Source organism: Dactylosporangium sp. NPDC048998 (assembly GCF_043197855.1).
Lineage (GTDB): Bacteria > Actinomycetota > Actinomycetes > Mycobacteriales > Micromonosporaceae > Dactylosporangium.
Genome location: NZ_JBICTV010000008.1, coordinates 59,738 through 173,948, shown reverse-complemented (window position 1 = coordinate 173,948; position 114,211 = coordinate 59,738). Strand labels below are relative to the sequence as shown.

General features: G+C 72.2%; 100 protein-coding genes and 1 pseudogene (1 of these 101 only partly in view). 52 read left to right on the top strand and 49 right to left on the bottom strand.

Annotated elements, in window-relative coordinates:
* On the top strand, nucleotides 1–3,326 hold the 3' portion of the coding sequence (locus ACGFI8_RS21045; protein WP_392807121.1) for an RHS repeat-associated core domain-containing protein. Its footprint begins 3,169 nt before the window's first position; 3,326 of the gene's 6,495 nt are visible here — the last part of the coding sequence; its start codon lies beyond the left edge, outside the window; it ends in the stop codon at nucleotides 3,324–3,326.
* 891 nt (nucleotides 3,327–4,217) lie between these two features.
* On the opposite strand, the gene ACGFI8_RS21040 is transcribed toward ACGFI8_RS21045, so the two are convergent.
* The 4 genes from ACGFI8_RS21040 to ACGFI8_RS21025 are packed head-to-tail and all read right to left on the bottom strand — an operon-like array spanning nucleotide 4,218 to nucleotide 8,293.
* Nucleotides 4,218–5,033, bottom strand: a complete 816-nt coding sequence (locus ACGFI8_RS21040) for a carbohydrate ABC transporter permease (protein ID WP_392807119.1) — start codon at nucleotides 5,031–5,033, stop codon at nucleotides 4,218–4,220.
* Complete coding sequence (locus tag ACGFI8_RS21035) at nucleotides 5,033–6,040, bottom strand: carbohydrate ABC transporter permease (protein WP_392807118.1); 1,008 nt, start codon at nucleotides 6,038–6,040, stop codon at nucleotides 5,033–5,035. Before ACGFI8_RS21035 ends, ACGFI8_RS21040 begins: the two co-directional genes overlap by 1 nt.
* Nucleotides 6,040–7,272 (bottom strand): ABC transporter substrate-binding protein, encoded by a 1,233-nt coding sequence (locus tag ACGFI8_RS21030; RefSeq protein ID WP_392807116.1) that lies wholly within the window; start codon nucleotides 7,270–7,272, stop codon nucleotides 6,040–6,042. Before ACGFI8_RS21030 ends, ACGFI8_RS21035 begins: the two co-directional genes overlap by 1 nt.
* Nucleotides 7,273–7,291: 19 nt before the next feature.
* Complete coding sequence (locus tag ACGFI8_RS21025; protein ID WP_392807115.1) at nucleotides 7,292–8,293, bottom strand: LacI family DNA-binding transcriptional regulator; 1,002 nt, start codon at nucleotides 8,291–8,293, stop codon at nucleotides 7,292–7,294.
* 130 nt (nucleotides 8,294–8,423) lie between these two features.
* Here ACGFI8_RS21025 and ACGFI8_RS21020 point away from each other — a divergent pair, with 130 nt between their 5' ends.
* Together ACGFI8_RS21020 and ACGFI8_RS21015 are read left to right on the top strand one after the other, a co-directional pair.
* Nucleotides 8,424–10,376 (top strand): glycogen debranching N-terminal domain-containing protein, encoded by a 1,953-nt coding sequence (locus ACGFI8_RS21020; RefSeq protein WP_392807113.1) that lies wholly within the window; start codon nucleotides 8,424–8,426, stop codon nucleotides 10,374–10,376.
* A gap of 102 nt (nucleotides 10,377–10,478) precedes the next feature.
* Nucleotides 10,479–11,951, top strand: coding sequence for an alpha/beta hydrolase (locus tag ACGFI8_RS21015; RefSeq protein WP_392807112.1), 1,473 nt, complete (start codon nucleotides 10,479–10,481; stop codon nucleotides 11,949–11,951).
* Nucleotides 11,952–12,033: 82 nt separating this feature from the next.
* Here the strand turns inward: ACGFI8_RS21015 and ACGFI8_RS21010 are convergent, their stop codons facing one another.
* Genes ACGFI8_RS21010 through ACGFI8_RS20995 form a run of 4 tightly spaced genes read right to left on the bottom strand, consistent with a single transcriptional unit; the run spans nucleotide 12,034 to nucleotide 16,334 of the window.
* Nucleotides 12,034–13,518 (bottom strand): aldehyde dehydrogenase (NADP(+)), encoded by a 1,485-nt coding sequence (locus ACGFI8_RS21010; protein ID WP_392807110.1) that lies wholly within the window; start codon nucleotides 13,516–13,518, stop codon nucleotides 12,034–12,036.
* On the bottom strand, nucleotides 13,515–14,906 hold the full coding sequence (locus ACGFI8_RS21005) for an NAD(P)/FAD-dependent oxidoreductase (RefSeq protein WP_392807109.1): 1,392 nt from the start codon (nucleotides 14,904–14,906) through the stop codon (nucleotides 13,515–13,517). The genes ACGFI8_RS21010 and ACGFI8_RS21005 overlap by 4 nt, the downstream gene beginning before the upstream one ends.
* Entirely contained in the window at nucleotides 14,890–15,162 is a 273-nt protein-coding gene (locus tag ACGFI8_RS21000; RefSeq protein WP_392807107.1) for a (2Fe-2S)-binding protein, read from the bottom strand. Before ACGFI8_RS21000 ends, ACGFI8_RS21005 begins: the two co-directional genes overlap by 17 nt.
* Nucleotides 15,159–16,334, bottom strand: a complete 1,176-nt coding sequence (locus ACGFI8_RS20995; RefSeq protein WP_392807105.1) for an NAD(P)/FAD-dependent oxidoreductase — start codon at nucleotides 16,332–16,334, stop codon at nucleotides 15,159–15,161. Before ACGFI8_RS20995 ends, ACGFI8_RS21000 begins: the two co-directional genes overlap by 4 nt.
* Nucleotides 16,335–16,427: 93 nt before the next feature.
* Here ACGFI8_RS20995 and ACGFI8_RS20990 point away from each other — a divergent pair, with 93 nt between their 5' ends.
* The 4 genes from ACGFI8_RS20990 (at nucleotide 16,428) to ACGFI8_RS20975 (ending at nucleotide 19,987) form a co-directional block, all read left to right on the top strand.
* Nucleotides 16,428–17,324: a dihydrodipicolinate synthase family protein gene (locus tag ACGFI8_RS20990; protein WP_392807103.1), complete on the top strand. Its 897-nt coding sequence runs from the start codon at nucleotides 16,428–16,430 to the stop codon at nucleotides 17,322–17,324.
* Between the two features lie 3 nt (nucleotides 17,325–17,327).
* Entirely contained in the window at nucleotides 17,328–18,338 is a 1,011-nt protein-coding gene (locus tag ACGFI8_RS20985; protein WP_392807101.1) for a proline racemase family protein, read from the top strand.
* Nucleotides 18,339–18,419: 81 nt separating this feature from the next.
* The gene (locus tag ACGFI8_RS20980; protein WP_392807099.1) at nucleotides 18,420–19,100 is read left to right on the top strand and encodes a GntR family transcriptional regulator; all 681 of its coding nucleotides are present in this window, start codon (nucleotides 18,420–18,422) and stop codon (nucleotides 19,098–19,100) included.
* On the top strand, nucleotides 19,097–19,987 hold the full coding sequence (locus ACGFI8_RS20975) for an LLM class flavin-dependent oxidoreductase (RefSeq protein ID WP_392807098.1): 891 nt from the start codon (nucleotides 19,097–19,099) through the stop codon (nucleotides 19,985–19,987). The genes ACGFI8_RS20980 and ACGFI8_RS20975 overlap by 4 nt, the downstream gene beginning before the upstream one ends.
* Before the next feature lie 24 nt (nucleotides 19,988–20,011).
* On the opposite strand, the gene ACGFI8_RS20970 is transcribed toward ACGFI8_RS20975, so the two are convergent.
* The 4 genes from ACGFI8_RS20970 to ACGFI8_RS20955 are packed head-to-tail and all read right to left on the bottom strand — an operon-like array spanning nucleotide 20,012 to nucleotide 25,900.
* Nucleotides 20,012–20,938, bottom strand: coding sequence for a proline dehydrogenase family protein (locus tag ACGFI8_RS20970; RefSeq protein ID WP_392807361.1), 927 nt, complete (start codon nucleotides 20,936–20,938; stop codon nucleotides 20,012–20,014).
* 2 nt (nucleotides 20,939–20,940) lie between these two features.
* A complete protein-coding gene (locus tag ACGFI8_RS20965; RefSeq protein ID WP_392807096.1) occupies nucleotides 20,941–22,134 on the bottom strand; it encodes an amidohydrolase family protein in 1,194 nt (397 codons plus the stop codon).
* Nucleotides 22,131–23,846, bottom strand: a complete 1,716-nt coding sequence (locus tag ACGFI8_RS20960; RefSeq protein ID WP_392807094.1) for a hydantoinase B/oxoprolinase family protein — start codon at nucleotides 23,844–23,846, stop codon at nucleotides 22,131–22,133. Before ACGFI8_RS20960 ends, ACGFI8_RS20965 begins: the two co-directional genes overlap by 4 nt.
* Nucleotides 23,843–25,900, bottom strand: a complete 2,058-nt coding sequence (locus tag ACGFI8_RS20955) for a hydantoinase/oxoprolinase family protein (protein ID WP_392807093.1) — start codon at nucleotides 25,898–25,900, stop codon at nucleotides 23,843–23,845. Before ACGFI8_RS20955 ends, ACGFI8_RS20960 begins: the two co-directional genes overlap by 4 nt.
* A 436-nt stretch (nucleotides 25,901–26,336) precedes the next feature.
* On the opposite strand from ACGFI8_RS20955, the gene ACGFI8_RS20950 reads away from it, so the two are divergent.
* The 7 genes from ACGFI8_RS20950 (at nucleotide 26,337) to ACGFI8_RS20920 (ending at nucleotide 34,422) form a co-directional block, all read left to right on the top strand.
* Nucleotides 26,337–26,651, top strand: a complete 315-nt coding sequence (locus tag ACGFI8_RS20950; protein ID WP_392807091.1) for an antibiotic biosynthesis monooxygenase family protein — start codon at nucleotides 26,337–26,339, stop codon at nucleotides 26,649–26,651.
* A 53-nt stretch (nucleotides 26,652–26,704) separates the two neighbouring features.
* Entirely contained in the window at nucleotides 26,705–27,727 is a 1,023-nt protein-coding gene (locus ACGFI8_RS20945; RefSeq protein WP_392807089.1) for a sugar ABC transporter substrate-binding protein, read from the top strand.
* A gap of 42 nt (nucleotides 27,728–27,769) precedes the next feature.
* A complete protein-coding gene (locus ACGFI8_RS20940) occupies nucleotides 27,770–29,284 on the top strand; it encodes a sugar ABC transporter ATP-binding protein (RefSeq protein ID WP_392807088.1) in 1,515 nt (504 codons plus the stop codon).
* A complete protein-coding gene (locus ACGFI8_RS20935) occupies nucleotides 29,281–30,282 on the top strand; it encodes an ABC transporter permease (RefSeq protein ID WP_392807087.1) in 1,002 nt (333 codons plus the stop codon). Before ACGFI8_RS20940 ends, ACGFI8_RS20935 begins: the two co-directional genes overlap by 4 nt.
* 18 nt (nucleotides 30,283–30,300) lie before the next feature.
* Nucleotides 30,301–31,623 (top strand): hydantoinase/oxoprolinase N-terminal domain-containing protein, encoded by a 1,323-nt coding sequence (locus tag ACGFI8_RS20930; RefSeq protein ID WP_392807086.1) that lies wholly within the window; start codon nucleotides 30,301–30,303, stop codon nucleotides 31,621–31,623.
* Between the two features lie 136 nt (nucleotides 31,624–31,759).
* Nucleotides 31,760–32,896: a DUF917 domain-containing protein gene (locus tag ACGFI8_RS20925; protein ID WP_392807085.1), complete on the top strand. Its 1,137-nt coding sequence runs from the start codon at nucleotides 31,760–31,762 to the stop codon at nucleotides 32,894–32,896.
* A complete protein-coding gene (locus tag ACGFI8_RS20920) occupies nucleotides 32,893–34,422 on the top strand; it encodes a PucR family transcriptional regulator (protein WP_392807084.1) in 1,530 nt (509 codons plus the stop codon). Before ACGFI8_RS20925 ends, ACGFI8_RS20920 begins: the two co-directional genes overlap by 4 nt.
* A gap of 43 nt (nucleotides 34,423–34,465) precedes the next feature.
* On the opposite strand, the gene ACGFI8_RS20915 is transcribed toward ACGFI8_RS20920, so the two are convergent.
* Both ACGFI8_RS20915 and ACGFI8_RS20910 read right to left on the bottom strand, forming a co-directional pair.
* The gene (locus ACGFI8_RS20915) at nucleotides 34,466–36,151 is read right to left on the bottom strand and encodes a hydantoinase B/oxoprolinase family protein (RefSeq protein WP_392807083.1); all 1,686 of its coding nucleotides are present in this window, start codon (nucleotides 36,149–36,151) and stop codon (nucleotides 34,466–34,468) included.
* Nucleotides 36,148–38,193: a hydantoinase/oxoprolinase family protein gene (locus ACGFI8_RS20910; RefSeq protein ID WP_392807082.1), complete on the bottom strand. Its 2,046-nt coding sequence runs from the start codon at nucleotides 38,191–38,193 to the stop codon at nucleotides 36,148–36,150. Before ACGFI8_RS20910 ends, ACGFI8_RS20915 begins: the two co-directional genes overlap by 4 nt.
* Before the next feature lie 142 nt (nucleotides 38,194–38,335).
* Between ACGFI8_RS20910 and ACGFI8_RS20905 the strand changes: the two genes are divergently transcribed.
* A complete protein-coding gene (locus ACGFI8_RS20905) occupies nucleotides 38,336–39,790 on the top strand; it encodes a M17 family metallopeptidase (RefSeq protein ID WP_392807081.1) in 1,455 nt (484 codons plus the stop codon).
* A 47-nt stretch (nucleotides 39,791–39,837) separates the two neighbouring features.
* On the opposite strand, the gene ACGFI8_RS20900 is transcribed toward ACGFI8_RS20905, so the two are convergent.
* Nucleotides 39,838–41,712, bottom strand: coding sequence for a DUF4118 domain-containing protein (locus ACGFI8_RS20900; protein ID WP_392807079.1), 1,875 nt, complete (start codon nucleotides 41,710–41,712; stop codon nucleotides 39,838–39,840).
* 239 nt (nucleotides 41,713–41,951) lie between these two features.
* Here ACGFI8_RS20900 and ACGFI8_RS20895 point away from each other — a divergent pair, with 239 nt between their 5' ends.
* The 3 genes from ACGFI8_RS20895 (at nucleotide 41,952) to ACGFI8_RS20885 (ending at nucleotide 42,890) form a co-directional block, all read left to right on the top strand.
* Nucleotides 41,952–42,206 carry a hypothetical protein gene (locus ACGFI8_RS20895; protein WP_392807077.1) on the top strand — a complete coding sequence of 85 codons (255 nt, stop codon included), beginning with the start codon at nucleotides 41,952–41,954 and terminating at the stop codon, nucleotides 42,204–42,206.
* A 100-nt stretch (nucleotides 42,207–42,306) separates the two neighbouring features.
* The gene (locus ACGFI8_RS20890) at nucleotides 42,307–42,549 is read left to right on the top strand and encodes a hypothetical protein (RefSeq protein WP_392807076.1); all 243 of its coding nucleotides are present in this window, start codon (nucleotides 42,307–42,309) and stop codon (nucleotides 42,547–42,549) included.
* A gap of 5 nt (nucleotides 42,550–42,554) precedes the next feature.
* Nucleotides 42,555–42,890 (top strand): VOC family protein, encoded by a 336-nt coding sequence (locus tag ACGFI8_RS20885; RefSeq protein WP_392807075.1) that lies wholly within the window; start codon nucleotides 42,555–42,557, stop codon nucleotides 42,888–42,890.
* 24 nt (nucleotides 42,891–42,914) lie between these two features.
* Here ACGFI8_RS20885 and rpmG read toward each other — a convergent pair whose 3' ends face one another.
* Complete coding sequence (gene rpmG, locus ACGFI8_RS20880; protein WP_392807073.1) at nucleotides 42,915–43,085, bottom strand: 50S ribosomal protein L33; 171 nt, start codon at nucleotides 43,083–43,085, stop codon at nucleotides 42,915–42,917.
* Nucleotides 43,085–43,321, bottom strand: coding sequence for a 50S ribosomal protein L28 (rpmB, locus tag ACGFI8_RS20875; protein ID WP_392807071.1), 237 nt, complete (start codon nucleotides 43,319–43,321; stop codon nucleotides 43,085–43,087). Before rpmB ends, rpmG begins: the two co-directional genes overlap by 1 nt.
* A gap of 43 nt (nucleotides 43,322–43,364) precedes the next feature.
* Between rpmB and ACGFI8_RS20870 the strand changes: the two genes are divergently transcribed.
* Entirely contained in the window at nucleotides 43,365–44,612 is a 1,248-nt protein-coding gene (locus tag ACGFI8_RS20870; RefSeq protein ID WP_392807069.1) for a CobW family GTP-binding protein, read from the top strand.
* A 264-nt stretch (nucleotides 44,613–44,876) separates the two neighbouring features.
* The gene (locus tag ACGFI8_RS20865) at nucleotides 44,877–45,680 is read left to right on the top strand and encodes a hypothetical protein (RefSeq protein ID WP_392807068.1); all 804 of its coding nucleotides are present in this window, start codon (nucleotides 44,877–44,879) and stop codon (nucleotides 45,678–45,680) included.
* A gap of 81 nt (nucleotides 45,681–45,761) precedes the next feature.
* Here the strand turns inward: ACGFI8_RS20865 and ACGFI8_RS20860 are convergent, their stop codons facing one another.
* From ACGFI8_RS20860 to ACGFI8_RS20850, 3 genes are read right to left on the bottom strand one after another with little or no spacing between them, the layout of a single operon-like run.
* Nucleotides 45,762–46,250 (bottom strand): CoA-binding protein, encoded by a 489-nt coding sequence (locus ACGFI8_RS20860; RefSeq protein WP_392807066.1) that lies wholly within the window; start codon nucleotides 46,248–46,250, stop codon nucleotides 45,762–45,764.
* Between the two features lie 8 nt (nucleotides 46,251–46,258).
* Nucleotides 46,259–47,584: an O-acetylhomoserine aminocarboxypropyltransferase/cysteine synthase family protein gene (locus ACGFI8_RS20855; protein ID WP_392807064.1), complete on the bottom strand. Its 1,326-nt coding sequence runs from the start codon at nucleotides 47,582–47,584 to the stop codon at nucleotides 46,259–46,261.
* Between the two features lie 20 nt (nucleotides 47,585–47,604).
* Nucleotides 47,605–48,813: a homoserine O-acetyltransferase gene (locus ACGFI8_RS20850; protein ID WP_392807063.1), complete on the bottom strand. Its 1,209-nt coding sequence runs from the start codon at nucleotides 48,811–48,813 to the stop codon at nucleotides 47,605–47,607.
* 94 nt (nucleotides 48,814–48,907) lie between these two features.
* Here ACGFI8_RS20850 and ACGFI8_RS20845 point away from each other — a divergent pair, with 94 nt between their 5' ends.
* The 3 genes from ACGFI8_RS20845 to ACGFI8_RS20835 all read left to right on the top strand — a co-directional run bounded on the left by ACGFI8_RS20845 (nucleotide 48,908) and on the right by ACGFI8_RS20835 (nucleotide 51,847).
* Nucleotides 48,908–49,456: an OsmC family protein gene (locus tag ACGFI8_RS20845; RefSeq protein WP_392807062.1), complete on the top strand. Its 549-nt coding sequence runs from the start codon at nucleotides 48,908–48,910 to the stop codon at nucleotides 49,454–49,456.
* A 12-nt stretch (nucleotides 49,457–49,468) separates the two neighbouring features.
* On the top strand, nucleotides 49,469–50,734 hold the full coding sequence (locus ACGFI8_RS20840) for an NAD(P)-binding domain-containing protein (protein WP_392807359.1): 1,266 nt from the start codon (nucleotides 49,469–49,471) through the stop codon (nucleotides 50,732–50,734).
* Nucleotides 50,735–50,887: 153 nt separating this feature from the next.
* Nucleotides 50,888–51,847 carry an acyl-CoA desaturase gene (locus tag ACGFI8_RS20835; protein ID WP_392807060.1) on the top strand — a complete coding sequence of 320 codons (960 nt, stop codon included), beginning with the start codon at nucleotides 50,888–50,890 and terminating at the stop codon, nucleotides 51,845–51,847.
* Here the strand turns inward: ACGFI8_RS20835 and ACGFI8_RS20830 are convergent.
* Nucleotides 51,837–53,684, bottom strand: a complete 1,848-nt coding sequence (locus ACGFI8_RS20830) for a sigma-54-dependent Fis family transcriptional regulator (protein WP_392807058.1) — start codon at nucleotides 53,682–53,684, stop codon at nucleotides 51,837–51,839. The two genes, ACGFI8_RS20835 and ACGFI8_RS20830, sit on opposite strands and share 11 nt — an antisense overlap.
* Before the next feature lie 234 nt (nucleotides 53,685–53,918).
* Here ACGFI8_RS20830 and ACGFI8_RS20825 point away from each other — a divergent pair, with 234 nt between their 5' ends.
* The 10 genes from ACGFI8_RS20825 (at nucleotide 53,919) to ACGFI8_RS20780 (ending at nucleotide 65,941) form a co-directional block, all read left to right on the top strand.
* On the top strand, nucleotides 53,919–55,832 hold the full coding sequence (locus tag ACGFI8_RS20825) for a hydantoinase/oxoprolinase family protein (RefSeq protein WP_392807057.1): 1,914 nt from the start codon (nucleotides 53,919–53,921) through the stop codon (nucleotides 55,830–55,832).
* Nucleotides 55,833–55,864: 32 nt separating this feature from the next.
* On the top strand, nucleotides 55,865–56,293 hold the full coding sequence (locus tag ACGFI8_RS20820) for an acetone carboxylase subunit gamma (RefSeq protein WP_392807055.1): 429 nt from the start codon (nucleotides 55,865–55,867) through the stop codon (nucleotides 56,291–56,293).
* A 23-nt stretch (nucleotides 56,294–56,316) separates the two neighbouring features.
* On the top strand, nucleotides 56,317–58,443 hold the full coding sequence (locus ACGFI8_RS20815; RefSeq protein ID WP_392807054.1) for a hydantoinase/oxoprolinase family protein: 2,127 nt from the start codon (nucleotides 56,317–56,319) through the stop codon (nucleotides 58,441–58,443).
* Nucleotides 58,444–58,465: 22 nt separating this feature from the next.
* On the top strand, nucleotides 58,466–60,763 hold the full coding sequence (locus tag ACGFI8_RS20810) for a hydantoinase B/oxoprolinase family protein (protein ID WP_392807053.1): 2,298 nt from the start codon (nucleotides 58,466–58,468) through the stop codon (nucleotides 60,761–60,763).
* Between the two features lie 17 nt (nucleotides 60,764–60,780).
* Complete coding sequence (locus ACGFI8_RS20805; RefSeq protein WP_392807051.1) at nucleotides 60,781–61,593, top strand: hypothetical protein; 813 nt, start codon at nucleotides 60,781–60,783, stop codon at nucleotides 61,591–61,593.
* A 1-nt stretch (nucleotide 61,594) separates the two neighbouring features.
* Complete coding sequence (locus ACGFI8_RS20800) at nucleotides 61,595–62,386, top strand: CoA transferase subunit A (RefSeq protein WP_392807049.1); 792 nt, start codon at nucleotides 61,595–61,597, stop codon at nucleotides 62,384–62,386.
* 1 nt (nucleotide 62,387) lies between these two features.
* Nucleotides 62,388–63,095: a CoA transferase subunit B gene (locus ACGFI8_RS20795; protein ID WP_392807047.1), complete on the top strand. Its 708-nt coding sequence runs from the start codon at nucleotides 62,388–62,390 to the stop codon at nucleotides 63,093–63,095.
* A gap of 185 nt (nucleotides 63,096–63,280) precedes the next feature.
* A complete protein-coding gene (locus ACGFI8_RS20790; protein WP_392807046.1) occupies nucleotides 63,281–63,952 on the top strand; it encodes a zinc-binding dehydrogenase in 672 nt (223 codons plus the stop codon).
* A 200-nt stretch (nucleotides 63,953–64,152) separates the two neighbouring features.
* The gene (locus tag ACGFI8_RS20785) at nucleotides 64,153–64,917 is read left to right on the top strand and encodes a tryptophan 2,3-dioxygenase family protein (protein WP_392807044.1); all 765 of its coding nucleotides are present in this window, start codon (nucleotides 64,153–64,155) and stop codon (nucleotides 64,915–64,917) included.
* Nucleotides 64,910–65,941 (top strand): methyltransferase, encoded by a 1,032-nt coding sequence (locus tag ACGFI8_RS20780; protein WP_392807042.1) that lies wholly within the window; start codon nucleotides 64,910–64,912, stop codon nucleotides 65,939–65,941. The genes ACGFI8_RS20785 and ACGFI8_RS20780 overlap by 8 nt, the downstream gene beginning before the upstream one ends.
* Before the next feature lie 4 nt (nucleotides 65,942–65,945).
* On the opposite strand, the gene ACGFI8_RS20775 is transcribed toward ACGFI8_RS20780, so the two are convergent.
* Together ACGFI8_RS20775 and ACGFI8_RS20770 are read right to left on the bottom strand one after the other, a co-directional pair.
* Nucleotides 65,946–67,259: a pyridoxal phosphate-dependent aminotransferase gene (locus ACGFI8_RS20775; RefSeq protein WP_392807041.1), complete on the bottom strand. Its 1,314-nt coding sequence runs from the start codon at nucleotides 67,257–67,259 to the stop codon at nucleotides 65,946–65,948.
* 44 nt (nucleotides 67,260–67,303) lie between these two features.
* Nucleotides 67,304–69,187 carry a DUF4118 domain-containing protein gene (locus ACGFI8_RS20770; RefSeq protein WP_392807040.1) on the bottom strand — a complete coding sequence of 628 codons (1,884 nt, stop codon included), beginning with the start codon at nucleotides 69,185–69,187 and terminating at the stop codon, nucleotides 67,304–67,306.
* 87 nt (nucleotides 69,188–69,274) lie between these two features.
* Between ACGFI8_RS20770 and ACGFI8_RS20765 the strand changes: the two genes are divergently transcribed.
* The 3 genes from ACGFI8_RS20765 (at nucleotide 69,275) to ACGFI8_RS20755 (ending at nucleotide 73,916) form a co-directional block, all read left to right on the top strand.
* Nucleotides 69,275–70,465: a sugar efflux transporter gene (locus tag ACGFI8_RS20765; protein WP_392807039.1), complete on the top strand. Its 1,191-nt coding sequence runs from the start codon at nucleotides 69,275–69,277 to the stop codon at nucleotides 70,463–70,465.
* A 57-nt stretch (nucleotides 70,466–70,522) separates the two neighbouring features.
* Nucleotides 70,523–73,375 (top strand): FAD-binding and (Fe-S)-binding domain-containing protein, encoded by a 2,853-nt coding sequence (locus ACGFI8_RS20760; RefSeq protein ID WP_392807038.1) that lies wholly within the window; start codon nucleotides 70,523–70,525, stop codon nucleotides 73,373–73,375.
* A 121-nt stretch (nucleotides 73,376–73,496) separates the two neighbouring features.
* Nucleotides 73,497–73,916, top strand: a complete 420-nt coding sequence (locus ACGFI8_RS20755; protein ID WP_392807037.1) for a PPOX class F420-dependent oxidoreductase — start codon at nucleotides 73,497–73,499, stop codon at nucleotides 73,914–73,916.
* Nucleotides 73,917–73,921: 5 nt separating this feature from the next.
* Here ACGFI8_RS20755 and ACGFI8_RS20750 read toward each other — a convergent pair whose 3' ends face one another.
* The 3 genes from ACGFI8_RS20750 to ACGFI8_RS20740 are packed head-to-tail and all read right to left on the bottom strand — an operon-like array spanning nucleotide 73,922 to nucleotide 75,620.
* Nucleotides 73,922–74,722: a GNAT family N-acetyltransferase gene (locus ACGFI8_RS20750; protein ID WP_392807035.1), complete on the bottom strand. Its 801-nt coding sequence runs from the start codon at nucleotides 74,720–74,722 to the stop codon at nucleotides 73,922–73,924.
* A 26-nt stretch (nucleotides 74,723–74,748) separates the two neighbouring features.
* Entirely contained in the window at nucleotides 74,749–75,108 is a 360-nt protein-coding gene (gene crcB / locus ACGFI8_RS20745) for a fluoride efflux transporter CrcB (RefSeq protein WP_392807034.1), read from the bottom strand.
* On the bottom strand, nucleotides 75,105–75,620 hold the full coding sequence (locus ACGFI8_RS20740; protein ID WP_392807033.1) for a fluoride efflux transporter FluC: 516 nt from the start codon (nucleotides 75,618–75,620) through the stop codon (nucleotides 75,105–75,107). The genes crcB and ACGFI8_RS20740 overlap by 4 nt, the downstream gene beginning before the upstream one ends.
* A gap of 232 nt (nucleotides 75,621–75,852) precedes the next feature.
* Between ACGFI8_RS20740 and ACGFI8_RS20735 the strand changes: the two genes are divergently transcribed.
* Nucleotides 75,853–76,359 carry a hypothetical protein gene (locus tag ACGFI8_RS20735; RefSeq protein WP_392807032.1) on the top strand — a complete coding sequence of 169 codons (507 nt, stop codon included), beginning with the start codon at nucleotides 75,853–75,855 and terminating at the stop codon, nucleotides 76,357–76,359.
* Between the two features lie 67 nt (nucleotides 76,360–76,426).
* Here the strand turns inward: ACGFI8_RS20735 and ACGFI8_RS20730 are convergent, their stop codons facing one another.
* A complete protein-coding gene (locus ACGFI8_RS20730) occupies nucleotides 76,427–77,830 on the bottom strand; it encodes a cellulase family glycosylhydrolase (RefSeq protein ID WP_392807030.1) in 1,404 nt (467 codons plus the stop codon).
* A 255-nt stretch (nucleotides 77,831–78,085) separates the two neighbouring features.
* Between ACGFI8_RS20730 and ACGFI8_RS20725 the strand changes: the two genes are divergently transcribed.
* The 4 genes from ACGFI8_RS20725 (at nucleotide 78,086) to ACGFI8_RS20710 (ending at nucleotide 81,708) form a co-directional block, all read left to right on the top strand.
* A complete protein-coding gene (locus tag ACGFI8_RS20725; RefSeq protein WP_392807029.1) occupies nucleotides 78,086–78,850 on the top strand; it encodes an ATP-binding protein in 765 nt (254 codons plus the stop codon).
* Nucleotides 78,851–78,942: 92 nt separating this feature from the next.
* Nucleotides 78,943–79,479: a helix-turn-helix transcriptional regulator gene (locus ACGFI8_RS20720; protein ID WP_392807027.1), complete on the top strand. Its 537-nt coding sequence runs from the start codon at nucleotides 78,943–78,945 to the stop codon at nucleotides 79,477–79,479.
* Nucleotides 79,476–80,180 carry an ABC transporter ATP-binding protein gene (locus ACGFI8_RS20715; protein WP_392807025.1) on the top strand — a complete coding sequence of 235 codons (705 nt, stop codon included), beginning with the start codon at nucleotides 79,476–79,478 and terminating at the stop codon, nucleotides 80,178–80,180. Before ACGFI8_RS20720 ends, ACGFI8_RS20715 begins: the two co-directional genes overlap by 4 nt.
* A 7-nt stretch (nucleotides 80,181–80,187) precedes the next feature.
* Entirely contained in the window at nucleotides 80,188–81,708 is a 1,521-nt protein-coding gene (locus ACGFI8_RS20710) for an FtsX-like permease family protein (RefSeq protein ID WP_392807023.1), read from the top strand.
* A gap of 35 nt (nucleotides 81,709–81,743) precedes the next feature.
* On the opposite strand, the gene ACGFI8_RS20705 is transcribed toward ACGFI8_RS20710, so the two are convergent.
* From ACGFI8_RS20705 to ACGFI8_RS20660, 10 genes are all read right to left on the bottom strand, one after another.
* Nucleotides 81,744–82,619, bottom strand: coding sequence for a glutathione S-transferase C-terminal domain-containing protein (locus tag ACGFI8_RS20705; RefSeq protein ID WP_392807022.1), 876 nt, complete (start codon nucleotides 82,617–82,619; stop codon nucleotides 81,744–81,746).
* Between the two features lie 73 nt (nucleotides 82,620–82,692).
* On the bottom strand, nucleotides 82,693–83,151 hold the full coding sequence (locus ACGFI8_RS20700) for a hypothetical protein (protein WP_392807020.1): 459 nt from the start codon (nucleotides 83,149–83,151) through the stop codon (nucleotides 82,693–82,695).
* A gap of 91 nt (nucleotides 83,152–83,242) precedes the next feature.
* A complete protein-coding gene (locus ACGFI8_RS20695) occupies nucleotides 83,243–84,517 on the bottom strand; it encodes a glycosyltransferase (RefSeq protein ID WP_392807019.1) in 1,275 nt (424 codons plus the stop codon).
* On the bottom strand, nucleotides 84,514–86,730 hold the full coding sequence (locus tag ACGFI8_RS20690) for a glycoside hydrolase domain-containing protein (protein WP_392807357.1): 2,217 nt from the start codon (nucleotides 86,728–86,730) through the stop codon (nucleotides 84,514–84,516). The genes ACGFI8_RS20695 and ACGFI8_RS20690 overlap by 4 nt, the downstream gene beginning before the upstream one ends.
* Nucleotides 86,731–86,861: 131 nt before the next feature.
* The gene (locus ACGFI8_RS20685) at nucleotides 86,862–87,230 is read right to left on the bottom strand and encodes a hypothetical protein (RefSeq protein ID WP_392807017.1); all 369 of its coding nucleotides are present in this window, start codon (nucleotides 87,228–87,230) and stop codon (nucleotides 86,862–86,864) included.
* 25 nt (nucleotides 87,231–87,255) lie between these two features.
* Nucleotides 87,256–88,836: a hypothetical protein gene (locus ACGFI8_RS20680; RefSeq protein ID WP_392807016.1), complete on the bottom strand. Its 1,581-nt coding sequence runs from the start codon at nucleotides 88,834–88,836 to the stop codon at nucleotides 87,256–87,258.
* A gap of 152 nt (nucleotides 88,837–88,988) precedes the next feature.
* Nucleotides 88,989–89,450, bottom strand: a complete 462-nt coding sequence (locus tag ACGFI8_RS20675) for a hypothetical protein (protein ID WP_392807014.1) — start codon at nucleotides 89,448–89,450, stop codon at nucleotides 88,989–88,991.
* A 5-nt stretch (nucleotides 89,451–89,455) separates the two neighbouring features.
* Complete coding sequence (locus tag ACGFI8_RS20670) at nucleotides 89,456–90,148, bottom strand: VWA domain-containing protein (protein WP_392807013.1); 693 nt, start codon at nucleotides 90,146–90,148, stop codon at nucleotides 89,456–89,458.
* 34 nt (nucleotides 90,149–90,182) lie between these two features.
* A complete protein-coding gene (locus ACGFI8_RS20665) occupies nucleotides 90,183–91,280 on the bottom strand; it encodes a hypothetical protein (protein ID WP_392807011.1) in 1,098 nt (365 codons plus the stop codon).
* Between the two features lie 3 nt (nucleotides 91,281–91,283).
* The gene (locus ACGFI8_RS20660) at nucleotides 91,284–92,501 is read right to left on the bottom strand and encodes a protein phosphatase 2C domain-containing protein (RefSeq protein ID WP_392807010.1); all 1,218 of its coding nucleotides are present in this window, start codon (nucleotides 92,499–92,501) and stop codon (nucleotides 91,284–91,286) included.
* Nucleotides 92,502–92,776: 275 nt separating this feature from the next.
* Here ACGFI8_RS20660 and ACGFI8_RS20655 point away from each other — a divergent pair, with 275 nt between their 5' ends.
* On the top strand, nucleotides 92,777–93,484 hold the full coding sequence (locus tag ACGFI8_RS20655; RefSeq protein WP_392807008.1) for a hypothetical protein: 708 nt from the start codon (nucleotides 92,777–92,779) through the stop codon (nucleotides 93,482–93,484).
* Nucleotides 93,485–93,657: 173 nt separating this feature from the next.
* Here ACGFI8_RS20655 and ACGFI8_RS20650 read toward each other — a convergent pair whose 3' ends face one another.
* From ACGFI8_RS20650 to ACGFI8_RS20640, 3 genes are all read right to left on the bottom strand, one after another.
* Entirely contained in the window at nucleotides 93,658–94,374 is a 717-nt protein-coding gene (locus ACGFI8_RS20650) for a VOC family protein (RefSeq protein WP_392807006.1), read from the bottom strand.
* 84 nt (nucleotides 94,375–94,458) lie between these two features.
* Entirely contained in the window at nucleotides 94,459–95,208 is a 750-nt protein-coding gene (gene lepB / locus ACGFI8_RS20645) for a signal peptidase I (RefSeq protein ID WP_392807005.1), read from the bottom strand.
* A complete protein-coding gene (locus tag ACGFI8_RS20640; RefSeq protein ID WP_392807004.1) occupies nucleotides 95,205–95,780 on the bottom strand; it encodes a SigE family RNA polymerase sigma factor in 576 nt (191 codons plus the stop codon). The genes lepB and ACGFI8_RS20640 overlap by 4 nt, the downstream gene beginning before the upstream one ends.
* A gap of 35 nt (nucleotides 95,781–95,815) precedes the next feature.
* Between ACGFI8_RS20640 and ACGFI8_RS20635 the strand changes: the two genes are divergently transcribed.
* Entirely contained in the window at nucleotides 95,816–97,084 is a 1,269-nt protein-coding gene (locus ACGFI8_RS20635) for an MFS transporter (RefSeq protein ID WP_392807003.1), read from the top strand.
* A 16-nt stretch (nucleotides 97,085–97,100) separates the two neighbouring features.
* Here ACGFI8_RS20635 and ACGFI8_RS20630 read toward each other — a convergent pair whose 3' ends face one another.
* Together ACGFI8_RS20630 and ACGFI8_RS20625 are read right to left on the bottom strand one after the other, a co-directional pair.
* The gene (locus ACGFI8_RS20630; RefSeq protein WP_392807001.1) at nucleotides 97,101–97,982 is read right to left on the bottom strand and encodes a UbiA prenyltransferase family protein; all 882 of its coding nucleotides are present in this window, start codon (nucleotides 97,980–97,982) and stop codon (nucleotides 97,101–97,103) included.
* 189 nt (nucleotides 97,983–98,171) lie between these two features.
* Nucleotides 98,172–101,054 carry an MXAN_6230/SCO0854 family RING domain-containing protein gene (locus ACGFI8_RS20625; RefSeq protein WP_392807000.1) on the bottom strand — a complete coding sequence of 961 codons (2,883 nt, stop codon included), beginning with the start codon at nucleotides 101,052–101,054 and terminating at the stop codon, nucleotides 98,172–98,174.
* A 182-nt stretch (nucleotides 101,055–101,236) separates the two neighbouring features.
* Here ACGFI8_RS20625 and ACGFI8_RS20620 point away from each other — a divergent pair, with 182 nt between their 5' ends.
* Nucleotides 101,237–101,644, top strand: a complete 408-nt coding sequence (locus tag ACGFI8_RS20620; RefSeq protein WP_392806998.1) for a DUF3224 domain-containing protein — start codon at nucleotides 101,237–101,239, stop codon at nucleotides 101,642–101,644.
* 38 nt (nucleotides 101,645–101,682) lie between these two features.
* Here the strand turns inward: ACGFI8_RS20620 and ACGFI8_RS20615 are convergent, their stop codons facing one another.
* Nucleotides 101,683–102,315, bottom strand: a complete 633-nt coding sequence (locus ACGFI8_RS20615; RefSeq protein WP_392806997.1) for a GGDEF domain-containing protein — start codon at nucleotides 102,313–102,315, stop codon at nucleotides 101,683–101,685.
* 352 nt (nucleotides 102,316–102,667) lie between these two features.
* Between ACGFI8_RS20615 and ACGFI8_RS20610 the strand changes: the two genes are divergently transcribed.
* Nucleotides 102,668–102,874: a DUF397 domain-containing protein gene (locus ACGFI8_RS20610; protein ID WP_392806995.1), complete on the top strand. Its 207-nt coding sequence runs from the start codon at nucleotides 102,668–102,670 to the stop codon at nucleotides 102,872–102,874.
* 52 nt (nucleotides 102,875–102,926) lie between these two features.
* Here the strand turns inward: ACGFI8_RS20610 and ACGFI8_RS20605 are convergent, their stop codons facing one another.
* Entirely contained in the window at nucleotides 102,927–103,733 is an 807-nt protein-coding gene (locus tag ACGFI8_RS20605; protein ID WP_392806994.1) for an SAM-dependent methyltransferase, read from the bottom strand.
* Nucleotides 103,734–103,761: 28 nt separating this feature from the next.
* A complete protein-coding gene (locus tag ACGFI8_RS20600) occupies nucleotides 103,762–104,583 on the bottom strand; it encodes a helix-turn-helix domain-containing protein (protein ID WP_392806992.1) in 822 nt (273 codons plus the stop codon).
* Nucleotides 104,584–104,917: 334 nt separating this feature from the next.
* On the opposite strand from ACGFI8_RS20600, the gene ACGFI8_RS20595 reads away from it, so the two are divergent.
* The 6 genes from ACGFI8_RS20595 to ACGFI8_RS20570 all read left to right on the top strand — a co-directional run bounded on the left by ACGFI8_RS20595 (nucleotide 104,918) and on the right by ACGFI8_RS20570 (nucleotide 110,907).
* Nucleotides 104,918–105,937: a hypothetical protein gene (locus ACGFI8_RS20595; protein ID WP_392806991.1), complete on the top strand. Its 1,020-nt coding sequence runs from the start codon at nucleotides 104,918–104,920 to the stop codon at nucleotides 105,935–105,937.
* Between the two features lie 90 nt (nucleotides 105,938–106,027).
* A complete protein-coding gene (locus ACGFI8_RS20590; RefSeq protein WP_392806990.1) occupies nucleotides 106,028–107,023 on the top strand; it encodes an aldo/keto reductase family protein in 996 nt (331 codons plus the stop codon).
* Nucleotides 107,024–107,075: 52 nt separating this feature from the next.
* Entirely contained in the window at nucleotides 107,076–108,530 is a 1,455-nt protein-coding gene (gltX, locus tag ACGFI8_RS20585) for a glutamate--tRNA ligase (RefSeq protein WP_392806989.1), read from the top strand.
* Between the two features lie 66 nt (nucleotides 108,531–108,596).
* On the top strand, nucleotides 108,597–109,832 hold the full coding sequence (locus ACGFI8_RS20580; protein WP_392806988.1) for an SLC13 family permease: 1,236 nt from the start codon (nucleotides 108,597–108,599) through the stop codon (nucleotides 109,830–109,832).
* Nucleotides 109,829–110,347, top strand: coding sequence for a universal stress protein (locus ACGFI8_RS20575; RefSeq protein ID WP_392806987.1), 519 nt, complete (start codon nucleotides 109,829–109,831; stop codon nucleotides 110,345–110,347). Before ACGFI8_RS20580 ends, ACGFI8_RS20575 begins: the two co-directional genes overlap by 4 nt.
* Before the next feature lie 5 nt (nucleotides 110,348–110,352).
* Nucleotides 110,353–110,907 (top strand): GNAT family N-acetyltransferase, encoded by a 555-nt coding sequence (locus tag ACGFI8_RS20570; protein ID WP_392806985.1) that lies wholly within the window; start codon nucleotides 110,353–110,355, stop codon nucleotides 110,905–110,907.
* Between the two features lie 50 nt (nucleotides 110,908–110,957).
* On the opposite strand, the gene ACGFI8_RS20565 is transcribed toward ACGFI8_RS20570, so the two are convergent.
* Together ACGFI8_RS20565 and ACGFI8_RS20560 are read right to left on the bottom strand one after the other, a co-directional pair.
* Nucleotides 110,958–111,260, bottom strand: a complete 303-nt coding sequence (locus ACGFI8_RS20565) for a hypothetical protein (protein WP_392806984.1) — start codon at nucleotides 111,258–111,260, stop codon at nucleotides 110,958–110,960.
* Between the two features lie 11 nt (nucleotides 111,261–111,271).
* Entirely contained in the window at nucleotides 111,272–111,928 is a 657-nt protein-coding gene (locus ACGFI8_RS20560; RefSeq protein ID WP_392806983.1) for a DJ-1/PfpI family protein, read from the bottom strand.
* A gap of 93 nt (nucleotides 111,929–112,021) precedes the next feature.
* Here ACGFI8_RS20560 and ACGFI8_RS20555 point away from each other — a divergent pair, with 93 nt between their 5' ends.
* Entirely contained in the window at nucleotides 112,022–112,972 is a 951-nt protein-coding gene (locus ACGFI8_RS20555; RefSeq protein WP_392806981.1) for a GlxA family transcriptional regulator, read from the top strand.
* A gap of 63 nt (nucleotides 112,973–113,035) precedes the next feature.
* Here the strand turns inward: ACGFI8_RS20555 and ACGFI8_RS20550 are convergent, their stop codons facing one another.
* The gene (locus ACGFI8_RS20550) at nucleotides 113,036–114,040 is read right to left on the bottom strand and encodes a polysaccharide deacetylase family protein (protein ID WP_392806979.1); all 1,005 of its coding nucleotides are present in this window, start codon (nucleotides 114,038–114,040) and stop codon (nucleotides 113,036–113,038) included.
* Between the two features lie 65 nt (nucleotides 114,041–114,105).
* Nucleotides 114,106–114,211: pseudogene (locus ACGFI8_RS20545) on the bottom strand (1,4-beta-xylanase); the annotation flags it as partial.

Below are 114,211 nucleotides of genomic sequence, written 5' to 3'. Positions count from 1 at the left end.
CCACGATCGGGTGGGAGAAGGTCACCGTCTCCGGCACGGACCGGGTGCGGCCGACGCGGATGCTCGCGCCGGTGCCGGACGGCGTCAACTGCACCACGATGACCCGCGGCTGCCGGGCGTTGACCTTCACCTACGCCACGGCGACCACGGCTACCGGGACCGGTGAGGGTCAGTGGGGTGACTATCTGGGCCGGGTCACGCAGATTTCGTTCACCGCGTGGGACCCTGACGCCACCCCGGCGGGGATGCGCACCGTCGCGCTGGCCCGCTACGCCTACGACAACTCCGGCCGGCTCTGCGCCACGTGGGATCCACGCCTGGACTGGAGCGACGCGGGCGGCGTGCACCACCTCTGGAACCGCTACGCCTACGACGGCGACGGGATCATCACGACGGTGACCCCCTCGGCGCAGGAGCCGTGGCAGTTGTCCTACACCACGGTGCCCGCCGACTCGGGTAAGGGCCGGCTCAAGGCGGCCTCTCGTTCGGCACTGGCCGCTGGCACGGACACCACCACCGTCGTCTACCGGGTGCCGATCTCGGGCACCGGCGCCCCGTACAACATGTCCGGTGCGCAGACCACCCGCTGGTACCAGAATGAGCCACCCACCGACGCCGCCGCGGTGTTCCCCGCCACGCAGGTCCCGAACGGTGACCAGGCTGCCGGCACACTGCCGTCGTCGTGGGAGCGGGCCGCCGTCGCCTATCTGGACGCCAACGGCCGGCAGGTGAACACCGCCCAGCCGGGCGGGCACATCTCCACCATCTGGTACGACCAGTGGGGCAACGTCACCCGCACGCTGACCGCCGGCAACCGGCGGCTCGCGCTGGACATGTCACCGACGGACACCCCCAGCCAGGAGGCCGACCTGGCCCGGGATCGGTCCACCATGAACATCTACTCCTCCGACGGGCAGCGGCTGACCGAGACCTGGGGCCCGGGTCACGACGTCGTACTCGACAACGGCAGCGTGGTGCGAGCCCGGGCCCACACGAAATACACCTATGACGAGGGCGCGCCTGGCGGTGGTCCGTACAACCTGGTCACCACCAAGGATCAGCACGCCTACGTGTTCAATAACGGAACCGGACAGTGGGTCGCGTACAACTCGCGGGTTACCAAGACCGAGTACGACTGGACACTGCGCCAGCCCACCGCGACGATCGTCGACCCGGCCGGCCTGGCGTTGAAGACCCGCACCGCCTACGACCCGGTCACCGGCCTGGTTACCTCGACCACGACGCCGCCCGGTGGGGCCAGCGACACCACCCCGGCCACCCGCAAGAACGTCTACTACCGGGCCACCTCCGGCTCCGGCTACGCCGAATGTGACCTGAAGCCGGAATGGGCGAACCTGCCCTGCCGCATCCAGCCCGGCGGTCAGGCCGCCACCGGGCCGGAACTTCCGGTCACCGTCACCACCTACGACATGTTCAACCAGCCCCGGGTGGCCACCGAGAAGACCAGCGCCGGCACGCTGCGCACCACAACCACCACGTATGACAGCGCCGGCCGCGCCTACGAAACGAGCATCACCGCGGCCGGCGGGCTTGGCACCGCGGTACCGAAACAGCGCCACGTCTACGACCAGGCAACTGGAGAAATCACCCGAACCCAGTCAATCGACGGTGGCGGGCAGGTCACCGCAGAAATCGTCCGCGGCTACGACACCCTCGGCAGGCAGACCTCGTACACCGACGCGGACGCCAACACCTCCACCACCAGCTACGACCTGCTGTCTCGGCCCAACGTGGTCAACGACGGCAAAGCCGCCCGCACCTACACCTATGACGGCGGCAGCGAACGCCGGGGCTTGGCAACGTCCGTCAACGACGCCCAGGCCGGGGCGTTCACCGGCACCTACGACGCCGACGGGAACCTGACCTCACAGTCCTGGCCCAACGGTATCGTCGCGACCACCGAATACGACGAAACCGGCACCCCGGTCGGGCGCACGTACACCAAACCCGGCTGCGGGCAAACCGACTGCACGCTGTACTCAGAAAGCGTCACCGAGTCCATCCACGGCCAGCGGCGCAACCACATCTCCAGCCTGTCCAGCCAGGAATACACCTATGACCAGGCCGGCCGGCTGATCACCGTCAAGGACTCCGTCGGCGGGCAATGCACGACCCGCGCGTACCGGTTCGCCGACCCGAAGTCCCACAACCGCACCTCCCTGACCGAATACAGCCCCGACCCGACCGGCGGCGGCTGCCAAACCAGCACACCCGACTCGACCCGTAGCTGGACCTACGACACCGCCGACCGGATCACCACCCCCGGCACCGTCTACGACGCGCTCGGCCGCACCACGACCGTGCCCGCCGCGGACACCGCCAACCCCGCCGGCGGCAACGTGACCATCGGCTACCACCACACCGACCTGGTCAAATCCATCAGCCAGGGCGGGCGCACCACCGACTACACCCTCGACGTGGGCGGCGAACGCGTCCGCTCCTGGACCGACAACGCCACCGGCACCCTGGTCCAGGCCACCCACCACTACGACGGCGACGGCGACAACCCTGTCTGGACCCAGGAGACCGCCACCCGATACACCCGCGTCCTCGTAGGCGTGACGGGTATGGCCGGCATCTGGAACAGCGATACCGCCACCGTCAACTGGCAACTCGCCAACATCCGCGGCGACGTCATCGCCACGATCAACGCCGGTGACACCGGTCTGAGCACCACCTCGGAGGCCACCGAGTACGGCACACCCCGCAACCCGGCCCAGATCGGCAACCAGCGCTACGGCTGGCTCGGCGCCAAACAACGCGCCGCCGACACCCCCACAGGCATCGTCTTGATGGGCGTGCGCCTCTACAACACCCTGACCGGCCGCTTCATGCAGATCGACCCCATCGCGAACGGGAGCGCAAATGGGTACGATTACTGCAATGCCGATGGCGTCAACTGTGTCGATCTTTCAGGAATGGCTCCGGGGCGCGGCTTTCCGTGCAAGTGCACGAAAAGCAATAGCCAATGGAGCGTGGTGCGCGTTTACAATTATTATGGCCCCTGGCGCGACACCAAATTGGGGTGGACTGATTGGTGGGTCTACAAGCACATCAACTGGCCAGTGACGGTGAACTGGGCAAAGAAGCGTACTGTTACGCAGCGCTACATTCAACGCCGCTGCCACAATGGTCGCTGGGAAAGAATGGTATCCACTTACGAGTGGACTGACCTTATGGTGAGTTGGCACGTAGGCATCGGCTGGTTTGCTTACGACACAACCACCTACTATGATGGCCAAGGTGACACTGAGAAGTTCCTGGGAAACAGCACTCCCACTCTAGCAGGACCGCGCGGCTACTAGTTTTCGCCAGGAGGAGTGGGGTGGCGCAAATGCGAATGGCCATCGTGAGTCTGTTGGATCTTGTTGTCGCGTTCGCCGTGTTTTTTGATGCTAAGCATCTCGGTATTCGATATGGAGGGCGAAGCGGGAACGAGCCTCGGCTCGGCGCTGTTGGCTGGGCTCTCGGATGTCTTATCATGCCGTTCTTCTACCTGCCGGCCTACCTCGTTCGTCGCTTCAGATATAAAAGAGAGTAAGGATATGTCCGGCGATTCGGGCTGCGGGTTGAGCCGCGCTCCGGGGCGGGCAGCCCGGTCATCCCGGCCGTGGTCTGATGCGGGATCCGGATCTGGATCTGGGTGAGCGGGTCAGCCTGGATCCGCCGGCGGCCTGCCAGGGCTGTGGTGGTGACCTGGCCGCAGGTGTGGGAAGCGCGGATCGTGCGGCGGCGGGTGGAATACCTGCCGCCGCGCCGGCGCTGCGGGTGCCGGGCGGTCGTCAACGGGGTGAGTTTCGGGCCGGTACTCAACACCGCCGGACCATATCCGAGCAGGCGCCCGCGATCGAGGGACGTGCGGCCGCCATCGTGACCATCCGCTTTGGCTGGTGGCGCCGGCCGTCAGCAAGTCTCCGTGATCATGCGTTCGGCGGCCGCGGTGCGCGGGGATTCCATCATCACGGAGTGAACGTGCTGCTCCTTGTACGCGTCCACTCCGTGATCATGGCGAACCGCGCACGCCGGTCGGCGCGGATCGCACGGCCGGCCAGCGCTGGCTCGGGCTTTGGCTCCTCGAGATGCCAATGGCCCAATTGGCGGTCGCTCCAGGCCGGCGCAAGGCTCGCCCGCAAGCTCCACCGCGGGCCGTGTCCGGTGCCCCGGACGCCGTCCCGCGGGTCCACAGATACCGGCGGTCAGCCTTTCACGCCCGAGGTGGCGATGCCGCGGACGAAGAAGCGCTGGAAGACGATGAACACGATGGCCACCGGGATGATGGTCAGGATCGATCCGGCCATCATCACCGGGTAGTCGTAGCTCTGGCCGCCCGCGCCGCCGCGGCCCAGGGTGGACAGGCCGAGCGGCAGGGTCCACAGCGACGGGTTGCCCCGCACGACGATGAGCGGCATCAGGAACTCGTTCCACACGCCCTGGAACGACAGGATCGTCAGGGTGAGCAGCGCCGGGCGGGCCAGCGGGAGCACGATGTGCCAGTACGTGCCGAAGATCGAGGCGCCGTCGAGGCGTGCCGCCTCCTCCAGTTCGCGCGGCAGCTCGACGAAGAACTGGCGCATCAGGAAGATGCCCATCGCGTCCACGGCCAGGGGCAGGATCAGGCCGCTGTACGAGTTGAGCAGCGACAGCTCCTTGAGGACGAGGAAGCGCGGCACGGTGAGCACGATCGGCGGCACCGCCAGGACCGAGACGATCCCGGCGAAGACCAGCCCGCGGCCGCGCCACTGCAGGCGGGCCAGCGAGTAGCCGGCCAGCGAGTCGAGGAAGACCCGGCCCAGGGTGGCCAGGACCGTGACGAGGATCGAGTTGAACGTCCACAGTGGAAAGTCGCTGTGTACGAGCACGTCGGTCCACGCCCGAAGGTCGGGGTGGCTCGGCCACGGTACGACCGGGTGCGTGGCGACCTCGGGACGGGACTTGAACGACGTCGCGAGCGACAGGACGAACGGGTAGATGAAGATGACGGCGAAGACCGTCAGCAGCAGCCGGCGCAGCATCACCGCTCCTTCCGCAGCACCAGCCGCTGCAGGCCGGTGAAGATGAGGATGATGACGAACACGATGAAGGCGATCGCTGCGGCTCGGCCCATCGCGGAGTTCTGGAAGCCCTCGCGGTACACCAGATAGGCAGGGGTCAGGGTGGTCTTCTGCGGGCCGCCGGACGTCATCGCGTAGACCTGGTCGAAGACCTGCCAGGTGCCGATCAGCCCGAGCGTCACGACGAGGAACAGCGTCGGCTTGAGCATGGGCAACCGTATCCGCCAGAACAGCTGCCGGCGGGAGGCGCCGTCGACGGCGGCGGCCTCCTCGATCTCCTCCGGGATGTTCTGCAGGCCGGCCAGGAACATCAGCATGAACGTGCCGGTGGTGGTCCAGGTCGCGAGCATCATCACCGAGGTGAGCGCCACGCTCGGCCCGGACAGCCAGTCCCACCAGGACAGGTCCAGAAACTCGTGGCGCAGAGCCGCGGGCGGGCTGTCGACGCCGACCGTCTTCAGCAGCAGGTGGATCAGGCCGTCGGAGTCGTCGAGCCAGACCAGGCTGATCTTCCCGGGCACCAGCGCGGACAGCACGGTGTTCACCACGCCGGCCGGGCTGAACAGGAACACGAAGATGAACGCGACGGCGATGGAGCTGGTCACCGAGGGGAAGTAGAACGCCGTGCGGAAGAACGTGCGGCCCCGCAGGAGCTTGGCGTTGACCGCGATCGCGAGCAGCAGGGCGAGGAACGTCTGCGCGGGAACGACGCCGAGCACGTAGTACAGGTTGTTGCGCAGGCTCTTGGCGAAGTCGCCGCGCACCACCCCGGTGTGGGTCAGCAGGTCCTGGTAGTTGGCCGCGCCGGCCGGCGCGGAATCGGCCAGCGGGGTGAGCCCGCTCCAGTCGCGGAAGCTCACCCACAGCGCCAGCGCGATCGGGGCGACCATGAACACGCCCAGGCCGATGAGGGCGGGCGACAGGAACAGCCAACCGGCTAGTCCCTGCCGCCCGCGAACCGAGCTCATCAGCCGAGCACCGACGCGCCGGCCTTCTGCGTGCCGGTCACCACCTCGTCGACCTGCTTGTTGCCCTTCGCCAGACCCTGGATGCCGTCGTTGAAGGTGTCGATGACCGTGCTGAAGCCGGGCACGAACACGGACTTCTTGGCGTAGTCGGCGCCGGAGACGAACGCCTTGAGCTCCGGCTTGTCGGCCACCCACTTGTCGGCCAGCGACTTGCGCGACGGCATGACCGGGAACTCCTTCGTCACCGCGTACTGCTCGTCGGGCGAGGTGAGGAACTTGACGAAGTCCAGCGCGGCGGTCTTGTTCTTCGAGGCCTTCGCCACGCCGTAGCAGGCCGAGAACGACATGGTGCCCTTGCCGGACGGGCCCGCGGGCAGCTCGGCGACGGCGTACTTCACGCTCGGGAAGTCGTTCTTCATGGCCCCGACGATCCAGTTGCCCTCGACCGTCATCGACGTGGTGCCCTTGCCGAACGCCTCGCCGCCCCAGCCCGCGCCGACCGACGCCGGCGTGCCGAACCAGCCGGCCTTGTGGTTGTCGGCGAGGTACTGCAGCGCGGTGCGCATCTGTGCGGTGTCCGCCGTCATCTTCGTGACCGCGTCGTCGGTCGGCCACGCGCCGGCCTCAGCCATGAACGCGCCCCAGCGGTAGAACTCCGGCGCCAGCACCAGCCCGGGGTGGCCGGGCTTGGTGAGGGCCTTGGCCGCCGCGGTGAGCTCGTCCCATGTGGTCGGGGGCTTGAGCCCGGCCGCGTCGAAATCGGCGGTGTTGTACACCAGCTGCAGCGTGGAGAAGTCCTTCGGGGCGCAGTAGTACGTCCCCTTGTACGTGAACGACTGCTTGAGCGTGTCGTAGAAGTCGCCCGGGTTGTCGACCTTGTCGCCGATCGGCTCGAGGACACCGTTCTTGCCGAGGTCGGGCAGCTTGTTGTCGTTGACGTAGAACACGTCCGGCGGCTCGCCGCCGGCCAGGGCGGTGGTGAGGGCGGTGTCGTACTCGGGCAGCACCTTCAGCTCGACGGTGTTGCGGTTCTGCTTGTTGTAGTCCTCGACGGCCTTGCGCAGCACGGTGTCCTCGGCGGGGGATGAGGACCACGCGTACATCGTCAGCTTGGCGCCGGACGCGTCGCCCTGGGTGCCGCTGCCGTTGTCGCCGCAGGCAGCGGTGGCGGCAAGGGTGCCGGCGAGCACCAGGGTGGTGAGGAGGGTGGGTACGGGGCGGATTCGCAACATGGGTCGCTCCCAGGGGGTGTCAGGGCGTGGTGCTGGATCCCCGAACGATCAGCTCGGGGTGCAACAGCCGGGCGGCCGGCAGGTCGTCCGGTTTCGGGCCGTTGCTCAACGGCCCGTTGAGCAGGGCACGGATCATGGCATGTCCGACGGCCTCGATGGGCTGGCGGACGCTGGACAGGTCGAGGGCGGCGGCGGTCGGCGTGTCGTCGAAGCCCACGACCGCCAGCCGCGCGCCGCGGTCGCGGGCCGCCCGTAGCAGCCCCGCGGCGAGCGTGTCGGTGGCGGCGACGACGGCGGTGGGCGGGTCGTCGTCGTCGAGCAGCCGTGCGCCGAGGTGGGCCCCGGTGGCGAGAGAGTCTTCGCCGCGCAGGTCCGGCCCGGGCGGCAGGCCGAGGGCGTCGAGTGCGGAGCGCCACCCCTCGGCCCGGCGCTCGCCGACGTCGGTGCCGCGCGGGTAGCCGACGAAGGCGACCCGCCGGTGGCCGGCCTCGGCGAGGTGCCGGGTGGCGGCGGCGGTCCCGGCGGCGTTGTCGACGTCGACCCACGGGTGGGCGTCGTCGTGGCCGGTGCGGCCGAACGCGGCGAACGGGATCCGCTGCTCCAGCAGCGCGGGCGGCCGGGGGTCGCCGGCGTGCAGGCCGTAGAGCACGATGCCGTCGATCGCGCCGGCGCGGTGCAGCGCGAGCGCGTTGGCAACCTCGTCGGACAGGTCGTCGGCGGTGTAGAGCAGCAGGTGGTGGTCCTCGGCCCGGCCGGCGTCGGCGAGGGCGTGCAGGAAACGGTCGTGGATGCTGCCGACCGCGTGCGGGTGCACCGGTTCGATCCGGTAGCCGATCATGCGTGAGCTCGACGCTCGCAGCGACTGCGCGACCCGGTTGGGCCGGTAGCCGAGCTTGGCGATGGCCGCCTCGACCCGTTCGCGCGTCTCCGGGCGGACGCGCTCGGGCGCGTTGAGGACGTTGGAGACGGTCTGCCGGGAGACCCCGGCCTCCCGCGCCACGTCCTCGACGGTGGGCTGCACATTCGCTCCCGGATGTCGTAGGGTGCATCGAGTTGAACGTTCAAATCCGTAACCGGAGCCCATTTGAACGTTCAACTCCGGATGTCGGGACAGTCTCACCCCCCTCTGCGAGTTGTCAAGAGGTACGCACATGGCCCAGCCCTACCTGCACGAGCACGTCACGTGCGTCGCTGCCCCCGCGACCTGGCTCTCCGGCCCGTCCGGGGATCTCACCGACGGCGCCGACGGGCTCTACGTCGAGGACCGCCGGGCCGTCGCGCGGCTCGTCGTGACCGTCGACGGCCACGCTCCCGTCCCGCTCGGCGTACGCCGCACCGGCGCGGCGTCGGCCGAGTTCACCGCGGTCCTGCCACGCCTCGGCGACGACGGGCCCGACCCGACCGTCACGCTGACCCGCCACCGGGTCGCCGAACCGCTCGGCGGCACCGAGACGATCACCCTCGCCAACGCCTCCCACACCACGCTGCGCGTCGCCGTGGAGGTGAGCGCCGCGACCGACTTCGCCGGCATGGGCGCGGTCAAGCAGGGCCGCACCGGCGGTCCCGCCGCGGACCTCGCGCCGAAGGGCGCCTCGTCCGCCGACGGCATGGCGGTGCGCGTCGAGGCCGACCCCGCCCCCGCCGGGCCGGCGCTGCGGTGGGAGGTGACGCTCGAGCCGCGGGAGACCTGGAGCGCCCGGCTGACCTTCACCCGCACCGACGTGCCGGAGGCGCCGCGCGTCGCCGGGCGCAGTGGCCTGCGGGTCGCCGCCGACGACCGGCGCCTGGACGCCCTCGTCCGGGTCGGCGTGGAGGACCTCGACGCGCTGCGCCGCGCCGACGGGCCCGACGTCTACTACACCGCGGGCAGCCCCTGGTACCTCACCCTCTTCGGCCGCGACTCGCTCTGGGCCGCCCGCCTCGGCCTGCCGCTCGGCACCGACGTCGCGGCCGGCACCCTGCGGACCCTCGCCCGCCGCCAGGGCCGCCGCCACGACCGCGGCACCGACGAGGAGCCCGGCAAGATCCTGCACGAGGTACGCCCGGCCGACGCCTCGCACGACCTGCCGCCGGTCTACTACGGCACCGTCGACGCGACGGCCCTGTGGGTGAACACGCTCGCCGACGCCTACCGCTGGGGCATGCCCGCCGGCGAGGTGGAGGCCCTGCTGCCCAACGTCGAGCGCGCCCTGGAGTGGCTCGCCGGGCACGACGGGTTCATCGCGTACAGCGCCAGCGACAAGGGCCTCACCAACCACGGCTGGAAGGACTCCGGCGACGGGGTCCAGCACGCCGACGGACGCATCGCCACTGGGCCCCTGGCGCTCAGCGAGGTGCAGGCGTACGCGTACCAGGCCGCGATCGACGGCGCCTACCTGCTCGACGCGTTCGGCCGCGACGGGGCGCCGCGATGGCGGGCGTGGGCGGCCGGGCTGGCCGAGCGCTTCCGCACGGCGTTCTGGTGCCCCGGCGGCTACCCGGCGATCGCGCTGGACGGCGCGGGCGAGCGAGTGGACAGCGTGGCGTCGAACATGGGGCACCTGCTCGGCACCGGTCTGCTCGACGCCGGGGAGAGCCGGGCCGTCGCCGGGCACCTCGCGGCGCTGCGCTCACCGTTCGGCATCCGCACGGTCGCCCCGTCCTCGGCCGGGTACAACGTCCTGTCGTACCACCTCGGCTCGGTCTGGCCGCACGACACGGCGATCGCGCTGCTCGGCCTGGTCCGCGACGGGCACCGGCAGGAGGCCGTCGCGGTGGTGCGGGCACTGCTCGACGCGGGCGAGCGGTTCGGGTTCCGGCTCCCCGAGCTCTTCGGCGGCGACGACGCGGCCACCCCCTACCCGGCCGCGTGCCGGCCCCAGGCGTGGGCGGCGGCGGCCGGCCCGGCGCTGCTCACCGCGCTGCTCGGGCTCGACGTCGACGTGCCGGCGGGCCGCGTGACCTTCGCCCCGCTGACGCCGTCGCCCGTCGGGGCGTACCGGGTGAGCGGCCTGAGCATCGGCGAGGGCACGCTCGACGTCGAGGTCTCCGCCGACGGCGCGGTGACCGTCCACGACGCCCCCGCCGGGCTGGACCTCCTCCTGGCCGACGGCAGCCGCCTCTAAACGCCACCGTCCGATTACGGTCCGCTGTTGCCGAGGACGCTGGCGGGTGGATACCTTTCCGCTCAGCTGCCATGGTGGAGTCTCGGCGGGGGGCTAGGGATCATGGGGATCGACCACGCGGAAGAGACCACGCGCCAGCTTCCCGCCGCACCCGAGCGCACGCGGCACAGACGGCCCCGCGGCCGGCGGGCCGTCGCGGTGGCCGCGGGGGCGCTCGGGGCGGCCGGCCTGACCTGGGCGACCTGGGCGACCTGGGCCGGGGCGTTCGACCACGTGCCGCTGCTCAACCGCGCCGTGGCCGGGGGCCTCGAGGCGGCCGGCTGCGCGCTGCTGCTCGCCGGGTGGTGGGGCCGGGAACGCCGGTGGGTCACCCGCACGCTGCCCCTCCTGCTGCTGTCGGTCGCTGTGCTCGTCGGCCTGATCGCGCTCGGCCTGTGGACGAGCGGCACGGTGACCGACGCCTACCCGCCGACGTTCGCGATCTGGGTCGGCGCCGGGTTCGCCGCGCTCGCGGGATGCCCGCTGGTCCTGCGCCGGCGCCTCACCGGGCTTGCCGTCTCCTGGCGCAAGGCGGCGGCCGTGGCCGCGGTGCCGGCGACGGTCGCGGGCGCGTTCATGCTCATCGACCAGCAGTACGGCATCTGGCCGCAGATCGGCGACGTGCTCGGCCACTCCGGGGCCATCGACGGCCGGCAGGCGCACGACCTGATCGGCGGCGCCGCCGGGCCCGGCACCGCCCCGCCCGCGCACGGGGTGATCCTCGACCTGGACGCCCCGGCCACCCGGTCGCACTTCCGGCACCGCCCCGGCGTGGTGTTCCTGCCGCCGGCGTACTTCGGCCCCGGCCGCGCGACGCTGCCGGTGCTCGTCATGCTCGTCGGCTCGCCCGGCACCCCGATCAACTGGCTCAAGTCCGGGCACGCCCAGGCCACCGACGACGCGTACGCCGCGGAGCACCAAGGGCGGGCGCCGGTGCTCGTGGTGGTCGACCAGAACGGCTCCGCCACCGGCGACACCGAGTGCGTCGACAGCTCCCAGGGCAATGCCGAGACCTACCTGACCGTCGACGTGCCCGCGTTCATCACCGGCACCCTGCAGATCCAGCACGCCGCGTCGAGCTGGGGCATCGTCGGGTTTTCCGAGGGCGGCACCTGCGCCCTGGACCTTGTCCTCGGCCACCCGGACATCTACCGGCACGTCGTCGACTTCGGCGGCGACGCACGGCCGAACCTCGGCAACCCCGCGCACACCCTCAGCGCGCTGTTCGGCGGCAACGTCGCCGCCCAGCAGGCGCACGACCCCGCGCGACTGCTGAGCACCCGGCGGTACCCCGGCGTGACGCTGTGGTTCGGCGCCGGCGCCGACGACGCCCGCGGCATCGCCGTCGGCCAGCAGCTGGCCGACGACGCCATCCGGGACGGGATCGTCACCCACCGCTTCGTCGACACGGGCGGGCACAACTGGCAGTTCGCCAGCGCCGGCTTCGCGCGGGTCCTGCCGCAGCTGTGCGACGAGATGGTCACCAGCGGCCTGGCGCCCGCCACGGGTCATTCCGGTCGGGGCGCCACCGGGTGACCTTGGCGGTGACCGGCGCGGGTGTGCGCGCACCGTCGCCCGCCAGAGGTGGTCGTGCCGTTGTCGTCCCAGGCCCGGACGGTCAGGAGGCCTGCTGGCGGCCGTCGACCATGCGGGGGATCCGCAGCGGGTTACCTTCCCGGAGCTCCGGTGGCAGCTGACTGTCCGGTGTGGACTGGAACGCGAGCGGGCGGAGGAAGCGGCGGATGGAGGTTGTCCCCACCGAGGTGTGGATCGAGGTGGAGGCGGGGTACGGGCCGCCGTGGTGCATGGCGGCGGCGACCGCGACGCCGGTCGGGAATCCGTTCCACACGACGCGCCCGGTCCGGTCGCGGAGGGCCTCCAGGAGCAGCGCCGGCAGGTCGGTCTCGTCGGTCCCGGTGTGGATGGTGGCGGTCAGCGATGCGGGCAGGCGGCCCAGCGCCTCGAGCAGCTCGGTGGTGTCCGCGTAGCTGACCAGGACGGTGGCCGGGCCGAACGCCTCGTCGGTCACGTCGCTGTCCATTGTGGATGCCGATACGGCGAAGAGGGCCGGCGTACCGAGGAAACCGGCGCCCTCGGCGGGCCGGCCGTGCGCCAGCAGCGTGGTGTGCCGGCCGAGTTCGCCGACCCGCGTGGAGAAGCCGGCCTGCACCCGGCCGTCGAGGAGCCACCCCGACGGAGTCTGCCGAACCAGCGCGGCGATGTCCTCGTGCAGCCTCGCGCCGGCGGGCAGGAAGACCAGGCCGGGTTTGGTGCAGAATTGGCCGTTGCCCAGGGTGAACGAGGCCACGAGGCCGGCCGCGATGTCGTCGCCGCGTTCGGTCGCGGCGGCCGGCGTGACGACCACGGGATTGATGCTGCCGAGCTCGCCGTAGAAGGGGATCGGGTCGGGCCGCGCGGCGGCGAGGTCGTGCAGGGCACGGCCGCCGCGGAGCGAGCCGGTGAAGCCGACGGCGCGGATCGCCGGGTGCTGGACGAGGTCGGCGCCGGCCTGCTGCCCGTAGACGAGGCCGAGGACACCGGCGGGCAGGCCCGCGCCGTTGGCGATCTCGACCACGAGCCGGCTCGTCGCCGGGTGGGACGGGTGTGCCTTGACCACGACCGGGCAGCCGGCGGCCAGTGCCGCGGCGGTGTCGCCGCCCAGCGCGCCGAAGGCGAGCGGAAAGTTGCTGGCGCCGAAGACCGCGACCGGGCCGATCGGGACGAGCATGCGGCGCAGGTCCGGCCGCAGGCCCATCGGGGTGTCGGCCGGGTGGTCGATGATCGCTTCGAGATAGCCGCCGTCCGTGACCGCCGCGGCGAACAGCCGGATCTGGTACGTGGTCCGGGTCAGCTCGCCGGCCAGCCGGGTGCGCCCGAGCGCCGTCTCCCGGTCCGCGGTGTCGACGATCTCCTCGCGCCGGCCGTCCAGCGCGTCCGCGACGGCGTGCAGGAGGCGGGCGCGTTCCGCCCGGTCGGCGCCGAACGCTCTCCCCGCTCGCGCGGCGGCGCGGCAGAGGGCGTCGACGCCGCCGGTGCCGGTTTCGGATCCGACGACCTCGACCGTGCCACCGGTACGGGGATCGACGCTGACGATGTCGTTCACTGCGGCTCCTCGTGAGCTAACTGGCCGAGGGTGGAGGGTATGGCCAGGGGCCGCTCGGCGAAGGCCCGCAGGTCCGTTTCGGACGTCTGGCGTCCGCACGCGTGTGCCGTGGCCGCCGCCACGCCGAATCCGCATACTCTGCCCTGGCACCAGCCCATGCCGGTGCGGGTCAGCATCTTCACGGTGCGCGCGTCGGTGGCGCCGAGCTCGTGGACGGCCTCGCGCACCGCCCGCACCGGCACCTCTTCGCACCGGCAGGCCAGCACCGCGTCGGGGAGGTCGTCGAGCAGGTATCGCGGTATCGGGTGGACGGCATGCAGGGCGTCGGCGAAGCGCCGTAGCGACGCGCGGCGGGCGATGAGGGCCCGCGGCACCGGCGCCCCGGCCGCCGAGTGTCCCGCGATCCGGCCCTCGACCACGGCGAGGTCGGCGCCGCCGATGCCGGTCGACTCCCCGGCGGCCCAGACCCCGGCCACGCTCGTGGCCTGGGTCGCGTCCGCCGCGACCACCAGGCTCCCGTCCGCTCCGGTCGCCGTCGCGCAGCCCAGTTGCAAGAACAGTTCGAGCTGCGGCGTGAACCCCCACCCGACGGCGAGCAGGTCGCAGGCGACGGTCCGCGTGGTGCCGGGCCGGACGCGTCCCTGCCGATCGAGGCGGGCCACGGCGACCGCCTCGAGACGGTCGGTGCCGAGCGCGCCCACGACGGCGTGTCGGCGGCGATACGGGGTGCGGTGCCGGGCCAGCCGAACCGCGTAGCCGAGCCCTTCGCGCAGCTTCGCGCCGGACGATGCCACGGCGCGTGGATACCGCGCCAGGGCGGCCGGCGAGTTGGCCTCGGCGATGAGCGGCACCCGTGCCCCGCCGGCGAGCAGTCCGGCGGCGACGGGCAGCAGAAACGGCCCGGTGCCGGCGACCACGACGCGCCGCCCGGCCAGCACGCCGTGCGACTTGAGCAGCGCCTGGACCCCGCCACCGGCCATGACGCCGGGCAGGTCCCATCCCGGAAAAGGCAGCTGCCGGTCGTACGCGCCGGTGGCGAGCACGAGCCGCCGCGCCCGTACGACGGCGGTGACCGGCGAGGTGGACGGGTCGTCGCCCACGGCACAGGTCAGCGACCAGCCCTCGCCCTCGGCTACCGCCGTTCGCACGTGGTGCCGGGCCAGCAGGACTGGCTCGATCCGCCGCCGCAGCCGTTCGAAGACGGGCCAGCCGTGGTACAGCCGCGGGTCGGGCGCCTCGGCGCCGTGGCGCCAGTACTGCCCGCCGGCACGGGCGCCGCCGTCGACGAGCACCACCGACGCCCCGGCGTCGGCGGCCGCGGCGGCCGCGGCGAGACCGGCCGGGCCGGCCCCGACGACGGCGACGTCGGCCTCAGCAGGCGAGGTCATCGTGGCCGGTTCCTTTCTGGGTGCGCACCACGTCGCCGGGCCGGGCGACGGCCAGGCAGGCGCGTACCGACGGGCGCCCGTTGACGGTGACCAGGCAGTCGAAGCAGATCCCGATGCCGCAGAACAGCCCGCGTGGTCGCCCCTCGCGCCGGGTCGTGCGCCACGAGCGCATCCCGGCGGCGGTGAGTGCCGCGCCGATGGTCCAGCCCTCCCGGCACGGCACGTCGCGGCCATCGAAGCTGATCGTGAAGGTCACGTCGTCACCTCGTCGAAGCGTTCGGGTCGGAACGGGTGCAGCGGCAGGTCGGGAGCCTCGCCGCGCAGGCCCTGGGCGATGAGGTGTCCGGTCGCCGCGGACAGCCCGATGCCGGCGCCCTCGTGACCGCAGGCGTGCCACAGCCCGGGCGCTCGCCGGTCGGGGCCGATGATCGGCAGATGGTCGGGGCAGTACGGCCGGAAGCCGCGGTACGCGCGCAGTGCCACCACGTCAGCCAGGAAGGGGAACAGCCGTACCGCGCCGGCGGCCAGCGTCCTAATCGCGTCCGGCGACCAGGTGCGGTCGAACCCGACGCGTTCGCGGGTCGCGCCGATCAGCACGGTCCCGGACGGCGTCCCCTCCACGACGGGGGAGGCCTGCAGCGCAGCGGAGTCGCTGGCCACGTCGGAGACGTAGTCGGCGAAGTACACCTTGTGCCGTACCACCCGCGGCAACGGTTCGGTGACCAGAACGAACCCGCGGCGGGGCGCGACGGGCACGTGCACCCCGGCCAGCGCCGCCACCTCACCGGCCCACGTCCCGGCACAGTTGACGACCGCCCCCGCCGCCAGCGCGCGTCGCGAGGTGCGCACGCCCGTGACCCGATCCCCGTCGCGGGCGAAGCCGGTGACCGCCTCGCCGAACAGCAGCACGGCGCCGGCGTCGCGGGCGAGCCGCAGCAGCAGCGCGGTCGCCAGCATCGGCTGCACCTGCATGTCCTGCGGGTAGCGGAAGCCGCCGGCGAGGTCGCCGGCGAGGTTCGGCTCGTGGTCGTGCAGCCCGTCCGCCGCGACCGGCTCCGCCTCGACGCCCGCGGCCGCCTGCCGCCGGGCCAGCTCGGCCAGGCTCGACAGGGTCGCGGCCGACGAGGCCACGACGAGCCCGCCCTTCGGGTCGAGTTCGGCACCCGCGCCGAACGTGGTGCCGCGAACCGGAACGCCGGCCGTCGCGCGCCACACCGTGTTCGACAGCAGCGCGAGGTCGAGCTCCGGGCCGGGCTCCTTGTCGGAGACCAGCAGGTTGCCCTCGCCCGCGCTGGTGGTGCCGGCGGCCGGGGATCCGCGGTCGACGACGCAGACGCTCAGCCCGGCGCGCGTGGCGTGGTAGGCGCACGCGGCGCCCACGATGCCGGCGCCGACGATGACGACGTCGAAGCTGGGGTCATGAGTCACAGGACGTCCATTGCGAGGAGGGGTACCATGTGACATTGTACTGAGCCGAAGCCGCGCCGACGCAAGAGCGCGGACGTACGAAACGGAGATCGCATGACTGCCGAGCGCATCCCGTGGCACGGCGTCCTCGTGGCGACGGCGCTGCCGCTGAACGATGACCTCACGCCCGACCTCGACCGCTACGCCGAACACGTGGCCTGGCTCGCCGCCGAGGGCTGCGACGGCGTGACGCCGAACGGGTCGCTGGGGGAGTACCAGACCCTCACCCCGCAGGAGCGTTCGCGGGTGGTCCGTGCGGCCGTCGCCGCCGCGCCGGAGGGCTTCACGGTCATGCCGGGCGTCGCCGCGTACGGCTCGGCCGAGGCGCGCCAATGGGCCGAGGACGCCGCCGAGGCCGGCTGCGGCGCCGTGATGCTGCTGCCGCCCAACGCCTACCGCGCCGACGAGCGCGCCGTCGTCGAACACTACCGCGCGGTCGCCGCGGTCGGGCTGCCCGTCGTGGCGTACAACAACCCGATCGACACCAAGGTCGACCTCACCCCCGAGCTGCTGGCCCGGCTGCACGGCGAGGGCCTCATCGTCGGGGTCAAGGAGTTCTCCGGCGACGTGCGCCGCAGCTACCGCATCGCCGAGCTGGCGCCCGGGCTTGACGTGCTCGCCGGCGCCGACGACGTCACCCTCGAGCTGGTCCTGGCGGGCGCGCCCGGCTGGGTGTCGGGATACCCGAACGCGTTCCCGCGCAGCTGCGTCGAGCTGTTCCGTGCGGCGCGGGCCGGTGACCTCGCCACCGCGCTGCCGCTGTACCGCACCCTCCACCCGCTGCTGCGCTGGGACTCGCAGACCGAGTTCGTCCAGGCGATCAAGCTGTCGATGGACCTCGTCGGCCGCTACGGCGGGCCGTGCCGGCCGCCGCGGCTGCCGCTGCTGCCCGAGCACGCACGCGCCGTGCGGGAGGCCACCGAGAAGCTGGCCGCGGCCGGGCACCGGTAAGCGATGCGCGCCAGCAGGGTATTCGCGGCCGTCGACTCGCATACCGAGGGCATGCCCACCCGTGTGATCACCGGCGGGGTGGGCGTCATCCCGGGCGCCACGATGGCCGAACGGCGCCGCTACTTCCTCGACAACCTTGACCACCTGCGCACGCTGCTGATGTACGAGCCGCGCGGCCACGGCGCGATGAGCGGCGCGATCCTGCAACCGCCCACCCGGCCCGACGCCGATTGGGGGGTGTTGTACATCGAGGTCAGCGGTTGCCTGCCGATGTGCGGCCACGGCACGATCGGCGTGGCCACGGTGCTCGTCGAGACCGGCATGGTCACCGTCACCGAACCGGTCACCGAGATCCGGCTGGACACCCCGGCCGGCCTGGTGGTGGCCGAGGTGCGGGTCAGCGACGGGCACGCCGACGCGGTGACGCTGCGCAACGTGCCGTCGTTCGCACACCAGCTCGACGCCCTGGTCGAGACCTCGACCTTCGGTCCGGTGCGGCTCGACGTCGCCTTCGGCGGCAACTTCTACGCCATCGTCGATCTGGACGCGCTCGGCATCCCGTTCGCGCCGGCCGAGGCGCCGGTGCGGCAGCGGATGCTCGACGCGGGCCTGGAGCTCATGGACGCGGTCACGGAGCAGCTTGCGCCGACGCATCCGGAGCAGCCCGAGATCGCCGGGTGCCATCACGTGTACCTCGCGGCGCCCGGATCGAACGCGGTGACGTCACGACACGCCATGGCGATCCATCCCGGGTGGTTCGACCGTTCCCCGTGCGGCACCGGCACGTCCGCCCGCATGGCCCAGCTGCACGCCCGTGGCGAGCTCGCGGTCGGGGCCGACTTCGTCAACGAGTCGATCATCGGCAGCCGGTTCGTCGGGCGGCTGGTCGGCACGGCCACCGTGGGCGGCCGGCCCGCCGTCCTGCCCACCGTGACCGGACGGGCCTGGATCACCGGCATGGGGCAGTACCTGCTCGACCCCACCGATCCCTTCCCGGCCGGGTTCCTGCTGTGATGGTGTTCGACCCGGGCAGGTGGAGCACGTGGTTACACTGGCCGATCTGGTGCAGTGTCGACGTCGTGGAGCGGGGCCCCGGTGAACGGATCGTTTGAACCGACCGTGCTCGACGAGCGTCGCAGTGTGCGCGGCCAGGTCATCCACGCGCTGCGGGCCGCGCTGATCGCCGGGCAGATGCGGCCCGGCGAGGTGTACAGCGCGCCGGTGCTCGCCGCACGGTTCGGCGTGTCGGCCACGCCGGTGCGCGAGGCGATGCTGGCGCTGGTCAAGGAAGGGCTCGTGCTCACCGTTCCGAACAAGGGCTTCCGGGTGCGCGAGCTGTCCGACCGCGAGCTGGACGAGATCACCGAGATCCGGATGCTGCTGGAGGTGCCGACCACGGTCCGCGGGGCGGCCGAGGCCACCGCCGCCGACCTGGCGAGGCTGCGCCCGATGGCCGACATGGTGGTCGAGGCGGCCGAGCAGAAGGACCTCATCGCCTACGTCGAGCACGACCGCCGCTTCCACCTCGACATGCTCTCCCTGGCCGGCAACGAGCAGTTGGTGACGCTGGTCGGCGAGCTGCGCTCCCGCTCGCGACTGTTCGGCCTGCAGCGGCTCGCCGACACCGGTGAGCTGACCGCGTCGGCGCTGGAGCACGTGCGGATGCTGGAGCTGATCGAGGCCGGCGACACGAAGGGGCTGGAGTGGCTGATGCGCCGGCACATCGGTCACGTGCGCGGCAGCTGGGCCGGCCGGGTCGAGGGGGCACCGTCGTGACCGCGTCCGTGTCTGTGGCCCTGTCGGCCATCGTGCTGCCCGACCGGCACCCGCCCGCGGCGTTCCTGGCCGACGTCGCGGAGGCCGAACAGGCCGGCGTGCGTACCGTCTGGACCTACGACCACCTCATGTGGCCGCAGCTGCGGGAGGGGCCCTGGTACGGCTGCGTCCCGCTGCTCGCCGCCGCCGCGGTCTCCACCCGGCGCGTGCGGCTGGGCAGCCAGGTCGCCACGCCCAACTACCGCCACCCGGTGCCGTTCGCCAAGGAGCTGATGACGCTCGACCAGCTCAGCGGCGGGCGGCTGGAGGTCGGGCTCGGTGCCGGCGTCGAGGGGCCGGACGCCGCCGTGCTCGGCGACCCGCCCCGCAGCCGGCGCGAGCGCACGGATCGCTTCGCCGAGTGGCTCGGGCTGCTCGACCAGTTGTTGCGCCAGCCGATCACGACCGTGCGCGGCGAGCGGTTCAGCGCCGTCGAGGCGCATCAGCTGCCGGGCTGCGTGCAGGCTCCCCGGGTGCCGTTCACGGTCGCCGGGACCGGGCCCCGCGCGCTCGCCCTCGCCGCCAGGTACGGCCAGGCGTGGGTCACCTACGGGCCGTACGGACCGCAGGTCGACCCCGACGAGTGGTTCGCCGCGCTGACCGAGCAGTCCCGGCGGCTGGACGACGCACTCGCCGAGCGGGGGCGGGCGCCCGGCACGATGCGCCGCATCGCGCAGTTCGCCCTGGACGTGCGGTGGCCGTTCGCCAGCGCCGAGCGCTACACCGACACCCTCGGCCGGCTGGCCGGGCTCGGCTTCAGCGAGGTGACCGTGCACTGGCGCCGGCCGGACGGGCGGGGCCTGCCGGCCGCCGCCCTCCCGATCGTCGCCGCCGCACACAACCTGTGACGGCGTTCGGCCACCTTGTGCACGTCAGCCGCGAGTGGTCAGGGCGCGGGCGAAGAACAGCAGGTTGGCGGGGCGCTCGGCGAGGCGCCGCATGAAGTACCCGTACCAGTCGGTGCCGTAGGGGACATAGGTGCGCACCTGGTACCCCTGCGCGACCAGCCGCTCCTGCTCGGCCGTGCGCATCCCGTACAGCATCTGGAACTCGTAGGAGTCGGCCGGGCGTGCCGCCGCGGTCGCGGCCCGCTGCGCCGACGCGATCATCCGGGGATCGTGGCTGCCCACCATCGGGTATCCGCTGCCGGCCATCAGGATCCGCAGGCACTCCTCGTAGGCGCGATCGACGTCCCGCTTGTCCTGCAGGGCGACCGACGCCGGTTCCCGGTAGGCCCCCTTCACCAGCCGCACCCGCGAGCCCGGGCCGCACAGCGCGCGGGCGTCGTCGGGGGTGCGGTGCAGGTAACTCTGCAGGACCGCGCCGGTGCCGGGGAAGCGAGCCCGCAGCGACGCCAGCACGGCCAGCGTCGAGTCCACCGTGGACGAGTCCTCCATGTCCATGGTGACGGTGGTACCGGCGTCGGTCGCGGCCGCGGCGACCGCTTCGACGTTGGCCAGGGCCAGGTCATGACCGCCCGGCAGGGACTGGCCGAAGGCCGACAGCTTCACCGACACCTCGACCGCGGCGCCGAGCCCGGCCGTCCCGACCGTGTCGAGCGCGCGCAGGTACGCGTCGCGGGACGCGGTGGCCTGGGCCGGGCTGGTGACGTCCTCGCCGAGGTGGTCGAGGCTGATGGTCAGCCCGGCCCCGGCCAGCCGGCGGACCGCGGTCATCGCGTCGCCCAGCCGTTCCCCGGCGACGAAGCGATCGACGACCCGGCGCGTGCTCGGGGTCGACACGACGAGGCGGCGCAGGCGGGGGCTGCGGGACGCGGACAGCAGGGCGCCGCCGAGCAGCGTCATCGGACGACCCCACCCTGCACCACGGTGCGCCGATCCGGCCCGGCCCACAGCACCGAGGGGTCGCGCAACGGGTCGCCGTCGACGATGAGCAGGTCGCCGGCGCAGCCTTCCCGCACCCGGCCCAGGTCGGGCCGGCCGAGCAGGTCGGCGTTGACCGACGTCGCCGAGCGCAGCGCGGTCACCGGGCCGTCCACCTCGACCTGCAGCCGCAGACCGGTGAGCTGCTCGTCCTCCAGCACACCCATCAGGTCGGTGCCGAACCCGACCCGCACGCCGGCGGCGCGGGCCAGCTCGACCGCCCTGCGGCCGGCGTCGAGCACCTCGCGGTTCTTCTGCTGCGACACGGGCGCCATGCCGAGCTCGGCGCCACGGCGGTCCATGGCGTCGTAGGCGGCCAGGGTGGGTACGAGGAACGCCCCGGCGGCCGCCATCGCGGCGGCCGTGCCGGCGTCGAGCAGGTTGCCGTGCTCGATGCTGCGGACCCCGTTGCCGATCGCGTGCCGGATCGCCTCGGGGGAGTAGGCGTGCGCCGCGACGTAGCTGCCGCGGCGGTTCGCCTCGTCGGTGACCGCCCGGACCTCCTCCGCGGAGTACTGCGGAATGCGGATCGGGTCGGTCAGCGACACGACGCCGCCGGACGCCATGATCTTGATGGCGTGTGCGCCGCGGCGGAACCGGTCACGCACGGCCCGCCGCAGCGGGTCGACGCCGTCGACCACCTCGACCGAGTGCGACGAGCAGCCGCAGACCTCGCTGTCGGCGGCGCGGACGTCGCCGTGCCCACCGGTCTGGCTCAGCGCCGGTCCGGTCCACAGGTACCGCGGGGACGGCAGGAGACCCTCGGCGATCGCCCGGGCCAGCCCCGCGTCGCCGCCGGAGGGGTCGCGCACCGTGGTGAAACCGCGGGCCAGCGCCGCGGCCAGCCGGCGGGCGGCGGCCAGCGCCACGTAGCTCAGCGGGCGAGACTCCAGCGCCAGCAGGTCCAGGTCGATGCCGTACGCGTGGCAGTGCGCGTCGATGAGGCCGGGCAGCACGGTGCGGCCGCGCGCGTCGAGCACCCGGTCGGCCGGCTGCGGCGCGCCGCCCACGGCCGTGATGCGCCCGTCGGCGATGTGCACCGGCCCCTCGACGAGCTCGTCCGAGACACCGTCGAAGACCGCCGCGTTGACGATCGACAAGGTGTCGCTCATGCCGCCGCCCCGCGCAACCGGGCCGTCGCGGCCTCGTCGACGGCGAACGTCACCGGGTCGACGGCCACGCCGTACTCGCGTTCGGCCGCGCCGGCCGAGACGAAACCGTTGCGCACGTCGGCGGCCACCCGGGCGGGCTCGCGCTCGAACGGGTCGCCGTAGCCGCCGCCCCCGCCGGTGTTGTTCACCAGCACGTCGCCGGCCTGGAGCCGGTTGTAGCTGCCGCCCTGCACCACTTCGCGCTCGGTGCCGGGGTTGAGGACGATGTGGTTGTTGTCGCCCTCGCGCCCGCCGGCGATCGCCCACGGCTTCGTCCTGGTCTTGTAGACGAGGCAGATGCCGGTGGACGCGGCGGTGAACCGGTAGGCGCGGCCCACGCCGACGCCGCCGCGGTGACGGCCCGCCCCGCCGCTGTCCGGGCGGTAGCCGTACGACTCGATGAACATCGGCGACTTGGTCTCGAGCACCTCGACCGGGTTGTTGCGGCAGCCGGGCTCGGACAGGTGCATGATGCCGTCCGCACCGTCGCCGCCCGCGTGCGCGCCGAAGCCGACCGCCTCGTTGGTGGCCTCCAGCCAGGCCTCGCCGTTGCGCGGGTTGACGCCCAGCCCCATCATCGAGGAGACGTCGCCACCCGAGCAGGCCGGCACCAGGTCGGGCATGCCCTGGGCCAGTGCCTTGAGCACCACCTCGCCGCCGAGCAGCCCGGTCCAGAGGGTGAATGTCGGCATGGGCGGCACGGCATGCATGACCGACCCGGGCTCGGTGACGACCCGCAGCGGGCGGAAGTTGCCCGCCACGACCGGCGTGTCCGGGGTGGTGAGGGCCTTGAACACCAGGCTGCAGAAGGCCTCGGTCTGGCCAACCGGCAGGTTGATCGGGCCGCGCACGTCGCGGTCGCTGCCGGTCCAGTCGATGACCATCTCGTCGTCGGTGACGGTGACGGTGGCGTTCAGCTTGATCATGCGGTCGAGGTCCACACCGTCGGAGTCGACGAAGTCGTACGCCGTCCATGTGCCCTTCGGCAGCTTCGCCAGTGCGAGCCGGGCCAGCCGTTCGCCGTGGTCGTTGATCGCCCGCATGGCGCCGTTCAGGGTCTGCACGCCGTACTTGGCCGCGATCTCCTGCGTGCGCCGCACCCCGGTGAAGCACGCCGAGACCTGCGCCTGCAGGTCGCCGATCGTGCGCTCGGGCATGCGGCTGTTGAAGCGGATGACGTTGAAGACGTCCTCGTTGGCCTCGCCCTCGCGGTACAGCTTGGACGCCGGGAAGAACAGGCCCTCCTGGTACATGTCGGTGGAGTCCAGGACGTACCCGGGGTCCTTCTGCTTGAGGTCGAGCACGTGGATCCGGCACGAGGCGAAGCCGACCAGCTCGCCGCCGGCGTGGATCGGGGCGAAGACCAGCGGGTCGAGCGTGTGCGCGGAGGACCAGTACGGGTAGTTGAGCAGGAAGACGTCGCCGGGCAGCATCTTCGCGGTGCCCAGGAACTGGATCGCCTCCTTGATGCCGTGGTCGTTGCCGCGGGTGAACACCGCGATGCCCGGAGCGTCGGCCACCACGTCGCCGCTGGCGTCGTGGATGCCGATGCCGTAGTCGTGGATCTCGTAGACGACGGTGTTGTACGCGGTACGGCAGAGATTGCGGGCCATTTCCTCGGCGGCGGCCAGCAGGCCGTGCCGGATGACCTCGGTGGTGATCGAGTCGCTCATCGGTCGGCGGCCCTTCCCTCGGTGGCTACAGCTATGACCATCTCGCCGTGGTCGCCGACCCGCAGCAGGTCGCCGGAGTGGATCACGGTGGTGGCGGTGTGTTCGGCGATCACGGCCGGCCCGGCGAGCTCGTCGCCGGCGAGCAGCGCCTCGCGCGTGTACAGCGCGTACGGCACCTGCGGCCGCTCCTCGGAGACGTAGACGGTGCGGGTGCCGTCCGGTGACGGTGTTGCGGAGGTGCGGCGCGGCAGCCGGGGCAGCGACGGCTTCGCCACGACCCCGGTCGCGCGCAGCCGCAGCGTGGTGACCTCGATCGGATCCGTCATGGTGTGGCCGTACTGCCGCTCGTGCAGCTCGGTGAACGCGCGCTCGATGGCCCCGACCACGTCGTCGACGTCGTCGGGGGCCGGCACGGTCACGGTGTGCTCCTGCCCGGCGTAGCGGACGTCGACGCTGCGCGTCAGCACCTGCGCGTCGGGTGCGAACCCGTCGCCGGTCAGCGCCCGGTGGGCCTCCTCGACCATCGCGTCGTACCCCGCGGCCAGGCGAGCCGCGTCGAACTCGCTCAGGGGCGTCACGGAGGTTCGCGCGAAGTCATGCTGGACGTCGGCGAGCAGCATGCCGAAGGCCGAGAAGGCGCCCTGTCCCGGCGGCACGATCACCGTGGGGATCGACAGCTCGCGGGCCACGTCGACGGCGACCAGGCCGCCGCCACCGCCGAACGACAGCAGCGCGAAGTCCTTCGGATCGCGGCCCACCTCGACGGTGATGGCCCGGACGGCCCCCATGATCTTGGCCGTCGAGATGCGGACGATGCCGCGAGCCAGCGCCAGCGGGGTGATCCCCAGCCGGGCCGCCAGCGGCTTGAGCGCCGCTGCGGCGAGCGCGTCGTCCAGGGTGAGCCGGCCGCCGAGCGGCGTGGCCGAGCCGAGATAGCCGACGGCCAGCGCCGCGTCGGTGAAGGTCGGGACGGTGCCGCCGCGGCCGTAGGAGGCCGGGCCCGGGTCTGCGCCGGCGCTCTGCGGCCCCACCTGCAGCGCGCCCGCATCGTCGAGCCACGCGATCGAACCACCGCCGGCGCCGATGGTGTGGATGTACAGCGAGGGCGTGTTGATCGGCAGCTGTTCGAATTCCGCCCCCTGGTGCAGCACCGGTTCGCCGTCGATGACCAGGGACGCGTCCAGGCTGGTGCCGCCCATGTCGATCGTGATCAGGTTCGGCTCGCCGATGAGCGCGCTGAACGCGGTCGCCCCGATGACCCCGCCGGCCGGACCGGACAGGATCAGGCTCACCGGCTGCTCCCGGGCCGCGCTCGCGGTCATCGCGCCGCCGCCGGAGCGGGTCATCAGGAACCGGCCCGCGAAGCCGCCGTCCCGCAACTCGCTCTCCAGCCGCTCGAGATAGCGGCGCACGATCGGCTTGACGTAGGCGTCGAGCACCGCCGTGCTGGTCCGCTCGTACTCGCGGTACTCGCGCGACAGCTCGTGCGACAGCGTCACCGCGACGCCGGGTGCCACCTCGGCGAGGATCTCGCGCATCCGCAGCTCGTGCGCCGGGTTGGCGTACGAGTGCAGGAAGGCCACCGCCACCGAGTCATAGCCGCGCTCGGCGATCGTGGCGGCGACCGCGCGGGCCGCGTCCGTGTCGAGCGGGCGGTGCACCGACCCGTCGAACAGACTGCGCTCGGGTACCTCGAAAGTGTCGTAGCGTTCGACCAGGGCCGGCGGCGGGCGGTAGGTGATGTCGTAGTTGGTCCGCCGGTCGGTGCGCCCGAGCAGGTAGACGTCGCGGAAGCCGGCCGTGCCGATCACCGCGGTCCGCGCCCCGGTGCGGGTCAGCAGCGCGTTGAGCCCGAGCGTGGTGCCGTGCGTGAACATCGTGACGTCCGACAGCGGGGCCTGGGTGACGCCGAAGGCGTTCAGCACGCCCTCGGTGGGCTGTGCCGGTGTGGTGGGCACCTTGTCGAAGCGGATCTCACCCGTGGCCGGCAGCAATTCGACGACGTCGGTGAACGTGCCGCCGACGTCGATGGCGACCCGGCTGGTGCTGGTCATGTCTCTGGCCTTTCGCCTCATCCGCGCGGCGCGCGCGGCACCGGACCGATCGCCCGGACGGCGGCCGATCCGGCGGCGCACTTCGGAAAATCGCACAGCGTGCCGGCGGGCACGGGGCTGGAGCGCGCCGTGTCCGGGCGTGCGGTGCGGCGGCCGACCCAAGGTCCCGTTGTCCCAGGGCGCTTCGGTGAGCGCCCGTCCGGGCGGCGGTCAGCCAGATGATCTTCGCCGGTTGGCGCGGCGGAGGACCCGAACGCTGGCACAGCCGATTTCGGGTGTCAACCGGCCCGGCGGGTCCGTGCGGGGGACGAATCCGGCGCCGGGGCTCGGGTGCACAGCGGCGGTGTCGAACGGTGTGCTCGGCGCACATCCCCGGACCGGGGGCCACAGTCAGCATTTGCCCACTCGCAACCCCCAGGTTCGCCGGGAGCAGCCGATGATCCGTAGTGTGCTGACCCTTCGCGCCGCCGCCGGACAGGCCGGTGCGCTCGAAGCGTTCTACGCAGAACACGGGATCCTGGAGCGCGCCCGGCGATTCCAGGGATGTCGAGACGCACTGCTGCTGCGATCCGTCGACGGCGGCCCGGCCACGTACCTCGTCATCGCAGACTGGGACACGGCCGCGGACTACCGGCGCTGGATCGAGGACCCGTGGCGCGTTGCCATGTCCCGGCAACTCGCCGCCGTGCTGGACACCAATGCGGACGAGCCGGTCGTTGGCGCACTCTTCGAGCTCGTCGCCACTGCATGAGACCCCGTATTTCCTCTCGAAGCCTTTCGGCCCTGTACGCCAGAGGAGCTCCTGTGACCCGAGCTGTCCGACTCGCGGCGGTCGGCGTGACCGCCGCGCTCGCCCTGAGCATCACGGCATGTAGCAAGCCCTCCAACAACGATGCGGGCGGCGGGGCGCCGTCCGCGGCCTCCGCCGACAAGCACCTGAACATCGGCTTCTTCGGCTTCGCGAAGGCGAACTCGTTCGCGCAGGCGGCCTGGGCCGGCGTCGAGTCCTACGCGAACACGCACAACGCCTCGGCCACCTTCCTCGACTCCAACTTCGACGGCCCGACGCAGGTGAACCAGCTGCAGGACGCCGTCACGTCCAAGCGGTTCGACGTCGTGATCATCCAGGCGAACGACGGCACCGCGATGGTCAACCCGATCAAGCAGGCCGTCGCGGCCGGCATCGTCGTCGTGGTCGAGTTCACCCCGGTCGGCGGCAAGTACGACACGGCCGAGCCGCAGGTCCCCGGCACCATCAACATCATCGACCCGCCGACGGTCAACGGCGTCGGCCTAGCCAAGCTCGGCCTGGATGCCTGCAAGACCGTCACCAGCGCCGGCTGCACGGTCGCCTATCTGCAGGGCTTCGCCAACTACCCGCTCGACACCGCGCGCACCAACGCGGCTGTCGACGCACTCAAGGCCGGCGGCGCCACGGTCATCTCGAACTTCGTCGGCGGCTACACGCCGGACGCCGGGCGGACCGCGATGCAGAACCTGCTGCAGTCGCACCCGGAGGTCAACGTGGTGATCGGCTCCTCCCAGGCCTTGGAGGGCGCCACGCCGCTGGCCAAGGACAAGAAGATCGCCTTCGTCGGCAACGGCGGCTCCACCCAGGCCTTCGGCTTCGTCAACGACGGCACCTGGTACGGCGTCTACGATGTGCCGGAGAAGTCCGATGGCGCCAAGGCCGCCGAGCTCGGCCTGGCCAAGGCCCGCGGTCAGAGCGTGCCCGAGTCGACCGTGACCTGCGAGGCGCTGACCACCTTCAACTGCCTCGGCACGAAGCAGACCCTGCAGGGCCTGACCGCCGACTACTCCGACTGATCCGGCTCCGGGCCTTCACACCGACCGACAGGAGGCAGCGCGATGACCACAACCGCAACGCGGGCGCCGACCATCGCGGTGCGCGGCGTCGGCAAGAGCTACAGCGGCGTGACCGTCCTGCACGACATCGATCTGGACATCGCGCCGGGCGAGGTGCACGGGCTGGTGGGGGAGAACGGGGCCGGCAAGAGCACCCTGCTCAAGATCCTCGGCGGGGCGATCCGGGCCGACCACGGCACGCTGAGCTTCGACGGCGAGCAGGTCAGCATCGGCCGGCCCCGGGACGCGATCGCCCACGGCGTCAGCCTGATCTCGCAGGAGGGCGCGCTGGTACCGGCGCTGAGCGTGCTTGAGAACGTGTTCCTCGGCCGGTGGTCGCAGACCGCCGGCCTGCGCCGGGCCCGCGCCGACCGGCGCCGCTTCGACGAGCTGATCGACCTGACCGGCTTCCGCGTCGACCCGCGCGAGCGGGTCGACCGGCTGCCGACCGGCGTGCAGCAGCAGGTCGAGATCCTGCGCTCGCTGGGCCGCGGCACTCGCGTCCTGGCGATGGACGAGCCCACCGCCGTGCTCACCGAGCACGAGAAGGACAACCTGATCGGCCTGATCCGCCGCCTCGCCGACGGCGGCACCACGATCATCCTGGTGTCGCATTTCCTCGACGAGGTGCTGTCGGTCGCCGACCGGGTCACCGTCCTGCGCGACGGCGCCCTCGTCACGACCAGCGCCGCCGCCGAGCACACGCCCCGCAGCCTCGTACGGCACATGGTGGGCCGCGAGATCGACGTGCTGTACCCCGAGCCGGCGCCGGTGCCGGACGGCGCCCCGATCGTGCTCTCGGCCCGCGGTCTGCGGCGCGGGCCGGTGCAGGGCGTCGACCTCGACGTGCGGGCCGGCGAGGTCCTCGGCATCGCCGGCCTGGTCGGCAGCGGCCGCTCCGAGACGCTGCGGCTGCTGTTCGGCGCCGACCACGCCACCGAAGGCGTGGTCGAGGTCGACGGCGTCGCGCTGGGCCGGCTCTCGCCCCGGCGCGCGATGGCCGCGGGCATCGCGTTCGTGCCGGAGTCACGCAAGGAACAGGGCCTGGTGATGGCGCGATCGGTCCGCGAGAACGTCGCGCTGCCGTCGCTGCCGGACCGGCGCATGGGCCCGTTCGTCCGGCGCTCCACCGAACGAACGGCGGTCGAGACGGCGTCGACCCTGGTCGACATCCGCGCCGCCGCCAAGGACGCCGCCGTCGAGACCCTTTCCGGCGGCAATCAGCAGAAGGCGCTGTTTGCCAAGTGGCTGCTGCGCTCGCCGCGGATCCTGCTCATCGACGAACCCACCCGCGGCGTGGACATCGCCGCGAAGAGCCAGATCCACCGCCTCATCACCGAGCTCGCCCGGGACGGGATGGCCGTCGTGTGCGTCTCGTCGGAGATCGAGGAGCTACTTGCCCTCTCGCACCGGGTGCTGGTCCTACGGCATGGACGTCCGGTCGGCGAGTTCCCGCGCGGGACGGCCAGGGAGGTCGTCATCGCCGCGGCGTTCGGAGACGAAGGAGAGCCCACTTGAGCGTCGACGCAGCCACGCAGACCAAACCGCCCGCGCAGCAGGCCGCGGGCACCCTGTCGCGGCGGGCCTCCCGGTTTCGCGACTACGGCATCCTGGTTGCCCTCGTCGCGATCGTGATCGCCCTGTCGCTGAGCACCGACACGTTCCTGACCAGGTCAAACATGATCAACCTGCTCGACCAGTGCACGGTGGTCGGGCTCCTCGCGGCCGGCGCCACGGTGTGCATCATCAGCGGCGTGTTCGACCTCACCGCCAGCGCATCCCTCGCGGTGTCGGCGATCGTCGGGGTCGAGATCGTGCGGTTGACCAATGTGGCCGTCGGCTTCACGGCGGCCGTGGCGGCCGGCGCCCTGCTCGGCTTCATCACCGGCATGGTGGTCGTGCGCAGCGGCGTCAACTCGTTCATCGCGACGCTCGCGACGAGCATCATCTACCGGGGCCTGGCGGTGGTGGTGACGGCCGGCTCGATCGTGTACCCGCTCGCCAGCCAGTCCGAGAACTTCGGCGCGCTGACCTGGCCGTCGCTGTTCGGCCTCACCTCGGCCACGGTCGTCTTCGTCGTCGTCGTGGTGGCGATCGGCCTCCTGGTCTCGGCCACGACGTTCGGGCGTCGCGTGTACGCCGTGGGCGGTAGCATCGAGGCGGCCCGCCTCTCCGGCATCCGGGTCGGGTCGGTGCATGTTTCGGCCTACGTCATCAGCGGCGTGTGCTCGGCGCTGGCCGGACTCATCCTCGCCTCGCGAGCGGGCTCGGCCCAGTCGACCATGGCCACCGGCGCGGAGCTGACCGCGATCGCGGCGGCGGTCATCGGCGGCACCAGCATCCTCGGCGGCGAGGGAGCGATCTGGCGCGGCGTCGTCGGCGCCTTCCTGCTGACCCTGATCGGCAACGGCTTCAACCTGCTCGGATGGGACACCATCTACCAGCAGGTGCTGCAGGGCTGCCTGATCCTCTTCGCCGTGACCACCGACCGCTGGCTGCGCAAACGCACGCGATAGCGGCGGTACGCTGGGCCGATGCATTCTCGCCCCGGCGAGCTCGCGCACGTCGGGGTGAGCGTGCATCCGAGCCGCTCCTATGCAGTGGTGGTACACGGGTCCACCGTCGTGCCGGTCGAGCCGGCCGCGCCGGCCCGCACCGATCTCGACGGCACGATCGCGTCCGCCGTCAACGTGGCGTTCGGCATGGCCGCGGGCGGTCCGGACGCGGTCACCGTGGACATTTCGCCCACGCTCCTTGACGCGGTCATGCGCCAGGAGAGCGAGCTGCCGCAGGTGGCGGTGGTACGGATCGTCCCGCGGGCGGCCACGGACCCGGCGCTGGCGCGCTCGCCGGCCGCGGTGGTCGAGCGGCGGGTCGCCGCCCGCTTCACCGTGGCCGGCGGCCATGACCTGCTCGGCAACGAGCTCTGCCCGCTCGACCGCGGCCAGCTCGCGGCGGTGTGCGCCGAGCTGGCCGCCGGCACCATCCGGCACGTGGCGATCGTGGCGGCGGGCTCGCAGGCGCGTCCGGCGCACGAGCGTGACGTCGCCGATGCGATCCAGGCCGCGGTGCCGGGCGCCCGCATCTCGGTGGCCAGCGAGTACGGGGGCCAGGGCCTGGTGGCCAGGGAGGCGACCGTCGTGCTGGACTGCGCGCTCGCGGTGCTGAGCGAACAGCTGGTGGATCGCTGCGAGCGCACGCTGAGCCGGTTGCCCGGCGAGATCCATCTGCGCGTGGCGCGCGGCGACGGCGGCTACAGCACCCCCTCCCGCATCCTGGCGATGCCGGTGGTCGCGTTCGGGGCGGCGGAGGCGCTGGAACTGTGCGGCGCCGCCTACCTGGAAAACCTGGAGGACTGCCGGGTCCTGCTCTCGCGCGGTGGCGCTCAGGTCGCCGGCGAGGTGCGGCACGGGCTGGCCCTGGTGAGCCCGGCCCAACCGGCCGGCATCGGCACGGAGCTCGTGGTGCCGACCGCCGTGCTCGCACCGGAGCCGGACCTGACCCTCAACGGCGTGCCCAGCCGCGTCACCGACGTGCCCGTCGTCCGGGCCGGTCACGAGCCGCAGCTGCTGGCGTGCATCGGCGCCGCGATCAGCCAGCCCACCGGGTGGCTGGACGAGGTGGCCTTCATCGAGTCCGCCGCTCGGCTCGAATCGGTGCGCCGCGACGCCGAGGAGCGTGCGACCGCGTTCGTCATGGCCAACGGTGCCGCGCCCGGCACCGCCTACTTCGCGGAGGTGTCGACGGTGGCCGTGCCGTACAGCCCGTCCGGGACGGTCCGTATCCGGGTGCGCGTCGCCGGCGCGCCGGACACCGGCCTGCCGCGAGCAGGCAGGACGGGCCGGGAGGGCGCATGACCGGTCCGGAAGGGAGCGGCGCCTGGTCTGGGTCGATGACCGCGACGCCTTATCGAGCCAGACCGGGCGTTGGGGCCGGTCATCGGAAGCGCAGGTTCAAGTCATGCCGCTGCCGGAGCGAAGCGGAGGTGACGGCATGACCGGAGTCAATAGCCAGGTGTCGGGCGGCTACCTCGGGGCGACGGCCTGGATCGGCGCGGAGGACGTGCCGGCGTTGTACGAGGGGGCGAAGTTCTACTCGTCGGCGGTCGGCGACGCGAACCGCTCGTCGCTCACGTCGTGGTTGACCGGGCTGCTCGAGCGCGAGGGGCCGGTACCGCTGCACCGTGTCGAGACGATGGACCCGGACACGCCGTGCGTGTCGGTGTGCGTGCTCGGGTCGGGGTCGGCGATGGCGGACCTGCCGCCGGCCGGCGACGAGTTCGCGGCGGCGATCCGCCAGATCGAGCGGCTGCAGGGTGTCCGGTTCGGGGCCGTATATCCGCTGGCCGCCGCGACCGTCAGCGCCCTGGCTCCGGTGGTCGCCGCGGCCCAGCTCGGCGTGCCGCTGCTGGACGCCGACGGCATGGGACGCACGTTCGCCCTGATCCACCACACGGCCATGCACCTGGCGGGGGTGTCGCCGACGCCGCTCGTCGCATACGGGCCGACCGGCGAGAGCGTGCTGGTCGAGGCGCTGGCAGGGCCGCGCGCGGACCGTCTGCTGCGGGCCAACGTGGACACGCTCGGCGGCTGGGCGGCGCTGGCGGCGTATCCGACGACGGTCCGCGTGCTGCGCCGTGCCGCCCTGCCCGGCACGGTGTCGCGGATCACCAACGTCGGCCGGGTCCTGCTCCAGCGCACCGATCCCGACCTCCTGATCGGCCGGCTCGGCGCCGTCACCGGCTGCCGGCGACTGGGCCGGGGACGCATCGTCGAGCTGGAGCAGCTGAGCCGGCCCAGCGACGGCACCGTCCCGGCCCACCCGTCCAGCGTCGTGGTCGACGAGACCGGTGGCCTGCGCCGGCAGCTGCGCATCGAGCTGCGCAGCGAGATCGTCGCGGTCTTCGCCAACGGTGCGTTGATCGCGGGCGCACCCGACCTGCTGTGCCTCGTCGACGTCGCCCGCGGCGCGCTGGCGACGCTCGACAGCCTCGAGCGGGGCGACCTCGTCGACGTGCTGGCGACTCCGGCGGACGCGGTCTGGTATTCGGACGAGGGCATGGACATGGTGGGCCTGAGCTCGCACGGCATCCCACTGGAGCATCCGAGACGTCGGGGCGGGCGCCGGTGAGCCAGCGCCCCTCGACACTGCCGATCACCCTCGGCGAGCTGGCGCGCATCCAGCCGCTGGCCGGGGCCGGCCGGCTCCACCTCGCCGACCCGTCGCGCCGGGTCGAGCAGGTCGTGCTGGCCGAGACCTTCGAACGGCTGCGCCGGTGCACCCCGCACGTGCTGGTCGTGCTGCACGACGAAGCGGCCACCGGCGGCTGGTCGCTGGCCGCCGCCCTGCATCTGGCCTGGGAGCGCAACGTCTCGGCGGTGGTGGTGTCGCGTGCCGTCGCCGGGACGGCCAGCGCGGCACTGGCCGAGCGGCTGAACATGTCGCTGCTGATCATCGACGCCGACCCGGTGGACGTCGCGCTGCAACTCGCCGGGCAGGTCAGCGCCCCGGCGGCGGCGCGGGCACTGCGGCAGGCCCTGTGCGCGGAGCGGCTCGCCGAGCAGACCGGCATCCGCGGCGTCCTCGGCGTGCTCAACAGCGAACTGCAGACCGTGCCGGTGGCGCTCGTGATGGGCGGGACGGCCGTGGCCGGGCGCGCCGCCGCCGTGCAGGACCGGCCCAACGTCCAGCGGGTCGAGGTCGAGGTGCACGGTCCAGGCGAACGGCCCTGGGCGCGGCTGGTCGCCGCCGTACCGGCGCACGGGCCGGCGGCCGTGGAACAGGTCGAGTCGTTGCTGCGGCTGGCCCGCCCGTCGCTGCAGGCCGCCTGGGCGCAGACCCGGCTGGACTCCTCGATCCACTCCGCGCACGAACAGGCCGCGTTCGGCCTGCTGCGGCGGCTGGCCACCGAGCCGGCGGACGGTGCCCGCACCGAGGCGGTCGAGGTCGAGGTGCCCTCCTGGAGCAGCGAGCTGGGCTGGCAGGTCGACGGGGCCAACCGTGCGGTGTGGCTGGCGCCGGTCCATCCGTCGGGCGAGCCGTCCGAGGAGGTCACCCACCTCGTGCGCGCCTCGTGGCAGCGGGGCCGCACGAACTGGCCCCTGATCGTGGAGGGCGACAGCTGGATCTCCTGGCACAGCAGCGCCGATCCGGACGACGTGGCCCCCTTGCGCAGGGCGGTGGCCGCCTTCCGCGACTCGGCGGCCGCGCACGGGCTGGTGATCGGCGTCGGACGGGCGCACCCGGGCGTCGCTGGGCTGATGCGGTCGGTCGCCGAGGCCCGGCTGGCCGCGCACGTGGCCCGCGAACGCGGACCGGCCGGCGTGCAGTGGTTCGACCAGGTCGGTCCCCCGGCCGCGCTGGCCTGGCTGCCGGCCACCGAGATCGCCCAGGTCGCCGACCTCTGCCTCACCGACCTGATGGGCGCCCGCGACCGCACGGCGCTGGTACAGACGGTGCTGGCCGTCCTGGACTGCGGCGGCTCGCTCAGCCAGGCCTCGCGACGCCTCGGCGTGCACCGCAACACGGTGCTGGCCCGGCTCGCCCGGGCGCGGCAGCTGGGGCTGACCTACGACGAGCCGGCGCAGCGGCTCGCGCTGCACGTGTTGTGCTACGCGCTGGTCTCGCTGTGGGCGCAGCCCGGCGGCGAACCGTAGGCCGGGCGCCGCGGCGGCGCGGGCACCGTGGTGCCCGCGCGCCTCATCGGCCGATGCCGTAGCGGGTCAGCGCCGCTTCGCCGCTGATGTTGCCGTCCAGCACGTCGGCGCGCACGTCGTCGGCGGAACGCTCCACCGGGTCGCCGTAGCCGCCCCCGCCGCCGGTCGCGCAGCGCACCACGTCGCCCGCCTTCAACTTCAGGCCGTTCACCTTGAGGATGCGCCGCTCGTCCGGGCGCCCCGGGTTGATGACGACCTCGGGGCCGACCGCGTCCTCGCCGCCGAACAGGCCCCACGCGGGCTGGCGGGAGCGCTCGAACCACAGCGACACCGACAGGTCGGTCTGTGCCTCGTACTGCCGGATCACGCCGTTGCCGCCCCGCCACCGCCCCGCGCCGCCCGAGTCCTCGCGGATGCGGTACTCGGTGATCCGCCACGGGTACCGCGTCTCGTGGACCTCGATCGGGATGTCCTTGAGCGACCCGTTGACGTTGTTGATCAGGGCGCTCTCGCCGTCGGAACCGTTCCAGGCGCCCCACCCGCCGACGGTCGCCTCCAGGCTCACGAACTCCCGCCCCACGCGCGGATCGGTGCCCGCCGTGAGAATGATCATCGAGTCGCCGTGGCTCGCCCCGGCCACCCGGTCGGGCAGCGCCGGCGCCAGCGCGCGAGCCACCATGTCGATCAACAGCCCGAGATGGGAGAAGTACCACTGGCACGCCGCGGGGGAGCGGGCGCCCAGCACCGACCCTTCGCGCACCTGGGTCGTCATCGACCGGAACGATCCCCCGTTGCCCGGCAGGTCGGGGCTGACCAGCAGCTTGTAGCCGACCCGCAGTGCCGACACCGCCTGCGAGACCCCGCAGTTCACCGGCCCGACGGTCTGGTCGGCCGACTCGGTGACGTCGAAGTCGATGGTCTCGCCGGACACCGTGATCTTGAGCCTGATCGGGACCGGCGTTTCCAGGTCGATGCCGTCGTTGTCCAGCACGCCCTCGGCGGCGTACACCCCGTCGGGGATCCGGGCGATCACCGCGCGCTCCAGCAGCTCGGTCTGGCGGAAGATCTCGTCCCGGGCCGCCTCCAGCGTGCGCAGGCCGAAGCGGCGCACGATCTCCTGCAGCCGCTTCTCGCCCATCGTGATGCAGGCGATCATCGCGTGCATGTCGCCGGTGGTGGGATACGGGAAGCGGACGTTGGTGCCGATCGTGTCGATGACGTTGCGGACGTGCTTGCCGCCCTCGACGAGCTTTTGCGGGCCGAGGCGCAGCCCCTCCTGGAAGATGGTCACCGAGTCCATCGAACCGCCCGGGTCCTTGGAGCCCACGTCGATCCAGTGCGCGCGCGAAGCGGTGAAGCCGACGAGCGTGTCGGCGACGAACACCGGCCCGAAGATCGTGACGTCGTTGAGGTGGGTGCCGCCCAGGTAGCTGTCGTTGAGGATCCACACGTCGCCGGGCTGCCACACCTCGCGTCCGAACCGCTGCTCGGTGGCCAGCGTGCAGGTCTCCAGGTTGCCCAGGAAGATCGGCAGGCCGGCGGACTGCCCGAGCACCTGGTGGTTCGCGTCGAGCAGCGCGACCACGCAGTCGCCGCACTCGTAGATGATCGGTGTGTACGCCGAGCGGATCAGCGTCGCGTTCATGTCGTCGGCCGCGGAGTTGAGCGCGTTGCGGATGATCTCGACCGTTACCGGGTCGACGTCGACCGCGTCCAGGGTGGCTGTCATTTGCTTTCCTTTCGGCGGATGAGCAGGGAGCCGATGTCATCGAGGCTGACGGTGTAGCCGGGCGGCACGACCGTGGTGGCGGTGTCCTCGACGATGACCGCGGGCCCGTCGAAGGTGTGGCCGACGAACAGGTCGTCACGGCGCGCCACGATCGACGGGCGCGGCTCGCCGTCGAAGACGACCGTGCGGATCCGGTGCGGAAACTCGGCGGTCGTCGCCGCGGGCCATTGCTGCGGCTCGGGCCGGCCGAGGTGGCCGAACGCGGCGGTGCGCAGCGTGACGAGCTCGATCGGGGCGCCGAGGTTGGCGTGGCCGTAGCGCGACTCGTGCAGCGTGGCGAAGCGCTGCGCCAGGGTGTCCAGGAAGTCCGCCCGCGTCGGCTCCGTCGCGTCCGTGAGCGGCACGGTGATCGTGTACTCCTGCGCGGCGTACCGGACGTCGACGGCATGGCTCGCGCTGCGCCGGTCGCCGGCGACACCCTCGTGTGTCAGGGCGTCCAGACCCACCTGCTCCATACGGGTCAGTGCGGCGGCCATGCCCGCGCCGTCCAGGTCCACGTCGAGGAAGAAGTACGGCTCGGTGTAGTCCTGGCGGATCTGGGTCTGCAGCATGCCCCAGGCCGAGAACGCTCCGGGGAAGCGCGGCACCACCGTCTCGGCGATGCCCAGCTCGCGGGCGAGGAAGACCGCGTGCATCGGACCGGCGCCGCCGAAGGCGACCAGCGCCGAGTCGCGCGGCTCGATGCCGCGCGAGACGGTGATCGTGCGGATGGCCTGCGCCATCTTCGAGTTGGCGACGTCACAGATCCCTTCGGCCATCGCCGTCGCGCTCAGCCCGAACTGCTCGGCGATGCCGGTGACGGCCGCGGTGGCCAGGCCGGCGTCGAGGGTCATCTGGCCGGCGGCGAAGCCGTCCGAGTCGATGCGTCCGAGCACCAGGTTGGCGTCCGTCACGGTGGGCTCGGTACCCCCGCGCCCGTAACAGGCCGGTCCGGGGCGTGCTCCCGCCGAGCGCGGCCCCACCCGCAGCCCGCCGGCCTCCACCCAGGCGACCGAGCCGCCGCCCGCCCCCACCGTGTGGATGTTGACCACGCTCATGAGCATCGGCAGCCCTTCGAGCCGCGCCTCGGCCGAGACGTCCGGCTCGCCGTCGACGATCAGCGAAACGTCGAAGGACGTGCCGCCCATGTCGATGCCGATCAGGTTTCGGCGCCCGGTCTGGCGGGACAGCTCGGCACAGGCGATGGCCCCGCCGACCGGCCCGGACAGCAGCGTCTGCAACGGCCGGCGGCGAGCGGACTCGGCCGTGAGGATGCCGCCCGAGGACTGCATGACGTGCAGCGGTACGCCAAGTCCCTTGCCGGCCAGGCGCCGCTCGAGGTCGATGAGGTAGCGCCGGACGATCGGGCCGGTGTAGCCCTCGATCACCGCCGACGAGGTGCGCTCGTACTCGCGCCACTCCTTGGCCGCCTCGTGCGAGACGGACACCGTGAAGTCCTCGCCCAACTCCTCGAGCAGGATCTCCCGCGCGCGCAACTCGTGCACCGGGTTGCGGTAGCTGAACAGGAACGCCACGGCGACGGCGCCGTGACCGCGCTCGCGGGCCTGCCGTGCGGCGTCGCGCACCGCCTGCTCGTCCAGCGGGGCCAGTTCGGTGCCGTCGGCGGCGATGCGCCCGCCGATGCCGACCACGTCACGGCGCGGGACGAGCGGGGTCGGTTTCCGGTAGTGCAGGTCGTACAGGCGGGTCCGCGGGCCTCGGGCGATGTGGTAGCTGTCCTCGACACCGGCGGTCGCCAGCAACAGGACGGGCACCCCGCGCCGCTCCAGGAAGGCGTTGAGCCCCTGGGTCGTACCGTGGACGAGGAAGCCGATGTCGGACGGCCGGTCGACGACCGCGTCGAGACCCAGGAGCACCCCCTCGCTGAGGTTGCCGGGCGTCGTCGACGCCTTCGTCGCCGCGAACACCCCCTCGCGCTCGTCATAGGTGACCACGTCGGTGAACGTGCCACCGATGTCCATCGACACTCGATACCGGGGCATCAGGTCTTCTCCTCAGCGCTATGCGTCCTCGCAAGTTAGGTCGCGCGACGCCCGCCGGACTGTGCGCGCGGCATATCGGCGGCGGCCCCGCGCGTGCGGCGCGCACGATCCGGCTGTTGCCGCCCCGGGTTGGATGAACGGCATGCCGACACCTGGTGTACCGCCGCCCACACCGCGGCGGCCGGCCCGCGCCTGGGCCGCCGAGATCGACCAGGCGATCGACGCCGTGGTCGACGGCGCAGGGCCGGTCGCCGTCGCCGCCGACGCGCCGATCGCGCGGCGGATAGCCTTCGTGACCCGCGACGACCGGCCGGCCGACGCGGGGGCGTGGTTGCCGTTCGGCGCCGAGGTGGGGGAGCTGTCCGCGGACGGCGACGTGCTGCGGGTCGGCCTGGGTCCGGCCACCTCGCTCACCGCCGAGCGGGCGCGCCGCGCCGCGGCCGTCGCCGGTGCGCGACTGAGCACCGGGCCCGTCGCGGTACAGCTCCCGGACGGCCGGTCCGACCTGGTGCCGGCACTGATCGACGGCCTGGTCACCGGCTGTCGCGGCATCGGCCCGGTGACGCTGCACGTTGCCCAGGCCCGGCTCGCCGACGCGGAGCGGGGCCGGCTGGACGCCGACGTGGCGCGCCTGGCCCGGCTGCTGGTGAACGCCCCGGCGAACGTCCTCACCCCGCGGACCGCGGCCGACTGGGCGCAGCGGATCGCTCGGCGCGCCGGCCTCGGCTGCACCGTGCTCGGCCCGCAACAGGTCGTCGAGTCGGGCTTCGGCGGGCTCGCGGCCGTCGGCGCCGGCTCGGCGAACGGGCCCCACCTCGTACAACTCGAATATTCCGGCACCGATCCCGGCAGCGGGCCGGCGGCGGCGCCGGACGTGGCGCTGGTGGGCAAGGGCATCACCTTCGACAGCGGAGGCCTGTCGCTGAAGTCGCCGGCGGCGATGCAGGCGATGCGCATGGACACCGCCGGCGCGGCCGCCGTGCTTGCGGTGATGGCCGGACTGCGGCGCGGGCGTTGCGCGATGACGGTCCGGGCCGTGTTGCCGTTCGCCGAAAACCTGCCCGGCCCGGGCGCGGTCCGCCCCGGCGACGCGGTGACGGCGTGGAACGGCACCCAGATCCAGATCCTCGACACCGACTTCGAGGGACGGGTCGTGCTCGCCGACGCGCTCGCGCTGGCCGCGTCCGCCCGCCCGGGACTGCTCGTCGACCTTGCGACGCTGACGTACCAGGCCGAGATCGCACTCGGACCGCAGATCGCCGCGGTGCTCGGCCGCGACGACGCGGCGGTCGCCCGCGTGCTTCGAGCCGGAGCCGCCGCCGGCGAGCCGCTGTGGCGGCTGCCGTGGGCCGAGCGCTACCTCGATCAGGTACGCACCCCGTCGGGGGTGCGCAACCATCCGCTGCACGACTCGGGCCGGGCGATCACCGCCGCACTGTTCCTCGGCGAGTTCGTTGCCGAGGACGTGCCGTGGGTGCACTGCGACATGACCGGTCCGGCCTGGTCGGGCGATGCTTCCGGCGACGGCGCGACGGGTTTCGGGACCCGCACGCTGCTGCGCCTGCTGACCGCGGGTGCCGGCCACGCGGCCGAGTGACCCGGGCGGCCGAGCGGCGACCGCGTGGTGCTCAGCCCTTCAGCCCTTCAGCCCTTCAGCCCCTCAGCCTTCGGCCCAGTGGCCGTCGCCGGAGTGCCGCGGATCGGGATGCTGACGAGGAGCGCCGTTCCCTGGCCGGCGGGGCTGCTGATGTCCATGTGGCCGCCGAGTGCCTCGATGCGGTCCTGCAGGCCGATCAGGCCGGAGCCCTTGCCGGCGTCGGCTCCTCCGATGCCGTCGTCCCGGATGAAGAGCCGGAGGGTGGCGTCGTCGGCCTCGACGTTCATGCGAACCAGCGTCGCCTGGGCGTGCTTGGCGGCGTTCGTGAGTGCTTCCGACACGATGTAGTACGCGCCGACCGCGACCCGTTCGGGCAGGCGCCGATCGATGCTCAGCGTGAGGTCGACCGGGGTGGGACTGCGCCGGGCGAGGGACTTGATCGCCGGGCCGAGTCCGCCCTTGGACAGGATCGCCGGGTGGATGCCCCGTGAGATCTCCTGCAGGTCCTGGAAGGCGGAGTTCAGGCCGTTCGCCACCTGCGACAGCTGTTGCCTGATCGTGTCGAGTCCGGCCGGCACCGAGGTCTCCATCATGCGGAGCTGGAGGCCGAGTGCGATGAGCCGCTGCTGTGCGCCGTCGTGCAGGTCCTGCTCGATGCGGCGGCGGGCGTTGTCGCCGGCGGCGACGATGCGGGCGCGGGAGGCGGTGAGCTGCGCATGGCTGTCGGCGTTGGCGATCGCGGTCGCGACGAGGTCCGTGAAGTCGGCCATGCGTGTCTCGGCCTCGGCCGGCAGGGGCTCGGGTTCCGTGGACATGACGACGGCCACGCCCCAGATGCGGCCGTCGACGATGATCGGCACGGCGACTCCCGAGCGGAGGCCCAGCTCCCGTGCATGCTCGGCGTTGGGGCCAACGGCGTTGTCGTAGGTGTGGATCCGGGCGGCGCGGTGGGTGCGGAGCACCATGACGAGCAGGCTGTCGCCCTCGAGCGGGAATGATCGCTTGCCGGTGAGCACGTTGCGGCCGGCGAGTCTGGTGACCGTACCGTCCGGCTCGTAGCGCAGCAGCGCCGTGGTGTTGTGGCCCAGGACCCGGCCCAGTTCCTCGGTCACCGCGTCGAACACCTTGGCCGGTGCCGCGCCGTGCGCGACCAGCGTCGCCACTCGCCGCAACGCGGCCTGTTGCACGGCGAGCGAGCCGGCCTCCTGGCGGCTTGCTTTCAGCGAGTTGGTGATCGTCTCACGGTCGTATGCCGCCCGCAGCAGCGGCTCCAGGGACGGAACCATCCGCCGCCGGAGGCGTTCCAGCGTGTGTTCGGGCAGGTCCGCCGGGACGAGCAGGGTGCCCAGGGTCGTCAACCCGTCGCGCAGCGGTAGCGCCGCGCGGCGTTCGTCCCCGGCCACCGCTTGGAGCTCGATCGATGCGGCCGGCAGGTCGAGGGCTTGCGCGATCCGCCGGGCCGCCAGGTCCAGCGCCGAGCGCAGATCGCCGGCTCCCAGCATGAGGCGGGCCAGTTCGGCGGCGAGGTCGGCCTCCCGGCGGCGTTCGGTCGTCTCCAGCGCATACGCGCGGGCCAGGTCGGCAAGGCCGCTGACCAGCAGCGCGGCGACGATGAAGATCGCCAGGTCCTGCAGGTCCTGGTTGGTGGAGAGGTTCAGCACCCCGTACGGCAGGACGTGGAAGTAGTTGAAGGCGAGGGCGCTGGCCAGCGATGTCGCCACGCCGAGCGCGGCGCCCCACACGATCGAGACCACCAGGACGCCGATGAGGTAGACCGCCCCTCTGGCGTCCTGATGCGCAGCACCATGGAACGGAAACAGCGCCAGGGTCTCCACGCCGATGAGCGCCACCGCGGCCACGATCCCGAGCGCGATCGGCGGCGTCTTCGCGCGCAACAGCAGCGACAGCAGGCGTGCCCGCATGGGCGGCCGCCCCCTCCCGCGTCGCGTCACCGGCGTGAAGGTCGCGCACGGCCGAGTGGCCGTTGTCGTCCCGTCGCGACGCTACCTCATACCATCCGTTCGATTTTACTGGAATTCGCCGTGGATGCCGTGCCCGTCAGTGCCGGTCAATGCCGGTCGGGCGGCCTGCCACGCTTGCCGCCGCAAACTGGCCGAGGAAGAGTTGGACGTGAGCCCGGATGTCGGCGGGGTGATTCGCAGTGGAGTTCACCGTCTTCTTGATCGCGCTGGTGGCAGTGGCGGTGCTGTCGTCCGCCGGCGCGTGGATCGCCAGGCGCCGAAGCCCGGAAGCCGCGATCGGCCGGGTCAGGCCGCGCAGCGAACGCGACGAGGCCGTCCTGGCCGAGTGGCTGCTCGCCGGTTACCTGTCGGCCGAACAGTACCGGCGGGACATGGCCACCCTCGCCGCGCGGGACGCGCGCCGCCATCCACTGGTCACCCCGCCTGACCGCTGACCGCGTAGCCGCTGCATGGACGGCTCCTGTGCGGCACGTGCCCCCCCGCGGCTTGTCACGCTGTCGTACGCTGCGGACCATTCCCGGCAGAGGAGACGACGTGAAGCACCCGGCAGTGACCCTGAAGTTCTTCTTCATCGCGGTTGTGTCCAGCCTCATCGGCCTGGTTCTCGTTGCCGCGGCGGTGGATGGTCCCGTCCTGAACGCCATGCGTGTGCTGGGCTTCGTGATGATTGCGATCGGGGTGATCAACTTCGCGGTACACGCGGTAGCGGTGCTGCTGTATGACCACGAGTTGTGGCGCAGCACCCATTTCACCGAGGTCGTCGAGACTGAGGATTGAGACGGGTGTCCACCTACATCAAGGCTGTGACGTTCGACTGTCGAGAGCCGTTGGCGCTGGCGGCGTTCTGGGCCGCCGCGCTCGGCAGCAACGTCGATGAGGACGCCACTGCCGACCGCGCATACGTTGAGGCGCCCGGGTGGGGCGGCCCGAACATGTGGTTCGTTCGAGTGCCCGAGCCGAAAACGGCCAAGAATCGGATGCACTTCGACCTGCGCTCGCCGGGCCCGGTCGAGCAGGAAGTCGCTCGACTGCGTGGCTTGGGTGCCCAGATACTGCGCGTGCTGCCCGACCTCACGGTGATGTGCGACCCGGAAGGCAACGAGTTCTGCGTCGAGTAGCGGGCACGCCGCCGTGTCGTGCCATCAGCGCTCCTCGCGGAAGTCGACGTGGCGGCGCGCGAGCGGGTCGAACTTGCGCAGCACAAGCCGGTCCGGGTCGTTGCGCCGGTTCTTGCGGGTCACATACGTGTAGCCGGTGCCGGCGGTGCTGCGCAGCTTGATGATCGGGCGCACCTCGGTGCCGCCGCGGGCCATCAGAGCTTTACCCCGTTGCGGCGCAGCCGGGCCACGACGGCCTCGATGCCGTCCCGGTCGATGGTGCGCAGTCCCTTGGTGTTGACGGTGAGCCGGATCCAGCGGCCCTCGCTGGGCAGCCAGAACCGGCGGCGGTGCGTGTTGGGGTCCCAGCGGCGGCGGGTGCGGCGGTGGGAGTGGGAGACGGCGTTGCCGAAGCCCGGCTGCGCGCCGGTGACGTCACATCGTTTGGGCATGCCGCTACTTTACAATGAAAACCATTTCCAACAAGATGGGGGCATGGCTTTCCGCTCCGACCTCAGCGCGACCCGTACCGCAGCCGTCGAGGACCTCCGGCCGGCCGTCACCGTGCTCGCCGGATTCGCCCCGTCCGCCACGCATGCCGTGGCCCGCGCCCTGCTGCACGCCGACCCGGACCTTCTCCTGGTCCGCCACGACCTCGACGGCGTGCTCCGCGGACAGGTCCAGCGGGTGGTACGCACCAGCGGCGGCCTGCTGGAAGACGTCACGGTCGAGCTGGTGCACGGCTGCGTCCAGTGCACGCTGCGCGAGGACGTGCTGCCCACGCTCGCCCGGCTCAGTCGCGAACACCCGGGCCGCGACCTCGTGCTGGTGCTGCCACCCGCGGTCGACCCCGAGTCGCTCGCCGCCGCCTGCGCCGGCCACCCGGTCACCGAATCCGTCCGGTTCGACTCGTACGTCACCGTGGTCGATGCCGCGACCGTGCTCGATGACCTCACGTCCACCGACGACCTGCGCCACCGCGGCATGCACGCCGCCCACGACGACCACCGAGGTGTCGCCGAACTGCTCGTCCGCCAGGTCGAGTACGCCGACACCGTCGTGCTCTGGGCCGACCCGGACGCCGACGGGTTCGAGCTCGCCCGGATGGGCACCCTGCTGCACCGGCTCGCACCGTGGGCCACCCACTTCACCGACGGCGTCACGCCGGTCGTCGACTGCGCCCGGATGACCCGCCGGCTGCGTGACACCCGCCGTCACGACCCGAACGTCCCCGGCATGCTGGGCCGGGTCATGGAAGGGTTCAGCATCGGCGTGCACGAGCCGGCCGCCGACTGCGGCGTGGTCTCCGTGCTGTTCCATGCCCGTCGGCCGTTCCACCCACAGCGCCTCCACGACGCGCTGGAGGATCTGACCGGGGAGGCGCTGCGCAGCCGCGGGCAGTGCTGGATCGCCAGCCAGCCCGACGGCGCGGTCGGCTGGGAGTCGGCCGGCGGCGGCGTCGCGCTCGGCACCCTGGGCTTCTGGCTCGCCGCCCTGCCCACCCACCGCTGGGACGAGGCCACGACCCTGCGCCGCCTCGCCGCCAACCTCAACTGGGACCCCTACTACGGCGACCGCGGCACCAGCCTCGTCTTCATCGGCCTGCACCTCGACCCAGCCGCGATCACCGACCTGCTGCGCGCGTGCCTGCTCACCGACGACGAAGTTGCCGGCGGCTTCGACGCCTGGCGCGACCTGCCGGATCCGTTCGCCAACTGCTTCCCGCTCTTCGAGAAGGACTGACATAGGGTTGCGGGCGACGCTACGAGGCGGCCGGCATGGGCCTCCTGACCGGCCGGCCCGTTGTGTGCCGGCCACAAGGCCTCATATAAATCGGCGTAGATGAACATAGCGGCATGGCTGCGACGTTCGTCGAGCCGGGGCAGGACGGGCAGGCAGCGGGACGGCGGTGCGGCTGTGTGGCTGGGCATCGCTCGCCCTCACGGTGTGGCACGGCATGGCTATCCTCGCCGAGGCGGCACGGGGCCGCTCAGGGGGAGGAAACTGATGAAGTCCAGCAGGAGTCGCCTGCTCGCCTTGGTGCTGTCCGGCGTGCTCACCGTCACCGCGGCCTGCGGCGGCAAGAGCGACAACAGCGACGCCGCGCCGGCGGCAAGCGGATCGACCAGCGCGGCGGCGTCGCCGGAGGCCGATGCGCGCACGGAACTGGCCAACGCGTTCAACAAGCTCAACGGCGTCACCATGGCGTATTCGATGACCACCGAATCGGGTACCGCGGGCATTACCAAGTTGACGGGCTCCAGCGACCCTGCCACGAGGGCCAACAGCGGCTCGATGACCATCACCGCACAGGGGCAGGAGATCACCGCTGAGATCATCACCGTCGGCACCGACCTGTACCTGAAGCTGGGCCTGCCGATTCCGGGCCTCGACCCGAAGAAGTGGATGTACGTCGACGGCTCCAAGACGTCGCTGAGCAAGCTGGGCCTCGGCAACCCGGACGACCCGACCAACGTCAAAGGGCTCACCGACGCGATCGCGACAGTCGAGCGGACCGGCGCAGGCGCGTTCAAGGGCACGATCGACATGACCAAGCGCAACCTTCCGGCGTCCAGCGCCGCCCTGATCCAGGAGATGGGCGACGCGGCGAAGTCGGTGCCGTTCGAGGCGACGGTCGGCGCCGAGGGGTATGTCGCCTCGCTGACTGTGAAGATGCCCGGCGCCGGTCAGGTTCCGGCGACGACGGCCACGACGACGTTCAGTGACTTCGGCAAGCCGGTCTCGATCAGCAAGCCGGCCGCCGCGGACGTGCAGCCGGCACCCGCGGCGCTGCTGTCCCAGTTCGCCTGATTCGCAAGCGGGGCCCCGCTATGGCCCGTCGCCATAGCGGGGGCCCTGCCTCGAAGCCGGCGGCAACACCGTGCGGGGCTGCTACTGCAGGCCGCCGCGGACGGACGTGATGCGCTGTGTGTTGAAGCCGAGCCAGTGCATCCGGCCCACGTAGCGGGCATGCTCGATCTTGAGGCAGCGGTCCATGATCACTGTCAGGCCGGCGTCCTCGGCGATCCGTGCGCCCTCCGCGTTGATCACGCCGAACTGGCACCAGATCGCGCCGGCGCGGATCGCCGCGGCGTCGCGCGCGATGCCCGGCAGCGCGTCCGGCGCCCGGAAGACGTTCACGACGTCGACCGGCACGGGTACGTCCGGCAGGCTCGCGTAGCACGTCTCGCCGAGGATCTCCGCCTCACGGGGATTCACGGGGATCACGCGGTAGCCGTGCCGTTTGAGGTAATAGCCGACGAAGTAGCTGGCCCGCAGCTCGTTGTTCGACAGGCCCACGATCGCGATGGTCCGCGCGCCGTGAAGCACCCGCTGGATCGTCAGTGGGTCCTGGTATAGCCCGAGATCGAGATCGGTCATGCCCCTCGCTACCTTCTTCCCGCCGACGCGGCGACGTGGGCGAAGCCCTGCTCGAGGTCCCAGATCAGATCCTCGACGGACTCGGTGCCGACCGACAGCCGTACCGTCCCCGGGGCGACGCCGGCCGCGCGGAGCTCGTCGTCACTGAGCTGGCGGTGCGTCGTGCTGGCCGGGTGGATGATCAGGCTCTTCGCGTCGCCGACGTTGGCCAGGTGGGACCAGAGCGTCACGCCGCGGATGAGGTCCTGGCCGCCGGTTCGGCCGCCGGCACACTCGAAGGAGAACACCGCGCCCGCGCCGCGGGGCAGGTACTTCTCCACCAGCGGCCGGTACCTGCTCGTCGGCAGGCCCGGGTAGGTCACGTCGGCCGCGAGCTCGTGCGACTCGAGGAACGCCGCGACCGCCCGCGCGTTGGCGACGTGGCGCTCCATCCGCAGCGACAACGTCTCGAGCCCCTGCAGGAACAGGAACGCGTTGAACGGCGAGAGCGCCCCGCCGAGGTCGCGCAGGGTCTCGGCCCGCAGCTTCATCAGGTAGCCGTAGGCACCGAACGTTTCGTGGAACTGCAGGCCGTGATAGGCCGGCGACGGATCGGCGATCACGGGAAACCGCCCGTTGGACCAGTTGAACGTGCCCGCCTCGACGACGATGCCGCCGATGCTCGTGCCGTGGCCGCCGATGAACTTGGTCGCCGAGTGGATCACGATGTCGGCGCCCCATTCGATCGGGCGGCACAGGTACGGTGTCGCGAACGTGTTGTCCACGATGAGCGGCAGGTCGTGCTCGTGCGCGACGGCCGCGACGGTCTCGATGTCCAGCACGTTGCCGGCGGGGTTGCCGATTGTCTCGCCGAAGAACGCCTTCGTGTTCGCGCGGACCGCCCGCCGCCATGCGTCCGGATCGTCGGGGTCGACCCAGGTCAGCTCGACGCTCATCTTGCGCAGCAGGTGCTTGAGCTGGTTGACCGTCCCGCCGTACAGCGCCGAGGACGACACGACGTGATCGCCCGGCTGCAGCAGCGTGAACAGCGCGGCCGCCTGCGCGGCGATCCCGCTGGCGAACGCCACCCCGCCGCAGCCGCCCTCGAGGTTGGCCACCCGCTCCTCGAACACCGCGACGGTCGGGTTCATGATGCGCGAGTACGTGTTCCCGTACTCCTGCAGGTTGAAGTACGCCGCCGCCGACTCCGGGTCTTCGAACACGTAGCTGGTGGTCTGGAAGATCGGCACGGCGCGCGCGCCCGTGTTCGGATCGGGCCGCTGCCCGGCATGCAACTGCCGTGTCTCGAACCCGAAGTCACGGGCCTGCTCGGCACGCGGCGGCTGTTCGGTCACGAAACCCTCATTTCTCGACGTCACGCGCCGGCCTCGCCTTCGGCCAGGAAGCGGCGGATGATCGGCGTCTGCCGCGCCTCCTCGAGCAGGAAGCAGTCGTGGCCGTACGGCGCGTCGATCACATGGCACTCGACCGGTTTGCCGAGAGCGTGCAGGGCGTCCTCGATCTCCTTCGACGCGGACGGCGGGTACAGCCAGTCGGAGCTGAACGCGATCAGCAGCGTCCGCGCCGAAACGCCCTCGAGCGCCCGGGCGAGCGATCCGCCGCCGTGCTGCCGCGCCAGATCGAAGTACGTCAGCGCCCGCGAGGTGTAGAGATAGGTGTTGGCGTCGAATCGCCTGACGAACGAGTCGGCCTGATGACGCAGGTAGCTCTCGACCTGGAACTCCGGTTCCGTGATCGTGTGGCGGATGTCGTCGGCGGACTGCAGCCGCCGGCCGAACCTGTCGGCCATCGCGGGTGCGGACAGGTAGGTGACGTGGCCGACCATCCGCGCCACGCCCATGCCGGCTTCGGGCGAGCGGCCCGTGCCGTGGTAATGGCCGCCCTGCCAGGCCGGGTCACGCATGATCGCGTCACGCGCGATCGCGTTCCAGGCCACGCCCTGCGCGTGGAGGGCGTGCGTGCTGGCGATCACCACGACCGCATCGACCCGATCGGGAAAGAGAATCGCCCATTCCAGCGCCTGCATCCCGCCGAGCGAGCCCCCGGCCACCGCCGCCAGCCGCTCGATGCCGAGGACGTCCAGGAACGCCCGCTCGGTGCGCACCATGTCGGCGACCGTGATGACCGGAAAGTCCGACCCGTACGGCATTCCGGTCGCCGGGTTGATGGAGGACGGCCCGGTCGTACCCTTGCAGCCGCCGAGCAGGTTCGTGGAGACCACGAAGAACCGGTCGGTGTCGAACGCCTTGCCCGGGCCGATCATGCCGTCCCACCATCCGAGACCCTTGCCGGTCGCGCCGTCGCGGTCCTCCGCCGCGAACCCGTCACGGGTGCTCTCCGCGGACGTCACCGACATGCCGGCCGCGTGGGCGTCGCCGCTGAGCGCGTGGCACACCAGGATGACGTTGTCCCGATCGGGGGAGAGGGTGCCGTACGTCTCGTAGGCCACTCGAACCTGGCGTAGCTCCCGCCCGCAGTCGAGCCGGACCGGCTCCGGCAGGTCGGCGTACTGCGTCTCGACACGACCGACGGAGCCGGCTACGCGTGTCGAGGCCGATCCCATGGGCGCGATCATAGCCTGATCCGCCCGCCCGGTGTACTGTCAACCATCCCTACCGGATAGGTATGGGGACTGGGCGAAAGGGGTATCACGCGACATGACGACGGTCGAAAACGGGGTCAACGTTCAGGCACTGCTCGACGCGCGCGCGGCGCTGAAGGACGCGCCCGAGGCCGCCCAGTTCACCTGGCGGGCATCGGCGAAGTGGCAGCGGGGCGTCCACAGCACCACGACGATCCAGCACTTCTTCGGTCTCGGGCAGGAGCAGAGCCACAAGACGGAGGCCGTGTTCGACGCCGACCACCCCGAGGTCTTCGCGGCGGAGGACAACGGCATCACGCCGATCGAGTACCTCCTCGTCGGCCTGGCGAGCTGCCTCACGGCCGGCGTGGCCTCCGTCGCGCAGAACCGCGGCATCCAGCTGCGCTCGGTCGAGTCGATCGTCGAGGGCAACCACGACATCCGCGGAATCCTCGGCGTCGACAGCGACGTCCGCAACGGCTTCAACGACATCAAGGTGACGTTCACCATCGACGCGGACGCCTCGAAGCAGGACATCGACGCGCTGGTGGCCCAGTCCCAGAAGCGCTCGGCCGTGTTCGACGCGCTCACCAATCCCACGAACGTGACCGTCGAAGTCGCCTGAGCGGTTTGACGGCTGGAGGGCCGAGCCATCGAGCGCGCTACCACGGTCGTCATCGGCGCGGGGCATGCGGGCCTCGCCGCGAGCCGCTTCCTCGGCGACCGGTCGATCGACCACGTCGTGCTGGAGCGCGGCGAGGTGGCGAACTCCTGGCGGCGCGAACGCTGGGACTCCCTGCGGCTGCTCACGCCCAACTGGCTGAGCCGCCTGCCGGGCCATCGCTACGAGGGCCCGGATCCCGACGGTTACATGACGATGGGCGAAGTGGTCGAGTTCATCGAGCGCTTCGCCCTCGCCTCGCGCGCCCCCGTCCGGACCGGCACGAACGTCACATCGGTACGACGTGCCGGCGACGAGTACCACGTGACGACGAACCGCGGCGAGATCCGCTGCCGGGCGGTGGTCATCGCCACCGGCGCCTGCAACCGGCCGGCGGCGCCACCGTTCCGCGACGCGATACCCGGGTCGGTCGAGCAGTTCACGCCGTTCGACTACCACGGACCCGCCGGACTTCCGGACGGCGGCGTACTCGTCGTGGGGGCATCGGCCACCGGCGTGCAGTTGGCGGCCGAGCTGCAGCGGTCGGGCCGGCCGGTGACCCTCTGCGTCGGGGAGCACGTGCGGTTGCCGCGCACGTACCGCGGACGGGACGTGCTGTGGTGGATGCACACGTCCGGCGTGTGGGACCAGCGCTACGACCAGATCGACGATCTCACCCGGGCCCGGCGCCTGCCCTCGCCCCAGCTCGTCGGGGCCTCGGAGGCCTCGGAGCGCAGGACGCTCGACCTCAACGCCCTCGCCGCGATGGGCGTCGGGCTGGTGGGCCGCTGGGCGGCCGTGCGTGACGGCCGCGCACTGTTCTCCGGCGGCCTGCGCAACGTGTTCTCGCTCGCGGACCTCAAGATGGAGCGCCTGCTGGACACGTTCGACGCGTGGGCGCGCGGCGACGGCCGCGACGCCGAGGTCGACGGTCCCGAGCGCTTCGCCCCGACGCGGGTACCCGAATCGAACCGGCTGCAGCTCGACCTGCGAAGCGGCGAGATCCGGGCGATCGTGTGGGCGACCGGCTTCCGGCCGGACTACGGGTGGCTCGACGTACCCGTCGTCGATGCGAAGGGCCGGCTGCACCACGAGGGTGGTGTGGTCCTCGACAGCCCGGGACTCTACGCGCTGGGACTGCCCGTGCTGCGGCGGCGCAAGTCCACGTTCGTCCACGGCATCGAGGACGACGCCCGCGAGGTGGTCGATCACCTCGCCCGGCACCTGGCCGGCCGCCGCTGACCCGGCGAGATCCCGGCGAACCGGTCCCGTCCGGACGGGGACCGTGGACCCTCCCGCACCGGGCCTTGTGGCCCTGCTGCGGCCCGGTCGCCGAGTGATCCGCTGTGGCCTGTCGCCGCCGTCGGCGCGGCGGGCCTGGGAGGGTTTGCGGAGATGGTGGATGTTGCGGGGCCCGCGTCGGTCGGCCTCGGTGACGGGGCCGCGCCGCCGGGCATGCTGACCGGCGACCGCCAGGGGCCGTGGCAGCGCCTCGTCCTGGCGGTGTTCATCGCGGTACCGTCGCTGGCCGTGCCCGCCGCCGTGTGGATCGCCTGGGGGTGGGGCGTGAGCTGGCGGGACGTGGCGATCGCCGCCGTGCTCTACGTGGTGACCGGCAGCGGGATCACCGCCGGCTTCCACCGCCACTTCACCCACGGCTCGTTCCGGGCCCGCCGCGGGCTGCGGATCGCGCTGGCGATCGCCGGCAGCCTGGCGATCGAGGGCCCGGTGATCCGGTGGGTGGCCGACCATCGCAAGCACCACCAGTTCTCCGACCGCGACGGCGACCCGCACTCGCCCTGGCGGTACGGTACGTCGGCGTGGGCGGTGGCGAAGGGGCTCGTCTGGGCGCACGTCGGCTGGATGTTCGAGCCCGCGCAGGCGCCGCAGCACCGGTACGCGCCGGACCTGCTCGCCGACCGCGACGTCGTGCGCGTGTCCCGGTCGTTCCCGCTTTGGGTGGCGGTCTCGCTCCTGCTGCCCGCCGCCTGCGGTGGGTTGCTGGCGCTGTCGTGGCAGGGGGCACTGACCGGCTTCTTCTGGGGCGGCCTGGTCCGCATCGGCCTCCTGCACCACGTGACCTGGTCGGTCAACTCGGTCTGCCACGTCTTCGGCAAGCGGCAGTTCGCGTCCCGGGACCGCTCCACCAACGTGTGGTGGCTCGCCCTGCCGTCGCTGGGGGAGTCGTGGCACAACCTGCACCACGCCGAGCCGACCAGCGCCCGGCACGGGGTGCTGCGCGGCCAGCTCGATCCCAGCGCCCGGCTGATCCGGATCTGGGAGGCGATCGGATGGGCATGGGACGTGCGCTGGCCCGACCCGGCCCGGATCGCGGCGCGGCGGCTTACGCCGTGATGCCGTACACCTTCAGCTTGCGGTAGAGGCTGGAGCGCGACATTCCGAGCCGGGCGGCCGCCAGCACCCGGTTGCCGTCGGTCTCCTGCAGCGCGGCGACGATCGCGTCCCGCTCGGCCGTCTCCAGCGGGGTGAGCACGTGCCGCGAGGTCGTCTGGCAGTACGCCGGCAGGTCCTGGGCCTGGATCTCCCCGACCGGCCGGCGCCGCAGCGCGTGCTCGAGGGCCTCGCGCAGCTGGGAGACGTTGCGCGGCCAGGAGTAGCGCGCGATGACCCGTTCGGCGTCCGGACTGAGCCGCACCTTGCGGTTGGGGGCGATCTCGCGCAGGACCGATGATGTGATCGCGGCGAGGTCGTCGGTACGGCACCGCAGCGGTGGCACGTTGATCGCCACCTCGAAGTGGCCGAGGAGCGCGTGGAACGGCAGGTCGGAGTCCAGTGAGGAGTCGGACAGCGTCGCGACGAACGAGGTGGGGCCGCCGAGCCGGCCGATGGCGGTGAAGAACGCGTCGAGCTGCTCGACCCCGTCGGTGGTGGCCTGGTCGACGTTGCGGACGATGTAGAGCGTCGGCTCCCGCTTGCCGGCCAGCAGCGAGTTGATGTCGGTCTGGGCGCTGCCGATGGTCAGCTGGGCGGCGTCCATCGACACACTGCGGCCCACCGGGTGCGAGGCGTGGAAGATCTCGGCGACCAGGGTGAACTTGCCGCTGCCGGTCTCGCCGAGCACGATCGCCGGCACCTGCGCCGCGAGGGCCTCGCGCAGCTCGTCGCAGGCGCGCACCCACGCCGGCGACCGGCCACCGGTGATGGCCTCGTGCGGCCGGTACAGGTCGCCGGCGATGCGGGAGGTCTGTGGGCTCGCGACGGCGACCTGCGGCAGCGCCTGCTCGGTGAAGTCGCCCAGCGATCCGGCCCGTTCTTTGGTGACGAGGTCGGCGATCACCACCATGCCGGCCACCTCGGCGCCGGCCAGGATCCGGGTGCCCCGGATGTGCACCATGCGTCCCCCCGGCAGGACCAGGGTGTCGCTGACCCGGTCGCGGCGGCTCATGAGGAAGGTCGCGTGCTCGCGCAGGGTCAGCTGTTCGCCGGCGTTGAACAGCCCCTGTGCCGCGGCGTTGGCGATGAAGACCGAGTCGCCGAAGGCGAAGACGGCCTGGCGGGACGCCCGGGCCTCGACGCGCAGGTAGGTCTCGAAGACGGCGTGCTGGGACTGGCTGCGATCCAGGAGCAGGTTGCGGCTGATGTCCTTGGCGGCGCTCTTCGCCAGCGTGTGCATCAGCGGGCTCCACGTCTGGGTGAGCGTGGAGATGTCCAGCACGCCCTCCACCCGGCCGGTCAGGGGATCGATGACCGGGGCGCCGGTGCAGGCGAAGGACTGCAGGTGCTCGGTGAAGTGCTCCGGCCCGACGATGCTGATCGGCTGGCCGGCCTCGAGCACCGTGCCAACGCCGTTGGTGCCCATGGTCGACTCGGAGTAGTTGAAGCCCGGCGCGAACTCGACCCGGTCGAGCAGCCGTCCGACCGCCGAGGACAGGTCGATGCGCTGAACCAGTCTGGCCTTGTGGTCGGTCAGGGCGATGACCAGCGGAAGGTCCGCGGTGTCGTTGCCGAGTTGCGTGAGCACCGGACGCGCGCAGCGCACCAGGCGGGATCCGAGGTCGATGTCGCTGGTGTAGTCGCTGTGCGGCCGTCCGCTGTCGACGCCGGCCGCCTGGCTGCGTTCCCATGAGGCCGCGAGCACGTCGGGCACGCCGGTGGCGCCCGCGCGGCCGGACTCGAGGAAGTCCGCCCTGGCCGCGGCCACCCGGAGGAGCCGGTTGTCGGTGTCTGGCACGCACACCTCCCGGGGCGCCTCGTTGACCGCGACGAAATGGTCCGTTGACCTGGTGGAAATACATCCTGGCTGAGACCCACGCCACATCCAAGCCTCGCCGGTGTCCGATGTTGGGACACCGCCGCCCGGTGAGACACGAGCAAGGTTGTCGGCACGCCGGAGTTGCGCAGGAAACCCGCCGGAAACGCGGTCGCCTTGCGCAGCCACCCGTGGACTCACCGACCAAGGAGCGGCATGGACACCTTGATCAACATTGACAACGGAGGCACGCTCACCGACATCTGCGTCTGGGACGGCGACCGGTTCACCTACACCAAGACCCTCACCACGCCGCACGACCTGTCGGAGTGCCTCTTCGCCGGGATCGAGAAGGCCTCGGCCGCCCTCTACGGCGACGCCGACACGGAACGGTTGCTGCACGCCACCCAGCACATCCGCTACTCGACCACCCAGGGCACCAACGCCCTGGTCGAGCGGCGAGGTCCGATGATCGGCATCCTCAGCACGATGCCGGACCTGTTCGAGCGGATGCGCGGCGGTGCGGCCGAGCGGGACCTCTTCGACGCGCTGGTCGCCGACGGGGCGCTCACCATCGACATGGACGCGACCGACGAGGAGATCGACTTCGAGGTCGTCCAGCGGATCAACCGGCTCACCACCCTGGGCGCCGCCCGGGTGGTGGTGGCCGGCGCGTCGCCGGAGCTGGAGCGCCGGCTGCGCAGCGTGCTGCTGCGCAGGTTCCCGCGGCACCTGCTCGGCTCGGTCCCGCTGCTGTACTCGTGGGACCTCGCCGGCGACCGCGACCACCCGCGCCGCGTGTGGTCGTGCGTGCTCAACTCGTTCCTGCACCCGACGATGGAGCGGTTCCTGTACGCGGCCGAGCGGCGGCTGAAGTCGTACAAGGTGATCAACCCGCTGCTGGTCTACCGCAACGACGGGGCCTCCTCGCGCGTGGCCAAGGCGGTGGCGCTCAAGACGTACTCCTCCGGGCCGCGTGGCGGCCTCGAGGGTACGGCGGCGCTGGCCCGCATGTACGGCCTGGACCACACGTTGATGATGGACATCGGCGGCACCACCACCGACGTGGGCGTCGTCCGCGGTGGCGCGGTGGCGGCCGGCGAGCGCGGCACGATCGAGGGCGTCGGGATCTCGTACCCGATGAGCAACGTGCACTCGACGGGCGTCGGCGGGTCCTCGGTGATCTCGGTGGTGGACAGGCAGATCACCGTCGGGCCGCACAGCGTGGGAGCGGCCCCGGGCCCCGCCTGCTTCGGCTTCGGCGGCCAGGAGGCCACGATCACCGACGTCAACCTGCTGCTCGGGGTCCTCGACGCCGACACCTACCTCGGCGGCACCTTCCGGCTCGACGCCGAGCGTTCGGCCGCGGTCATCACCGAGTCCATCGCCACTCCGCTGGGCATCGGCCTGGAGGAGGCGCTGATCCGGATGGAGCGGGCCTACTTCGACGCGCTGGCCCGGGCCTTCGCGCACCTGGTCGAGGAGGATTCGACCCTCCTCGCCTTCGGCGGCGCCGGCCCGATGAGCGCCGCGGGCGCCGCTCGCCCGGCGGGGGTGAAGCGGGTGCTGATCCCGCGGATGGCGGCCGTCTTCTCCGCGTTCGGCATCGCCTTCTCCGACATCGGCAAGACCTACGAGGTCGGCGTGGCGGAGCCGACCACGGCCGGCGCCGCGGCGACCTACGACGAGATGATCGCCCGCGCCCGGCGCGACCTCTTCCAGGAGGGCTACGCCCTCGACGACTGCCGCACCGACGTGCTGCTCACCGTCGAGCACACCGACGGGTCGGCGGTGGCGACCGCGCCGTACCGGGCCGGAGACATCGTGGACTTCCCCGGCAAGCAGGTCTCCCTGCGGCTGTCGGTGACCGCCGCGCTGCCGCACCCCGAGATCGCCCCCGACACCCACGTGCCCGGGATCCGGGTGGCAAGCCCCGAGGCCCGGCCCGTGCGGTCGGCGCCCGACCAGGTCGACAAGGTGCCGGTGTTCGTGCTCACCGAGATGCCGCCCGGTGCGTGCGGCGAGGGCCCGGCGATCGTCGAGGGCCCGTTTTTCACCGCCCGCGTGCTGCCGGGCTGGCTGTTCCGGGTCACCGCCTCGGGCGACCTGCTGCTCACCGACACCCACTGACATCCCCCGACCGCCGCGAGAGGAAGGTCATCATGCGCGTCGCCATGACCGAATACCTCGTCATCGACCTCGAGACCGAGCGCTGGGTCTGCCGCGTGTGCGACCGCGACATCTGGTCCGCCCACGAGAACTACAAGCCCGGCTGCCTGGTCTACGACCGTGACCCGCGCGAGATCCACCAGCCGATCATCGATCCCGACCGCTACGAGTTCACCTTCTCCCCGGACCCGGCGTACTGCCGGATCCTGGAGTTCTACTGCCCCGGCTGCGGCACCCAGATCGAGACCGAGTACGTCCCGCCCGGACACCCGCCGACGGTCGACATCGTCATCGACGTCGCCGCGCTGCGCGCGCAGTGGCAGGAGCGCGGCGTCGACCCCGAAGCGGTCCACAACTACGGGCCCGGCGAGGACGCCCAGCGATACACCGCCTTGCACAAGGCGACCGGCCACATCCGCTGATCGCGCGAGGAGAAAACACGACGATGAAACGCATCTCCGTCGACATCGGGGGCACCTTCACCGACTGCTTCTTCGTCTGGGACGACACCTACGTCGAGGCGAAGGCGCTGACCACCCATCACAACCTGGCGCTGGGCTTCAACGAGGCGCTCGACCTGGCGTGCGGCCGCGCCGGGCTGGACCGCGGCGTCGTGCTCAAGGAGGTCGACTCGGTCCGCTACGCCACCACCCTGGGCACCAACGCCCTCATCGAGCGCAAGGGGCCCAAAGTGGGGGCGATCGTCACCCACGGCTTCGAGGACACCATCCCGCTCTCCCGCGGCCGGGGGTACGGCGAGGGCCTGGACTACTCGATGCAGCAGAACCTCCCGGCCGCCGAACGGCCCGAGCCGCTGGTGCCGCGGCACCTGATCCGCTCGGTCAAGGAGCGCGTCAACTCGGCCGGCAAGGTCGTGGCCGAGCTCGATCCCGAGGACGTCCGCACGGTGGTCAGGGAGCTGGTGGACGCCGGCGTCGAGGCCCTCGTGGTCTCGCTGGTCAACGCCACCGAGAATCCCGAGCACGAGCTGGCGATCCAGGAGATCGTCCTCGACGAGTTCCCGGCCCACGAACTGGGCGCCATCCCGGTGCTGCTGGGCCACCAGGTCTCCGGCCGCAAGGGCGAATACGTGCGGGCGACCTCCACCATCGTGGACGCCTTCCTGCACGAGATCATGTTCCACGCGCTCAGCCAGCTCTCGAACAACCTGCGCGACTCCGGATACGACAAGCCGATGCTGGTCATCCACAACTCCGGCGGCATGGCGCAGATGAACTCCACCGACGCCCTGCAGACCATCCACTCCGGTCCGATCGCCGGCGTCGGCGCCGCGGAGCACCTGTCGAACGAGACCGGCCTCGGCCACGTGATCTCCACCGACATGGGCGGGACGTCCTTCGACATCGGCCTCGTGCCCGAGGGCGGGGTGAAGCACTACGACTTCCTGCCGACCATCGACCGCTGGCTGGTCTCGGTGCCGATGGTCCATCTCGACACGCTCGGCGCGGGCGGCGGCTCCATCGTGACGTACGACCGGATCCACCACTCCATCAAGATCGGCCCGGAGTCGGCCGGCTCCAACCCCGGCCCGGCCTGCTACGACCGCGGCGGGCTGCGTCCGACGGTGACCGACGCCGACCTGTTGCTCGGCTACCTGGACCCGGACAACTACGCCAAGGGCTACATCAAGCTCAACCCGAAGCGCTCCCGGTTCGCCATCGAGGAGAACCTGTGCGACGAGCTCGAGATGGACGTGCTCGATATCGCCCGCGCGATCAAGGACGGCGTCGACGAGCAGATGGCCATCGGCATCGGCAAGGAGCTGCGGGTCCGTGGCTACCTGCCGGAAGACTTCACGATGCTCGCGTACGGCGGCAACGGCCCGCTGCACGCCTGCGGCATCGCCCGCCATGCCGGCATCAAACGGGTCCTGGCCCCGCCGTTCTCGTCGGTGTTCTCCGCCTGCGGCGCCGGCAACATGAAGCAGCTGCACTTCCACGAGCGCGGCGTGCACATCACGATGTACAACGCCACCACCCGGTCGCTGTACGACCGGTACGCGGAGTTCAACGCGATCGTCGAGGAGCTCGAGGCCCGGGGACGCGAGGACCTGGTGCGCCAGGGCTTTCCGGCCGGTGACGTGCGGTATCGCCTGGAGCTGGACATGCGCTACGGCAACCAGCTGCTGACCCAGGCGGTCGCCCTGGACGTCAACCGGATGAACGGCGTCGGCGACGTCCTGCACATGATCCGCGCCTTCGGCGACGTCTACAGCCACCGGTTCGGCGCCGCCAGCGCGGCACCCGAGGCCGGCATCCGCGTGGGCACCGTGCGCGTGGCCTCCTACGTCGACGGCGACGTCGTCAGCTTCGACTCGCTGGAGGCCCCCGGTCCGCGCACCGTGCCGGCCGCGATGTCCCGCCGCAAGGTCCACTTCATCGGCCATCGCGAGCCGATCGACACCCCAATCTTCGACCAGACCTCGCTGTCGCACGAGTACGTGATCCCCGGTCCCGCGATCGTCACGACCGAGAACACCACGTACCTCGTCGAGCCGGGCTGGCGGCTGGAGCCGACGGTGCAAGGCGCCGTCTGGTTCCGGCAGGACTGATCGAGCACACCAGGAGAAGACCATGACTGTCACGGACGAGCAGAACACCCTTACGCCGCAGGAGCGCGAGTGGGTCGACCGGTTCATGGACGAGACCACGCTCTTCCTCGGTCCCGACCCGCTGATCATGCGCGACCACTCGATCCAGGCGCGGTCGTCGCGGGAGACGAGGGCGATCGCCGCCGGTGTCGACCGGCTGGTGGTCGAGCGGATCCGCAAGCGGATCGCCGGCGCGCTCGACGAGGGCTACGAGATGTGCGAGGCGCAGGGTGCGGCGCCCGGTGCGAAGTGGGGTGACCTGACGACCGCGATCTACACCGCGGCCGGCGACGTGTCCTACCTCTCGTGCCACGGGGTGATCGCGTTCTCCGCGGTCCTGCACCACCCGATCCGGTACATCATGAAGTACTGGAAGGACGAGCCGACCGTCGGCATCCACGAGGGCGACGGGTTCATCCACAACGACGCCCGGTTCGGCAACATCCACAACACCGACCAGTCGATGATCATGCCGATCATGCGCGAGGGCGAGGTCATCGCCTGGGTCGCGGCGACCATCCACGAGGGCGAGAACGGCGCCTGCGAACCGGGCGGCATGCCGTCGGGCTCGGAGACGCCGTTCGACGACGGCATCCGGATGAGCCCGTTCAAGATCGTCGAGCGCGGTCACCTGCGCCGCGACCTGCTGACCTTCCTCCAGCACTCCGTGCGCGACCCCAAGCTCCAGCTGGCCGACCTGAAGGTGAAGATCACCGCGGTTCGCAAGATCATGGAGCGCATCGACAAGGTCATCGACGAGGTCGGGGCCGACACGTTCGTGGCGGCCCTGCGGATCACCGTCGAGGACGTCGACGCCGAGGTGCGCCGCCGCATCAGCGAGCTCCCCGACGGCACGTACCGCTTCAACCAGTTCATGGACTCGACGCTGAAGGAGAACATCCTCATCAAGTTCGCCTGCGCGATCCACGTCAAGGGCGACAAGATGACCGTCGACCTGCGCGGCACCGGACCGGAGATCCTCAACCGGGCGATCAACTCGCCGCTTTGCTCCGTGAAGTCCATGTTCATGCAGGCGATCCTGGCCTTCTGGTGGCCCGACCTGCCGCGCTGCACGTCCGCGATGAGCTGCATCGAGATCATCTCCGACGAGGGCACCTGGGCCGACGCCTCCTACGACGCCCCGATGGGCCAGTCGCTGCAGGCCTCGTTCCGGGGCTTCTCCGCGATGCAGGCGCTCTACGGAAAGATGTCGTTCTCCACGCCCCGCAAGTACTCGAACATCGTGGCCAACTGGTTCAACCAGATCAACACGTTCCTGTGGGGTGGCGTCACCCAGCACGGCGACATGGTCGGCAACCTCTGCGCCGATCTCAACGGGATGCCCGGGGGAGCCAAGCCCTTCCGCGACGGCGAGGACGCCGTCTCGCCGCTCTTCTGCGCCATGGCCGACACGGCCGAGCAGGAGGTGATGGAGGAGGAGGTGCCGTTCATGCAGCTGGTGGCCAAGCGCCTGGTCCGCGACAACATGGGCTTCGGCAAGTTCACCGGCGGCATGGGCTACGAGATGATCGTGGCCGCCGAGGGCACGCCGCAATGGGGCTTCATGACGGTGACCTCCGGGGCGAAGTTCTCGTCCATCTACGGCATGTTCGGCGGCTACGGCTGCGGCACCTACCCGCTGTGCATGGTCAAGGGAACCAACGTCTACGAGCACATCCGGCAGGACAACACGAAGTTCGACCTGTCGATCGAGAAGGTCATGAACGAGCGCCCGTTCCCGGACGGCAGGTATTCCACCTACCACATGGGCCTGCAGTACGACATCGCCAAGGACGGCGAGCTGTACATGATCTCCCAGGGCGCCGGTGGCGGATACGGCGACCCCCTCGAACGCCTGCCCGAGTCGGTCGTGCGCGACGCCGAACTCGGCCGGATCAGCCAGAAGGTCGCCGAGGACATCTTCGGTGTCCGCTACGACCCGATCAGCTTCCGGCTCGATGCCGAGGCCACGGCGCAGGCCCGCGCGCGGGCCCGCGAGGCGCGCCTGCGGCGCGGCAAGCCCTATGCGGAGTTCGTCAAGGAGTTCGTCACCGAGCAGCCGCCTGCGGACCTCCTCTACTACGGCTCCTGGGGCGACCAGACCGAGGACCTCACCGCCACCGTGTTCACCATCGACGGCCCCCACCGGGTCAAGGCGCCCCTGCGGCAACTGCCGATCATCATGATCCCGGACCGCCGGGAGCTGAAGATCGCGGCGCTGGAGGCACGCGTGCGGCAACTGGAGGACAAGCACGGCGAGAAGGTCAAGCGACTCGCCTGATGGCCAAGGAGCAGCACATGTCTTCCCTCACTGCCCTGCTCGACGCCGCACCGGGCGGCCGGGCGGTGGTGATCGACCACGACGCCTACGCGAAGGCGGTGCTGCGGCAGGGCGGCGAGATCCCGTGGGGTGACCTCGCCGCCCTGACCGGGCACGTCGCCCGGGTCCACGCCCTGCTGGACCCGGACGCGGTGTTCGTCGACGCCGAGACGTTCTACGACGCCCACCTCGGGGCGACCCCAGACCTGGTGCGGGCGATGGGGAGGCGCAGCCGCCCGGGCTATGCGCTGCGCACCCTGCTCGGTGACGAGGCCGCGGCCGGGCGGCTGGTCTCGACCGTGCGCACGCTGGCGGACTCGACCCGGCGACGGGTCGTGCTGTCGGTGCCGTCACCGGCGCGCTGGTTGATGCGGGCACACGACCGGGCCGGCGAGCGCCTGGCCGAGGTCGGCGCGGACCACGCCGACAGCGCCTCGATGTACCTCGCCGAATGGCTCGGGCGTCTCGGGTCGCTTCCGCTGGGACTGGTGCTCCTCGACGCCCGGGCCCGCCGCGGGGACTCGGCCACGCCGGAGTCCCCGGAGCGGCTCGCCGACTACTCCTCGCTGACCAACGTGGCCGGGCACTTCGGCTGGACGCCGGCGGTGCGATGCGACGCATCGGTCGAGGTGGCCGGCGACGTCGCGCGGGCCGCCGTACTTCCCGAGGCGTTCTGGCACGGCGAGCACGAGACACCCCGCGACGGGGCCCGGTTGGTACTGACCACGATCCCGGCCGACGCGCAGCCCGAAATGGTGCTGATGCGCAGGGCACTGCTGAAGGAGGCGTGAGGTGGACAAGATCGTGGCATCGGCCCGTGCGGCGGTCGCCGACATCCCGACCGGGGCCAGCGTCGCCAGCGGTGGCTTCGGAATCTGCGGTATCCCGTCGGTGCTCCTGGCCGCACTCGCCGAACAGGGTGCGTCGGAGCTGACGGTCATCTCCAACAACTGCGGGATCCCGGGGGTCGGCAACTCGCTGCTGCTGCAGCGGCGGCGGATCCGCCGCCTGGTGGCGTCGTACGTGGGGGAGAACAAGGAACTGGAGCGGCAGTACCTCTGCGGCGAGGTGGAGATCGACCTCAACCCGCAGGGGACGCTGGCGGAGCGGCTGCGCGCCGGCGGGGCCGGGATCGCGGCGTTCTACACCCGCACCGGCGTCGGCACGCAGGTCGCCGACGGCGGGCTGCCGATCAGGTACGCCGCGTCGGGGGAGGTCGCGCTGGCCTCGGAATCCAAGCCGAAAGAGGTCTTCGAGGTCGACGGCGTGCCGCGGACCTTCGTGCGTGAGACGGCGCTGCGGCCGGACTTCGCCCTCGTGCGGGCCCGGCGCGGCGACCGGCACGGCAACCTGGTCTTCCGCAAGGCCGCCCGCAACTTCAACCCGCTCTGCGCCATGGCCGGGCGGGTGACGATCGCCGAGGTGGAGGAGCTCGTCGAGCCGGGCGACCTGGATCCCGACGAGATCCACCTGCCCGGCGCTTTCGTCCAGCGGGTGGTGCCGCTGACCGCCGACCAGGCCGCCGACAAGGGGATCGAGCGACTCACCCTGCGCGCCGCCACGACCGGCGCGGGAGGTGCCTGACATGCCGTGGACCCGGGACGAGATGGCCGCTCGGGCCGCGGCCGAACTCAACGACGGCGACTACGTCAACCTCGGCATCGGCCTGCCGACGCTGGTCCCCAACCACGTGCGCGCCGGCGTGGAGATCATTTTGCAGAGCGAGAACGGCATCCTCGGCCTGGGCCCCTACCCGGTCGCCGGCGAGGAGGATCCGGACCTCATCAACGCCGGCAAGGAAACGGTGACGGCCGCGCGGGGAGCCAGCTTCTTCGACTCCGCCACCAGTTTCGCGATGATCCGCGGGGGCAAGGTCGACGCGGCGATCCTCGGCGGTATGCAGGTCAGCGAGCGCGGCGACCTCTCGAACTGGGTGGTGCCCGGCCGGCTGGTCAAGGGCATGGGTGGAGCGATGGACCTGGTCCACGGCGCCCGCCGGGTGATCGTGCTGATGGAGCACCGCGCCAAGGACGGCTCGCCGAAGATCCTGCCCGAGAACACGCTCCCGCTCACCGGCGCGGGCGTTGTGCATCGCATCATCACCGACCTCGGCGTCATCGACGTGACCGCCGACGGTCTGGTGCTGGTGGAGACGGCGCCGGGCGTCACCGCCGACGACGTGCGGTCGGCGACGCCGGTGCGGCTGGGTTCGGCGCGGCCCGGCCAGGGCGGGACCAATGGCCCTGTGACCGGCCGGGGTGCGGAGCGACGGTACGAGGAAGAGAACCGCTAGGAGGCGACTGGAGATGCGAGCGCTGGTTTATCACGGTCCGGGCAGCAAGAGCTGGGAAGAGGTCGCGGACCCCGCGGTCCAGCAGGACACCGATGCGATCGTCCAGGTGGACGCGGTCACCATCTGCGGCACCGACCTGCACATCCTCAAGGGAGACGTACCGACGGTCACGGACGGGCGGGTACGTGCGGGTGCCCTTCGCCGACAACTCGACCTATCCGGTGCCGGCCGGGGTCAGCGACGATCAGGTCCTCATGCTCGCCGACATCCTTCCCACCGGGTACGAGGTCGGCGTGCTCAACGGTGCCGTCCGTCCGGCCGACACCGTCGCCGTCGTCGGCGCCGGCCCGATCGGGCTGGCCGCGATGCTCGGCGCCAAGCTGTTCACGCCGAGCCATGTGGTCGCGATCGATCTCGCCCCCGCACGGCTCGAGGCGGCCAAGCAGTTCGGCGCGGACGTGGTGGTCAACAGCGGCACCGAGGACCCGGTCGCCGAGCTGATGCGGCTCACCGACGGGCTCGGTGCGGACGTCGCCGTCGAGGCGGTCGGCATTCCCGAGACGTTCGAGCTGTGCACCCGCCTGATCCGTCCCGGCGGGCGCGTGGCCAACATCGGCGTGCACGGCAAGCCGGCGACGCTGCACCTGGAAGATCTCTGGATCAAGAACGTCACGATCACGACCGGCCTGGTCGACACGTACTCGACCCCCACCCTGCTCGGACTGGTCGCCGCGCACCAGATCGACTCGGCCCGGCTCATCACGCACCACTTCGCCCTCGGCGAGTTCATGCAGGCCTACGACACCTTCGCCCGGGCCGGCGAAACCGGCGCGCTCAAGGTCGTCCTCAACCGCTGACGACCCTCCTGACCCGCCCGCCGGCGCCGCCTTTGGTGGCGCGGCGGGCGATCGGGCTCATGTCACAGTGATGAACGACTATTTAAATCCGCGGTTCTTCATTGATATATGGCAATTGAAAAAATGGCTGGTGTCTTGTCCCGGACTGGCGGCTCGGATATCGTTGGCGATCAGCGGAGACGGAAAGGGCCTGCTGAATCGTGTATTCGCACCTGCATCCGGCCACGGAACGCCCAAGCTACGCCGGCTATCTCCGGATTCCGGAACTCATGTCCCTGCAACATCCCCTGACGCCGCCGGACGACCTCAGGACGTTCCGCGCGGAGCACTTTTTCATCGCCGTACATCAATGCAGTGAGTTACTGTTACGACAGGCGATGCTGGAGCTCGACGCCGCGGTCGAGTGCCTGGCCACGCCGGACGGCGACGCCGAGGACTGGCTGGAGAGCGTGGGCCGGGCGACCGACTGCATGGTGACGCTGCGTCAGCAGGCCGAGCTGCTCGGGCGGCTGCCGGTCGAGTGCTTCGCCGCGTTCCGGCAGCGGCTCGGCACAGCGAGCGGCGCCCAGTCCGCGCACTTCCACCGGCTGCGGACGGTCCTCGGCATGAATGGCGACGGGCCCGGCCCACTCTTCGAGGGCTACCTGCGGCTGCTCGACCACTCCGGTCGAGACCTGGCCGAGCTGGTCGCCGGCGGGCTGCGCGGCGACCCGATGTTCCGGATGTCCCAGGCCCTCGCCGAGTTGGCGCAGGGGGTCTGGAGCTGGCAGACGACCCACCTCCACGTCGTCACCCGGATGATCGGTGACCGCCCGGGCACCGGCGGCACCACCGGCCTGGAACACCTGACGAGCCGGCTGCGCACGCCGTTCCCGCAGCTGTGGGCGGCCCGCGCCGAGGCGCACGCCGGCCACACCCAGACCCGCAGCAGCCACGCCGAGACCCACGGGGTACCCGTTGCCTAGCCGCACCGACTTCGCCGGTACGACCGCCGTCCTGTCCCTGCTGTCCGGCGCCATCACGACGCAGGTCGTCTCGGCCGGCGTGAGCCTCGGGCTGCCCGACCTCCTGAGTGACCGCCCCCGCAGCACCGAGGACTTCGCGCGGGACACCGGCGTCGACCCGCCCAACCTGCTGCGTATCGTGCGCGCCTGGGCGGCGTTCGGCCTGCTCGCCATCGACGACGCCGGCGAGCTGCGGCAGACGCCGTTGACGCCGCTGCTGCGCCGGGACACGCCCGGCTCACTCCACCACCGGTCGCTGCAGCTCGGCCACCCCGACCTGTTCCGGGTGTTCGAAGGGCTCGGCACCGCGCTGCTCGACGGCGGCTGCGCGTTCGAGGCGGCGCACAAGCGCACGATGTACGAGTTCTTCGGCGACCGTCCGCCGCTCGGGGAGCTGTTCGTGCGGGACCTGTCCGCCAACTCCGTCGGCATCGGCGACGAGCTCGCCCGCGCGTACGGCTTCTCGGACGTGTCCACCGTCGTCGACGTCGGCGGCGGCAACGGCCGGATGCTGACCCGGCTGCTGCACGCCTGGCCGCACCTGCGCGGCACCGTCTTCGAGCGGGCCGAGGTGCGGCCGGCGGCGGAGCGACTCCTGGACGCGGAAGGCATGGCGGACCGCTGCGCGGTCGTCACCGGCGACTTCTTCGCGGGCGTCCCGGCCGGCCACGACGTCTACCTGCTGAAGTACGTCCTGCAGGACTGGGGCGAGGAGGAGGCGACCGCGCTGTTGCGGTCGTGCCGGGCGGCGATGGGGGCCGGGAGCCGCCTGCTGATTCTCGAGCAGATCGTCCCCGACCGGCCCACGATGACGCCGCGCGCGCAGTCGGCGGTCCTCGACGACCTGTTGGTGTTCTCGTTCACCGGCGGCGGCAACCGGACCATGAGCGAGTTGGCGGCGCTCGTCCACGGCGCGGGCCTGGCGATCCGCGAGCCCGCGACCCGGCTGCCGCAGGTCGACGTCGTCGAGTGCGTTCCGGCATGAATGCTCATTGGTAGCGGATCCCGGCATCCTCGAGCCGCCGGATCGCCTCGACGACGACGTCCTCGCCTCCGCCCAGGTATGCCCGGAGGAACGGCACGCCGGCGTCGGTGCCGTCGATCGTGATCGACGCGTGCGAGAACAGCAGCCCGGTGCGGTCCAGCAGGTCGCGGCGCCACGCGTCGACGCCGTCCGTCCGGGTGCGAAACGCGGGCGGCACCGCGACCAGGAAGTACGGCGTCGTGGTCCCGGTGGCGGTGAGCTCCCGCGGCCAGCCCAGCCCGGCCAGCGACTTGGCCCACAGGGATCGGTGGTGGCCGAGGGCGGCGCGCAGCCCGGCGAGGTAGCGGCCGCACTCGGGGTCGGCCAGCCAGCGCGCCATCGCCCATTGCCGGCGCGCCCCGCGCGGGAAGGCCCACTGGATGGTGTGCCGTGCGATGGCGCGCAACGTCTCGGGGTGGGCCATGACGCTGCCGATGCCCCAGTCGTTGCAGGCGAACACCTTGCCGAACGACTCCACGCGGCACCACCGGCGCCGTGCCCGCTGCGGCGCGCAGGCGCGCGTGAAGTACCCGAGCAGGGCCGCCGGCGCGGAGACCTCGTCGGCGTCGTCGGTCACCACCCGGCGGTAGGCGTCGTCGAGCAGGATTCCGGCGCCCCGCGCGGTGGCGGCCTCGAACAGCGTCGCCAGCACGCTCTCCGGCCAGGTCGCGCCGGTCGGGTTGTGCTGCGTGTTCACCACGACCAGCGCGAGCCGCCGGCCCGGGTCGGCGTCGAGCCCGGCCAGCGCGTGCCCGATGTCGGCCGGGTCGGGGATCCAGGCGTGTTCGGCGCGCAGCGGCCAGTACGCCATCTCGTAGCCCAGCGGCTCGAACACGCCGGCGTAGTCCCACGTCGGGTGGGCGCACAACACCGCCGGGGTCCGGCCGTCGCCGTCGGCGTCGAGCAGGTGCCTGGCGAAGTCGCCCATGATGCCCCGGGTGCCGGTGCCGGAGGTGAGGTGCAGGTCGAAGTCCGCGCCGGGGCTCGCATGCCGCTCCAGTCGCTCGGACCGCACGGTGTCCGCCGCGATCGACCGGCGCGCCTCGGGCAGGCCGGCCGGCGTCCGGCTGTAGCCTGCGAGGTGCTGCGGCGCCTGCTGTTCGTACGCCGCCAGCCCGGTCGGCAGTGCCCCGCCCAGCAGGTAGGGGTCGCCGATCGACATCGGCAGTGGCGGCAGGGCGTGCCGGGCCCGCAGATACCGGTCGAGCATCCGCGCGTCGTCGGTGGTGTCGACGTCGGGATCGGCCATCAGGCTGGCGAGGGGCGGCAACCGCAACACCCGCATCATGATAGCGGATACATCGAAGAATATCGATGAATTGCTCACTCGTGACCGAGCGGGATGGTGGCCACCAGCGATGTCCCGGCGCCGGGAGGGCTCGTGATCGTCATGTGTCCGCCGAGTGTCTCGACGCGGTCCTTGAGGCCGGTGAGTCCGGCTCCGTGCTCGGGTTCGGCGCCTCCGACTCCGTCGTCGCGGATGGTGAGCTGGAGCGCCCCGCGTTGGGTCTTCACCTCGACGTGTACGACCGACCCGTGCGCGTGCTTGGCGGCGTTCTTCAGCGATTCCGACACGACGTGGTACGCGACCGTCTCGACTCCCGGGGGTAGCGGACGGTCGGTGTGGATCTGCAGGTCGACCGGGACAGCGGAGCGGCGGGCCAGGGTCTTGAGCGCCGGCTTCAGGCCACCCGTCGTGAGGACCGCGGGATGAATGCCTTGCGCGAACTCCCGCAGGTGCTGCACGACCTCCTTGAGCTCCGCGGTTGTCCGTGCCAGCTGTGCCCGCACCGGCTGGGGTATCGCGTCCGCGTCCTCGGCCGTGCTCAACGCGCCCAACTCGAGGTAGATGCCGACGAGTTGTTGTTGTGTGCCGGCGTGCAGTTCCTGTTCGATGCGCTGGCGTTCCTCGTCGCCGGCGGTGGCGATGCGGGCGCGGGATGCGATGAGCTGGGCCCGGTTGTCGGCGTTGGCGATGGCGGTCGCGGCCAGGTCGGTGAAGTCCTTGATGCGCGCCTCCGTATCCGAAGGCAGGGGCTCGGGCCGCATGGACGTGACGACCGCCGCGCCCCACACCCGGTCCTCGACCACGATCGGTACACCGACCGAGGCGTGGGCGCCCAGCTCGCGCCCGACGGCGGCGCCGGGAGGGGGGACATCGGCGTAATCGTCGATCCGGGCGGCGGCGCCGCTACGCCACACCAGTGCGGCGATGGCGCTGTCTGCGATCGGCCGGCCGCCGCCGACCAGCGTCGACACGCCGGGCTGGTTGGTCGAGACGATCGTGAACGTGTCATCGGGCTCGAAGCGCAGCAGTGTCGTGTGCCGGTTGTCCAGCAGGCGGCTGACCTCTGCCATGACGGCGTCGAAGATCTCCGTAGAGCTGACGCCGCGCGCGACGAGCGTCGCCACCCGTCGCAACGCGGCCTGCTGCCGTGCCAACCGCTGGAACGCCTCGCCTCTGACCTCCAGCGCGTTGAGCATGGCCCCGCGTTCCCGCGCGGCGCGCAGCAGCGACGCCAGCGACGGCGCGATGCGCTGCCGCAAACGCTGCACCTGCCGGTCGGGCACCCCGGCACGCAACCGCAGGGTGCCGAGTGCGGCGTCACCGTCGCACAGCGCGAACGTGTGCCGCACGTCGCCGGAAGCGCCGTCGGGGGGCGGTTCCTTCGGATCGGTCCGATCGGTTTCGTCGAAGGAGGTTTCGATCTCAACCGCGGTGGCCGGCAGATCGAGGGCGTGTGCGATGCGCTCTGCGACCGCGGGCAACGCCGCGGTGACATCGTCGACGTTCAGCAGCAGGCGGGCCAGCTCGGCCGTGAGATCGGACTCCTGTGCCTCGACCGCCCGCAATCGGGACAGATCCGCCAAGGTGCTGGTCATCATCGCGACGACAAGGAAGACCCCGAGCTGGACCCAGTCCTGGGTGTCGTTGACCGCGAGATGCCCGACCGGGGGGATGTGGAAGTACACGTACGCGAGGGCGCTGGCCGCCGCCGTCGCCACGCCCAGCCAGAGTCCCCAGAGCGTCGAGACCAGTAGCACGCCGAGCAGATAGATCAAACCCGCGGCGGCGGGTGACGTGGTCGTGCTGAGGGGGTACGCGAGCAGGGTCTCGGCCACGATCATGAAGAGGGCGACCGCGATCCCCCACACGCGACGCGGCGGCGTCGGGCGCACCAACAGCAACAGTGGACCCGGACCCACGGTGCCATTTTATCCAGGTTCGGGCCTTTTCTCGGCGCTGGTTCTCGGCGCTGACACCGGGACGCCTGGGGTCATACAGTGCGATTCATGATCGTCGAAGAGCCGCGGCGCGCCCGCCGCGTGGCGCTCGCGCTGCTTCCGCTCGGGCTGGTGTTCCTGGCCGTCGGCGTCGCGACCGCCGTCGTCTATCCGTTCCTGTCGCTGTTCCTCAGCACCGAGGTCCGCGCGGGCCCGGCGCACGTCACCGCGTTCCTCGTCGCCGCCCCGCTGGCCGGCGTGGTGGTCACGTCGCTGCTCGGCCGCCTGTCGGACCGCCGCCCGATCCGCCGCGCGCTGCTCATCGCGGCGGCCGGGGCCGGGCTGCTCAGCAGCGCGCTCACCGCCGTCGTCCGCGACTACTGGGCGCTGCTCGCGCTCGCGGTCACCGGCACCGCACTGGCCGGCGCGCTGTTCCCGCAGACGTTCGCCTACGCCCGGCAGGTGCTCGTGCGCGACGACCCGGCCCGCTCGGCGCTGGGCATCACCGCGCTGCGCACGGTGTTCTCCCTCGCGTGGGTCGGCGGGCCGCCGCTGGCCGCGCTGCTGCTGACCGCCGGCGGCTTCACGGCCGTCTACGCCACGGCCGCGGTCATGTACGCGCTGGCCGGGCTGGTGGCCCTCCTCCTGCTGCGACGCGACGAGCCGCCCGAGCCGCCGGCGGTCCGCGACACCGGGACCGGTGGCGGCCCCGGCCGCGGCCGGCTCTGGCTCAGCGCGGTCGCCTTCACGCTGCTGCAGTGCCCGCTCACGCTCGGCCCGCAAGCGCTGCCGCTCTTCATCGCCGGGGATCTCGGCGGAGACGTCGCCGACGCCGGGCTCATCCTCGGCCTGTGTGCCGCGCTGGAGATCCCGCTCATGCTCGGGCTCGGCGCGCTGAGCACCCGCGTGCGGCTGCGCACCCTGGTGCTCGCCGGGGCCGTGTGCGGGGTGCTCTACGAGGCGCTGGCCGTCGCGGCGCACAGCGTGTGGCTGCTGGCCGGCGCCCAGGTCGTCAACGCGTGCTTCATCGCCGCCGTCACCGGCCTGGGCATCGCCTACCTGCAGGACATGCTGCCCGGGCAGCCCGGCCGGGCCACCACCCTGTTCACCAACACGTTCCCGGTCGGCGCGATGCTGGCCGGCCCCCTGTTTGGCATTTCGCAGCAGCTCGGGTTCCGGTGGGCGTACGGCATCGGCACCGCCCTGTGCGCGGCGGGCCTGGTCGTGCTGGTGCTGACCCGGCCGGTACGCCGCGCCTGAGCGACTCTCGAAGCGGTATAAGATCGCCCTCGAGACGGCGTGGGCGGAAAGAGGGACATGACCGGCGGCACTGGAGATGATCTCGTCGGTCGCCTCAGCCGGGCGGGCGTGGGTGATGTACTGGCCGACGCGGCGCACCGGTCGGCGTATGCCAGCGACGCCTCCCTGTACCGGGTCGTGCCCCGGGCCGTGGTGCGGCCCCGCTCCGACGACGACGTCGCCGCCACCTTCGAGGTCTGCCGGGCCCTCGGCGTGCCGATCACGGCCCGCGGGGCCGGGACGTCGGTGGCCGGCAACGCCATCGGCCGCGGCGTCGTGCTCGACTTCAGCCGGTACCTGAACCGCGTGCTGGACGTCGACGCCGACGCCCGCACCGCGCGGGTACAGGCCGGCACCGTGCACGCCACCCTGCAGGCCGCCGCGCGGCCGCTGGGCCTGCGCTTCGGCCCCGATCCGTCGACGCACACCCGCTGCACCATCGGCGGGATGATCGGCAACAACTCGTGCGGGTCGCGGACCCTCGGGTATGGCCGGACCTCGGACAACGTGCTCGGCCTCGACGCGCTCACCATCGACGGCGAGCGGCTGTCCACCGGGCGGGACGACAAGGGGCGCCCCACCCTGGAGGGCGCAAAGGCGGTCGCCGAGTCGCTGCAGGCGATCGCCCAGGCCAACCTGGCGGTCGCCCGCACCGAGTTCGCCACCTTCGGCCGGCAGGTCTCCGGCTACGCCGTCGAGCACCTGCTGCCCGAGCGGGGCTTCGACCTGACCGGCCTGCTGGTCGGCAGCGAGGGCACCCTGGCGGTGGTCACCGAGGCGACGGTCCGGCTGGTCGCCGACCCCGCGCACCGCCTGCTGGTCGTCCTGGGCTACCCGGACTTCGGCTCGGCCGGCGACGCCGTGCCCGCCGTCCTGGAGTTCACCCCGACGGCCTGCGAGGGCATCGACTCCCGCATCGTCGAGGTGGTCCGCGGCCGGCGGGGTCCGGATGCGGTACCGCCGCTGCCGGATGGCCGGTCGTGGCTGTTCGTCGAGATCGCGGGCGACGACCTCGGCGAGGCGCGGGAGCGCGCGCGGCGGCTGGTGGCGGCGGCCGGCGCGGTCGACACGAGGGTGGTCGAGGACACCGCCGAGGCCGCGCCGCTGTGGCGCATCCGCGAGGACGGCGCCGGGCTGGCCGGACGCGCCCCCTCCGGCGTGCCCGCGCACGCCGGGTGGGAGGACGCCGCCGTACCGCCCCAGCGCATCGGCGACTACCTGCGCGACTTCGACGCCCTGACCGAGCAGCACGGGCTGAGCGCCATGCCCTACGGGCACCTCGGCGACGGCTGCGTCCACGTCCGGCTCGACTTCCCGCTCGACAAGCCGGGCGGACCCGGGAAGTTCCGCGCGTTTCTGGAGGACGCCGCTGACCTCGTCGTGCGCTACGGCGGGTCGCTGTCGGGCGAGCACGGCGACGGCCGCGCGCGCAGCGAACTGCTGCCGCGGATGTACTCCCCGGCGGCGATGGACCTGTTCCGCTCGGTCAAGCAGGCCTTCGACCCGGAAAATCTGCTCAACCCCGGCGTGCTCGTCGACCCGGACCCGGTCGACGCGGACATCCGCGTCGCGGCGGCCCGCCCGGTCCGGGCGAAGCTGGCGCTGGCCTACCACAGCGACGGCGGGGACTTCAACCAGGCCGTGCACCGCTGCACGGGTGTGGGCAAGTGCCGCGCCGACACGACCGTCCTCGGCGGCGTCATGTGCCCGTCGTTCCTGGCCACCCGCGCCGAGAAGGACTCGACCCGCGGCCGCGCCCGGGTGCTGCAGGAGATGCTCGACGGCGACCTCGCCCCGGACTGGCGCGCCACCGCCGTCCACGACGCCCTGGACCTGTGCCTGTCCTGCAAGGGCTGCGCGTCGGACTGCCCGACCGGCATCGACATGGCCGCGTACAAGGCCGAGGTGCTGCACCAGAGCTACAAGGGGCGGCTGCGGCCGCGGTCGCACTACTCCCTGGGCCGGCTGCCGCGCTGGTCGCGCCTGGCCGCCCGGATGCCGCGGCTGGCCAACCGGCTCACCTCGCTGCCGGGCGTGCGCACCGTCGCGCTCTACCTGGCCGGGGTCGACAAGCGCCGGTCGATCCCGGAGTTCGCCGGCCAGACCTTCCGGCGCTGGTTCCGCACCAACGCGCCGCGGCGCCCCGACACTGGCCGGCCGGTCGTGCTGTTCGTCGACAGCTTCACCGACCACTTCGCCCCCGAGATCGCCAAGGCCGCGGTCGAGGTGCTGACCGCCGCCGGATACGCGCCCGAGATCACCACCGAGTCCGCATGCTGCGGCCTGACCTGGATCAGCACCGGCCAGCTGGACGCGGCCCGCCGCATCCTCGGCGCGACCGTCGGCCAGTTGCGCGACGCGGCCGAGCGCGGCGTGCCGATCGTCGGCCTGGAGCCGTCGTGCACCGGCGTGCTGCGCGGCGACCTGGTCGAGCTGGTCGACACCGACGACGCCCGCAAGGTCAGCGCGGCGACCGTGACCGTGGCCGAGCTGCTGGCGCGCACCCCGGACTGGTCGCCGCCGTCGCTGGCGGACGTGCGGGTCGTCGCCCAGCCGCACTGCCACCACCACGCGGTCATGGGCTGGGACGCCGACGCCAAGCTGCTCAAGGCGGCCGGGGCCACCGTGCGGCGCCTCGGCGGCTGCTGCGGCCTGGCCGGGAACTTCGGCGTCGAGCGGGGCCACTACGAGGTCTCGGTGCAGGTCGCCGAGCAGCAGCTGCTGCCCGCCCTGCGGGACGCGCGGGAGGGCGAGGTGTTCCTCGCCGACGGGTTCTCGTGCCGCACCCAGGCCGCCGACCTCGCCGGCGTGCCCGGCAAGCACCTCGTCCAGCTGCTGGCCGACGCCCTGCCGGAGCGCCCGCGGACATAGCCCGGCGTGCGCCCGGCCGGCCTACCGCTGCGCGCCGGACCACGCCGGACGCTCGCGCGGGTCATCCCGGGACTCCTCCGGTGCGGGCCCGGCGGCGCGGCAGACTTCAGGTGTGCCAGCGATGACCGACAAAGAGGCGATCGCGTTCCTGTCACAGGGGACGCACACCGGTAAGCTCGCCACGGCCGGCCCGTCCGGCGACCCGCACACGGCGCCCATCTGGTTCGTCGTCGAGGGGCGCGACCTTGTGTTCACCACCGGCCGGGACTCGGTGAAGGGCCGCCACCTGCGGGAAAACCCCAGGGCGGCGCTCACCGTGGACGTGGAGCAGTTCCCGTACCACTTCGCCGCCGTCCGCGGCGAGGTCGAGGTCGCCGAGGACCCGCGGGACCTGGTCGACTGGACGACCCGGATCGCGCAGCGGTACGTGCCGCAGGGCGAGGCGAAGCGCTACGGCGAGGTCAACAGCAGCCCCGGCAGCCTGCTGTGCCGGCTGCACATGGACCGGGTGACCGGGGTCCGCGACATCGCGATCCTGTAGCGCGTTCAGCCGAGGCCGGGTGAGTACACCCAGGTCGTGGGCGGCTCGACGTCCGGGGTGTGCATCGCCAGGTCGTGATCCTCGATGCGGAACCCAGCGCCGAGCAGCCACGCCACCGCGGGATGCGGCCCGGGCAGGCAGAGCGAGACCTCGGCCGCGCCGAGCCCGTGCAGGACGGCGCGCAGGATCGCGGTCGCGTCCTCCCCGGCCGGGCAGGTGAGGTGGGTCAGCCCGCTGCGGCCGGCCGTGCCCGCGGCCACCGGGCGGGTGCCGTGGTGCACCAGCAGGCCGTCCCCGGGCCGGTACGCGTAGATGCCGGCCGGACCGGCGCCGGTCAGCCGCCGGTCCGCGGCCGTCGCCGTCGCGGCGTCGACCGGGGTCACCGTGAGCGACGAATCGGCCGCGGCGGGGGCGGGGCCGCGCAGGTACAGCAGCGGCCAGGCCGGCCGCAGCCCCGCGCGGAGGTACAGCGGCAGCGCGGCGGGGTGCCGGGAGCTGAACGTGAACCGGCGTCCGGCGGCCGGGTCCGGCCACAGCGCGCGCAGCAGCCGGGCGCCGACGCCCCGGCCGTGCCGGGCGGGATCGACGAAGAGATCGCTGAGCATGTTTCCGAGCGCCCCGGTCGTGGTCGCCCCCCACCCGGCGACCGCGCCGTCGTCGTCGCGGGCGACGCGGACCGTGCCGTTGCCGAGCAGGTACGCCAGGTAGGCCGGGTCGGCGCCGGAGTCCGTGTCCGGCTGGCCGGCGGCGCGGGAGATCCGGGCGATGGACGGCGCGTCGGCGGGCGTGGCCGGTTCGATCCGCACGCCTTCGATCCGCAAGCGCTGGCCGGTCACCGTACCGCCTGGGCCAGCAGCAGCCCGACCGCGCCGGCGCCGAGGCCGGCGACCACGGAGGCGAGCACGTTCATGACGGCGTAGAAGCGGGCGCCGATCTGCACGAGCCGCAGTGTCTCATAGCTGAACGTCGAGTAGGTGGTCAGCGCGCCGCAGAAGCCCGTGCCCAGCACAGCGGTCACCGCCGGGTCGGCCGGCAGGCCGGTGACCAGGCCCAGCAGCAGCGAGCCGGCGACGTTGACCGTCATCGTGCCCCACGGGAACACCGAGTCGTGCCGGGCCTGGATCGCCCGGTCCGTCAGGTATCGCAGCGGCGCACCCACCGCCGCGCCCGCCATGACCAGCAGCAGCATCACGGTGTGGCACCCGCCTCCCGGCTCGCCCGCTCGCCCACCTGTCCGGCCCACCGCGACACCACCGCGCCGGTCGCCGCCGCCCCGGCCCACACCGCCAGCAGCGCACCGACGACGGTCACGGCCAGGTACGCCAGCGCCACCCACGGCGCGCCCGCCGACGCGGTCTGATGGATGTCCACGACGTACGTCGAGAACGTGGTGTAGCCGCCGAGCACGCCGACGCCGACGAATGGGCGCAGCAGCCGCCGGTCGGGGGCGACCTGGGTCACGATCACCATCAGCACGCCGATGAGCAGGCACCCGGACACGTTGATCAGCAGCGTCGTCCACGGGAACTCGCCGCGCGGATGCGGCCAGGCCGTGGACAGCCCGTATCGGGCCAGCGTCCCGCACACGCCGCCGGCCGAGATCGCCGCCAGCACCGGCACGGGGCTCGGGCGCAGCTCCGCTCGTTCCGCGGGCACGTGCAGATCAACGTCGGCGTCCACCGGCGCGCCGTCGCGCTCGACCATCGAGTCCCTCCCTACCAGGGCATGCGGCAGCTCACTGGCAGGGACCGTTGGCGGCGTCGCAGTTCACCCCCGCATCCGGGGGTCGGCGGGCCCCACCGCCGGCGGCACCGGTGCGCGGCGCCGTGACCAGCCTAACCGACACTGCCGGCACCGGCCCCCTGCGGCGGGCGGCATCCGTCAACTATCCGCGCGATCTCTGGCGCTCCCGGCGCGGCTCGCGACAATCGGTGGCATGCGACGGTGGTGCTCGGTGGCGGTCCTGGCCGCGGTGATGGTCATGGCGGCGGGCTGCACGACCGATCCGAAGAAGGCCACCCGCAACGTGGACGAGGCGATGGCCGCCGCGCTCGGCATCCCGGTCGCCGACCTGGCGGGCGCCGGGGTGCGCTCCGACCCGGGCTCGCTGCCGGTGCCGTGCCTCGACGTTTGCCCTTCAGCGACGCTGGAACTGCCGGCGGGTGGTGGCGAGCATCCCGAGTGGGCGCCGTCGGCGGTGCTCGAGCGGCTCCTGGCGCAGCGGTACACCGTGGTCAGCGCCGACGCGCCGTATCAGCCCCCGGCCACGGGGAGCCCGGCGGCCGGGTCGGCCGGCCCCTCGGCCGCGCCGTCGGACGCCGACCCCGCCCCGCGGTGCCGGCGGGTGCTGCCCGCCGGCGGCGCGTGCACGCTGCACAAGCAGGTGACGCTGCGGCTGTCGGTCGACGGCGACACGTTCAGCCTCCGCGCGAACGGCGGCTGACGGCAGCGCCGGTGGGCCGGGTACCGCGGTGCCGCGATACCCGAGCCCGGGCGGGTCACGCCGTGGTTCAGCTCGCGGTGCAGCTGAGCGACGGGATGCCGTTGGTGGCGTTCGACGAGCCGAGGAAGCCGAAGTTGGTGCTCGCGCCGGCTCCGAGGGCGCCGTTGTAGTCCACGTTGCGGGCGGTGACGGCCGCGCCGCTGGTGGTGATGGTCGCGTTCCAGGACTGGGTGATGGCCTGGCCGTTGGCAAACGTCCAGGCCACGGTCCAGGCCGTGATGGCGGAGCCGCCGGCGGTGACCTTCACGTCGCCCTGGAAGCCGCCGGGCCACTGCCCGACGATGCTGTACGTCGCGGTGCAGGCCTTGCCGCCGGTGGGCGAGCTGGAGGCGCTGCGGCTGGGCGACGGGCTGCTGCTCGGCGAGGCGCTGCGGCTGGGCGACGGGCTGGTGCTCGGCGAGGCGCTGCTGCGCGACGGCGACGGGCTGCCGGTGCCGCCGCTGTAGATGGTGGCCTCCTTGGCGGTGGCCTTGATGCCGTTGGCGCCGTTGAAGATGCGCTGGCCCCAGGTGGTGAGCTGGGCGGGGTTGAAGTTGGTGGCCATGTCCAGGATCGGGTCGGTGTTGCCGCTCCAGGACCAGCCCAGGTATCCGAGGCCGCGGGCGTTCGCCTGGGCCAGGATCGTCTCGTGGTCGACCTCGCCGGAGTTGAACTGCCAGCCGAACTCGCCGATGACCAGCGGCCAGCCGGCGGCCTGGAACCGGTCGAGGTAGTCGGTGATCTTCGCGGCGGTGTTGTACACGCTGTACATGTGGATCGACAGCACGGTGTTGCGCTGGGTGTCGGCGTCCAGCACGGTCTGGGCGTTGTCGCGCATGACGTTCTGCCAGTCCTGGCCCCAGTTCGGCGCGTCGACCATGAGCAGGTGCTGGAAGCCGTTGCTGCGCATCTTCTGGATGGCGGCGGTGGTCGCGGCTGTCCATTGGGCCGGGTTGTTGTTGCCGATCGGCTCGTTGCCGATGTTGATGACGACGTAGCTCTCCTGGCCGACCAGGGCGCTCTTCTGGCTGATCCAGTAGTTGACGGCCTCGTCGAGGGTGGCGGCCGCGCCGTCCTCGCCGTAGCCGGTGGTGTCGTGGACCTCCAGGACGCAGATGAGCCGGTTGGTCTTGCACAGCGAGATCACGTTGGCGACGTCGGTGGACGGGCCCCACCGCTTGCCGCTGCCGAGCACGACGCGCACGGTGTTGGCGCCGAGCGCCTTGACGTTGGCGAACGAGCTGGTCTGGCTGGTGTACCAGACGTGCGGGTGGTTGACGCCCCGCATGATGAACTGCTGGCCGTTGGCCTCGACGATGTTGCGGCCGCTGATATGCAGCCCGACCGCGGCGGATGCCTGCTGGGCGTACACCACGAACGAGGCCGCGACGGCGACCAGGGCGACGCCGAAGATGGCGAGTCGTCTCTTCATGACGTACCTGAGTACGCGCCGGGTTTTCGAAACTCAATCGAAGCGCTTCGAGCTGCCCGCCCCGCTTCCCGGCGACCGCGATTGTGACCTGCGTCGATGCGTTCCCCGGCGGCGCGGCGCCCGGACGGCCGGCGCTGAAAGGTACAGGACCGGCCCGCGACCCAGATGTCCGATCGGATTTCGGGATTCACCCCGCCGGATCACCCTCCTATGGCATATTGCGAATATTTACCGGCTGCGTTGGGGGATGCTTGCATGGCCGAGTCGGCGATCGCGGTGCGCGTCGACGTCGATCTGGCGCTGGTCCAAATCGCCGCGGTCGGCGCCTGGACCTGGCGGATGCGCGTCGATCTCGTCGCGGCTGTGCGCAAGGCGCTGGCCGAGCGACCGCGGGCGGTACTGCTCGACCTCGAGCGCCTCGTCGAGGCCGACGGCGCGGTGGTCGCCGCGGTGCTGCTGGCCGAGCGGCAGGGGACCGGGCTCGACCCGCCGGTACCGGTCGTCGCGGTCGCGTCCGGCACCATCCGGTGGCGGCTGCGGACCGCGGGTATCGCCGAGCGGGTGGCGGTCTACGCGAGCCTCGCCGAGGCGCTCGCCGCCCTGGCCGCCGGCCTGCCGCCGCCGCGGCGGACCGCGCTGCGGCTGCCGCCCGACGTGCTCTCGCCGTGCGCGGCGCGCAACCACGTCGCCGACGCCTGCCTGGCCTGGGACCTCGTCCACCTGCTCCACCCGGCCCGCATGATCGTGTCCGAGCTGGCGACGAACGCCGTCGAGCACGCCGGCACGCCGTTCACCGTGACGGCGTCGCGTCGGGGCCGCCTGCTGCACCTGGCGGTGGAGGACGGCGACCCGGCGCCGCCGCGCACGCTGCCGTGGGCCGGCGAGGGCCCGTCGCCCGCGCCGCAGGGCAGCGGGCTGCGCATCGTCGCCGGCACGGCGGCGGCGTGGGGGACCGCGCCGACCGCGGCCGGCAAGGTCGTCTGGGCCACGCTGAGCACCCTGGACCCGCGCCGAGGTTGAGCTGCGGGGGCCAGGGTGCCCCGGGCGTGCGGTTCGTCGCGGCGAGCGGGGGTGCTTGACGACCACTATTCATCCGGTGAATAGTGGTTCCCGTGTCCGCGCCGTATGTGCTGCTCGGGCTGCTCGGGGGTGGGCCGAAGCACGGCTACGACCTCAAGCACGCCTACGACCACACCCTGCCCCGCGCCAAACCGCTCGGGTTCGGCCAGGTGTACGCCACCCTCGGCCGCCTGGAGCGGGACGGCCTGGTGGCACAGGCCGGCCACGACCGGGTCGGCGGCCCGGACCGCACCACGTTCGCCATCACCGACGCCGGGCGCGGCGAGCTCGAGCGCTGGGTGGCCGCCGTCGAGCCGCCCGCGCCGCACGTCGCCGGGGCGCTGCTGACCAAGGTCATGGTGGCGCTGATGTGGCCGGACGCCGAGCGGGCCGTGGCATACCTCGCAGCCCAGCGCAAGGCGCACACCGACCGGCTGCGCGAGCTCACCGCCGCGAAGACCGACCCGGCCGCGACCATCAGCGACGTCATCGCCGCCGACTACGCGATCGCCCACCTCGACGCCGACCTGGTGTGGCTGCGCACCACCCTGGCCCGCGTCGCCGACCTGCACTCGGGAGTGCACGGATGACACATATTTTGCAGGCCAGAGCGGTGGTCCGCTCGTACGGCGCGACGCCCGCGCTGCGCGGCGTCACGCTCGACGTCACCGAAGGCGAGATCCTCGCGATCACCGGGTCCAGCGGCTGCGGCAAGTCGACGCTGCTGCACTGCCTCGCCGGGATCATGCGGCCCGACTCCGGCGAGGTCGCCTACCGCGGCGCGCGCATCGACACGCTGTCCGAGGCGGCCCGCTCGCGGCTGCGGCGCACCGAGTTCGGCGTGCTGTTCCAGTTCGGGCAGCTGGTCGCCGAGCTGACCGCGGCGCAAAACGTGGCGCTGCCGCTGCTGCTCGCCGGCACCGGGCGCCGCGAGGCGCGCACCGCGGCGCTGGCCTGGCTGGAGCGCTTCGGCGTCGCGGACGTCGCCGACAGCCGGCCCGGCGAGATGTCCGGCGGGCAGCAGCAGCGCTGCGCGATGGCCCGGGCGCTGGTCACCGAGCCGCGCCTGGTCTTCGCCGACGAGCCGACCGGCGCGCTGGACAGCCTGACCGGCGAGCAGGTCCTCGCCCAGCTCGTCCGGGTCGCGCACGAGCAGCAAACCACCGTTGTGCTGGTGACGCACGAGGCGCGGGTCGCCGGGTACGCCGACCGCGAGATCGTGCTGCGCGACGGCGCCGTCGACGCCAGCGGGCTCGGCATCGCCCTGCCGACCGGACGGCACGGCCGGTGAGGCTCCAGTGAGGCCAAGCACGCTGCTGCGGCTCGGCCTGGCCGGGTCCCGCACCGACACCATGCGGGTCGTGCTGACCGCGCTGAGCACCGCCCTGGCCGCCCTCGCCGTGCTCACCGCGGCGAACGTCGTCGCGATCGGCCGGCTCACGCTCAGCGGCGTCGGATCGGACGAGTGGGCGGAGCAGTACAGCAACGCGCTGCTGCGCGAGCCCGGCCTGCGCCCCGGCGTGGTGATCACGCTGCTGCTGCTCACCGTGCCGGTCTTCGCCCTGGCCGGGCAGTGCGCGCGGCTCGGCGCGCCGGCCCGCGACCGGCGCCTCGCCGCGTTCCGCCTGGCCGGGGCGACCCCGGCGCAGACCGTGGCCGTCGCCGCCGCCGAGACCGGCGTCGCGTCGCTGGCCGGGTCGCTGAGCGGGCTCGCGGTGTACCTGGCCGGGCACGAGCTGCTCGACCGGCCCGATGCCGAGGGGCGCCTGCCGCTGCCGACCGACGTCTTCCCGCCCGTCTGGTTCGTGGCGCTCGCGGTGCTCGCCATCCCGGCGCTCGCGGCGCTCGCGGCCGCGGTGGTCATGCGGCGCGTGACGGTCGGGCCGTTCGGAGTCGTACGGCGGGTGCGCCGCACCCGCGGCCCGCGCCCCTGGACGGGCGGGTTCATCGTGCTCGGCCTGCTCGCGTTCGCCGCGGTCGGGTCGGCTTCGCCACTGCGGACACACCTGGGGTACGACATTCCGGTCTGGTTCGTGCCGACGATGCTGCTCGTCGGCGTCGCGTGCGCCGGGTCCGGGGTCGTTCTCGGCGCCGGCTGGATCACCTATACGGCCGGGCGGCTGCTGCACCGCCGCGCGAGCCGCCCGTCGACCGTGCTGGCCGCGGCCCGGCTCGTGGCCGACCCGTGGAGCGGCAGCCGGACCTTCGCGGTGCTGCTGATCTGCGTGCTGTTCGGCGGGGGCGCGGCGGCGTTCCGCGCGCAGATCGCCGCCGGCGCGGAAGCCCAGCGCGCGCTCAACGCGATCGAGAACCCCGAGTATCCCACGACCGGCGGCCCCGTCGACCCGTTCTACCTGCGCACGATGGACCTCATCGACGCCGCGCTGCTGACCGCGGTGGCCCTGACCGCGATCGCGATGCTCGTCGTCGTCGCGGAGGGCGTGGTCACCCGGCGCCGGGAGTACGCGTCGCTGGTCGCCGCCGGCGTGCCCCGGGCGACGCTGGGCCGCTCGCTGCTGTGGCAGGCGCTGCTGCCGGCGGTCCCGGCGATCCTCGTCGCGCTCGTCGTCGGCGTGGCGCTGGTCCGCAGCATCGGCGGCGAGGTCAGCGCCGGCGGCGGCACGTCGACGACGTGCGACGCGGCGGGCGAGCACTGCCAGACAACCCAGATCCCCGAGGTGGTCCGGGCGGTCCCGGTGCCCTGGGCGGAGCTGTCCCGCGACGGGGGCGTCGCCGTCCTGGCGGTGCTCGCCACCACCGGCGCCGGCCTGCTGTTCCTGCGCCGCAGCACCGACCTGGAGGAGATCCGGACGGCGTGAGGACCGCCGCGGCCCGGGAGTCCGCGCGCGTGCTGTCAGGTGTAGGCGGGCCGGTGCGCGGGCTCGCTCCAGTCGGGCAGTTCGGCGCCCGGCGGGGTGAACGTGGTGAAATCGGTGGTGTCGCGGAACGCCGGGACCGTGTACAGGTCGCGGGCGTATGCCCACAGTTGCGGGTACCGCGTGATGCCGGCGCCGAAGCGCACCAGCGTGACGAACAGCCGGATGTCGGCCTCGGTGATGTCCGGGCCGAGCAGGTATCGGCGCGCGGCCAGGCGCTCGTCGAGGGCGGCGAGCGCCTCGTGGAGCGCGGCGCGGGCCCGCTCGCCGTCGGGGCCGGGTCGTTCGGCCGCCCGCACGCCGTGGTTGACCGCCGGGTTGAGCCACGCGTCGAGCTCCTCGATTTCCGCGCGGTGGGCCTCGGGGTAGGTGTCCACGACCGGTGTGGCGAGGTGCCGGAATCGGGTGGCGAGGTCGATCCCGATGCCCTTGAAGTCGTTGCTGACCACGCGGGCGGTCGCGCGGTCCCACAGCGCCGGCACGCTGACGTGGCCGTCGAAGCCCTCCTCGGTCGCCTCGTACGCCTGGCGCAGCAGCCTGAACCCGTTGACCGGGTCCGGCCCGTAGCGCTCGCGGAACGCCCAGCCCCGCCCGTCGCGGGCGTTGTCGACGTACGACACGGTGACGATGCCCCGCAGGCCGGCGAGGGCGTGGGCGATGGTCACGCGCTGCGCCCACGGGCAGAACCACCCCGCGTAGATGTGGTAGCGGCCGGGCTGCGGGTCGTCGACGACGTGGTCGCGGAACCGGTACAGCGGGCGGGGATCGTCCGGCCGCTGGACGATGCGGTACTCCCCGTAGGCCGTGGTGTCGACTGGGCTGGCCAGCCGGCTGGAGCGCGGCAGTTTCGGCATGGGGCCTCCCAAAGACGGGACGCTGTTACCCATTAAGCCTACTCGCAAGATAGGAATTATCCAGTGGACCCGGCTACGCGTTCGCTGCCTCGTCCTCCGCGGCCTCCGCCGCCTTTGCCGCCGACTCCTCGCAGAAGCGCTTGAAGCCCTTGAGGTCCGTGCGCAGCCGGGACCGCAGCGTGACCTCCGGTACCTGGCCGAACAGCGACACCTGGCTGTCGTCCACCTCGGTCATGCAGACCACGTCGGTCTGCTCGTCCGCGACGGCCTCCAGCCAGAAAGACTCGACGATCTCCGAATGGTCGCGCGCCCGCCACCGCACGAACCGGCCCGGTTCGGCGTCCACGACGATGGCGTCGAACTCGATGCGCATGCCGCCGATGTCGAGCACGAGACGCGCGGTCTTGCTGTCCAGCGGGGTCAGGCTCAACACCCCGGAGAGGTACCGCGGAAATTCGATGAACCGCACCAGATGTTCGTAGGCCGACATGGGTGGCACGCCCACCCTGATCGAGTCTCGAGTGACGATCATGATGCCTCCGTACGACAAGCACCTGCCGGCGCGTCGCGTGAGCTACGGAGCTCGCGTCGTTTCGATCGTACGCCGCGCCCGCCGGACAGTCTCAGCGGACGCCGGCGGACTTCGCCTCCTGCGGGAACAGGCTGTCGAACACCGCGGTGCGCTCGAACGCCATGGCGTGCTCCCGCCCGCGAACCTCCAGGTCCTTGCGCTGCGCGGCGGACATCTCCAGGACCACCCGGTCCACCGCCGCGGCGATGCCGCCGACGTCGCCGGGCTCGACGATCACCGCGTCGTCGCCGACCGCCTCGCCGGTGCCGCCGGTCCGGGTGGTGATCACCGGCCCGCCGCCGGCCAGCATCTTCTCGGCCAGGGCGATCCCGAACGTCTCGACGAAGTCGGGCTCCGGCCGGGTGGGCAGGGCGTACGCCGCGCAGCCGCGCATGAGCAGCGGCTTCTCGTCGTCGTCGACGTCGGTCAGGAAGACGACCCGGTCGTCCTCCTTGGCCATCGCCCGGACGTGCTCCAGCGCCGGCCCGGTGCCGGCGACGACCAGCTTCACGCGGGAGCGGCAGCGCATCTGCCCGTAGGCGATCACCAGGTCGTAGATCCCCTTGGCGCGGGCCACCCGGGACAGGAACAGGATGTACCCGTCGCGCTCCAGGCCGCGCCGGGCGAGCGCCGCGTCGACCCGCGCCGGGTCCAGGTCGAGGTAGGCGGAGACGTCGATCGGCGGGTAGCCGATGCTCACACGCCGCCGCGACTGCTCGGCGAAGCCGGTGCCGCAGCGGGCGTCCACCTGCTCGGCCGCGGCCACGATCTCGTCCCGGGTGTACTCGGAGACCGCGACGACCCGGTCGTTGGACAGGAACGTGGCGAACAGCGCGACCGCCGCGCCGAAGCGACCCTCCCGCAGGCAGGAGCGGATCACGTTGGTCACGTCGGAGCCGACCGCCTTCGCCACCGTGTGCACGTCCGGCGCGAACCCGGCGGCCCGGACGGCGGTGATCGCGTCGGCGACGACGGCGGTGTGCGGGACGAGGTACATCGACAGGCACGTGGTGGGCACCGGCTCCATGAGCAGCTCCACCAGGCGGCCGGTGAGCCCGGCCAGGTGGCGCCCGTCGGGCACCCGGTAGTCGCCGACCGGCTCCGGCCGCTCCACGGTGATGCCGGGGCTGTACGGCAGCAGGCGGTCCAGCGGCTTCAGCGGCAGCCCGGCCGCCTGCAGTGCCGGTATCGGCCAGGTCAGCAGGCGCACGTCGTCGAACCCGCGGGTCAGCGCCACCTCGGCGATGTTGCGGGCCTCGCCGGCGTGGCCGCAGATGACGGGGTCCGCCCTGACCGCGATGACGAGACGGCGATTGGGGTACGTCACCTCGGCTCCTTCGGGGTTGCGCGCGGATCGGACGACGACGGCGGGCGGACCCGGTGCCCCCAGCCGGACGGCTCGGGGCCGAGCCGCACGTGCAGCCGGCCGCCGCGGTGCACGTCGGTGGCGCTGAGGTGGGTGGCGTCCAGCGACCTGCCGTTGAGGGTCACCGACTGCACGTACTGCGGCGGCGGGTCGTGGTCGAGGCCGTCGGCGCCGATCGGCGTCTCACGGTGCCCGCTGGTCTCGACGACGAACTCCCGGTCGCCGACCTGGATCGTGCCTTGGGCGAACGCGGGCGCGTTGACCAGGAACAGGTTCTGCCCGGCCACCGGGAACAGCCCGAGCGAGGCCCAGATGTACCACGCGCTGAGCCCGCCGGAGTCGTCGTTGCCCGGCAGGCCGCCCGGGCCGGTGCCGAACTGCCAGGTCCGCGCGGCGTGCACCACCTCGGCCGTACGGTCGGGCCGGCCCGCGTAGTGGTACGCCCACGGGGCCTCCATGTCGGGCTCGTTGTTGAGCCCCTCGAACCGGTTCAGGGCGTACCCGGCCGCCATCTCCGCCGGCTGTGGCCGCCGGCCGGGCTGCGTCACCGGCGCGGCCCCGAAGCCGAAGAAGCGGTCCAGGTTGTCGACGAACGCCGCGTCGCCCCCGCCCAGGGCGATCCGTCCCGCCATGTCGTGCAGCAGCCGGAACGAGTAGTTCCACTTGCCGCCCTCGTAGAACTCCGAGTCGCGCAGCAGCCCGGTGCCCGGGTCGAACGCGTTGACCCACTGCCGGCTGCGCCGCTCGAGGTCGTCGGCCAGGTGGACGTCGTTGAGCGCCCGGGCGACCTGCGCGGTGCAGTAGTGGGCGTACGCGAGGTCGAGGGTGTGGCTGATGGGGTGGACCACGCCGTGCTCGAAGAAGTCCTCGCCGTACAGCCGGCGCAGGTCGTCGACCATGTGCACGAGCGCCCAGTTCCAGTCCAGCCCGGCCTTGCCCAGGGCGTGCGCGTCGGCCAGCGCGGTGTGCGCGAGCGCGCTGGCCTGGCGGAAGAACCGGTCGGCGCCGCGGGCCATCCGGTACCCGATCGGGAAGTTGCCCTCCTCCTCGCACACCCGGATCAGCGACTCCAGCAGGTCCCCGGCCCGGTCCGGGGCGATGGCCGCGAGCAGCGGCAGCTGGGTCTTGTAGATGTCCCACATCGTGCACACGTCGAACGCGAACGGACCCGAGTTCGGCCAGAACGGGCTCTCGTTGTCGGCGAAGCAGGGCTTGATCAGCGAGTGGTACATCGCCGTCGCGAACACCGTGCGGCGGCCCGGCGTGCCGCCCTCGACCCGAACCCGGCCGAGGTGCTCGCGCCAGCGCTCGCGAGTCGCGGAGCGCACCGCGTCGAACGCCGGCCGCGCCTGGCCGCACTCCTGCTCGAGGTTGTGCCGGGCCTGGTCGCACCCGCGCAGGGAGAAGCCGAGCCGTACCTCGACGGTCTGCCCGGCCACGGTGGGGCCCATGAACAGCATGCCGAACGGCCGCAGGGTGGTGTGCCGGATGCTGTCGAAGTCCAGCCGGGTCCCGCCGTCGATGAGCCGCCGGTCGTACCACAGCATCTGCCGCCAGCCGGGGCTGTCGAGCTCGGCGTGGACCGACAGCGGTACGCCCTCCATCACGACTGTGCCCTGGACGCGGCCGTGCCCCAGGCTCTCCGCGTGGGCGCGCAGCGGCACCGTGCGGCCGAGCTCGATGGCCAGGCCGCCGCAGGACAGGTCGATCACGACCCGCGCGTTGCTGTGCTCCGGGAACGTGTACCGGTGCACGGCGACCTTGGTGCCCACCGTGATCTCGCAGCGCACCCCGGTGTCCAGCGTCGCCGCGTAGTAGCCGGCCTCCGCCACCTCGTCGTGCAGCGGCCAGGAGTGCCCGAGCTCGTCCAGCTGCTGCACCATCGGCGTGACCCGCACGTAGTTGTAGTACTTGCGGATGGCCCCGGTGCCGGACTGCTGGAAATGCGTGAACCCGGACGCCTGCAGCCGGTCGAACATCTCCTCGGGCACGCCCTCGGTGTTCTTGGCGTACCGACCGTATCCGGTCGGATACGCACCGGAGTAGGCGCAGGCCGAGACCATGCCGAGGGGCGACGTGGCGCCGGGATGGGTGTTGCCGACCTGCGGCTTCGGCCACCACCAGGTGGCGGCCAGACCGCGCGCCCGGGGCAGGTCGGTCGCCGCGGTACCGATGAAGGGATCAACGTCGTCAAGGATGGCGGGACTCTATCCGGTGCGCGCCCCGCGATGGTTTCGGCCAGATGAACTCCGCCGCGAGCGGGCCCGGCGGTGCCGCAGCAGCCGGACCCGCGCTTGACATGTCGCTATCCGTGGTCCGGGTCAGAAGACGCATGCACCGCCGCGTAGGCCGAGGCGATGGCGGATGCGATCGCGCCGTCGTCGCCGAACGCCCTGCGCACGTGTCCCAGCAGCGTCAGCAGGCGGTTGTTGTCCGGGGTGGGGCGGTTGGCCTCCTGGACCGCGGCGGTGGCCGCCGCCGCGGCCGGGCCGTCGGCGCGCTCCGGTGCGTGCGACCGGACCAGGTCGGACAGCGTCTGGACGATGGTCCGCAGCTCGGTCAGGTCGGCCGCCCCGTAGTTGACGCTGGTCGCCCTCACGCCCGGCCCGGCCGCCATCGATGATCCCGAGACCTGCGCGTTGCCGCTGATCGAGATGCCGTTGTTGATGTCCACGAGCGACTGTCCTTTCGCGACGGTTCTAGGGGGTGGCCGCCGCGGGCGGCGCTCCGGGCACGAGGCGCCTGGCCGTGTTGACCGTGCGGGCCACGGCGCCGGCGCCGGCGGCGATGCTGCCGGAGTTGACGCTCGCGTTGCCGGTGACGATGACGCCGTTGTTGAGGATGGCGGTCTGGCGCTCGCTCAGCTCGGACGTGTCGATGCCGTGGGCGTCGAGGAAGTCGCGCAGCGACTCCATGACCCGCCGTTCGACGACCTTGCTGTACATCTCCTTGTCCTGTTGCTGGAAGTAGGCGAAGTAGCGGCGGTCGCTGGCCAGCTCGCGCGGGCTGACCAACGGCCCGTAGTTGTGCGTGCGCTCCTGCGCGATGTTCCGCCGATCATTACGGCGCTTCTGCCAGCGCCGCAGCGGGTCGGTGGCGGCGGCGGCCAGGACCGCGAAGCTCTTCGCGATGTACGGCAGCGTCAACAGCCCGCTGAGGGACGCCGTCCTGGCGATCTGGCCGATGGTGGGCGACTCCCTCATGGAATCCACGGCCCGGTACCTGGGCTTGACCGGCGTCAGCAGGCAGTGGCTCGCCTCGACGTACAGCGTCCGGGCGCTCTTGTAGAGCGCGAAGCGCACGAACGTGGTCAGCACCAGCTCGCCGCTCCAACCGGTGACCCGGACGCTCAGATAGCAGCGGGCGCGGCCCTCCGGGTGCTCCATGAGGTGCCGGATCAGCCCGTCGCTCGCGTCCGGCAGCGGCGCCGCCAGTTCGACCGGCAGCAGCTCCTGCGTGATGCGCGGGTCGGGGGCGTCAAGGAGCTCGACGCCACTGACGAAGACGCGCTGCTCGACGCCCACACCGGGCAGGTCGAGCGCGGCCAGGTCGCGGGCGACGGCCGCGTAGACCTCCGACGTCGTGAAGGGGGTGAGGCTGGCGGTCGGTGCGGCCCGCGCCACGTTCAGGGCGAACGACCACGAGTCGGTCACCGTGCCGTAGCCGACGAACGGCGCGTAGTCCGAGAACACGGACGCGTTGCCGCGGTCGCGCTGGCCGATGTCAGTCAGCCGCCGGCGCATCGCGCCACCGGTCGGCTCGGGCGCCGCGGCCGGGTCAAAGGCGGCCCGGCGCAGCCTCCGCGCCACCACGCCGTGAGCGGCGAGCTGCTCGATGAAGACGGCGGCCCACGCCAACGGCAGGCTCAGCAGGATGATCGGCGGCGCGGCGGCGGACAGCAGCGCACTGACGAGCACCGCGAGCACGATCGCCAGGTCGCGGGCGAAGTGCCGGCGCCGGGCGGCCAGGGCGTACTTCAGCACGGTCACGAGATCCACGCCGGGCGACGAGGCGACCGCGCGGTACGGCTCGTCGATCACGCCGTCGAGGAGCTTCCGGCTGAAGGAGCTGTCGGTCTGAGCCGCCGCGCAGAGGTAGCGGGTGCTGTCCCGTGCGAACCGCGCCTGACCTGTCCGCGCGGGGGCGGCGGACGCCGACGACGGGCCGGCCATGCCGGGCGGCGCGATGACGCTCGGGACCGCGACCGTGGCCGGCCGGGTCGGCGGGACGGTGGCCGGCGGGGCCGTGGGGGCGCCGGGCGGGACGATCACCGCCGGCATCGCCACGGTCGGACGCGGCCCGGCCGGACCCGCCGGCTTCGGTGCGGCCGCCGCCGCGCCGGACGGGGCGGAGATGACCAGCGGCCGTCCGCACGAGACACAGGTGACCCGGTTGCCAGGATTGTCGGACCCACAGTGGTAGCAGCGCATGTCTACTCCGCTTCGCACGTCGGCTGCGGCAGGACGAAAGTGTCGGTCTTCTCGGGCCTCGCGGTGATCCTCAGCGCGTCGACGGAGGTCAGCGTGACCTTGACCTCTTCATTCGAGCTATTGATCTTGTACCGCGAGTCCTTCGACTCCCAACTCTTCAGGCCGGCGCTCGGCCATTTCACCACCTTGGTCTTGCCTTCACCCTGCACCGTGAGCTGGAAGTCCCAGACGCCGTCCTGGCCAGACTGCAGGACGAGCTGGGCGGAGCACTTCGGCGACTCGGCCGGCACCTGGGTGGACGGCTGGGTGGACGGTGGCAACGGCACCGGCGGGGCGGGGTCGTTGTTCAGGGCCGCGGACACCGCCGCGATCAGCGCCGCGATCAGCACGGCGGCGGTGCCGACGCCGAGCGCGACCGTGGTCGCGTCCGGGGAGGGCCGCCGAGCGGCGAAGGGATGCCCCACGGCCGTCAGTCCACGTACTCGACGGGAATCGAGCGGTAGCCCGGCGCCTCGACCGGGATCTGCAGTTCCTCGGTGGCGGCCGACGCGACCAGCGAGTTGAGGAGGCTGTTGATCGCCCGGGCGAGCGCCTCGTCCGGCAGCGAGGTGCCGTCCGCGATGAAGGCCGCCTTGGTCGAGACCTTAGCCAGGGTCATCTCCGACGCCTGACCGAAGCCGTAGGTGATGATGTGCGGCCGCCGCCCCCAGCCCCGGTCGGTCAGCGCGGCGAACCCGGTCTCCCAATCCTTGTCGGTCGGCTCCCCGTCCGTCAGCAGGAACACGCACGGCCGCATCACCGCCTTGCCCTGCGCCCTGAGCGTCGGCAGGTCGGTGTTGATGCGCTGCCGCACGAGGTCGAAGGCGGCGCCGTAGTTGGTCCACCCGTCGCACATGACCTCCGGCATCGCCGGGACGTACTCCATGTCCACCATCTCGAGGACCACCCACGGCTGGGTGGAGAAGGCGACGATCGACATGTGCGCGAACTCCGAGACCCGGGGGCTGTCGGCCAGCGCCCGGTGCAGCTTCTTGAGCGTCTCGTTGAGCGCGCCCTGATGCGGCCTCATGGACGACGAGACGTCAATGAGGAGGTATGTCGGCAGACACTTCTGTTTCGTGGCGTACGCCGAGGTGTCGGCGGTGTGGTAGCTGGTGCTCAACGGGAGCTCCTCGGCTGCGGCGTTGACGGATGGGCTAGCTGTTCGCGATCGCGATGATGAGCAGCACGATCGAGAGGACCACGACCACGACCGCCACGACCGCGGCGGGAGTGCTCATGGTGTTGTCGTTCGACGGTCCGGTGCGCACGACCGGCTTGGAGGCCGGCTTCGGAGCCAGCTTCGGAGCCGCCTTCGGACGCGCCGCCGGCTTCGGGGTCGGCGGCGTCACCGGCGCGGGCCGCGGCGGCATCGGTCCGCGCGGCACCGGGAAGCGCACGTACGGGTTGCCGTCGAGCGCGGCGACGAGCGTGCTGAGGTTCGGGCGGCGGTTCCGGTCGGTGCAGAGCAGGATGTCGAGCAGTACCGCGGAGAGCCCGGGCCGCTGGAGGTCGACCAGCGCATGCAGGGTCCGGTCCCGGTCGCGCTCGCCGGTGAGGCACCGGGCCACCAGCAGCGCGACCCGGTAGCAGTCGGTGCGCAGGTCCGCCGGGTCGGCGCGCCCGGTGAGCGGGTCGTCCCAGTTAGGCTGGTGCACGTTGGGCTTGCGCCCGCGAACGCTGCCGTCGATGTCGATGACGAACACGGTGCGATCCGACAGGCTCCACAACACGTTGGAGTAGGACCAGTCGGAGTAGACCAGCTCGTACCGCGCGAGCATCGTCGCCACGGCGACCAGGTTGCGACAGACGGCGATTCGGTCGTCGAGCGTCACCGCGGCCAGTCCCCGCCGGGCGAACGCCGCCGAGTTCGCCGCGAGAAAGTCGATCTCCATGATGCGGGTATTCGGCTCGGACTGCGGCCGGCGGAACTCGGCGAAGAACCGGTCCGACGCCGCCGGGATGACGCACCCGACGGTCCGCGCCCCGTCGGTGATGGCGGCGACCGGCCACGACGTGCTGCCGGCGATGAGCGTCCGGTCCGACTCGGCCGCCGCGCCCGGCAGGTGGATGAGGTCGGTCAGGTGCCGGGCGGCGTCGGCCGGCAACGGTGTGCGGTACAGCTTGGCCAGCCACTGCTTGTCCCGGCTGAGGGGATGGATGGCCTTGCTCTCGCCGGTTTCCTGGCTGATCGATTCGGCCAGGGGCCCCAGGTCCGGGATGGAGACGACGTTCGGCAGCGACCACCGGGCCACGGCTCAGCCCTGCCCGGATCTGCCGTCGACCCAGACGCCGACCGCGGTGCGGTCGTCCTGGTGCCCGCGGGCCTGATACGAGATGTCGGTGAGAAAGTCGGCAGCGCTCGTCGGCCGGCGCCACTTGTGCAGGAAGTAGTCGGCGGCCGACGGCTCCATCCGGATCACGTCGCTGACGCCGTCGGTGACCAGGCCGACGAAGGTCCCGGCCGGCAGCTCCGCGTCGCCCACCCGGACGGAACCGGGTTCCTGCGGGAGCGCCGCGTTGACCACATTGGACTCCAGACCGTCCCGGGCCGCCTTCACGTCGCCGGCCAGGGTCACCCAGCGGCCGTCGACGGGGGCCAGGATGGCGACGTCGCCGATCCAGGCGTACCGCATGGCGTGCTGTCCCCGCGCATCCGGTTCGGCGTCGATGACGGCGACGATCAGCACCGTGCTCAGCTCCGAGGCGGCCTGGCGCCGCCGCTCTGCGGCCATCGCGAGGTGGCCGGCCACGTCGGCGAAGATGCGCTCGAAATCCGGTTCGCCGCCTCGGTCAAGCGCCTGGACGGCGAGCTGGACCGCGGTGGTCGCGGCCAGGGTCGCGCCCACATCCGAGTCGCGTCCGCTGGAAAGACCGTCCGCGACCGCGACCACCAGACAACGGCCGGCGGCGTCGCGGCCGAGCGCGTAGGCGTCCTGCCGGGCATTGGCCGGCTCCTCGCACCGGTGGCCGGGCCCGACGACCGATGCCGCACGCACCGTCAGCCGGCCGAGGGCCGCCTCGTCGGCGCAGATCCCCGGATGCGCCAGCCGCACCGGTAGACGCCAAGGCCGAGTGTGGGCCGCCGACGTCCGGTCGCCGAACAGCGGCGGGGCGGGGAACTGCGCTGCGCCGTTGGCGCGAACAACCGAGGAACTCGCCGGCCGGGCGGGGCCTGGCACGGAGGCGGGGAACACCACCGCGGGCCCTGGCGCCGGGCTGCCGAGTCGGGCCGGAGCGTCAAACGCCGCCGGAGGCTCCGCCCGCTGGGCCGTGCCGGCTGGGCCGTTGCCGCCGGGTCCGGGTCTGCCGCCGGATCCACGCCGGTGTTCCAGATGCAGGGCCGCCACGCTCGCGACGACGCCGACCGTGGCCAGCGCGGCGGGAACCGTGCTGTGCGCCAAGAGCAGTACCTCGGCTATCGCCACGACGAATAAGAGGAAAAACCAGCAGAGATGGCCCCACCGCAAGCCCATAGCCCAGCACCCTAAGGCGTGCGTCGATTTCGTCCCACCGCCCGACGGGGCACAGCCGCGCGGTCCGATCGGGCGCGCGGCGCACACGAAATGGTGATCTTCGGTGGCCGACCATCGGGCCGCTCGGCTGGGCGGCCGATCCATTCCGGGTATCGGCTGTCGAAATCAGCTCGTTCTGCGTCGGCGGCTAGTCAGGGGTCGCCGCGCATGCCATCATCCTGCAGCAAATCGCCGAGCATGATGGTTGCGCGATCGCGTCATGACAGGAGAGCAACGTGAGCCAGACGATCGAGCCGGAATCCCCGTCCACCGCGATTGCCGATGCGCCCCTCGACGCCCCGCTCGCCGATCTGGAACCGGTCGCCGATGACCCGGCCACCGCGGCGTCATCGCCGGCGACGATGACGTTCAGTGCGGTGCAGCTCGAGGAGGTCGAGGACGACGAAGAGGCGCCGGCCGAGCCGGGCGCGCTCGGCGGTGCCGCGCCGCAACCGGTCGCCGGCCCCGGCGGTGGGCTGCTGCGACGGCGACTTCCGCTGCTGCTGGCGGTCGCCGCGCTGGCGCCACTGGTGCTGAGCGTGGTGATGACGGTGCAATTCTTCGACGCCCGCGACCGCGCGAACGACCTGGCCGACCAGGTGGAGACCTTGAACAGCCAGCTGGCGTCGGCCCGCTCCGCGACCGACACCAAGGCCGACGAGTTGAAGAACGCCAAAGCCTCGGCCAAGAAGGCGAAAGGAGACCTGGAAGAGGCCAAAAGGGAACTCACAGATGCAAGGCAGCAGATCGACGACGACAAAGCGCACGCGGAGGCGTGCGTACGTGCCGTCGAGAACTATTACACGACCTGGGAAAACACCTTCTACCACACCAACAACGGCACCGCCGCCGACTCGGCCGCCGCCGACTATCGCGCCCAGGCGGAGTCTTCGTGCGGGCCGATCGACATTTCGATGAGACCCCTGGAACCGAGGTACAGCTAGCCCGCGTTCCGCACGTGAGGTGGTCTGCACAGTCTCGGCCCAGCCGGAACGGGTCACGGTGACCGGTCGCCAGACAGGCGAGTCGTCCTGCCGGCGCGACAAACCGGCGCCCGTAGACAACCCCGGCGGTGCCGGGCGCGGCTGCCCGGCACCGGTGCGGTGCCGACCCGGTGTCAGCCGGGCTCGCTGCACAGGCAGAACGGCTTGCCCGCCGGGTCGGCGAAGACGCGGAACGTCGTGCCGTCGCTCGGCAGCTTCGTCGCGCCCAGGGTCAGGGTTGCCGCCTCCGCCGTGTCCAGGTCGTCGACCAGGACGTCGAGGTGGAACTGCTGCGGGTGCGCCGGGTCCGGCCAACGGGGCGGGCTGTAGTCGGCGACCTGCTGGAACATGACGGGCTGGGCGCCGTCCTCACCGATCATCGCGGCGCCGTCGGCCTCGTACGTCACCGGCTTGCCGAGCAGCTCCGCGTAGAAGGCGCTCAGCTGCTTCGCGTCCGGACAGTCCAGCATCACGCCCATCAGGGTCACACCCGGGTTGTCCGGCTGCAGGCACACGTCGAACGGGTGGCCCGACGGATCGGCGAGCGTGTGCCAGGTCTCGTTGCGCTGCAGCAGGGTGCCCCCCAGGGCCGCGGCCTGCTCGAGCGCGGCCTCCAGGTCGGGCACCCGCAGGTCGAGGTGGGCCTGCTGCGGCCGCTCCTGGCCGGGCCACCGCGGCGGGCGATGGTCGGGCGCGAGCTGGATCGCGACCTTCCAGCCGTCGGGCGTGGCGAGTGCGATCCAGTCGTCGTCGGCGTGGACCTGCGTCCAGCCGGCCAGCTCGCGGTAGAACGCGGACAGTCCAGCCATGTCGGCCGTGTCGAGCACGACCATGTCGAGCTTGCCGATCATGTGATTGCCCCCTTCAGCGGTCTCAGGGTGGATTCTGCCCGTGGGGTACGACAAAAACGGCTCTTGTGACGTTGGAGCGGCTTCCTACCGTGGCCCTACCACCGCCGGTGGGACCTGTCCGGCAGGATCGACGTTGTCCGTGTCGCCGGGGCCGGGGTGAGCCGGGGCACCTGGAACGGCTCGGACCTGACCATTGCGGTTCTCGATCCGCACTGCCACGCCGCCGACGTCGGTGAGCCGGACCGGTCCGATGAAACGGGAGTCGTTCGCCGTGGCGCGGTTGTCGCCGAGGAGGAAGATCATGTGATCCGGCACCGTGGAGGTGGGGAACGGGTCGGTGACTGTCGCGCCGAGGTACGGCTCGGGCACGGTTGTTCCGTTGACGACGACAGCCTCGCATCGCCCGGCCGGGCCGGTCGGGCACCCGATCGTGTCACCGGAGAGGGCGACGACCCGCAGCAATGAGTCGTACGTCAGACCGTCACGGGTGAGGTGCACGATGACGACGTCCCCGCGGGCGGGTGACAACTTCTTGTTGAGTACGACGCGTTCCCCCACGTAGATCGTGGACTCCATGACGGCGCTCGGTTCTGTGACGGTGAAGTAGTCGCTGCGGCCGAGCTGGGTAGCCGCCGCCACCGTGGTCAACACCACAAGACCACCGCCGACGCCGGCCGCGACCTTGCCCAGGCGCCGTGTGCGCCGCTGGCGGCGAGCGCGGTTGAGTACCGTTCGCGCGAGGTCGGCCCGGGCGTGCACCGTCGGCGTGGCAGCCGTCGCCAGCCTGCGCAGTTCCTCAGCCGGATCCTGCGGCGGGGGCAGCATCGTGTTCATCGTGTCGTCCTCTCTACGGAGGCAAGGGAAGGTTCCAGGGCGGTGCGGACCTTGAGTAGTCCGCGCGCGAGGTTGCTCTTGACCGTTCCGGGCGAGCACCTCATGACGGCTGCCGTCTCGGCTTCACTGAGTCCGTCGATGACGCGCAGCACGACCGTCACCCGCTGCCGCGGGGGGAGGGCGGCAAGGATCTGGTCGAGGTGCGCCCGGGCGGCGACCGCCTCGGCGTGATCCGGCCCAGCAGCCAACAAGTCCGGGTCGGCCGGTATGGGGAGAGGGACGAGATGGCTGCGCCGACCACGGTCCTTCGCGAGATTCACAAGCGTCGCCCGGACATACGCCTCCGGAGATTCCAGCTGCCTCGACCAGTGCTTGGTCAACCGCAGCAGGGCGCTCTGCAGGAGATCCTCGGCCTCGGCGGCGTCCGGCGCGAGCAGCCGCGCGAATCGCAGCAACCGGTCACCATGGACCTGCACGAACTCCGTGAAGTCCTGCTCCTCTGACGGGTTCACACCTACCACAACGAGATCTGCTCCAGAGGCGTTGCACGCCGGGGTCATCAGGTCAGTCACGAGCCAAAAACAATGCGGGCTGTACGGTACGGGCCATGCCGAGCGCACCCTCGGCGGTGCGTACCGCCGCCATCGCCATCGTCATCGGGGTCAACTACGGGTACTTCGGCGCCGCGATGGCCGGGGCGCAGCTGTACCTCAGCCCGCGGCTCGGCCTGAGCGTCGGCGAGCAGGGCACGCTGTTCGCGGTACCGGTGCTGGGAATGTTCCTGGGCGTGCTGGCGGCGAACCGGATCGTCACCACGGCCGGGCGGCGCGCGACCCTGCTGGCCATGGCGCTCGCCACGGCCGTGCTCGGCGCCGCGTCGCCGCTGGTCGCGGACCTCGTGTGGATCGACGGCACGCGGCTGCTCATCGGCGTCGCGATGGGCGTGACCACGGTCGTCGTGCCGATCTACATCGCCGAGGCCGCGCCGCCGGCCGGGCGCGGGCGGATCGCCGTGCTGTACCAGGTCGCCACCGTCGGCGGGATCGTCGCGGCGTTCCTGGTCGCGTACGCGCTGTCGGCGGCCGGGCTGTGGCGGGTCATGCTCGGCGTCACCGCGCCCGTCGGCGCCGTCTGCGTGGCGCTGCTGCTGCGCGCGCCCGACACCGTGGCCGGGCTCGGTCCGCGGCGCGAGCGCGGTCCGGGGGCGGTCGCGGAGCTGTTCGGGCCGCGGTACCGCGTCGTGACCGGCTTCGTCGTCGTGCTCGGCGCGCTGGTCCAGCTCACCGGCATCAGCGCCGTCAGCAACTTCTCGCCGCGGATCTTCGAGGGCATGGGGTACCGCGGCCCGTTCGCCCTGCTGATCCTCCCCGCCGTCGTGCAGCTCTGCGGCCTGCTGGCGGCGCTGGCCTCCTCGGCGACCGTCGACCGGTTCGGCCGGCGGGCCACCCTGCTGACCGGCACAGCGGTGATGGCCGCCGGCCACGCGCTGCTGGTGGCCGCGTTCGCGGCGCCGCGGGGCGCGACCGCGCTCGGCCTGGCCGGCCTGCTGACCTTCACCGTCGGCTTCAACGCCGGGCTCGGTTCGCTGTTGTGGATTTACGCGTCGGAGGGGTACACCGACCGGCTTCGCAGCGCCGGCGCGACCGCGCTGCTGCTGCCGAACCTGGCGGCGAACTTCCTGCTGGCCCAGTTCTTCCTCGGCGCGATGACCACGCTCGGCGGCGCGACCACGTTCGCCGCGCTGCTGGCCGTCACGGTCGCGTCGTGGCTGTACCTGTTCCGGCATGCCCCGGAGACGCGCGGGCGCACCCTGGACGAGATCCACGAGTACTGGCAGAACGGCCGCACCTGGCCGCGGCCGGTCGCTTCGGATTGAGCGCGACGCTGTGCCGCTATCCGATGTACGCCAGCGCGAACCCGATCGTCGGGATGCCGAACAGCACCGAAACCGCCGCCATCTTCGTGATCGTCGGGCGGCGGGTGAGGATCGCGTAACCGGCCAGCAGGACCGGGACCATGACCAGCTGCGGCACCAGCGTCGAGCGCGGCACCAGCGTGTCGAGGGCCGCGCAGAGCACCGAGACGGCCAGGCCGGCGCCCCACAGCGCGATCCCGAGCCGGTGGGCGAGGCGCGGCCCGAACCGCACCGCGAACGTGGTGTCCCCGGCCCCGGTGTCGGCGGCCAGGTCGGTGACCGTGGTCGGCACGTACAGCGCGGCGGCGAACAGCAGCCCGATCAGCCCGAACTGCCACGGAAACTCCCACGGCGGGCGCGTGATCGACCAGCCCGCGGCCGGCGACACCACCCCGACCACGAGCGCGTTGACCGCGACGTCCCAGCCGGGCCGGGTCTTCAGCCGCAGGGGCGGCACGCTGTACGCCCACCCGAGCAGCAGCACCCCGGCGACGCCGAGCACGAACAGCGGCCCGACGAACACCGCGGCGGCGACGGCACTGAGGGCGATCCCGCGGTACCACAGCCGAAGCCTCTTGGCGGTGACCGCCCCGGTGACGAGCGGCGCGTGTGCCTTGCGTGGGTTGTCGCGGTCGCTGGGCAGGTCGTGCAGGTCGTTCTGGGCGAGCACCGCGCCCCAGATGAGCGGCCCGAGCACGAGCAGCGCCACCACGGCGCGCGGTGCGTCGGCCCGGTCGGGCAGCCAGGCGTGCCCGGCCAGCACGGTGCCGAGGTAGGCCGGCACCCAGGAGACCGGCCAGAACCAGGGCCGCGAAACCGCCACGAGCACCGCGGCGGGCCGTTCCAACACCCCCGTCATACCTCGATCATCGTCCTCGATGCCGGTGCGCGCACTGAGAGCCGCGTCATGCCCGGCCGCCGTATGGTGTAGCGGTGGACGGTGGATTCGATCTGCACGAGCAACCCCGGGCGGGCCGGGAGAGGTTGCGCAGCCGCCATCGGGAATCGACCCGCACCGGTAGCGTCACCGCGGTCTGAACGCGGGCGCTTACCGCGGTGTGTCCAGCGGCGCCGGCACCAGCCCGGCCAGCAGGTCGGCCGCCGACACCGGGGTCCACGGCGCGCCGGCGGCGCCGTCGACGAGCAGGGCCAGGGAGCCTTCGGCGACGTCGCCGCCGGCGATGGCGGCGAGCCGGTCCGGGTCGGCGGCCGCCGCGAAGGTGCGGGCCGAGGCGGGGATTCCGGCGGTACCGCTGGCGCCGCTCAAGCTCGCGGCGGCGCGCACGGCCGCGGCGACCTCGGCCGGCGCGGCGGCCGGGATCGTGGTCGCCGAGCCGTCGGCGTGGGCGACGACGACCCGGTCCGCGCGGGCGGCGGCGTGCCACGCGGCGACGTCCAGCAGGGTGGCCCGGTTGCCGGCGGCGAAGTGCTCCCACAGGTCGGCGGCGACCCGGCCCAGCCGCGCCCCGTGCTGCCCCACGTTGTGCCCGTATCCCTTTGTGGTGAGGCTGGCGTCGATCCACATCACGGCGCCGGTGGGCACGTGCAGCACCATCGGCGCCAGCGACCTGGCGTCGCCGCGCAGCCCGAAGCGCTGCATGACGCGGGCCGCGTCGAACGCCGCGCCGCGCCCCTGCGGCAGCGAGAACCCGGCGAACGCCGCGGTCAGCGCCTCGAACGGGACGTCGTTGTAGCTCAGCACGACCGGCACCGCCCAGGTCACGCCGGCGGCGCGCAGCCGGTCGCGGTCGAGGTCGAGGAACTCGGTGGCGCCGAGCGGCGGCGGCGCGGACGTCAGGTCGCCGGAGTGGATCGCCGCGTCGCCCTTGAACCGCAGGTGGGTGTAGTCGCAGTGGCCGACCGGCGCCCACGCCTCGTCGTAGAACGCGCAGGACAGGTCGAGGTCGACCCGGCTGTGCTCGCTGTCGACCCAGTGCAGGAACAGCCGCAGCACCGGTGCGGCGTCCAGCCGCCGGACGCTGCCGCGCGGCCACCCGGCGAGCTGCTCGGAGCCGGCTCGCTCGCGGGTGGGCGCCGGCACCTCGGCGAGCGCCGCGTCGAGCACGGCGATGTCGAACCGCTCGAGCCGTGCGGCGCGGCCGGCCAGTTCGGCGTCGACAGTGGACCGGATCGCCGCGATCGCGGCGGCCGGCAGCGCGGCGCGGCGCTCCGGCTCGGTCCAGGTGCGCACCACGTCGCCCTTCGGGAAGAAGGTGCGGCGCGGCGTGCCGGGTGGCGGGCCGGAGACCGGGTTGCGGCGCTGCCGGCGGGCCACCGGCGGCGGGCGCAGGCCGAGCGCGCGGCGCACCGCGTCGCCGACGGCGCCGATCCGCGTCACCGGCACGGCGGCGGACTCGGTGATGGGCGCCGCCGCGGACATGGCGACCTCCTCCGGCGCGGCGATCGCCGCGGTGCCCTCCTCCGGCACCGCGACGGTGGCGTCCCGCCCGGTGAGCTCGGCCGCGGCGGCCGCGAGCACGCCGGGGGCGACCCGGGGCGCGACCCGCGCGGCGGCGTCGAGCACCCGGCCCCGGGCCTTGTCGTCGTCGCCGGCGAGCCGCAGCAGGTGGTCGACGCGCCGCCACAGGTCGCCCGGGCGCCGGCCGAGCAGCTCGGCGGCGCCCGCCGCGTCGCCGCCGGCGACGGCGTCCTCGACCAGGGCGGCGAACGTGCGGACCCGGACGGAGACGAGGCCGCCGGCGTGTTCGCCGAGCACGATGCGGTCCCGGTCGCGGCCGCTGGCGGCGGTCATGGCCCGGCCGAGCGGGCTGCCGGCCGGTGTGCGGGTACCCCGCAGGGCGGCGAAGACGACCGCGGCGTCCGGGTGCGCGGCGACCCGCTCGAAGGGGTGCAGCCGCTCCGCCAGCCGCTTCCACACGGTCGGGTGGCGAGCGACGTCCTCGGCCGCGGTGACGCAGTCGAGCGCGTCGATGAAGCCGAGCGCGGCGCGGCGCAGCGGGCGGGGCAGCGCGCGCACGCGGGGCGGCGCGACCGTGACGCGCGGCTCGCCGGTCGGCCGCCACCCCTCGTTGGGCCCGTCCGCCGCCCGCCGGCGGGGCAGGACGAGGCCCGGGTCGCCGTCCGAGTATGCCCACAGGGTCCGCGCCACGTCGGTGGCCGTGCCCCAGCGGGCGGCCGCGGCCTCGACGACCGCGGCGAACGACGGCCGGAGCGCGGTCGCGTGCAGGGACCAGGCGATGACCGCGGCGAGGGTCTCGCGGGCCGGCACCACCGCGGGCAGCCAGTCGAGCCGGTCGGGGGCGGTGGCGGCGACGAGCGTGCGCAGGTCGGCCAGGTCGGCCTCGCTGAGCGCGGCCGGGCGGGCGACGAGGTCGTCGCGCAGCCGCACGGCGGCCGCGGCGGGGTCCGGCTCCAGGTGCAGCCGCCGCAGCCGCACCGGCCGGGTGGCGCCCGCCCCGGCGCCCGGCGCGGCGACCACGGGCAGGTAGGCGTTGCCGGCGGTGAGGCGCCGCCCGCAGATCGGGCAGGCCGAGTAGGCCCGCGGGTCGAAGCACACCTCGCACACCGGGTGGCCGCACGGGTCCAGCGGGTGGACGCTGCCGACGGTGCCGCACAGGACGCACGGCGCGGCGTCGGCCTGCAGCAGGTGCACGATGAGCCGCTCCACGTAGAGCCGGCCCGGGTCGGCGGGCGTGTCCGGGAAGCCGCGGAAGAGCGGCACGTGGTCGCGGTCGGCGCCGGTGCTCTCGTCGGCGACGGCACAGACCCAGTCGGCCCAGCGCAGCCGCGCGGCCGCGTCGAGGCCGGCGAAGCGCCGCCGCAGCGGCGGGTCCAGCAGCCAGCCGCGGGCGGCCAGGTCGGCTTCGACGGCCCCGACCCAGGCTTCCCCGTCGGCCGGCGGCGGCCCCTCGGGCGCGGGCAGCGGCACCGCGCCGGCCCGGCGCAGCAGAACGGTGGCGAGCGCGTCCATGAACGGCGTCCTCGGCGGGCGGTGGGATGGCGGGCAGACGAAGGCCGGGGCGGAGAGTCGGAACGCTGAAGTCTTTTTCAGAAGAAAAGAGAAGGAAGCGCACCTGGGAGCCGCCCCGGCCGGTCCGATGGTACGGCCACGAGTCCCCGCGCGCATGCCGGTTTCTGGGTAGGCTGCGAGGCATGCGAGCCAGCGGCACCTTCAGTGTGCAGAGCTTCGTTCCGACGGCCGTCGTGCCCGAGCCCGCGATCGAGACCGCCCTGCCGGTCGGCATCTCGCAGCTGGAGAAGACGTATGACGGGGACATCACCGGCCGGTCGGCCACCCTGTTCACGGCCGCCTTCGACCAGGCCTCCGGCGCCGGCACGTACATCGCGATGGAGTCGTTCGAGGGCACCGTCGGCGGGCGGGCGGGGACGTTCAACTTCGTGCACTCGGCGTCGACGTCGGGCAGTGACCGGACGGGGGAGTACTTCGCGATCGTCGCGGCCAGCGGCACGGGCGAGCTGACCGGCATCACCGGTGGCGGCGGCATGACGGTCGACGCGGACGGCACCCACCGCGTCTGGTTCGACTACGACCTCGGGTAGCCGGCCGGCCGCGCGGATCGGTGGCGGCGTCGTGCGGGTCAGGCCCAGACGACGTGTGAGCAGTATCGGTTGGCCTTGGCGCGGTACATCGCGAGGTCGGCCCGGCGGATGAGCTCCGCGATCGTCGTGGGGATGTTGTCCGCGGTGGCCACGCCGATCGACGCGGTGACCGTGAGCCGGCTGCCGTCGATCGCCATCGGCTCGGTGATGGCGGCGGCGATGGCGTCGACCGCGGCCGACCACTGCGGGACGGGTCCGGAAAGCGGCGACTCGGTGAGGATCGCGGCGAACTCGTCGCCGCTGAGGCGGACGGCGAGGTCGTCGCCGACGCAGCGGGACAGGCGCGCGGCCACGGTGCACAGCACCTCGTCGCCGACGGCGTGGCCGTAGCGGTCGTTGATCGGCTTGAAGCCGTTGAGGTCGAGGACCACCGCCGCGCATCGCCCGGTCCGGCCGAGCAGCGCGGGCCCGACCGTGTTGAGGTGCCGGCGGTTGGCCAGGCCGGTCAGCTCGTCGTGGTTGGTGTCCCACCACAGCGCGGCGCGCTCGGCCTCCAGCAGGGCCACCTGCGCGCGCAGCCGGGCCAGCTCGGCGTCGGCCGCTGTGCTCTCAGCCTGGGTGCCGTCCGGCGGGGTCCTGGTGCCGCGGTCGGCCTGGCTGAGGATATCCATCGATGTCCTCTCTCACCACAGCGGACGGCCACGGGAAACGGCGATCGGCGGGGCGACTGCCGTCCCGCATCACCTGGCTATCATCGCGCGGCAGCTTCCACCGTGCAAGATTTCACAGAGGAAGAGTTCGAGGCGACATTTTCGAGATAGATCTTGATCGCTCACGCTCAGTACGCAAAAATTTCACCACGAACGAAGAACATTGGCCACACGCGATTCTATGCACCAGTTGTCCGATATTGTCCACCGCAGATGGTGGCGAGCGTCACTGAGCGTGATGTGTGTGTATCCGTGCTATGGATCCCCGGCACGGGGCAGCGTCGGACACCCCCCGTTGAAGGAGAGCAGCACGATGCACGGCGATAGCGAATGGATGATGTCGAGCCGGTCCACGGGCAACGGCGGCAGCTGCGTGGAGGCGCGCCGGCACGACGGGCAGATCGAGGTACGCAACAGCAAGCGACCCGACGAGAGCACCGTGCGCTTCACCGTCGAGGAGTGGGACTCGTTCCTCGACGGTGCGAAGAAGGGTGAGTTCGACCGGCTGCTGACCGACTGAACCGCAGCCGATCAGTGCCTGTCAGGGCCGGGCAGCAGCAGGTCGGGAGCGGTCACGGCTTGCGGCCGATGCCTGCCCAGATGCCGCCCGGACCGACGGGTTGCGGATGCCCGGCCGGGGCGCCCGGGCTCCACTGCTGGGCCCACACCACGCCGGGATCGAGGATGTCGAGGCCGGCGAACAGCCGCTCGACCTCCTCCCGGGTGCGCACCGTCCCGGGCGTCGCGGTGCGCCGCTGGTAGACGTTCTCCGTGATCGTGCTCTGGTCGATGAGCGAGAAACTTTCAGTGGCGCTGTGCGACACCACGAGGTAGCTGCCCGACGGGATCGCCGCGACCAGTTCGGCGGTGACCGCGTCGGCGGCGCCGTGGTCGGGGATGAAGTGCAGTACGGCCGCCAGCAGTAGGCCGATCGGCGCGCCGAAGTCGAGGGTCCGGCGCACATCGGGGTGCTCCAGGATGGCCCGGGGCGTCCGCACATCGCCCCGCACCGCCACCGCCCGGTCGTCGCCGGCCAGGATCTCGATGCTCTCGGCCACGGCCACCGGATCGATGTCGACGTAGACGACCCGGGCGTCCGGATGGACCTGGCGGACGACGGAGTGCACGTTGTCCACGGTGGGAATGCCGGAGCCCACGTCGAGGTACTGGCGGACGCCCGACTGCGCCAGGTGCCGCACGGCGTTGACGACGAAGGCGCGGTTGGACCGGGCCGCGTCCGGGATGAAGGGGAACTGCGCGATGACCGCGTCGGCCGCCGCCCGGTCGGCCGGGAAGTTGTGGATGCCGCCCAGATAGTAGTCGTACATCCGTGCGGCGGTGGCTGCTTTACGGGCGCTCGATGAGGGTTGCTCGTGCATGCCGTTCAAGTCCGCCCGTCCATCTGGGTCATCGGTAATCCGCGATCGGTACCGCGGCCTGGCAGATCAGCTCGAAGATGCGCCGGTACTCGTCCACCTCGGCGGCTTCCTCGAGGTATAAGGCGCCGATGTGCGACTCGAGGTAGACCACGTCCGGGTCCTCGGGGTCCTCGAAGTCCATGATCCGGAACGCTCCGGCCATGGCCGCGTGCGCACCGGCCGACCAGGGCAGCACCAGGATCTCCATGTGGTCCTGCAGCGCGGCCTCGCGAAGATGCTCGATCTGGGCGGCCAGCACCGCCGGGCCGCCGACCTGCCGGCTGAGCACCCCTTCGCCGAGGACCGTCGTCAGCCGCGGCTTCGGGTTCCGCGCGGCGAGCGCGGCCTGCCGCTGCATTCGCAGCTTCACGTGCCGGTCGGCCGCCTCGGCCTCCACCGCCTGCTCGGCGCCGTAGACGGCGCGCGCGTACTGCTCGGTCTGCAGCTCGCCGGGGACGACCTCACCCTCGTAGGTGCAGATCCGCTTGGCGCTGGCCTCCAGCCCGACGTAGAGCTTGAACCAGTCCGGGATGACGGGGTTGGCGTCCCACCACTCCTCCTGGGACGTGCCGAGCGCCAGGTCCGAGAGCGCATCGGTGATGCTGTCGTCGACGCCGTACAGCCAGCACAGCGCCCGCACGTTCGCGACCGTGACCGGCACCTTGCCCGTCTCGATCCGGTGCAGGGTCGGCTCGGAGATGCCGAGCTTCGCCTCCGCCACCTCGCGCCGGCTCTTGCCGGTCGCCACCCGCAGTCGCGTCAGCCGGCGACCCAAGGTCCGGCGTACGACACGCTGCCCGGTGACCGGCACGCTCCCACCTCCGTACGCACGCTGCGAAACCGAACCGGTACTGCCGGCCCACACCATACCCCCGGTAGATCGGCCGACGACAACACCCTGTAGCCGAATATCCATCAGACAGACACCTGCGGGTCGGCCATCCGGGTCGAAGTTCGCGCAGTACCGGTTGGAACGGGCGAAATGCCGTGTCCGGTGTGGACGGTCGCCGCCGTTCACGCAGCCGTCAACCGCCCGTAAGCCGGACGACGAGGCCCGACTCACGGGCGCGACTTGGATGGTCAGGCACATGCCGCACCGGCGCCGAGCGTCGATGCCGGCACAGCCGAGCTATCGGGAGTCATGTATGAAGAGGCTGAACCTCCTCCGTGCGGGCGCGTTGGCCGCCGCCGGGGTACTCACCCTGACCACGCTGACCTCGCCCGCCGCCGCGTCGCAGGACGGCAACTACACGTTCGCCGTCATCGGCGACATTCCCTACGGCGACGCCGCGATCGCCCGCTTCCCGGCCAACATCGCCCAGATCAACGCCGATCCGGCGGTGCAGTGGGTCGACCACCTCGGCGACATCAAGAACGGCTCGAGCGTCTGCAGCGACGAGTACTTCCAGCTGATCAAGACCGACTTCGACCAGTTCAAGGACCCGCTCGTCTACACCATCGGCGACAACGAGTGGACCGACTGCCACCGTCCGAACAACGGGCCGTACGACCCGCTGGACCGGCTCGCCAAGCTCCGCCAGGTCTTCTTCGCGAAGCCCGGCCGGACCCTCGGCCAGCGCAGCGCGCGCGTGGAGGCGCAGAGCGACTGGGGGCTGCCGGAGAACGTGCGCTGGAGCGCCGCCGACGTCGGGTTCGCCGCCGTGCACATCGTCGGCAGCAACAACAGCCTCGCGCCGTGGACCGGCAAGACGGCGCCGACCCCGGAGCAGACGGCCGAGGTGCTGCACCGCACCGCCGGAGCCATCGCGCACATCCACGAGACGTTCGCCGACGCCCGCCGCGAGCACCAGCGTGCCGTCGTGCTGCTGACCCAGGCCGACATGTTCGACCCGACGGTGGCCAACCCGTCCTACGCCGACTACTACGGCTTCCAGACGATCGTCGCCGCGATCGCGCGCGAGGCCGCCGCCTTCAAGGGCCAGGTGTACCTGTTCAACGGCGACAGCCACGTGTTCCACGTCGACCAGCCGCTCGCGGCCGGCTCGACCTGGCTCACCTTCTACGGCGTCACCCAGCCGGCCCCCAACCTGACCCGGATCACCGTCGACGGCTCCAACAACGCCAACGACTACCTGCGCGTGACCGTCAACAAGCACGGCCAGCAGGTGCTCAGCTGGACCAAGGTGCCGTTCACCGCGGTGTAGAACGCCTCTTCGCGCCACGCATACCGGGGTGGGATCTCCGGTATGCGTGGCAGGGTTTGCGTGCGACGGTCACGGGGCAGGGCAACCCTCATGCGGTACCGCAGACTCGGCGACTCCGACCTCGAGATCTCCGAGATCTCGCTCGGCTCGTGGCTCACCTTCTCCGGCGGCATCCAGGCGGAGCAGACCCGCGCCTGCACCGAGGCCGCCCTCGACGCCGGCATCAACTTCTTCGACACCGCCAACGTCTACGGCCGCGGCGCCGCCGAGGAGGCGTGGGGCGAGATCCTGTCCAAGCACCCGCGCGACTCCTACCTCCTGGCCACCAAGGTCTGGGGCCAGATGTCGGACACCGACCAGGGCCTGTCCGCTGCCCAGATCGCGAAGCAGATCGACGCCTCCCTGCGCCGGCTGCGCACCGACCACGTCGACCTGTACCAGGCGCACCGCTTCGACACCACCGTCCCGATCGAGGAGACCGTCGAGGCCCTGCAGCTCGTGGTCCGGCAGGGCAAGGCCCGCTACCTCGGCTTCAGCGAGTGGACCGCGGAGCAGATCCGCGCCGCGCTCGACCTCGCCGGCCCCGGCCTGTTCGTCTCCTCCCAGCCGCAGTACTCCATGCTGTGGCAGGCCCCGGAGGCGGAGGTCTTCGCCCTGTCCGCGGCCAACGGCATCTCCCAGGTCGTCTGGTCGCCGCTCGCCCAGGGCGTGCTCACCGGCAAGTACAAGCCCGGCCAGCCGCTGCCGCCCGACTCCCGCTTCGCCAGCGACGTGATGAGCGGCTCCAAGGACCTGGTGCTCAGCGACGCGATCCTCGAGGCCGTGCAGCGCCTGGTCCCGATCGCCGACGGCCTCGGGATGAGCCTGCCGGCCATGGCCCTGGCGTGGGTGCTGCGCCGCGGCGAGGTCGCCTCCGCGATCACCGGCGCCTCGCGGCCCGAACAGGTCCGTGCCAACGCCGATGCGTCCGGCGTCGCGCTGCCCGCCGACGCTCTCGCGCGGATCGACGCCGCCCTCGGTACCGTCGCCGTCAAGACCCCGACCCTGGCCCCTTTCGCCCAGGAGGGTGTCCTGCACCGGCCGTAACGGCCGTAGCCCGGCGCCGGATCGTCACCGCGCGTGTCGTATCGTCACGATGGTGAGCACTCCTGGAACCGAGGCACCTGTACGCACCCGCATCGCCCCGTCGCCGACCGGCGATCCGCACGTCGGGACCGCGTATGCCGCCCTGTTCAACCTGGCGTTCGCGCGCAAGAACGGCGGGCAGTTCATCCTGCGGGTGGAGGACACCGACCGCACGCGCTACGTCGAGGGCAGCGAGCAGCAGGTCTTCGACACGCTGCGGTGGCTCGGGTTCAGCTGGGACCAGGGGCCGGACGTCGGCGGCCCGGCCGCGCCGTACCGGCAGTCGGAGCGGCTGCCCACCTACCGGGTGGTGGCCGAGCGCCTGCTCGCCGAGGGGCGCGCCTACCACTGCTGGTGCTCCACGGAGCGGCTCACCCAGATGCGGGAGCGCCAGCAGCTGCTCAAGATGCCGACCGGGTACGACCGCATGTGCTACGGCAAGACCCGCGAGGAGCGGGCCGAGCTGCCCGGGTTCACCGAGGTTCCGGTCGTCCGGATGCTCGTGCCCGCCGAGGCGCGGATCTCCTTCACCGATCTCATCCGCGGCGAGATCACCCCGCCGCAGCCCGACGACCAGGTCATCCTGAAGGCCGACGGCTTCCCGACCTACCACCTGGCCGTCGTCGTCGACGACAACGCGATGGGCGTCACGCACGTCATCCGCGGCGAGGAGTGGATCAGCTCCACCGCGAAGCACCTGCTGCTGTACCGCTGGCTCGGCTGGCCGGAGCCGCAGTACGCGCACATGCCCCTGCTGCGCAACGTCGACCGCTCGAAGATCAGCAAGCGCAAGAACCCGGCCGCCCGCCTCAAGTGGTTCCAGGAGGAGGGCTACCTGCCCGAGGCGCTGGTCAACTTCCTCGCCCTGATGGGCTACTCCATGCCCGACGGCAAGGAGATCTTCACCTTCGACGAGGTCGTCGAGACCTTCGACTTCGCCCGGATCAACCCGGTCGGCCCGGTGTTCGACATCGACAAGCTGAACTGGCTCAACGGCCACTACCTGCGCTCGCTGGACGACGACGCCTTCCTGCGCGCCGCGGAGCCGTTCCTGCCCGGCGCCCTCACCGCCGAGGACATCCGCACGCTGGTCGTGCCGCTGCGCGAGCGCACCAAGAAGCTCTCCGAGCTGGCCGAGCAGCTGGACTGGCTGGCCGCGGACGCCGTCGAGGTGAAGCCGGCCGACCTGGCCAAGCACGGCCTGCCCGCCCCCGACGCCCGCACCGCGCTGGAGGCGTTCGCGAAGAGCCTCGAGGAGCTCGACCCGTTCGAGGGGGCCCAGATCACCGCGACCCTGGACCGCGTCGTCGCCGAGCTCGGCCTCAACCGCCGCCGCTCGTTCATGACGGCCCGCCTGGCGCTGGTCGGCAAGCCGGTCTCCCCGCCGCTGGACGACACCATGATCGCCCTCGGCGCCCAGCGCACCGTCCACCGCCTGCGTCAGGCCGCCGCCGCGCTGGAGGCCTGAGACCCGCCGCGCCGGTTGCGCGCACCGCCGTGCGCGCCGGGGCTGAGCGGGCCTTACGCTTCCGCGGTGCTGGTCGTCGCGGTGGTGCTCCTGGTCGCGGTCCTCGGATTCGCCGTGGCCCGCCCGTTCGGCCTGCCCGAGGCGGTGGCCGCGGTGCCGGCGGCCGGCCTCGCCGTCGCGTTCGGGCTGGTGCCGTGGGCCGGCGCCGCGGCGCAGCTGCGCGCGCTGGGCCCCACCGTCGGGTTCCTCGCCGCCGTGCTGCTGCTGTCGTACCTCGCCGAGGTGCACGGCGTGTTCGCGTACATCGGCGACCTGGCCGCCCGGCGCAGCCACGGCCGGCCGAAGCGGCTGCTGGCGGCGGTGTTCGCCGCGGCGGCGCTGGTGACCGCCGTGCTGAGCCTGGACGCGACGGTGGTGCTGCTCACGCCGGTGGTGTTCGCCGCCGCGCTGCGCATCGGGGCCCGGCCGGACCCGCACGTGTACGCGTGCACCCACCTGGCCAACTCCGCGTCGCTGCTGCTGCCGGTGTCCAACCTCACGAACCTGCTCGCGTTCGCCGCCAGCGGGCTCGGCTTCGCCACGTTCGCCGGGCTGATGGCGGCGCCATGGCTGGCGGTGATCGCGGTCGAGTACGTGATGCTGCGCCGGTTCTTCGCCGCCGACCTCGCCGTCGCGGCGCAGCCGGCGCCGGTAGGCGCGACGCCGGCGCCCCGCTACGCCCTGGCGGTGCTCGGCGCGACGCTGGCCGGGTTCGCCGCCGGGCAGCCGCTGGGCGTGCACCCGGCGTTCGCGGCCGTGGCCGGCGCGGTGGCGCTCGCCGTGCCGCTCGTGCGCCGCGGGGCGCTGCGCGTGCCGGCCGTGGTGAGGGCGGCCAACCCGGCGTTCTGCGCGTTCGTGTTCGGCCTCGGCGTCGTCGTGCTGGCGGTGCGCGAGCACGGGCTCGGCCGGCTCGTCGACGCGCTCACACCGGCGCACGCCACGTTCCTGGGGCTGCTGGCCGCGGCCGGGCTCGCCGCGCTGCTGGCCAACCTGCTCAACAACCTGCCCGCCACCCTCGTACTGCTGCCCGCCGTCCACCACTCGCCCGGCCTGATGCTCGCCGTGCTCATCGGGGTCAACGTGGGGCCCAACCTGACGTACGTCGGATCCCTGGCCACGCTGCTGTGGCGGCAGATCCTGCACGCCCGCGACGCGGCCCCGTCGGCGGGGCAGTTCCTGCGCCTCGGCGTCCTGACCGTCCCCGCCGGGCTCGTCGCCGCGGTGGCGGCACTGTGGGCGGGTCTGCGAGTCTCGGGGCTATGAACGTGCTCGTCTGGCTCGCCGAGGGCACCTGGGCGGCCGCCACCGACGCCGCCGCCCGGCACGCCCCGGCCGGCGCGCGGATCACCCTGCTGCACGTCGTCGACCCGGCGCTCGCCGGCGAGGTCGCCGGCGCCTGGACGGGCCTGCTGGGCCGCGGCCACCACGACCCCGGGCCCGCCGTCGAGGCCGTCGCCGCGGCCGCCGAGCGGGACCTGCTCGCCGCGGCCGCCGACCGGCTCGGCCGCCCGGCCACCCCGGTGGCGCGCCGGGGCCCGGCCGAGCGCGAGGTCGTGGCCGCCTGCAACGAGCTCGCCGCGGACCTGCTCGTCGTCGCCCGCGACGGCGACCGCAGCCGCGTCGGCCCGCACAGCCTCGGCCGGCAGACCCGGTTCGTGGTCGACCACGCGCCCTGCGAGGTGCTGCTGGTGTGGCCGGCGGCGCCGCTGGTCACCGAACCGCCGCCCCTGCCACATCCACCACACCTGCCACATCCACCACACCCCACGGTACGGTGAGGATCATGTTCAGCGTCCCACTCAACGGCGGAGCGGAGCTGCGCCCGCTCGAGCCGTGGCAGGCCGAGGAGTTCCTGCGGCACATGGACCGGGCCCGGGCCACGGTCGACCCATGGATCCCGTGGGCGTCCGTCAGCACCGACCTCGCCTCGGCCCGCGCCACGCTGCAGCGCTACGCCGACCTCGCCGCCCGCGACGCCGGCCGTCTGTTCGGGATCTGGCTCGACGGCACGCTCGTCGGCGGCACGATGTTCGTCGGGTTCGACGCCGCCGCGGGCGTGTGCGAGATCGGCTGCTGGCTGGAGCCGGCCGGGCAGGGCCGCGGCCTGGTCACCGGCGCGGTCCGGGTGCTCGTCGACTGGGCGCTGCGCACCCGGGGCCTGCACCGCGTCGAGTGGCGGTGCCGGCCCGACAACGCCGCCAGCTCCAACGTGGCCCGCCGGCTGGGCATGCGCCGCGACGGGGTGCTGCGCGAGGCGTACCCGTATGCCGGCGTCCGCCACGACACCGAGGTCTGGTCACTGCTCGCGACCGACGTGGTCGAGGACCCGGCCAGGTAAGCGCGGCATGGGCCGCCGGCCCATTTGCGGGATTGGCAACGGCCGTCGGGTTAGCGGCGGCGGGTCCCGGTCACGGCGGTGCGCGGCAGGCGCCCCGCGCGGGAGTGGCCGGTCAGCGTGTCGCCCGAGGTCACCACGTCGAAGTCGAGGTTGAGCCGCATCGGGCGGGTCACCGACTGCCGCCACGTGACGCGGGGGCCGTCGCAGGCCACGGCGGTCAGCGGTGCCGTCTCAGCGCCGGCGGTCGCGGTGCCGGCGATGCCGTCGGGCGTCTCGGTGAAGACGTAGACGGCGGCGATCGTGCCGATCGGCGTCTTCAGGCCCACGTCCCAGGTGCCGAGGATCGGATGCATGCGCGGCCCCCTCAGACGGCGACCGGCTCGCGGCCGGTGTCGCGCCACACGGTGCCGCGCCGCTCGTACTCGAACAGGGTCTCCACGGCGTGCGCGACCCGCGGGCCGAACTCGCGCTCCACGATGTGCAGCCCCAGGTCCAGCCCGGAGGTCACGCCGCCGGCGGTGATCAGGTCGCCGTCGTCGACGACCCGGGCCGGCACGGCGCGCACGCCGGTCGCGTCGAGCACGTCCATGCCCAGCACGTGCGTGACCGCGTGGCGGCCCTCGATGAGCCCGGCCATCGCCAGGGCCAGGGAGCCGCCGCAGACGGCCGCCACCGTCACGCGAGGGTTGCGCATCGCCGCTCGCAGCAGCGGTACCGCGGCCGAATCGGCGAACCGGGAGAGCAGCACGGGGATCGTCTCGGCGCCCAGATCCGGGTCGCCGGCCGTGGGGCCGCTGGCGCCGGGGACGACGACGTAGCCGGGGCGGTCGGGGTCCAGGCGGGAGGTCGCCGTCAGCACCAGGCCGCGGGTGCCGCTCACCACGGGCCGCGGCCCGTCGGCGGCGACGAGCTCCACGGCCAGGCCGCCGCCGGCCGCGTCGCCGCCGGCCGCGAGCACCTCGAACGGCGCGATGACGTCGAGCGGGTCAAATCCGTCGTACAACACGATCTGCGCGAACATGCGCCCAATGCTCGGCGCGCGGCGCGGTCGCGACCAGTGGCAAGATTGCCATTGCGCGGCGGTTTTTTGCCAGCCGGGCGTACGATCCGGACCGTGCACACCGTGGTCGTCCTGGCGCTGCCCGACACCATCGCGTTCGACCTCGCCACGCCGATCGAGGTGCTGGGCCGGGTGCGCCTGCCGGACGGCCGGCCCGGGTACCAGGTGCAGGTCTGCGCCACCGAGCCGGTCGTCGACGCCGGGCCGCTGCGCCTGGCCGCCGACCACGGCCTCGAGGCGCTCGCCCGCGCCGGCACCGTCGTCGTGCCCGGCCGCTACGACCCGGCGCGGCCCGCACCCACCGAAGCGCTGGACGCGCTGCGCGCCGCCGCGGCCGCCGGCGTCCGCATCGCATCCATCTGCGTCGGCGCGTTCACGCTCGCCGCGGCCGGGCTGCTGGACGGGCGGCGCGCGACCACCCACTGGGCCGCCGCCGGGCTGTTCCGCGCCGCGTTCCCGGCCGTGGACCTCGACCCCGACGTGCTGTACGTCGACACCGGACAGTTCGTCACCTCGGCCGGCGCCACCGCGGGCGTCGACATGTGCCTGCACCTGGTGCGCCGCGACTACGGCGCCGCGGTCGCCGCCGACGCCTCCCGGCTCGCGGTGGCGCCGCTGCACCGCGACGGCGGCCAGGCCCAGTTCATCCCGCGCCCCGGCCCGCGCGCCGCCGACGCCGGTCTCGGCCCGGTCCTGCAGTGGCTGGAGGAGCACGCCCACCGCGACCTCAGCCTGGCCGACGTCGCTGCCCGGGCCGGGCTGAGCATCCGCACCCTCAACCGGCGCTTCCACGCCGAGACCGGCGGCACCCCGATGCAGTGGCTCACCGGGGTGCGCATCCGCCGGGCGCAGGAGTTGCTGGAGAGCACCGACCACGGCGTCGACCGCATCGCGCACCTGGTCGGCTTCGCCTCGCCGGCGCACTTTCGCGCCCAGTTCAAGCGGGTCAGCGGGGTGGCGCCGCAGGCGTACCGCGCCACGTTTCGGGCCCGGACGCCGCCGTGACACGATGTGGCGCGGCGGCCGTGTGCCGCCGCGCCACCGGTGCGGTGTTCGGGTTGTGCGGGGTCAGCCGACGCTGCAGGAGACTGTCGGCCAGGTCCAGGTGCCGTTGGTTTGTATCGTGACGCCGAAGTTGTTGCCGCTGCCGTTGGGTTTGGCGACCATCACCTGGGCGCTGGGCCAGGTGGCGTTGATGTTCCAGGTGGCGATGATCTTCTCGGGTGACGGGACGTTCATCGTCACGGTCCAGGTGTTGGAGCCGGTGACGCTGACGTTGAGGTTGTAGCGGTCGCTCCACTGCTGGCCGGCCGACAGCGTCGCGGTGCAGCTGCCACCGCTTCCACCGCCGCCACCCCCGCCGCCGCCTCCGCTGCCGTCGGGGGCAACGGCGCGGCCGGTCTGCGGGGAGATCATGCCGGCGCACAAGCCCCGGCTGGCCAGACCCTGCGCGATGCGCGGGATCGCGGCCAGCGTGTTGGCGGGCCACTCGTGCATGAGGATGACCTGCCCGTTGGTGAGCCGGGCGTTGGCCTGCACGATCGCGTCGACGCTGGCGCCGTTCCAGTCCTGCGAGTCGACGTCCCAGATGATCTGGGTCAGGCCGTACTTGGCCTCGACCGACTGCAGCGTCGCGTTGGTCTCGCCGTACGGCGGCCGGAACAGCTTCGGGGTGCCGCCGCCCGCGTTGGCGATCGCCTGCTGGGTGCGGGAGATCTCCGAGTCGATCTGCGACTGGCTCTGCTGGATCAGGTGCGGGTGGGTGTAGCTGTGGTTGCCCACCCACATGCCGGCGTTGACCTCGGCCCGGACCTGGGCCGGGTACGCGGCGGCGTATTGGCCCTCGTTGAACATGGTGGCGCGCAGCCCGTTCTGCTGGAGCGCGTTGAGGATGGCCGGGGTGTGGTCGTTGGACGGGCCGTCGTCGAACGTGAGCCCGACGTAGCCGTTGCAGGTGGCGGCGCGCGCCGGGGTGACGCCGACCGTGACGGCGGCGACCGTGCTCGCCACGGCCAGCGCGGCGACCGCCAGCCCGGTGATCAGGGAGCGTTTCGACACAGATGTGGTTCGCATGCGGTGTTCCTCCTGGTCCTGGTTGTCGTCTGGTTCTCGTCCAGCTCCGGGTCAGCTGGGGGGGGTCAGCTGGGGCTGCAGGAGACTGTCGGCCAGGTCCAGGTGCCGTTGGTTTGTATCGTGACGCCGAAGTTGTTGCCGCTGCCGTTGGGTTTGGCGACCATCACCTGG

Coding starts and splice junctions, on each gene's coding strand:
- ACGFI8_RS21015 (WP_392807112.1), top strand. CDS start 10,479: ATGGGGATCGACCACGCGGAAGAGACCACGCGCCAGCTTCCCGCCGCA.
- ACGFI8_RS20735 (WP_392807032.1), top strand. CDS start 75,853: ATGCGACGGTGGTGCTCGGTGGCGGTCCTGGCCGCGGTGATGGTCATG.
- ACGFI8_RS20815 (WP_392807054.1), top strand. CDS start 56,317: ATGAAACGCATCTCCGTCGACATCGGGGGCACCTTCACCGACTGCTTC.
- ACGFI8_RS21005 (WP_392807109.1), bottom strand. CDS start 14,906: ATGACCTCGCCTGCTGAGGCCGACGTCGCCGTCGTCGGGGCCGGCCCG.
- rpmB (WP_392807071.1), bottom strand. CDS start 43,321: ATGCCCAAACGATGTGACGTCACCGGCGCGCAGCCGGGCTTCGGCAAC.
- ACGFI8_RS20905 (WP_392807081.1), top strand. CDS start 38,336: ATGCCGACACCTGGTGTACCGCCGCCCACACCGCGGCGGCCGGCCCGC.
- ACGFI8_RS20965 (WP_392807096.1), bottom strand. CDS start 22,134: ATGAGCGACACCTTGTCGATCGTCAACGCGGCGGTCTTCGACGGTGTC.
- ACGFI8_RS20550 (WP_392806979.1), bottom strand. CDS start 114,040: ATGCGAACCACATCTGTGTCGAAACGCTCCCTGATCACCGGGCTGGCG.
- ACGFI8_RS20865 (WP_392807068.1), top strand. CDS start 44,877: ATGAAGTCCAGCAGGAGTCGCCTGCTCGCCTTGGTGCTGTCCGGCGTG.
- ACGFI8_RS20610 (WP_392806995.1), top strand. CDS start 102,668: ATGCACGGCGATAGCGAATGGATGATGTCGAGCCGGTCCACGGGCAAC.
- ACGFI8_RS20820 (WP_392807055.1), top strand. CDS start 55,865: ATGCGCGTCGCCATGACCGAATACCTCGTCATCGACCTCGAGACCGAG.
- ACGFI8_RS20860 (WP_392807066.1), bottom strand. CDS start 46,250: ATGACCGATCTCGATCTCGGGCTATACCAGGACCCACTGACGATCCAG.
- ACGFI8_RS20620 (WP_392806998.1), top strand. CDS start 101,237: ATGCGAGCCAGCGGCACCTTCAGTGTGCAGAGCTTCGTTCCGACGGCC.
- ACGFI8_RS20870 (WP_392807069.1), top strand. CDS start 43,365: ATGGCTTTCCGCTCCGACCTCAGCGCGACCCGTACCGCAGCCGTCGAG.
- ACGFI8_RS20950 (WP_392807091.1), top strand. CDS start 26,337: ATGATCCGTAGTGTGCTGACCCTTCGCGCCGCCGCCGGACAGGCCGGT.
- ACGFI8_RS20925 (WP_392807085.1), top strand. CDS start 31,760: ATGACCGGAGTCAATAGCCAGGTGTCGGGCGGCTACCTCGGGGCGACG.
- ACGFI8_RS20565 (WP_392806984.1), bottom strand. CDS start 111,260: ATGCATCCGATCCTCGGCACCTGGGACGTGGGCCTGAAGACGCCGATC.
- ACGFI8_RS20730 (WP_392807030.1), bottom strand. CDS start 77,830: ATGAAGAGACGACTCGCCATCTTCGGCGTCGCCCTGGTCGCCGTCGCG.
- ACGFI8_RS20955 (WP_392807093.1), bottom strand. CDS start 25,900: ATGACCAGCACCAGCCGGGTCGCCATCGACGTCGGCGGCACGTTCACC.
- ACGFI8_RS20660 (WP_392807010.1), bottom strand. CDS start 92,501: ATGGGCTTGCGGTGGGGCCATCTCTGCTGGTTTTTCCTCTTATTCGTC.
- ACGFI8_RS20825 (WP_392807057.1), top strand. CDS start 53,919: ATGGACACCTTGATCAACATTGACAACGGAGGCACGCTCACCGACATC.
- ACGFI8_RS21035 (WP_392807118.1), bottom strand. CDS start 6,040: ATGAGCTCGGTTCGCGGGCGGCAGGGACTAGCCGGTTGGCTGTTCCTG.
- ACGFI8_RS20725 (WP_392807029.1), top strand. CDS start 78,086: ATGGCCGAGTCGGCGATCGCGGTGCGCGTCGACGTCGATCTGGCGCTG.
- ACGFI8_RS20700 (WP_392807020.1), bottom strand. CDS start 83,151: ATGATCGTCACTCGAGACTCGATCAGGGTGGGCGTGCCACCCATGTCG.
- ACGFI8_RS20740 (WP_392807033.1), bottom strand. CDS start 75,620: ATGGTCGAGCGCGACGGCGCGCCGGTGGACGCCGACGTTGATCTGCAC.
- ACGFI8_RS20795 (WP_392807047.1), top strand. CDS start 62,388: ATGCCGTGGACCCGGGACGAGATGGCCGCTCGGGCCGCGGCCGAACTC.
- ACGFI8_RS20850 (WP_392807063.1), bottom strand. CDS start 48,813: ATGGGATCGGCCTCGACACGCGTAGCCGGCTCCGTCGGTCGTGTCGAG.
- ACGFI8_RS20625 (WP_392807000.1), bottom strand. CDS start 101,054: ATGGACGCGCTCGCCACCGTTCTGCTGCGCCGGGCCGGCGCGGTGCCG.
- ACGFI8_RS20635 (WP_392807003.1), top strand. CDS start 95,816: ATGCCGAGCGCACCCTCGGCGGTGCGTACCGCCGCCATCGCCATCGTC.
- ACGFI8_RS20910 (WP_392807082.1), bottom strand. CDS start 38,193: ATGCCCCGGTATCGAGTGTCGATGGACATCGGTGGCACGTTCACCGAC.
- ACGFI8_RS20765 (WP_392807039.1), top strand. CDS start 69,275: ATGATCGTCGAAGAGCCGCGGCGCGCCCGCCGCGTGGCGCTCGCGCTG.
- ACGFI8_RS20940 (WP_392807088.1), top strand. CDS start 27,770: ATGACCACAACCGCAACGCGGGCGCCGACCATCGCGGTGCGCGGCGTC.
- ACGFI8_RS20715 (WP_392807025.1), top strand. CDS start 79,476: ATGACACATATTTTGCAGGCCAGAGCGGTGGTCCGCTCGTACGGCGCG.
- ACGFI8_RS20900 (WP_392807079.1), bottom strand. CDS start 41,712: ATGCGGGCACGCCTGCTGTCGCTGCTGTTGCGCGCGAAGACGCCGCCG.
- ACGFI8_RS20915 (WP_392807083.1), bottom strand. CDS start 36,151: ATGACAGCCACCCTGGACGCGGTCGACGTCGACCCGGTAACGGTCGAG.
- ACGFI8_RS20985 (WP_392807101.1), top strand. CDS start 17,328: ATGCGCGCCAGCAGGGTATTCGCGGCCGTCGACTCGCATACCGAGGGC.
- ACGFI8_RS20760 (WP_392807038.1), top strand. CDS start 70,523: ATGACCGGCGGCACTGGAGATGATCTCGTCGGTCGCCTCAGCCGGGCG.
- ACGFI8_RS20590 (WP_392806990.1), top strand. CDS start 106,028: ATGCGGTACCGCAGACTCGGCGACTCCGACCTCGAGATCTCCGAGATC.
- ACGFI8_RS20560 (WP_392806983.1), bottom strand. CDS start 111,928: ATGTTCGCGCAGATCGTGTTGTACGACGGATTTGACCCGCTCGACGTC.
- ACGFI8_RS20990 (WP_392807103.1), top strand. CDS start 16,428: ATGACTGCCGAGCGCATCCCGTGGCACGGCGTCCTCGTGGCGACGGCG.
- rpmG (WP_392807073.1), bottom strand. CDS start 43,085: ATGGCCCGCGGCGGCACCGAGGTGCGCCCGATCATCAAGCTGCGCAGC.
- ACGFI8_RS20705 (WP_392807022.1), bottom strand. CDS start 82,619: ATGCCGAAACTGCCGCGCTCCAGCCGGCTGGCCAGCCCAGTCGACACC.
- ACGFI8_RS20845 (WP_392807062.1), top strand. CDS start 48,908: ATGACGACGGTCGAAAACGGGGTCAACGTTCAGGCACTGCTCGACGCG.
- lepB (WP_392807005.1), bottom strand. CDS start 95,208: ATGAACACGATGCTGCCCCCGCCGCAGGATCCGGCTGAGGAACTGCGC.
- ACGFI8_RS20630 (WP_392807001.1), bottom strand. CDS start 97,982: ATGACGGGGGTGTTGGAACGGCCCGCCGCGGTGCTCGTGGCGGTTTCG.
- ACGFI8_RS20680 (WP_392807016.1), bottom strand. CDS start 88,836: ATGCCGGCGGTGATCGTCCCGCCCGGCGCCCCCACGGCCCCGCCGGCC.
- ACGFI8_RS20805 (WP_392807051.1), top strand. CDS start 60,781: ATGTCTTCCCTCACTGCCCTGCTCGACGCCGCACCGGGCGGCCGGGCG.
- ACGFI8_RS20960 (WP_392807094.1), bottom strand. CDS start 23,846: ATGAGCGACTCGATCACCACCGAGGTCATCCGGCACGGCCTGCTGGCC.
- ACGFI8_RS20570 (WP_392806985.1), top strand. CDS start 110,353: ATGTTCAGCGTCCCACTCAACGGCGGAGCGGAGCTGCGCCCGCTCGAG.
- ACGFI8_RS20575 (WP_392806987.1), top strand. CDS start 109,829: ATGAACGTGCTCGTCTGGCTCGCCGAGGGCACCTGGGCGGCCGCCACC.
- ACGFI8_RS20605 (WP_392806994.1), bottom strand. CDS start 103,733: ATGCACGAGCAACCCTCATCGAGCGCCCGTAAAGCAGCCACCGCCGCA.
- ACGFI8_RS21040 (WP_392807119.1), bottom strand. CDS start 5,033: ATGCTGCGCCGGCTGCTGCTGACGGTCTTCGCCGTCATCTTCATCTAC.
- ACGFI8_RS20650 (WP_392807006.1), bottom strand. CDS start 94,374: ATGATCGGCAAGCTCGACATGGTCGTGCTCGACACGGCCGACATGGCT.
- ACGFI8_RS21020 (WP_392807113.1), top strand. CDS start 8,424: ATGGCCCAGCCCTACCTGCACGAGCACGTCACGTGCGTCGCTGCCCCC.
- ACGFI8_RS20835 (WP_392807060.1), top strand. CDS start 50,888: ATGGTGGATGTTGCGGGGCCCGCGTCGGTCGGCCTCGGTGACGGGGCC.
- ACGFI8_RS20595 (WP_392806991.1), top strand. CDS start 104,918: ATGAAGAGGCTGAACCTCCTCCGTGCGGGCGCGTTGGCCGCCGCCGGG.
- ACGFI8_RS20755 (WP_392807037.1), top strand. CDS start 73,497: ATGACCGACAAAGAGGCGATCGCGTTCCTGTCACAGGGGACGCACACC.
- ACGFI8_RS20930 (WP_392807086.1), top strand. CDS start 30,301: ATGCATTCTCGCCCCGGCGAGCTCGCGCACGTCGGGGTGAGCGTGCAT.
- ACGFI8_RS20810 (WP_392807053.1), top strand. CDS start 58,466: ATGACTGTCACGGACGAGCAGAACACCCTTACGCCGCAGGAGCGCGAG.
- ACGFI8_RS21030 (WP_392807116.1), bottom strand. CDS start 7,272: ATGTTGCGAATCCGCCCCGTACCCACCCTCCTCACCACCCTGGTGCTC.
- ACGFI8_RS20615 (WP_392806997.1), bottom strand. CDS start 102,315: ATGGATATCCTCAGCCAGGCCGACCGCGGCACCAGGACCCCGCCGGAC.